The organism is Rhodanobacter sp. C06 (assembly GCF_002001105.1).
Taxonomy (GTDB): Bacteria; Pseudomonadota; Gammaproteobacteria; order Xanthomonadales; family Rhodanobacteraceae; genus Rhodanobacter_A.
Map to the genome: position 1 here is coordinate 1 of NZ_MUNP01000036.1, position 115,343 is coordinate 115,343.

Below are 115,343 nucleotides of genomic sequence, written 5' to 3' on the forward strand. Positions count from 1 at the left end.
GCTACAACGCGCAGGTCGACGTGCACGATCCGTGGGTAAACGCCGCCGAGGCCGAGCACGAATACGGCCTCGTGCCGCTGGCCGAGCCGCCAACGGGCGCCTACGACGCGGTGATCGTGGCGGTGGGCCACAAGCAGTTCGTGGCGCTGGGCGCCGATGGCGTGCGCGCCTACGGCAAGCCAGCGTGCGTGGTCTACGACGTGAAGTACGTGCTGCCGCGCGAAGCGGTGGACGGGAGACTGTGATGACGACGCTCGACACTCTGCTGCCACCGGACCTGCAATCGCGCGTGCGCGCCGAAACCGGCGCCTGGCTGGTTACCGGCGCGGCCGGCTTCATCGGCTCCAACCTGGTCGAGGCCCTGCTGGGCCTGGGCCAGAGCGTGGTGGGCCTGGACAACTTCGCCACCGGCCACCGGCGCAACCTCGACGAGGTGGAGCGCCTGGTCGGCCCGGAAGCGTGGTCGCGCTTCCGCTTCATCGAGGGCGACATCCGCGAGATCGACGACTGCCGTGCCGCCTGCGCCGGCGTGCGCCATGTGCTGCACCAGGCCGCGCTGGGCTCGGTGCCGCGTTCGATCGAGGATCCGCTGGCCACCCACGCGGCGAACGCCACCGGCTTCATCAACATGCTGGTGGCCGCGCGCGATGCCGGCGTGGCCAGCTTCAGCTACGCCGCCTCCAGCTCCACCTATGGCGACGAACCCAGCCTGCCCAAGGTCGAGGACCGGATCGGCCGCGCGCTGTCGCCCTACGCCGCGACCAAGCTGTTCGACGAAATCTACGCCGAGGTGTTCGCGCGCTGCTACGGCTTCAAGGCCATCGGCCTGCGCTACTTCAACGTGTTCGGCCGACGGCAGGATCCGGAGGGCGCCTACGCGGCGGTGATCCCGCAGTGGATCGCCACCATGATCCGCGGCGAAGAAGTGTTCATCAACGGCGACGGCGAGACCACCCGCGACTTCTGCCACGTGGCCAACGCGGTGCAGGCCAACCTGCTGGCGGCGCTGGCCGCCGACGAGCACCGCGACCTGGTCTACAACGTGGCGGTGGGCCAGCGCACCAGTCTCAACCAGCTGTTCGACGGCCTGGTGCAGCAGCTCGCGGCCGAGCGCGTGCGTTACGGCCTGCCGCCGGTGCACCGCGAGTTCCGTGCGGGCGACGTGCGCCATTCGCTGGCCGACATCAGCCGCGCGGCCACGCGGCTGGGCTACGCGCCCACCCACACCCTGGTCCAGGGTCTGGGCGAGGCAATGCCGTGGTATCTGGGCTTCATCGCGCAGCAGACCACCGCCTGAGCCGGCGGCAACCGGTACCCGCCCGGCACCCGCCGGGGCGGGTCCAACACCGGTGCCACACGCACGCCGCGCGCAGGCACCCCTTGCCGCTGCTGATTCACCCCTCGCCCGCCGAGCCCGGCGGGTGAGGCGTTTTTGCAGTGCCCGTCATGACGCGTCCCGCCTGTGCAGTGCCTCGGTCCCGCCACGCGGCAGCCGCAAGCGGGTTCCAGCGGCGCGGTCAATCCGCCGGATGTTCTTTTCATTTTTGTGATTTATTTCGCAAAACACATATTGCGTGATGCTCACATAGGTGCTATGGACAGCGGCTCGCCGCGTTGTTACTCTCTCCATCCCACCGGCACTGGATGCCGGGGAAGGGGGAAGAGGGATGTTGCGCTTCATGCACCGACAGTCCACGCGCTGGCTGCTTCTGCTCGCCGTGGCCGAAATGCTTTTGCTTTGCGCGTCGCTGAGCATCGCCATCTGGATACGCTTTGGCAGCATCGACGAACTGAGCCACCTGCCCGCGCGTTCGTTGATGTTCGCGTGGGTGTTGATGCTTGGCTTGGCGGCGATGGGCCAGTACCAGGCGCACATGCGCGCGACCTGGTTCGGCTTGCTGGCACGCCAGGCGGTCGGCTTCACGCTTGGCGGCCTGGGTCTGGTCGTGGCCTATTACGTGCTGCCGAAGGCCTACGTGGGCCGCGGCGTGCTGGGCATCGCGCTGGCGTTCGGCTTCGTGGCAGTCACCGCGTTCCGCGCGGCGTTCCTGCAGCTGGTCGAAGTGGAGGCGTTCAAACGGCGCATCCTGGTGCTCGGCGGCGGCACGCGCGCGTCGCAGATCCACAACCGCATGCGCCGTCGCTCCGACCGGCGCGGCTTCGTGGTGGTCGGCTTCGTGCCCCGTCCGGGCGAGGCCGTCGACGTACCCGTGGACCTACTGGTCACGCCCGATGCGCCGCTGGACGTCTGGGCCGAACGGCACGGCATCGACGAGATCGTGGTCGGCGTCGACGATCGCCGCGGCAGCCTGATGATGGACGAGCTGCTCGAATGCCGGCAGCTGGGCATCGAGGTGACCGACCTCACCACCTTCTTCGAGCGCGAATCCGGCCGCGTGCAGCTGGCGTTGACGTATCCCTCCTGGCTGGTCTACTCCGGCGGCTTCTACGCCTCCCCGATGCGCCGGCTCAGCAAGCGCTGCTTCGACCTCGCGGCGGCGCTGCTGGTGCTGGCGCTGACCTGGCCGCTGATGCTGCTGACGATGCTGGCGATCCGCTTCGAATCCGGCCCGGACCAGCCCATCCTGTACCGCCAGGAACGCGTGGGCGTGCGCGGCCGCACCTTCTGGCTGATCAAGTTCCGCAGCATGCGCACGGACGCCGAACACGACGGCGTGGCGCGCTGGGCGGCCAAGAACGACGACCGCGTGACCCGCGTCGGCCGCTTCATCCGCAAGGTGCGGTTGGACGAGCTGCCGCAGCTGTGGAACGTGCTGAAGGGCGAGATGAGTTTCATCGGCCCGCGGCCCGAGCGGCCGCAATTCGTCGCCGACCTCGCGCAGAAAATCAGCTACTACAACCTGCGCCACTGCCTCAAACCCGGCCTGGCCGGCTGGGCGCAGCTGCGCTACCCCTACGGCGCGTCGGAGGACGACGCCGCCGAGAAACTCAAGTACGACCTCTATTACGTCAAGAACAACAACCTGCTGTTCGACCTGCTGATACTGATCCAGACGGTCGAGGTGGTGTTGTTCCGTCGCGGTGCGCGCTGACCGGGAGCCTCCGCCGGGAACGGCCTGGCGGGCCCATCTGATCCGAGGATTCGCCATGCCGAGCCGAAGCTTGCCGAGTCACCCGGGCACTTCCGCCCCGCCCCGCCGTCGCCAGCGGCGCTGGCGCGCAGTGCTGGCCGCAGCCGCGGCCCTGCTGGCAGCGGTGGTGATGGCGCAGACGATCGTGCGCATCCGCAACGAACGCGTCGCGCCCCTGCTTGCCAGCCCGGCGGCGACGCCCGCCTCGGTCGGGACAGCGGAACCAGGCGTCTCCCCCGCACCGACTCCCGTCGCAAAGGCATCCGCGCAGCCCGCACCCGCCGCGCCGGTGGTGCAAGCGGCGCGAGCCACGCCGGATGCCGAAGCCGCCGTGCAGCTGTCGTCGGACAGCTTGGCATGGATGCACCAGGACCTGCCCTGCGAGGCCGATGCCGACCCGTGCAAGCCCGCGCACGTGCTGGCCCTGGTGGATGCCCAGGCGACGACGCCTGCGCACGGCGCGCCCGCTTCCGCGCCCACGCCGGCCGCCTTCGGGGTGCGGGCGCTGGCCGCCGTGACGCTGGCACCGCATCCGCGCCTGATCCTGGACGGCACCACGCTGGCCGCGCTGCGCCAGCGGGCCACCTCCTCCAACCCGCAATGGACGGCGTTGAAGGCCAAGTGCGATTCCTACATCGGCGGCACGGTCGAATATCCCTCGGGCAACGCCTACCCGAACCTGCCCAACCTCGGCCAAGGCTACCAGGGCAGCGACTACGTACCCGCGCTGCTGGCTGAGGGCATGTGCTACCAGGTGCTCAAGACCAGCAACGCCTCGGCGGCCGCCAGCTATGGCGCCAAGGCCGTGGACATCCTGATGAAGATGTCCGCCTCCGGCAGCCAGGGCCAGCTGCCCTGCACCGACAGCGGCTACGGCATGCGCTTCTACGGCGTGGGCATGGGCCTGGGCTACGACTGGGTCTGGGACCTGCTCACGCCGACCCAGCGCACGCAGGTCTACACCACCGCGAACGCCTGGATCACCGCCTGGGAGGCGCCGAACGGCTGCGCCGATTTCGAGTACGCGCATCCGCAGAGCAACTACTACGCGGGCTACTTCCACGCCAAGGCCGCCATCGCGCTGGCCACCTACGACGAGAACCCCTTGGGGCCGGCGGAATGGGACGACTGGCTGAACAACCAGTTCGCCAAGCGCGTGCAGCCTTACTACCAGCTGCACCTGCTGGGCGGCGGCTGGCCGGAGGGTTACGCCAACTACGCGCCGCTGGGCATCCTCAACATGACCTTGCCCATGCGCGAGGTGAAAACCGCCACCGGCCAGGACCTGGTGCACGCCAGCGCACCGTACAGCTACCCGACGGACAGCGCCGAGTACGCGATGCATTTCACCTGGCCCTCGCGCACCTATTTCGACGACCGCGACACCAACCATTCGAACTCCGACAGCCAGCCGCCAGGCACGACCCAGGTGGGTCTGTTCCAGCAACTGCTCGGCGCACTCGGCTACTGGGGCTCGCCGCACACCGCGATCTTCCGCCAGTACCTGGCCGACGTGGACGCGGCCACCAACGGCTACGGTTACGCGGACGAGTGGCTGCGCTTCCTTTCGCTGGACCCGGCCGGCACGACGGCGCCGGTGAGCGGCTTGCCGCTGTCGTATCTCGCGCCGGGCCTGGGCGCGGTGGCGGCGCGCTCGGACTGGGGCAACAGTGCCGCCTGGATGTCCTTCCGCGCCGCGCCCTACGCGAACAACCCCGGGCAGGGCGAGGAATACTTCGACCAGGGCAGCCTGGCCCTGGTGCGCGGCGGCACGCCGCTGCTGCTCAACGCCACCGGCTGGCTGGTGCACAACCCCAACGGCACCGCCGACGAGAACCTGGTCTACAACGACAACTTCGGCAGCTTCAGCAGCGGCAACGTCTACTCGGGCAACCGCCAGATCTACAACATCTTCTACGTGCGCAACCTGAGCAACGGCGCACCGGCCGAGCAGTACGGCCAGTTCGCCAGCACCACCGAAAGCAACCAGGCCAGCACCAAGGTGGCCGCGTTCGAGGACGGCAGCAGCTACGTCTACGTGCTGGCGACCGGCCTGCAGGACATGTACCGCAGCTTTGCCGCCGGGCCGGCCGTGACCAACTGGTCGCGCGAGATCGTGTACGTGCGGCCCAGCCGCTTCGTGGTCTACGACCGCACCACGGCGGGCAGCGCGAGCTACGACCAGTACCTGGCCTGGCATTTCCCGGCGAACCCGACCGCCAGCACCACCAGTGCCGGCGGCAACCGCCTCGACGTCACCTATGGCGGCAGCTACGCCGGCGCGATGACCACCGTGCTGCCGCAGAACGCCACGCTGTCCACCATGGCGATGTATCCGTCCAGCAATCCGACCAAGGCCTGGCAGGTGCAGGTGCGCTCGCCGGTCGCGGGCGCCGCCCAGCAGTGGCTGACCGTGTTCGACCTGTCCACCGCGTCATCCACGGTGGCCGGCGCGAAGCCGGTGATCGTCGCCCAGGGCGGCATCCTCGGCGTGCAGCTGGCAGCATCGGACGGCAGCGCGGTGGTGGTCAGCAGCACGGGCGCGGCCGGCACGCCGCTGAGCGGCACGATCGGCTACACCGTCGACAACCTCGCCGCGCTGCACGTGATCACCGACCTGGCGCCGTCGACCGGCTACACCGTGAACGTCGCGACCAACGGCAACCAGCAGACCATCACGGTGACTCCTGGCGGCTCCATCATGAGCAGCGCTCACGGCGTGCTCAGTTTCACGGTGAGCGGCGGCAGCGTGCAGCAGCCGACACTGCGGCCGCCACCGGTGTCCAACCTGCCGGTACCCGGCTATCCCAGGCCGTATACGGGATGAGTGCAGCGGTGGAGATGCCGACCGTGCGCAAGCGCCCTTCAACCATCCTGCTCGATGTCGGTGATGTGCAGGCCGATGCTGATGTCGCCGTCGCGGCTCGCGTCCATGCCGTGCACGAAGAACGGCTGCTGCCCGCGCGTGACGAAACCCTCGGCGCGCCACGCATCGAGCACGGACCGGGTAGCGGTCAGGCGCAGCTCGATCGCGTCGTAGCCGGCCGCGTAGCCCATCCGGCACAGCTCGCGGATCGCACGGCGATCGGCCGCGCGCACGCCGCCGGCGAACCAGGCGTCGGTCACGGTCATGAACCCCGGTGCGCGCACATTGGTCTCGCAGGCGAACCATGCCAGCAACGGCGCGCCCGGCGCCGGGGCGACCAGCAGGAAGCGGCGGCGTACCGCAGGCAGGCCGAGGAAGCGCCACTCGAGCATCCGCGTGCTGCGCACCGTGCACAGGCCCTCGCCATGTTCGGACTGCTCCCACAGCGCCTGCATGCGGGGATCGACGGCGTCGTTCCAAGCCACGTGCAGGCCGGACCGTCGGGCCGGGATGCGCAGCCGGCGGCCTGCCGCGAGCACGCCATCCAGCAGCGTGCCGCCGGCACGGCCCAGCGGACCCGGCAACACGCGCGACGCATAGCCGCGGTAACGCAGCGGCTTCACATGGCGCAGCAACTGGCCGGCCACGGCATAGCCGGCGCGTTTGCCGACTGCACCACCCTGCAAGTTGGTCATCGCATAGCCGAACGCGAAATGCTCCTGGCTGGCGAGCGCCACCGCACGGATCAATCCCATCGCCGGCTTGAGCGAGCGGTGTCCGGGCAGCACGACGAAATGGCTGGCGCAGGCGACCAGCGACTCGCGCCCCTGCCAGAGCATCGGCCGCGGACCGGCGCCGACGGTGCCCACGATCTCGCCACTGGCGCGATGGCGCAGCAGCCGCAGCAGCGGACGTCCGAACGGGCAGTTCAGATAGAACACGTCGTACATGCGGCCGAGCTGGTCCCGCCAGCCGATATGGTCGCGCCAGAGGCCGATGACGGTATCGCGATCCCGTTCGAGCTGGCCTTCGACCACTTCGTAGCGATCGTCGGGAACGAGATCGTGCATATCCAAGGCCTTCGGGTTGCTGAGGGCGGTGCCAGCGGATTCTGTGCGACGCCTGTCTCGCATACAAGACGAAATCGCCACGCCGAGGGCCGCCATCGGCATGCAGTAGGGAAGCACCGGACGATCCGACGCACAGGCGACGACAGCGGCAATGGCGCGACAGGGGCACGGCCATGAACCAGCGCGCGGCTTGCATAGACATCGACTGGGCCACGTTCGATCCGTGGCACGTCCAGCCAGTGCGACACCGGCTGATGGAACACCCGCTGCTGCAGCCCGACCGGCTGGTGGAGTTCGGCCGGCGCCTCGAACGCGCGGCGCAGCTCTACTCGTTCAGCAACGACGTCACCGCCGGCACCAATTTCAGCAAGGCGGGCAGCACGAACCCGAACCGCAAGTCCGCGCAGGAAACCCTGAAGGACATCGACCACGCCAAGGCATGGATGTTGCTTCGCCATGTGCAGGGCGATCCGACCTACCGTGAGCTCGTCGATTCCGTGCTCGATGAAATCAAACCGCAGGTGGAACACAAGGACCCCGGCATGTGCTACCGGGCCGGCTGGATCTTCGTGTCCTCGCCACACACGGTCACGCCGTTCCACATCGACCGCAACCACGGCATCCTGCTGCAGATACGCGGCAGCAAGACCGTCTACGTATGGGACCCCGACGACGTCACGGTGGTGAGCGACCGCGCGCGCGACTGGTTCCACGGCCATCACGAGCTTGCCTTGGTCGAGTGGCACGAGGAATTCCGCGCCCGCGCACATGTATTCCACCTGCAGCCCGGCATGGGCGTGTACATGCCGCTGACCAGCCCGCACATGGTCGAGACCAGCGACGAGCCGTCGACGACGCTGAGCCTCAGTTACAACACCCAGGCATCGCGTCGCAACGTGTTGCTGCACGTCGTGCACGACCGGATTCACGGCCTGGGGATCGACTTGCCTCCGGTCGGTCGGCGTCCCCGCTTCGATGCGTGGCTGCATGTCGCAGCGCATGCCGCGGATGGCGCGCGCAGGTACGCGCGCCATCGGCTGGGCCGGCCTGTCCGTTTCGATGGAGCGCCCTATGCCTCGGACGATTGAGCAGGCCGGCTGGCCGCCTCGATCGCCGGCAGGCGCACAGGGCAAGTTCGATGAGTATGCAGATATGACGCTCGGCGATACGCAAAACATGGATTTGCTCGACGTGCTGCCCAGCCAGGCCGATGGCGCGGATGACGTATGGCGGCACCGGCAGTATCCGCTGGATTCCGCACTCGCCGGCGCGCTGGCCGGAGCCATGCGCCGATGGCCGCTCGGCCCGGCGCAACTGTTGAGCGCGGCCCTGGCGCTGGTCGAATCGCGCCTGACGGGGGTGGATGTCGTGCTTGCGACGGCACTGGACGCAACCGGCGTCACGCAGGGCTCCATCGAGGTGCCGCGAGCGGGATCGCGTGATGCATGGCTCGAAACCTGCGCGCATACGCTCGGTGACCCGGCAGGTGCGCCGGCGGACAGCGCATGGCTCGCCCATGACGGCAAGGCGATGCCAGCTTGCGGCGAAGTGTCGGTGCAGCTGGCGTGGCAACTGCGCCTGTCGGACGACGCGCAGTTGCACGTCGATTTCCGCGGATCGCCGGACGGGACATCCGTCGACCTGCTGGCCGGCTGCGTGAAACGCACGCTAGCGGCATTCGGATCGGCGGAAGACTGCGCACTGGAATCGATCGACATCCTCGACCCGGCCGAACGCCACCGGCTGCTGGTCGAATGGAACGCGACGGACATGCCGCGGCATGCCGGGGACACGGTGCACGGCCTGTTCGCCGCCGTCGCCAAGGATCACGCGGACCGGGTCGCGGTCGTCGACGACCAGCGCAGCCTGACCTACGCGCAGCTGGATCGGCTCGCGGAGGGACTGGCCTTGCGCCTGCGCGGCGCCGGTGTGGTGCGCGGCACGATCGTGGGCGTGATGCTGGATCGCTCGGTCGACGCGGTGGTCGCCATCCTCGGCGTGCTGAAAGCGGACGCAGCCTATCTGCCGCTCGACATGGCCTATCCGGCAGAGCGCGTGGCCTTCATGCTGGACGACGCCGAAGTACGCATCGTAGTGACGCCGCGCATCGGGCGGGCGCTACCGCTTGCCGATTCGATCGTGCGCGTCTCCGTTGCCGCCGGGGAACGGCCGCCTGGCGATCCCATCGCCATCGAACTGGACGGCGAAGCACTGGCCTACGTGATGTACACCTCCGGATCGACCGGCACGCCGAAGGGCGTCGAGATCCGGCACCGTTCCATCATCCGCCTGGTACGTGACGTCGAATACATCGATCTGGGGCTCGACACACGGCTGTTGCACGCAGCGCCGCTGGGCTTCGATGCCTCCACGCTGGAGATCTGGGGCGCCCTGCTCAATGGCGGTTGCGTCATCGTGCACGACGAAGCAGTACCAACCGGCAGCGGCCTCGCCCGCAGCATAACGCGGCACAACGTCAGCACGGCCTTCCTCACCACGGCGCTGTTCAATGCCATCGTGGATGTCGACCCCCGGCACCTGACCGGGCTGCGTGAACTGTTCACCGGCGGCGAGAAGGTCTCCGTACGGCACGTGCGCCGGGCGCTGGATGCGCTGCCCGGCACGACCATCGTCCATCCGTACGGCCCGACCGAATGCACGACATTCACCACCACCCATCGCATACCGCGCGACCTCGCAGCCGACGCGCGCACGATTCCGATCGGGCGGCCCATCGCTGACACGCGGCTCTATGTGCTGAACCGGCGCATGGAGCTGCTGCCTACCGGCGTCGTCGGCGAATTGTTCGTGGGCGGGGCCGGCGTCGCGCGCGGCTACCTGCGGCGTCCCGAACTGAGCGCCGAACGTTTCGTGCCCGATCCATTCGGCGCCGCGGGCGAACGCCTGTATCGCACCGGCGATCTGGTGCGCTACCTGCCGGACGGCGCCATCGAATTCGTCGGCCGCATCGATGGCCAGGTCAAGATACGCGGCTACCGCATCGAGACTGGCGAGATCGAGGCAGTCCTGGCGCGTCACCGCGCGATCGGCGCCTGCGCCGTGCAGGCGCGTGAAGACCAGCCCGGCCGCAAGCGCCTGGTCGCCTATTACGTAGGCAACGGCGTCGAGACCACTGCGCAGGCGCTGCGCGGCTACCTCGGCACCAGCCTGCCCGAGTTCATGGTGCCGGCATGCTATGTGCAGCTCGATGCGCTGCCGCTGACCACCAACGGCAAGCTCGACCGTCGCGCGCTGCCCGCGCCGGATTCCCGCCGGCCCGAACTTGCCGTGCCGTACGTGGAACCCGTCGGCCCTCTGGAGCAGCAGGCATGCGCCGTGTTCGGCGAACTGCTCGGACTGGACCGCGTGGGCCGCGACGACAACTTCTTCGAGCTGGGCGGCGATTCGCTGTCCGCCGTGCGCGCGGTCACCCGGCTCGGCGAGCTGGCGCCGCGCGAACTGACCATACCGATGTTCTTCCAGAACCCCACGCCGGCGGCGCTGGCGCAGGCGATGGCAGGAAACACGCGGACCGCGCCCACCGCGTCCGGCCTGCCGCACGGCGGGCACGGCGTCGGTGCCGAGCCGATCGCGATCATCGCGATGGCCGGACGCTTCCCCGGCGCGGACAACGTCGAGGCGTTCTGGCGCAACCTGTGCGAAGGCCAGGAATCGATCACCTTCTTCGGCGCCGACGAACTCGACCCGGGCATCACGCGCGCGGAGCGCGACGACCCGTCCTATGTGGCCGCGCGCGGCATCGTCGACGGCGTGGAGAACTTCGACGCCGCGTTCTTCGGCATCCCGCCGCGCGAGGCGGAGCTGATGGACCCGCAGCAGCGGATCTTCCTCGAACTGTGCTGGGAATGCCTGGAGCGCGCGGGCCATGCGCCGGGAACGCACACGGGACCGGTCGGCGTGTTCGGCGGCATGTACCACGCCACTTATTTCCAGCGTCATCTCAGTGCGCGGCCGGACCTGGTCGACAAGCTCGGCGCGTTCCAGGTGATGCTGGCCAACGAAAAGGATTTCCTGGCCACCCGCGTCGCGCACAAACTCGATCTGACCGGCCCGGCGGTCAGCGTGAACACCGCTTGCTCGACGTCGCTGGTGGCGATCTGCCAGGCCTTCGACGCCTTGCGCACCGGTCGTTGCACGATGGCGCTGGCCGGCGGCGCGTCGATCACCTGCCCGCCGCGCAGCGGCTATCTCGCCCAGGAAGGCACCATGCTTTCGCCGGACGGGCACACGCGCAGTTTCGACGCGGACGCGCGGGGCACGGTGTTCAGCGACGGCGCCGCGGTGGTCCTGCTCAAGCGGCTGTCCGATGCGATCGCCGACGGCGATCCGGTCTATGCGCTGATCCGCGGCAGCGCGGTGAACAACGACGGCGGCGGCAAGGCCAGCTTCATGGCGCCGAGCAGCGCGGGGCAGGCCGCGGTGATCGCCATGGCGCAGGCGGACGCCGGCGTCGACGCGCGCAGCATCAGTTACGTGGAAGCCCACGGCACGGCCACTCCGATCGGCGATCCGATCGAGATCGAGGGGCTGGTCAGCGCGTTCCGGCGCAATACGAACGACATCGGCTTTTGCCACGTCGGCTCGCTCAAGAGCAATGTAGGCCACATGGTGATCGCCGCCGGCGTGGCGGGCGTGATCAAGACGGCGTTCGCGCTGGCCGAGCAACGTATCCCGCCGACCCTGAATTTCCGCGCGCCCAACCCGAGTATCGATTTCGCCAGCTCGCCGTTCATGGTCAACCCGCGCCTGCTGGAATGGCACTCTGACAACGGGCCGTTGCGCGCGGGCGTCAGCTCGTTCGGCGTCGGCGGCACCAACGCACACGTAGTGATGGAGCAGGCCCCCGCACAAGAACCCTCCGATGCTGCCGACGGGCCGCAGTTGCTGCTGTTGTCGGCGCGCACGCCGACGGCGCTCGCCGCGACGGCGGAACGCGTGGCCGCACACCTGGGCACGCAACCCGGCGAGAACCTCGCCGACGTGGCCTGGACGCTAGCAGTCGGCCGCAAGGCCTTCGCCCATCGCGCCGCAGTAGTGGCCGGCGACGCGGCCGAGGCGGCCTTGCGCCTCGCCGAAGTTGCCGCCGCCAGCGTGCGCAGCCACCCCAGCCAGCCGGCCGACGTGGTGTTCCTGTTCCCTGGGCAGGGCTCGCCCTACCCTGGCATGGGCCGCGTGCTGCATGTCGCCGAGTCGGCATTCCGCGAGGCTTTCGACGCTTGCGTGGCGCATGCCGGCGAGGTGGTGGACTTCGACCTGCGCGAACGCATGTGGAGCGACGATCCCGCGGCGCTGCTGCCCACCGCGGTGATGCAGCCGGCGATCTTCACGATGGAATACGCGCTAGCGCAATGGTGGATGAGCCTGGGCGTGCAACCGGCGGCGATGCTCGGCCATAGCGTCGGCGAGTTCGTCGCGGCGACCCTGGCCGGCGTGTTCGAGCTGCGCGACGCGATGCGTCTCGTCGTCCGCCGCGGCGCGCTGATGCAGGCGCAGCCGGAAGGCGCAATGCTGTCGGTGCAGCTACCGCGCGAGGACGTGCTCGCGCGCCTGCCGGCGACGCTGTCGCTGGCCGTGGAAAACGCACCGGCCGCCTGCGTGGTGGCCGGACCGCATGCGGACGTCGCCGCGCTGCAGGCGGCACTGGAGAAGGACGGTGTCGCCTGCCGCCCGCTGCGCACCTCGCACGCCTTCCACTCGGCGATGATGGAACCAGTGCTGGCGCCGTTCCGTGCCGAAGTGGAGCGCGTGTCACGACAGGCGCCGCGCATCCCGCTGGTGTCGACCGCGACCGGCGACTGGTTGGGCGACGATGCGGCGCAGTCGATCGACTACTGGACGCGCCACCTGCGCGAACCGGTGCGCTTCTCCACCGCGCTCGAACGCGTGCTCGACAGACCTGCCCGCGTGCTGCTGGAAGTGGGTCCGCGCGCCACGCTGTGTTCGCTGGCGCGCCAGCAGCCGCTGCTGCGCCAGCAGCGCATCGCCGCCCTGCCCTCGCTCGGCGACGCGCCTCAGCTGGAACTGATGCAGTTGCGCCAGGCCGTCGGCGAGCTGTGGCGCCAGGGTGCGGCCATCGACACCGCACGGCTGGACCGACGCGCGCGGCGCCGGCGCGTATGCCTGCCCAGCTATCCGTTCGAACGCCAACGCCATTGGATCGACGCGCCCGCGGCATCGGGCGTCCACGCATCGTTGCCACCCGCCACAACGTCCGAGTACCACGAAGGAACGCCCATCATGTCCGCGCCAACCGTGTCGTCCGTGGAGCGCCAACCGCGCCTGATCGGCCAGCTCAAGGCCACCTTCGAGGATGTCGCCGGCATCGACCTGGCCGACGCCGATTCCGCCAGCCACTTCATCGAGCTGGGTCTGGACAGCCTGATGCTGACCCAGGTGGCGCTGCAGGTTTCCAAGACCTTCGCAGTGCCGGTGAGCTTCCGCCAATTGATGGGCGACTGCTCCAGCTTCGCGCAGCTGGCCGCGCTGCTCGACGCGCAGCTGCCACCCGAGGCGGCCGCCGCGGCAACGGCACCCGTCCTGCCGCAGCCGGCACGGCTGGCCATGCCGGCGCTGCCTACCATCACCGGCGCGGCGCCGGACGGCTACGTGCAGCAGGTGATCGCGCAGCAGATGCAGCTGATGGCCCAGCAGCTGGCCCTGCTCGGCGGTGCGCCGGTGACACCGGTCGCCGTGCCGGCGCCAGCGGCCGCGTCGCCTGCACCGGCTGCCCCGGTCGCGGCCCCGGCCGTGGACGAGGAAGCCGTGCTGGCCCATACCCGCTACGACGTCAAGAAGGCCTTCGGCGCGATCGCGCGCATCGACACCGGCAAGTTCGAGCTCACGCCGCGCCAGCAAGGCCGGCTGGACCGCTTCGTCGAACGCTACGTGGCGCGCACGCGCAAATCGAAGGAGTACACCCAGGCGCATCGCCCGCACATGGCCGACCCGCGCGTGGTCAACGGGTTCCGTCCCCTGCTTAAGGAAATCGTCTACCAGATCGTCATCGAGCGCTCCAAGGGCGCCCACCTGTGGGACCTGGACGGCAACGAATACGTCGACGCGCTGAACGGCTTCGGCATGAGCCTGTTCGGCTGGCAGCCAGATTTCGTGCTGGATGCCGTGCGCAGGCAGCTCGATCTCGGCTACGAGATCGGCCCGCAGCATCCGCTGGCCGGCGAAGTGGCAAAGCTGGTCTGCGAAGTCACCGGGCACGAGCGCGCCGCGTTGTGCAACACCGGCTCGGAGGCGGTGCTTGGCGCGCTGCGCATCGCGCGCACGGCGACCGGGCGCGAGACCGTGGTGCTGTTCACCGGTGCCTACCACGGCATCGTGGACGAAGTGATCGTGCGCGGCACCAAGAAGCTGCGCGCGGTGCCGGCCGCGCCGGGCATCCTGCGTAACACCGCCGAACACGTGCTGGTGCTCGACTACGGCACGCCGGAGTCGCTGGAAATCATCCGCGAGCGCGCGCACGAGCTGGCCGCCGTGCTGATCGAACCGGTGCAGAGCCGGCGGCCGGATTTCCGCCCGGTCGAATTCCTGCGCGAGGTGCGTGCGATCACCGCGGCCAGCGGCACCTTGTGCATCTTCGACGAGATCGTTACCGGCTTCCGCAGCCATCCCGGCGGCACCCAGGCGCTGTTCGATATCCGCGCCGACCTCGCCACCTACGGCAAGGTCGTGGGCGGCGGCTATCCGATCGGGGTGATCGCAGGCAAACGTGAATACATGGATGCGCTGGACGGCGGCCAATGGCAGTACGGCGACGACTCGATCCCCACCGTGGGCGTCACTTATTTCGCCGGCACCTTCGTGCGCCACCCTCTGGCGCTGGCCGCGGCGAAGGCGGTGCTCGAGCACGTGCGCGACGCCGGGGGCGCGCTGCAGGAACGGCTCAATGCGCGCACCGCGGCAATGGCCGACGAGCTCAACGGTTTCTTCGTGGAAGTGGGCGCGCCGATCGCGGTCAAGCAGTTCGCGTCGCTGTGGAAGACCCAGTTCCTGGAGGAGCATCCGCTGCAGGATCTGCTGTTCGCGATGATGCGCAGCCGCGGCGTGCACATCCTCGACAACTTCCCCTGCTTCTTCACCACCGCGCACAGCGAGGCGGATTTCCAGAAGATCACCCAGGCCTACAAGGAATCGGTGGCCGAGTTGCAGGAAGCCGGTTTCCTGCCGCGCAACGTCCCCCCGACGCAGACGGTGATGGATGCGGGCAAGCCGCCCGTGCCCGGCGCGCGGCTGGGCCGCGAACCCGACGGGCGGCCATGCTGGTTCGTGCCCAACCCCGCGCAACCAGGCAAGTACATGAAGGTCGAGTCATGAACACGCCCATGGACGCGCATGCCGGCCTCTCGACCGTCGACTACGATCCGTTCGCCAGCCCCGCGCTCGAACGCGTGGTGCCCAGCACCGAGGCGCAGCGCGAAATCTGGCTGGCTGCCAAACTGGGTGAGGATGCTTCGCTGGCCTACAACGAAGCGGTCGCGCTGCACCTGCACGGCGCGCTGGACCGCACGGCCATGCTCGACGCGCTGCAAGCGCTGGTTGATCGCCACGATGCGCTGCGCGCCAGTTTCGGCCCGGACGGCGAAACCTTCTGCGTGGCCGGCGGCGTCGCGCTCGACGTGCGCCAGACCGACCTGGGCGCGCTCGATGCATCCACGCGCATTGCCGCGCTGGAGGAGCGCCGCGCGCAAGTCGTGCTGCTGCCGTTCGACCTGGAAACCGGACCGCTGTTCCGCGCCGAACTGCTGCGCCTGGGCGAGGGCGAGCACGTGCTGCTGCTCAGCGCGCACCACCTGGTCTGCGACGGCTGGTCGTGGTGGGTGGTCCTGCGCGAACTGGGCACGCTGTACGCGTTGCGCGGCGGCGCCGGCAACGCAAACCTGCCGCCAGCCCCCTCCTTCGCCGACTACGCCTTGCAATGCGCCGGACAGGCGGACCGCCACGCCCGCGCCGCCGACGAGGCCTGGTGGGTAGCGCATCACGCCCATCGTCCACCGGCGCTGGACCTGCCGGGCGACCGCCCGCGGCCGCCACGGCGCAGCTTCGCTGCCGGCCGCGAGGATCATGTGCTCGGCGCCGACCTGGTCGGCGCCTTGCGCCACTTGGGCGCGCGTCACGGTGCAAGCCTGTTCGCCACCTTGCTGGGCAGTTTCGCCGGCTTGCTCGGCCGGCTGGCCGGGCAGGACGAAGTCGTGCTCGGCATCCCCGCAGCAGCGCAGGCGAACGAAGGTCTGGGCGACCTGGTCGGCCACGGCGTCAATCTGCTGCCGCTGCGCTGCACGGCCGATCCGGCGCTGCCGTTCACGCAGCTGCTTGGCGCGGCGGGCGGCGAGCTGCTCGATGCGTTGGAGCACCAGCGCTGCACCTTCGGCAGCCTGCTGCAGCAGTTGGACATCGCGCGCGATCCCGCTCGCCTGCCGCTGGTCAGCGTGCTGTTCAACATCGACCAGGCGCTGGAGCAGGAAGGCGAAGCCTTCCCTGGGCTGCGACTGGACTTCGCCAGCGTGCCTCGCCGCTACGAGAACTTCGAACTGTTCATCAACGCGGTGCAGGAACATGGTGGCCTGCGCCTGGAATGCCAGTACAACAGCGGCCTGTTCGATGCCGCCACCGTACGTCGCTGGCTGCGCGCCTACGAGGCCTTGCTGCGCGCCGCCGTGACGCAGCCCGACCATCCGCTCGGCGCCTTGCCGCTGGTCGACGCAGCGGCGCAGCGCGAGCTGGCCGGACTGCAGCCGCCCGAGCGTCAATGGAGCGGCCCGTCGACCATGCACGGCGCGTTCGAACGCCAGGCGTCTGCTTCACCGGAGCGCCCCGCACTGCGCTGCGGCGACGAGACACTGAGCTACCGCGCGCTGGACGAGCAGGCCAACCGCATCGCCCATGGCCTGATCGCGCACGGCGTTCGCCCCGGCGATCTCGTCGGCATCGCGTTGGAGCGCGGCCCCGCCATGCTCGCCGCCTTGCTCGGCACGCTCAAGGCCGGCGCCGGCTACGTGCCGCTCGATCCCGGCTTCCCCGCCGAGCGGCTGGCCTACATGGTCGCCGATGCGAAGCTGGCGGTGCTGCTCACCCAGGCTTCGCTGGCCGCACGCTTCGATCGGCCGGACCGCCCGCCGATTGCACTGGATGCACCGCCCGCCGGCTGGGACGCGCTGCCCGTCACGCCGCCCGCGCTGTCCGTCGATCCCGCGGCTACCGCCTACGTGATCTATACCTCCGGCTCCACCGGTCGGCCCAAGGGCGTGGCGATCCCGCATCGCGCCGTGGCGAACTTCCTCGCCAGCATGGCCGAGCGTCCCGGCCTGCACGCCGACGACCGCCTGCTCGCGGTCACCACGCTGTCCTTCGACATCGCGGTGCTGGAACTGCTCGGGCCGCTGGGCGTGGGCGGCTGCGTGGTGCTGGCCTCGCGCGAGCAGGCGATGGACGGCGAGGCGCTGAAGACCCTGCTGGCCGACCACGGCATCACGCTGATGCAGGCTACGCCGGCCAGCTGGCGCATGCTGCTGCAGGCCGGCTGGCAAGGCGGCGCCGGCTTCCGCGCGCTGTGCGGCGGCGAGGCGCTGGCGCCGGATCTGGCGGCCGCACTGCTGGCACGCTGCGCCGCGCTGTGGAACATGTACGGCCCCACCGAGACCACGGTGTGGTCGACCTGCGCGAAGCTGGAAAAGGATCAGCCGATCACCATCGGCACGCCGATCGCGAACACCACGGTGTGGGTGCTGGACGAGCGCCGCCAGCCCTGCCCGCTGGGCGTGCCGGGCGAGCTGTGGATCGGCGGCGCGGGCGTGGCCATCGGTTACCTGCACCGCCCGGAACTCACCGCCGAGCGCTTCGTCGCCGATCCGTTCTCCGCTGCACCCGACGCACGGCTCTACCGCACCGGCGACCGCGGCCGCTGGCGCGCCGACGGCACCCTCGAACACCTCGGCCGCGCCGACTTCCAGATCAAGCTCCGCGGCTTCCGCATCGAACCCGGCGAGATCGAGGCGCAGCTGGCCGGTCATCCGCCGGTGACGCAGGCGCTGGTGATGGTGCGCGAGGATCGTCCGGGCGACGCGCGCCTGGTCGCCTACCTGGCGAGCGAAACGCCGGTGGACGAAGCCGCCCTGCGCGGCCACCTGCGCGAACACCTGCCCGAATACATGCTCCCGCAGCACTTCGTGGTGCTGGCCGCGCTACCGCTGCTGCCGAACGGCAAGATCGACCGCGCCCGCCTGCCGGCTCCGCTCGCCGCCGCGCCGGCCGTCGCGCGCGCTGCGCCGCGCGACGAACTGGAGCGCCAGATCGCGCAGGCGATGGCGGCCGTGCTGGGTGGACTGGAGCCGGGCCTGGACGACGACTTCTTCGAGCACGGCGGGCACTCTCTGCTCGCCGCGCAACTCACCGCGCGCCTCAATCGCGAGCTGGGTCTGGCGCTGCCGCTGCGTACCCTGTTCGAAGCGCCAACCGTGGCGCGGCTGGCGGCAGCGATACGCGCGGCAGGTGCAGCCGGCAAACAGGAGCCGCGCCAGATCGCGCGCCTGGCTGACCGCGAACGCGCGCCGCTGTCGCTGATGCAGCAACGCGTGTGGTACCTCGAACAGCTCAGGCCCGGCGGCGTGGCGTTTCACACGCCGTCGGCGCATCGCCTGAGCGGATCGCTGGATCTCGCCGCCTTCGAGCAGGCGCTGCGCACCATGGTCCGCCGCCAGCCGGTGCTGCGCACCTCGATCGAGCCGGACGCGACGGGCGCGATGCAGCGCATCCACGCCGAACTGAAGGTGGAGCTGCCGCTCGAGGATCTCTCCGGCATGCCGGCAGACGAACGCGATGCCTGGCTGCGGCGCCGGCTGGACGCGTTGATCGCCGAACCGTTCGACCTGGCCACGCCGCCGCTGTTCCGCGCCCGGCTGTTCCGGCTGGGCGAGCAGGAACACGTGTTCTTCTTCATGACCCACCACATCGTCTGGGACGGCTGGTCGTTCGACCTGCTGTACCGGGAGCTGAGCGCACTCTACGAGGCCTTCCGCACCGGCCAGCCCGATCCGCTGCCGCCGCTGGCGGTCGAGTACGGCGACTTCGCCGCGTGGCAGCGGCAGTGGATGCAGGGCGAGGAACTGCAGCGCCAGCTCGACCACTGGCTGTCCCGCCTCAAGGGCCGCATCGAACCACTGGAGCTGCCTGCCGACCGCGTGCGACCGACACGCATGTCCGGGGCCGGCGCCACCGAGTGGATCGTGCTGCCATCCGAACGGCTGATCGCCGTGCACGCGCTGGCGCAGCAGGCCGGCACCACGCCGTTCATCGTGCTGCTCGCGGCCTACTTCGCACTGCTGCACCGGCTCGGCGGCCAGCGCGACCTGGTGGTGAGCACGCCGGTGCGCGGCCGCGATGCGGTGGAGCTGGAACCGATGATGGGCTTCTTCGTCAACGCGCTGCCGCTGCGCCTGGCGATCGATCCACAGGCCAGTTTCCTCGACACTTTGCGTGCGGTGCGCACGATGGTGCTCGACGCCTTCGCGTGCCCTGACGTGCCGTTCGAGCACCTGGTCAAGGCGCTGCGCTTGCCGCGCGACGAGAGCCGGCCGCCGCTGGCGCAGGCGATGTTCTCTTTCCAGGACGTGCGCGGCCGCGCCACCACCTGGGGCGGCGTGCAGCACGAACACCTGCCGGTGTTCCAGCGCGGCAGCACCGAGGATCTGGGCCTGTGGTTCATCGAGCAGGAGCAGCGCCTGCTCGGCGGCATGGGCTTCAATGCCGACATCTTCGACCCGTCCACCGCCGCACGTTTCCGCCGCGGCTACGAGACCCTGCTGGAAGGCGCGCTGGCCGATCCGCGTCAATCGATCGCGCAACTTCCGCTGCTGCCGGCCGACGAGCTGGCGCGGCTGCACGCCTGGAACGCCACCAACGCGGCGATTCCCGTGCCGACCATGCACGGCGCGTTCGAACGCCAGGCGTCTGCTTCACCGGAGCGCCCCGCACTGCGCTGCGGCGACGAGACACTGAGCTACCGCGCGCTGGACGAGCAGGCCAACCGCATCGCCCATGGCCTGATCGCGCACGGCGTTCGCCCCGGCGATCTCGTCGGCATCGCGTTGGAGCGCGGCCCCGCCATGCTCGCCGCCTTGCTCGGCACGCTCAAGGCCGGCGCCGGCTACGTGCCGCTCGATCCCGGCTTCCCCGCCGAGCGGCTGGCCTACATGGTCGCCGATGCGAAGCTGGCGGTGCTGCTCACCCAGGCTTCGCTGGCCGCACGCTTCGATCGGCCGGACCGCCCGCCGATTGCACTGGATGCACCGCCCGCCGGCTGGGACGCGCTGCCCGTCACGCCGCCCGCGCTGTCCGTCGATCCCGCGGCTACCGCCTACGTGATCTATACCTCCGGCTCCACCGGTCGGCCCAAGGGCGTGGCGATCCCGCATCGCGCCGTGGCGAACTTCCTCGCCAGCATGGCCGAGCGTCCCGGCCTGCACGCCGACGACCGCCTGCTCGCGGTCACCACGCTGTCCTTCGACATCGCGGTGCTGGAACTGCTCGGGCCGCTGGGCGTGGGCGGCTGCGTGGTGCTGGCCTCGCGCGAGCAGGCGATGGCCGGCGAGGCGCTGAAGACCCTGCTGGCCGACCACGGCATCACGCTGATGCAGGCTACGCCGGCCAGCTGGCGCATGCTGCTGCAGGCCGGCTGGCAAGGCGGCGCCGGCTTCCGCGCGCTGTGCGGCGGCGAGGCGCTGGCGCCGGATCTGGCCACCGCACTGCTGGCACGCTGCGCCGCGCTGTGGAACATGTACGGCCCCACCGAGAGCACGGTATGGTCGACCTGCGCGAAGCTGGAAAAGGATCAGCCGATCACCATCGGCACGCCGATCGCGAACACCACGGTGTGGGTGCTGGACGAGCGCCGCCAGCCCTGCCCGCTGGGCGTGCCGGGCGAGCTGTGGATCGGCGGCGCGGGCGTGGCCATCGGTTACCTGCACCGCCCGGAACTCACCGCCGAGCGCTTCGTCGCCGATCCGTTCTCCGCTGCACCCGACGCACGGCTCTACCGCACCGGCGACCGCGGCCGCTGGCGCGCCGACGGCACCCTCGAACACCTCGGCCGCGCCGACTTCCAGATCAAGCTTCGCGGCTTCCGCATCGAACCCGGCGAGATCGAGGCGATCGCCCGCGAGGACACCGCGGTGAACGACGCCGCGGCCGTGGTGTGCGAATTGTCCGCCAGCGACCAGCGTCTGGTGCTCTACGTGGCCGCCACCGAGGCGGAGGCCACGCTGCTGCCGCGCCTGCGCGGCGTGCTGGAATCTCAGCTGCCCGGCTACATGCGGCCGCAACACATCGTGCGGCTGGAAGCGTTCCCGCAGACGCCGAACGGCAAGCTCGACCGCAAGGCACTGCCGCTGCCCGCGACGACGAGCGGGGACGAGCCCGCACCGCGCAGTGCGGACGACGATCCGCGCCGCCGCTACCTGGGCGCGGTGTGGTGCGAGCTGATCGGCGTGGGCGAGGTGGCGTCGCAGGACAACTTCTTCGACGTGGGCGGGCACTCGCTGCTGGCGGTGGAGCTGGCCACGCGCGTGCAGCGCGAGACCGGCGTGCGGTTGAACCTGCTGGATATCGCCAGCAGCACCCTCGCTGCGCTGGCCGGGCAGTTGCCCGAACCCGCCGCGGCCAGGCCGCACGTTCCGTTCGGCCATCGCCTGCGGCGACTGCTCGGCCTGCACTGATGCGGAACACGCGTGCGGCAACACCGATCCACCCATCGCCATACCGAAATGCCATGGCCATAATGACGACACCGTTTCGACCGATGCATGTTGGACAGGGGATTGTTCGAAACAGGGGACAGCATGAATGACAGTCTTGATGGCCGATACGCGGAACCGATGACCGGCTCCGCCTTTCCGCTGGGCGAAATCCGCAAGGAGAAATGGCTGGCCGGCCAGTACGGCGATGGTGCCGCGCTGGCGCTCGCCCACCTCACCGTGCTTCGGCTGGATGGCCCCTTGCACGTCGCCGTGCTGGAACAGGCTGCCGCCCGGCTGTGGCGGCGGCACGCCGGCCTGCGCATCCAGCCGTCCGCCGACGGCCACACGCAGCACGTGCATCACGACCTGCCGCTGCCGTGGGCGCGGCACGATTTCTCCTCCGCCGGCGAAGCCGCGGAGGCGCGCCTGGCCGCGCACGTCCAGGCGCGTCTGCGCGTGCCGTTCGATCCGTGCGTGCCGCCGCTGCTGCGCCTGGAACTGCTGCGCTTGGGCGAGGAGCGGCATGCCCTGCTGCTGCACGCCCACGAACTGGTGCTCGACCGCCGCGCCACCGGCCGCCTGCTGGCGGAGCTGGCGCAAACCTACGGCGAGCTGCTCGCGGGGCAGGAACCGGCATTCGCACCGGTGCCCCTGCCGTCGCCCGACGACGCGGTGCCCGCCGAAGCGCTCGCCTGGTGGCGCGCACGCCTGGCCGCCCTGCCCGATCCGCTGAACCTGCCCACCGATCGTTCGGCGCCGCTACGGCCGCGATTCGACGCCGTCGACGCTCGCCGGGTGCTACCTGCGGCGACGGTCGCCGGCTTGCGCCGGTTGGCACAGGACTGCGGGCTGTCGCTGCGCGACGTGCTGCTCGGCGGCTACGCGGCCTTCCTGATGCGCATGAGCGGGCAGCACGACTTCGCCGTCGGCGTGCCGGTCGGCATGCACGGCGAGCCGCTGCACTTCCTGCCGCTGCGCCTGCGCGTGGAACCCGGGCAAAGCGTCGCGGAATTGCTCGCGCGCACCGCCGCTGCGCTGCACGAGGTCCATGCGCACGGCCAGGTCACGCTGATGGGCTTGCTGCGCGCGCTAGGCCTGCACCACGGCGGTGCGGAAGCGGCCCTCGGCATGGTCTCGTTCGAGTTCGATCCGGGCATGCCCGGGTTTGCCTTCGCCGGCCTGCGCCACCACGTGATCGACGGCGGCCGCGCGGCGCTGCTGGGCGAGCTGCACGCACGTGCGGCACTGGAAGGCGATGCACTCGGCATCGACCTGCACGGCTCGGCCGCGCGCTACGACGTGGCCACGCTGCAGCGCTGGCTGGGCCACTACGCCACGTTGCTGGAAACGCTCGCCGGCACGGCCGCGCCGGCTGCATCGACGATCGCCGAGTTGCCCATGCTCGATGCCGCCGGACGCGCCCAGGTGCTGCAGGCGTGGAACGACACCGCGCGCGACTACGACCTCGGCAGGGGGCTGCCGGCGCTGATCGCGGCGCAAGCGCGACGCACGCCGGAAAACATCGCCGCCGAATGCGCCGGCGAAGCGCTGGATTACGCCACGCTCGAGCGGCGCACGGATGCCCTTGCATTGGCGCTGGCCCGTCGCGGCATCGGCCGCGGCGATCTGGTCGGCGTGTACGTGCCGCGCAGCCTGGACATGCTGGTCGCCGTGCTGGGCATCCTCAAGAGCGGTGCCGCCTACGTGCCGCTGGACCCGGAATTTCCGCAGGAGCGACTCGGCTACATGGCCGGGCATGCCGCCCTGCGCTACCTGCTGGTCACGCCCGTCCTGCATCCTCCTCCCGAATTGACGGAGGGGCGCGGCTGCCTGGTGGTCGGCGAGCTGGCGGCCGAGCCGGCGGACGGACAACCGCTGCCGCCCGTGCGCGGCGACGACCTGGCCTACGTGCTGTTCACCTCCGGCTCCACCGGCCAGCCCAAGGGCGTGCGCATCCTGCACCGCAACCTGGTCAACTTCCTGCTGGGCATGCGCGAGCAGCCGGGCTATGGCGCCGGCGACACGCTGTGCGCCGTCACCACGCTGTCGTTCGACATCGCCGGGCTGGAGCTGTACCTGCCGCTGATCGTCGGCGGCCGCATGGTGATCGCCTCCGAGACCGAGCATCGCGACCCGCCGGCACTGTGCGAACTGATGGCGAACAGCGGCTGCACGGTGCTGCAGACCACGCCCTCCCTGCTGCGCCTGCTGCAAGGCATCGGCCGCGAGGACGTGGTGCGCGGACTGCGCCTGTTCGTCGGCGGCGAGGCGATGCCGCTGGCGCTGGCGCGCTCGCTGGTCGGGCGCTGCCGCGAATTGTGGAACCTGTACGGCCCCACCGAGACCACGATCTGGTCCTCGGTGGCGCGCATCGAACCGGGCATGGAGCCGATCCCGCTCGGCAGGCCGATCGCCAACACCCGCATCTACGTGCTGGACGAGCGCGGCCAGCCGCAGCCGCCGGGCGTCGTCGGCGAGATCTGGATCGCCGGCGATGGCGTGGCCGACGGCTACCTCAACCGCCCCGACCTCAGCGCCGAGCGCTTCGTCGACGACCCCTTCGCCGGCGGCCGCATGTACCGCACCGGCGACCGCGGCTGCTGGCGCGACGGCCAGCTGCACTTCAGCGGCCGCGCGGACGACCAGATCAAGATCCGCGGCTACCGCATCGAGCCGGGCGACATCGAGGTGGCGGCCGCCGCCGAGCCGGGCGTGCGCGAGTGCGTGGCGGTGGCACGCAGCTTCGGCGACAACGACCTGCGCCTGGTGCTGTACGTGGCCGCGGCGGTGGACGATGGCCTGACCGAGCGCCTGCGCGCCCGCCTGCATCAGAAGCTGCCCGTCTACATGCAGCCACAGCACATCGAGCGGCTGGACGCGCTGCCGAAGACACTGAACGGCAAGATCGACCGCAAGGCCCTGCCACCACCATCCGCGGCCGCGCGGCGCGGCGTGCGGACGCAAGCAGGTGGACTGACCGATCCGCGCCAGGCCTATCTCGCCACGATCTGGCGCGAACTGATCGGCGTGGAACAGGTGGGCGCCAACGACAGCTTCTTCGACCTGGGCGGCCACTCGCTGCTGGCGGCGGAATTCGTGGCGCGCGTGCAGCGGGAGACTTCGGTGCGACTGCAGCTGATCGACGTGGCCTCCGGCACGCTGGCGATGCTGGCCCGCGAATTGCCCGAAAAGGCGAAAGACGCGCCGCGATTGCCGCTGCTGCTGCGGCTGCATCGCTGGTTCGGGATGGGCCTGTGGTTCGTCATGGACAAAACATGGTGGGGGGATGGCCTTGATTGGCTTTGCCAGTGAAGTCTTTGCGATATCGGCGCTTGCCCTCGTGCACGTCTTCGCCGGCTATCCGCTGTGGGTCGCCGCGCTGGCGCGCTGGAGGCCGCGCCCGGTGCAACGGCGCGCATGGACACCGCGCGTCACCGCGGTGCTCGCCGTGCACGACGGCGCCGCGCACGTGCGCGCCAAGCTCGAAGGCCTGCTCGCCCTGGACTATCCGGCGGAACGGCTCGACATCGTGGTGGCCTGCGATGGCTGCCGCGACGACACCGCGGCGCGTGCCCGCGCGCTCGGCGATCCGCGCATCCGCGTGCTGGAGTTTGCCGAACGACGCGGCAAGGCGGCCTGCCTCAACGACGCGGTGGCCGAGGCGCGCGGCGAGGTGCTGCTAATGACCGACGTGCGCCAGCGGCTGGAGCCGGACGCGCTGCGCCAGCTGGTGGCGAACCTGGGCGATGCGCAGGTGGGCGCGGTCGGCGGCCAGCTGCGCCTGTTCGACGCGCACACCGGCTTCGCCCGCGGCATCGATGCGTACTGGCGCTACGAGACGCTGATCCGCGCCAGCGAAAGCCGCTCCGGCTCGGTGATCGGCGTCAGCGGCGCGCTGTACGCGATGCGCCGCGCGTTGTTCCTTCCGCTGCCGGCGGGCACCGTGCTGGACGACGTACTGGTGCCGATGCAGGTGGCCGCGGCCGGGCTGCGCGTGGTGTACGAGCCGGCCGCGGTGGCCTGGGACGGCAGTTCGCAGCAGCCGCGCGAGGAGCAGCGCCGCAAGATCCGTACGCTGGCCGGCAACTACCAGCTGGTGCAGCTGGCGCCGTGGCTGCTGCTGCCGTGGCGCAACCCGCTGTGGTTCCGCTTCGTCAGCCACAAGCTGCTGCGCCTGCTGGCGCCGTGGCTGCTGCTGGCGCTGGCGCTCTCGGCAACGCTGCTGGCGACGCGGCATGCGCTGTTCGCGGCGACCGCGCTGGGGCTGCTCGCGGCACTCGCCGCGGTGGTGGCCGGACGCCTGCTGCCGACGCTGGGCGGGCGCCAGCCCGTGCGGCTGCTGACCGCGTTCTGCTATCTCAACCTGTTCGCCGCGCAGGCGCTGCTGGCGTTCGCGCGCAACCGGAGGCTGCACCTGTGGTGATCCAGTGGCCCGTTCGATGCACCCCTTCGGCGGCATGCAACGGCGCGCCTGCGGGCGCCTGCGGGGAGTGGTGCGCATGTTCCTGCTGATCCTCGTCTACCTCGCTTTCGCGATCGTCCGGCCGCAGGACTTCCTGCCCGGCATGGCGGGCCTGCCGGTGATGTCGCTGACCCTGCTGCTGGCCTTCATCGGCTGGCTGCTGCGTGGTGCGCGCACGCCCGGCGCGCCGCAGTTCCTGCTGCTGCCGCTGTTCGTGCTGATCGCGATGGCCTCGGAGGTGGTCACCGGCTGGGCCGGCGGCATGCAGTACGTGATCGAACAGATGGGGCCGTCGCTGATCGTGTTCTTCGTGCTGGCGAGCGCCATCGACGACCCGCGCCGCACCGCCGCCACCTTCGCGGTGATCGGGCTGTGCGCGATGGTGCTGGCCTTGCACAGCGTGCAGCAGGCCAGCCACGGCGTCGGCTGGACCGGCATGACCCTGGGCGAGGACGGGCGCATCCGCTACGTGGGCATCTTCAACGATCCCAACGATCTCGGCCTGCTGTTCGTGATGGCGCTGCCGATGCTGTTCTGCGTGGCCGCGCGCGCCGGCTTCCTCGGCCGCTGGTTCTGGCGCGCCGGCATCGTGCTGCTGCTGGCCGGGATTTACCTGACCAAGTCGCGCGGCACCCAGCTGGCGGTACTGATGATGGGCGCGATCTGGCTGTGGCAGAAGCGCGGGCTGCTCACCGCCGGCTCGCTGAGCTTCGCCGGCCTGGTCGGGCTGACGCTGCTGCCGTCCACGCGCATGAACGACCTCGACCCGGACGAAGAGTCCGCCTTCGGTCGCGTGGACGCGTGGTACGAAGGCTTCGACATGTTCAAGACGCACCCGCTGTTCGGCGTGGGCTTCGGCAACTTCACCGACTACAACAGGCTGACCGCACACAACTCCTTCGTGCTGGTGCTGGCCGAGACCGGCTTCCTGGGCTTCGTGACCTGGCTGGCCTTCGTCGGCTACGGCTTCTGGATGATGTGGCGCCTGCTGCGCCTGCAGGCGGGGCTGGCGCAGGCGGCTCAGGTCGCGGTCGCGCATGTGGTGGCGGCACGCCCGCAGGCACGCCTGGCGCTGGTGCGGGCGCTGCCCGCCGGCGCTGACGCGGAGCAGCGCCGGACCACCGTCGTGCGCGGGCCGGCCGCCGTCGTGGCAACTGGCGCGGGGACTGCGGCGGACCGCGCGGACACCGCGGCGCAACAGCGCCAGGACCGCGCCGAACAGGCGCTGTCGCTGACCCTGTTCTGCGCGCTGTGCGGCTTCTTCACCGCCGCGTTCTTCCTCAGCCGCAGCTACAACATCATGCTCTACACGCTGGCCGCGATCGTGGTGGGCCACTACGCCAGCCTGCGTAAACGCCACGACACGCTGCCGCGTTTCACTCTCTCGGCCAGCGGCTGGCGCTGGCTGCCGATCTCGCTGATGGTCATCGCGGCGCTCTACGTGCTGGTGGCCGTGCTGCTGCGAATGCCATGACCCCACGCTCATGACCCCACGCTCGCTCACCCTGCGCAACACGCTGTTCTCCTCGCTGGGGATCTACGTCGAGTATTTCCTCGGCATGGTCTGCGCGGTGCTGATCGCGCGTCACCTGGGGCCACGCCATTACGGCATCTACGGCCTGTTCATCTGGTTCGCGGCGATCGGTATCGTGGTGACCAATTCGGGCATCACCACCGGCGTGATCAAGTTCGTGGCGGAGTTGCGCGGCAGCCGGCAACCCGAGCTGATCCGGCCGCTGCTCGCCTACATGCGCAGGGTGCAGCGCTGGCACCTGCTGGTGGTGCTCGGCCTGGGCCTGGGTCTGTACCTGCTGCTCGGGCGGCGCTACGCCGCCGAGCTGGACCTGCTGGAATTCGTGATGCTCGCGGCCGCGGTGGGCATGCGCGCGCCGTACATGTTCAACGTGGCGATCGCGAAAGGCTTCGAGGCCTTCGACGCCACCGCGCGGATCACCCTGGTGGCGGCGCCGACCAACCTGGCGCTGGTGGTCGCCGCGATGCTGCTGCACGGCGACATCCTCTGGTTCGTGGTGATGTACGCGATCTCCAGCGCGGTGTTCCTGCTCGCCTCGCAGCACCAGGTGCGTCGGCTGCTGGCGCCGCTGCCGCGCCGCGGCGATCTGCCGGGCGAACTGCTGCGGCGCATCCGCCGGCACCTGCGCATCGTCTCGCTGACCATCATCGTGAGCTTCCTGATCGCCAGCGACGTGGAGATCCTGTTCCTCAACATGTTCGCCAGCGCCACCGCGGCGGGCTACTTCAAGGTGGCCTACCAGCTGGCCAGCGGCATCATGCTGCTGGTGCCGGGAGTGTTCAGCGCGGTGCTGCTGCCGATGATGGCGAAGGCGCTGAGCGAGGGGCGCGCCGCGGGTGGGCGTCGCTTCGTGGCGGTGACTTCGTACCTGGCTTTGCTCGGCGCGCCGGTGGTGGTGTTCGGGGCCTGCTTCGCCGCCGCGGTGATCGGACTGCTGTACGGGCCGGCCTATGCCGCCGCCGCGCCGGTGTTCGCGCTGTGCATGCTGGCCAGCGCGCTGAATACCTCGGCGCAGGGCGCGACCAGCCTGCTGGTAAGCGCCGACCGTCAGCACGTGATCCTCGCGCTCACCCTGCTGTTCGGCGTGTTCAAGATCGGCGTGGACGTGACCCTGGTCCGGCATTTCGGGCTGCACGGAGCGATGGCGGCGATCGTGATCGCCGCGGTGGTCAGCTCCTCGGCCTACGTGCTGCTGGGTATGCGCGTGGGGGGCGTGCCGCTGGAATGGCGCCGGCTCGGACGCATCCTGCTGGCCGCCGCGCTGGCCGGCGCCGTTGCCTCGCTGGTGCTGCCGCTGCGCCTGCCACCGCTGTTCACGTTGCTGCTTGGCGGTCCGCTGCTGGTCGCGGCATATTTGCCGCTCACGCTGTGGCTGCGCTGCTGGACGGGCGCGGACATCGAGCAGCTGAAAGGCCTGCACCAGCGCTTCGCGGCGGGTCGGCCGCTGCTGCTGGGGCGCCTGCTGGCGTGGTCCGGCGCGCGCGCGGGGCAGCACTCATGAGCGTCTACGAACACCTGTTCCGCCGGGTGCTCTACCCGGCCTACGAATCCGGCTTGCGCCGACGCTGCACGCTGGACTGGCTCGCCGGCTACGAGCGCGACCAGTGGCTGGCGCCCGAACAGCTCCGCGCCCTGCAGCTGGAGCGCCTGCAGCGCCTGCTGCGGCACTGCGAGCAGCACGTGCCCTGGTATCGCCGGCGCTGGCGCGAGCTCGGCATCGCGGCGGCGGACATCCGCAGCCTCGACGACTACGCGCGCCTGCCGGTGCTGGGCAAGGACGAGATCCGCGCGCACTTCGACGAGTTCAAGGCCGACGGCTGGCACGACCGGCTCCTGTACAAGGCCACCGGCGGCTCCACCGGTCAGCCGATGCGCTTCGGCTACACCCGCGAGAGCAACGAGCGGCGCACCGCGGTGATGTGGCGCGGCTACGGCTGGGCCGGCGCGCGCATGGGCCGGCGCACGCTGTACGTCTGGGGCGGCGCGGTGGGCGAGCCGCGGCGCCTGCACCAGTTCAAGGATCGGCTGTACCACGCGGCGTTCGCGCGACGCATGCTCAACAGCTTCCACATGACCGACGCCAACCTCGGCGAATACGCCGACGCCATCGACGCCTACCGGCCCGAGGTGATCGTGGGCTATGTCGGCCCGCTGGTACGCCTGGCGCAATGGCTGCTGGACAACCGCCGCACGCTGGCGCGGCCGCCGGCCGCGGTGCTGGGCGCGGCCGAGGCGTTGCACGATTTCCAGCGCGAACTGATCGAGCGTGCGTTCGGTTGCCCGGCCTACAACACCTACGGCTGCCGCGAGGTGATGCTGATCGCGTCCGAGTGCGAACGGCGGCACGGCCTGCACGTCAATGCCGATCACCTGGTGGTGGAGCTACATGGCGCGGCGACGAGCGGCGCCAGTGGCGAGGTGCTGCTCACCGACCTTTCCAACTACGGCATGCCGTTGCTGCGCTATGCCAACGGCGACCTGGCCACGGCCGGCACGGAAACCTGCCCGTGTGGACGCGGCCTGCCGCTGCTGGCGCACGTGGACGGCCGCAAGCTGGATGCGATCCGCACGCCGGACGGCCACCTGCTGCCCGGCGAGTTCTTTCCGCACATGCTCAAGGACGTGCCGGGCCTGCGCCGCTTCCAGCTGGTGCAGCGCCGGCTCGACCGGCTCGAACTGGCGCTGGTCTGCGACGAACGCTTCGACGACGCCGCGATGGCCTGGATCCGCCGCGAGCTGGCGAAGGTGGTCGGCGACAGCGTCGCGCTCGAGTGCCGGATCGTCGACGATCTTCCCCTGACGCCCAGCGGCAAGCTGCGCGTCACCGTCTCCGCCCTTCCCCCTTCCTCCTCCTGAATGCACCAATGAACATCACCCATGTCGTGGAAAACTTGAACCGCGGAGGACTGGAACGCGTCGTGCTCGACCTGGTCAAGCTGCAGCAGCAACAAGGCCACCACTGCCAGGTGGTATGCCTGTTCGAACGCGGCACGCTGGCGCACGAGCTGGATGCCGCGGGCATTCCGGTGCATGCCTGCCACAAGCGCAGGGGCTTCGACATCAAGGCGCTGTCACAGGTGCGCCAGCTGATCCGCGCCCACCACACCGACGTGCTGCACAGCCACAACGCGGTGGCACATTACCTGGCGGTGCTGGCCAGCCTCGGCCTGGGCGTGGGAAAGGTCGTCAACACCCGCCACGGCATGGGCGGCATGCAACGCTGGAACCGCGCGGAAATGCTCTATCGCGCCAGCCTGGCGCGCACCGACGCGGTGGCGATGGTCTGCGAAGCGGCGTGCAACGGCGCGATCGAGCATGGCCTGGTGCCGCGCCGCAAGCTGCGCGTGGTGCCGAACGGCTTGCGCGTGCAGGAATTCGCGACCGTCTCGCCGGCCGCGCGCGAGCGCTTGCACCAGGCGCTAGCGCTGTCGCCGCAGACGCGCCTGATCGGCACGGTGGGGCGGCTCAACTGGGCCAAGGACCAGGCCAGCCTGATCCGCGCGTTTCGCCGCGTGCACGACCAGCAGGCGGACAGCGCGCTGCTGCTGGTCGGCGACGGCCTGCTGCGGCCCGAGCTGGAAGCCTGCGCGCGCGACGAGGGCCTCGCCGACGCGGTGCATTTCCTCGGCGACCGCAGCGACGTGCGCGAGCTGCTGCAGGGGCTGGACGTGTTCGTACTCTCCTCGGTGAGCGAGGGCTACTCGATGGCGCTGCTGGAAGCCTCCGCCACCGCGCTGCCGATCGTGGCCACCGACGTCGGCGGCAACCGCGAGATCGTGCAACACGGCGTCACCGGCCGCATCGTGCCGGCGCGCGACGCCGATGCGCTGGCGCAGGCGATCCTCGACCTGCTGCGCGATCCGCAGCGCGCCGCGAGCTGCGGCGCGGCCGCCCGCGCGATGATGGAGACGCGCGGCTCGCTCGAGGCGATGGCGGCGCGCTACGCCGCGCTGTACGAGTCGCGGGAGCCGGCCGCATGAAGCTGCTGGTGCTCACCAACCTGTTCCCGACGCCCTGGGATCCGCTGCGCGGCGCGTTCAACCGCCAGCAGTTCGAACGCCTGGGCCGGCGCCACGAGTTGCACGTGCTCACCGCGGTGGATTTCCGCGAGCGTCTGCGCGGCCGGCGCGGCGAGGTGCGGGTACCGGGCCTGCGCACCGATCATTTCGTGTTCGTCTACCCGCCGCGCTTCGGCCGTGCGCTGCACGCCGCCTGCTGGCTGCTGTCGCTGCTGCTGCAGCGCGGCTGGCGGCTGCGCACGGCCGGTTACGACGGCATCCTCGCGAGCTGGGCCTACCCCGATGCGGTGGGTGCCGGCTGGCTGGCGCGCCTGCTCGGCATTCCCTACGTGGTGAAGGTGCACGGCAGCGACCTCAACGTACAGGCCACGCACGCGCTGCGCCGGCCGCAGATCGCCGCGAGCCTGCGTGGCGCCGCCGCGGTGGTGGCGGTGAGCCGCGCGCTGGCCGGCAAGGCGGTGGCGCTGGGCGCGGACCCAGCGCGCGTGCACGCGATCTACAACGGCGTCGATGCTGCGCGCTTCGCCCCCGGAGACAAGGCGGATGCACGCAAGCGGCTCGGCCTGGACATCGCTGCCGACCCATTGCTGCTCTACGTCGGCAACCTGAAGGAGAGCAAAGGCTGCCTCGATCTGCTGGAAGCCTTCGCGACGATGGCGGCCTCATGTCCGCAGGCGCAGTTGGTGTACGTGGGCGAGGGCGCTTGTCGCGCCGTGCTGGTCGCGCGTGCGCAGGCGCCAGGCCTGGCTGCGCGCGTGCGCCTGGTCGGCGCGATACCCCACGCGGCGCTGCCCGACTGGTTCCGCGCCGCCGACCTGCTGTGCCTGCCCAGCCACAACGAAGGCGTGCCCAACGTGGTGCTGGAGGCGATGGCCTGCGGCACGCCGGTGGTGGCCACGCGGGTGGGCGGCATTCCCGAGGTGGTGCCTGCACACGCCGGCCGGCTCGTGGAGCTGGGCGACCGCGCCGCGCTCGCCGACGCGCTGGCGCAAGCGGCGGCGCAGGCCTGGGACCACGCCGCCATCGCGGAGCACGCGCACGGCTTCAGCTGGGACAGCAACATCGACCAGTTGGATGCGATCATGCGGCAGGCGGCACGCAACGAGGCCGTGGCTGAGGTGCTGCGGTGAGGATCCGGCCCACGCGACAGCAAGTGCTTGGCCTGCTGCCCGAACGCCTGGTGCTGGTGCGCGGCCCGCGCGAGCCGGGCGCGCTCTACCTCAGCTTCGACGACGGCCCGCATCCGGAGCACACGCCCCGGCTGCTGGACCTGCTGGCCCGGCACGACGCGCGGGCGAGCTTCTTCCTGGTCGGCCAGCGCATCGAGCAGCACCCCGCGCTGGTCGAACGCATCGTGGCGGAGGGCCACACCCTGGGCAATCACTCGTACAGCCACCCGCTGTTCCACCGGCTCAGACTGCGCGAGCAGCTGGACGAGGTGGAGCGCACCGACCGTCTGCTGGCGGATTTCGACCGTTCCGGCCCGCACCGCTTCCGGCCGCCGCGCGGCGTGGTGTCGCTGCCGCTGCTGCTGGCCTTCGCGCGGCGCGGACGCAACCTGGCCTACTGGTCCTACGACAGCCTGGATTACCAGCCGCAGCCGCCCGATGAGCTGGCCGCGCGGCTGCTGCAGCGACCGCCGGTCGACGGCGACGTGCTGCTGATGCACGACGACAGCGACTGCGCGGCGCAGATCCTCGCGCACCTGCTGCCAGCCTGGCGCACCACCGGCCGCAGCCTGCGCGCGCTGCCGGCGGTGGCCGCATGAGGATCCTCTACCACCACCGCACCCGCGGGCGCGACGTCGAGGGCGTGCACATCCGCGGCGTGGTCGGCGCGCTGCGTGCGCTGGGCCACGAGGTCAGCGTGCTGTCCTTCCCCGGCGCGGACCCGGAGCAGGAGCCGGCTGCCGGCGCCGCGCGGACGAAGCGGCGCGGCGGACTCGCCGCCATCGTTTCGCGCATGCCGGGCGTGCTGTTCGAGGCGCTGGAGCTGGGCTACAACCTGGTCACCCTCGTGCGCATGCGAAGCGCATTCGCGCGGCTCCGGCCGCAGCTCGTCTACGAGCGCTATTCGCTGTTCCTGTGCGCCACCGTGTGGCTGGCACGGCGGCGCGGCATGCCCGTGATCCTGGAGATCAACGACTCGGCACTGGTCGAGCGGGTGCGCCCGCTTCGGCTGAAATCGCTGGCGCGGCGCATCGAACGCTGGTGCCTGCGCGAGGCGACCGGACTGGTGTTCATCTCCAACTGGTTCCAGCAGCAGGCCGCGGCCGCCTATGGCGACATCGCGCCCTCGGTGGTCTCGCCGAACGCGGCCGACCTTGCCCGCTTCGATCCCGGGCTCCACGACCGCGAACGCCTGCGCACCGAGCGCGGCGTGGCGGGACGCGTGGTGTGCGGCTACGTCGGCGCGTTCGTGCACTGGCACGGCGTCAACGGCTTCGTCGAGGCGGTCGCCGCGCGGCTGGCCGAGGCACCGGACCTGGTGCTGCTGCTGGTCGGCGACGGCCGCAGCCTGCCCGAGGTGCGCGCGCTGGTGCAGGCGCGCGGCCTGGCCGACCGCATCCTGCTGCCCGGCCGCGTGTCGCACGCCGAGATACCCTCCTGGATCGCCTGCATGGACTACGCGGTGCTGCCCGACTCCAACCACTACGGCTCGCCGGTGAAGCTGTTCGAGTTCATGGCGATGGGAGTGGCCATGGTCGCCCCCGACTACGCGCCGGTGGCCGAGGTGGTCGGCGACGGTCGCACCGGCTGGCTGTTTCCGCAACGGCAGTTGCAGGCCTGCGTGCAGCGCGTACTGGAGCTGGCCATGCAGCCCGAGGAACGCCGCCGCGTCGGCGCGGCCGCGCGCGAGTACATCGTGCGCGAGCGCCAGTGGCGCAACAACGCCGAGCAGCTGCTCGGCCTGCTGCCGGAGGTGCAGCCATGACCGTCGCACTCGTCGTTCTTGCCGTGCTGGTGCTGCTGGGCGCCGTGGTCGTGGCGCTGGCGATCCGCGCGCGCCACATGCAGATCTGGCTGGGCAACTACCTGCGCCGGCGCCTGCCACCGCGCCCGACCCACGGGCCGGTGCACGTGATGTTCGCGTTCGTCGACCATTTCGAGCCGAACTGGGGCTGCGTCGACCTCGCCACCCAGCGCGCCCGCGTCGACCGCTGGTGCCGCGACTACCGCGCGCTGGCCGACCGCCACCGCGACGCCGACGGCCGTCCGCCGCAGCACAGCTTCTTCTACCCCGAAGAGGAATACGTCGACGAACACCTGGACAAGCTGGCCGCGCTTTGCGCCGACGGCTACGGCGAGATCGAGATCCACCTGCACCACGACAACGACACCCCGGAAAACTTCACCGCCACCATCGCCCGCTTCAACAAGCTGCTGCACGAACGCCACGGCGCGCTGCCGCGCGACCCGCAGACCGGCCAGCTGCGCTTCGGTTTCATCCACGGCAACTGGTGCCTGGACAACTCGCGCGCGGACGGCCGCTGGTGCGGGATCAACAACGAGCTGATCCTGCTGCGCGAACTGGGTTGCTACGCCGACTTCACCCTGCCCTCCGCGCCCAGCGAGACGCAGACGCGTACGGTCAACAGCATCTACTACGCCACCGACGATCCCGCACGCCCGAAGTCGCACGACACCGGCGTGCCGGTGCGCGTGGGCGGCACGCCTTCGGGCGACCTGATGATCGTGCAGGGTCCGCTTGGCCTGAACTGGCGCGAACGCCGGCTGGGCCTGGTGCCGCGCATCGAGAACGCCGACGTGCGCCGCGGCTGTCCGCCCACCCCGGCGCGCGTGGACCACTGGGTGCGCACCGGCATCCACGTCGAAGGCCGGCCCGAGTGGATCTTCGTGAAGGTGCACACCCACGGCACCCAGGAGCGCGACATGGACACCTTGCTGGGCGAGGCGGCCGAGCGCATGCATGCGCACCTGGAGCGTGCGTACAACGACGGCACCCACCACGTGCTGCACTACGTCACCGCGCGCGAGATGTACAACATCATCAAGGCCGCCGAGGCCGGCAAGAGCGGCAATCCGGGCGACTGGCGCGACTACGAGCTGCCGCCACCGCCGCACCGCACGCGTGCCGGGACGGCATCCGCCGCCCGCGAGGTGGCGGAATAGTTCAGCCTGTCGGCGGGAATCGCTCCAGCAACCAGCCTTCGACGTGGCCGAACAGGCGCTCGCGGTCGCAGAGCAGTGTGTAGGTGTGGTCGGTGCCGTCGAGCAGGTCCATGTGCAGCGCCGGATGGTCGGCCACGCCGCGGCCGTAGCATTCGCGGAACTGGCGCGGATGGTTGAGCTGCTCGCCGATGCCGCCGCTGTAGACGAAGCAGAGCCGCAGCCCGCGCGCCAGCATGTCGACCAGCTCGCCGCGCACCTGCTCCCGGGGTGGATAGACGCTGCCGAAGGTGACTTCTTCAGGCTCCACCGCCTGGCGGAGCTTGCGCGCGAGGAACCCGTGCCAGCGTGCGGGACTGAGCAGCCGCGGCAGGTAGTGACGCAGCTTGAAGCCGAAGGTGCGGTAGATGTAGCCGTCCAGGAAGACCGCGCCCGCCACGCCGGCCTCGCTGCAGGCGATGTGCGCGCTCTGCGCACCGCGGCACAGGCCGACCAGCACGAAACGCGTGCAGCCGGCGTGGCCCGCAAGCAGCGCGGCGGCATCGCGCACGTCAGCGCGGATCTGCTCCTCGCGCGAGCCCGCTTCCGCGCTGGCGCCGCTGTCGCCCATGGTGGACAGGTCGAAGCGCAGGGTGGGATAGCCGAGCGCATTGAGCCGGCGGGTCAGGTCCACGTGCAGGCGGAACGGGCCGACGCGATGCATCAGGCCGGTGTTGAGCACGATCACGCCTACCGTGCCGCGCGCCACGGGCGGCAGACCGGCGATGCCGACCAGGTGACGGGCGCGACCGAAGCGGAAGGCACGCTCCGCCATCATGCGGCCGGTTCCAGCGCCGCGCCCACCATGCGCAGCAGGTCGGGGGCGAGGATCGCATGCTCCAGCCGGTGCAGGTCGCTCCAGTCCGTGCTCACCGGCATGGCGAGCACGCGCGCGCCGGCCTCGGCCAATGGCGACCAGCCGCCGGCCACCGGTTCGGGACGCGAATCGAGGATCAGGGTGGGCACCCGCGCGGGCTCGGCGCGCCAGCCGGCCAGCTGCGCGCGCCACTGCGCGCTGACCGGGAAACCCAGCCATTGCCCGGCCGCCTCCTCCACGCCGCGTGGCCGGGCGTAGTGCAGCGGATCGTTGCGCAGCGCTTCCTGCCCGGCGTCGAGCTCGGCCACGTGACGGGCACCGTCCAGCACCGGATCCCACAGGATCAGCCGCGCGAAGCCCGTCGTCGCCGCTCCCGCCAGTGCGAGACTGCCGCCCAGCTGCGCGCCGAAGCCGACCACCGTGGCGCAACCGCTGCGCACGCGCAGTTCGGCCGCCGCGCTGCGGATGTCGGCCAGGCAGTGCTGCCAGTCCAGTGCGAGGCTGTCGCCGGCCGAGTCGCCGGTGCCGTGGTAGTCGAAACGCAGCACGCCGATGCCGCGCGCGGCCAGCCCGCTGGCCAGCTGACGATAGACGCGATGTGTGCGCAGCAGCATCTGGCCCAGCGGCGGGCACAGCAGCATGCCCACCGGCGCATGGCCGGCCACGCCGTGGTACATCCCGATCAGCGCTCCATCGCGTCCGAACTGGCAGGGTTCCGATGCCGGCGTCATCGCTGGTAGACAACTCCCAAATAGACTTCCTTCGCACGGTAGCCGCTGTCCGGCGCGGTGCTGGTGCGGTGGCGATCGAGCAACGACAAGCGCCAGCTCCAGTGGCGGTTGATCAGCTGGCGCAGCGCGACGCCGATGTTGGTCGTGGTGTCGCGGCGCGCCAGCGTGGTGTAGTTCTCCCGCTCGTAATTCGCGTAGCCCGAGAGCGTCAGCCGCGCGTTGAGGCGGTAGTCCACGCCGACATCGCCGCCGCGGCCGGTCTGGTCCGGCTGGAAGCCTTCAACGTAATGCAGCTTGCGGTACCACGGCGACACGCTGAAGGTGAAGCGCTCGCCGCTGTAGTCGTAGTGGGCGTCCAGGCGCCGTTCGAGGTAGATCCCGCTGCCGATCACCGCACCGCCGGTCTGGATGCCCAGCGGCGCGGAGACCCGCGTGCCGGTCTCCGCCGGCTCGACCAGATTGATCAGGTCCTGCGCGGCATCCGAATAGCTGCGCGTGAAGGAAACCCCGAACGTGTTGCGGGCGCTCGCATGCCAGCTGAGACTGGCACGCACCAGCGGGTCGGAGGCCGACCCCAGGCCGTCGTTCAGGCGGATCCGCGACCAGCCCGCGGCCACGTCGAGATCCAGGTGCGCGAGCTTGCGCACGTAGCGCACGAACGCCTCGTCACGGCGGTAGTCGATCTCGCCGCTGTCGTCGAAATTGACTTTCTGCGACTCCAGGTTGAGCGAGAGCTGGCTGGTCGGCGAGATGTCGCGCATCAGCCGCAGCGCTGCCTCGCCGCGCGAGGAATTGAACTCGGTGGTGCGCGAGGCGCGGCTGTTGACGTAGCGCAGCTCCGCCTGGCCGCGCAGCGCGGAGCCCAGGTCGAAATGCAGGGTCGGGCCCACCGTGAGCACATTGGTCTGCTGCTGGTTGCCCGGCGCATCGCTGGACAGCGTGGAAACCGGCTGCACGCTGGCGTAGTCCTGCGCCGTGAAATCCAGCCGCTCCGGCAGCACGGTCCAGTTCGCCAGGCCGGCGAGTTCGCCGAGCTTCTGGTTCGCGTAGGGGCCGCCCATGTAGTCGCGGTATTCCGCTGCGCCGGTCACGTGGGCCTGCAGCGTGGCGCCCTGTTGCGCGTAGTCGAAGCCGAAGCCGGGGATCAGCACCCACTGGCTCACCGGCGCCGTGGCGCTGAGGTTGATGTTGTCGCTGTGTTCGACGCCGCCGTAGAACGAGTAGTCGAACTGGCCGGCGAGCGCCGGGGTGGCGACGATCGCCAGCGCCAGCGAGATGGCGCGGGCAAGCCGGGTGGATGAGGACATGGATGCCTCCTGCGATGGATGACGCGGTGACGACCTCCGCCCGCGGCGTTGCCGGGGCAGCGGCCCACCGCCGGCCTCAAGGCGCCTGGTTGAACACCACGCCGGCCAGCTTCTCCGGCTCGAAATGGGCGATCGCCTGGCTGATCGCGGCGGGGGTGTCGCGGCCGTAGCCGGCCACCACCACCACGAAGTCGGCGAGATCGGAAAGGATGCGCGCGTCGGGCGAACCCTTGATGGTGGGGCCGTCCAGGAACAGGTAGCGATCCGGGTAGCGATGGCGCATCGAGTCGAGCAGCGCGTGCATGCGGAACGAGGAGAAGTACTCGCCGCTGGCTTCGCGCGCGTCGCCCACCGGGATCAGTCGCAGGCGCGGCATGCCGGTGGCGTAGATCTTCGACGCGATGCCCTGCGCGGGGTGCTCGAGGAAGTCGATCAGGCCGCCGTTGGCCGGATCGACGCCAAGCGCGCGATGCTGCTCCGGGTAGCGCAGGTTGCAATCGATCAGCAGGCTGGTCCGCGCCTCGTCGAAGGCGAATGCGGCGGCCAGGTTGCGCGCCACGAAACTGGCCCCCGAACGCGGGCTGACCGCCACCACCAGGGTGATGAAGTTGCCGGTGCCGCCCATGCCGAGCAGGCGCGTGCGCAGTTCGCGGAAGGTATCCGACTGCTCCCGCGAGGAGGCCTCGCGGTGGATCAGCCGGCGCTCCTCCAGCTGCCGCGGGGCCAGCGCGCGCGGCTCGGCCATCAGCGCGATGGCATGCGCGGACGCTGGTTGCGGCAAGCGGTCGACATCTCCCGCCTCGGCCCGCAGCACGGTGCCGGAAGTCGATTCGTCGGGCTTCATGCCGCCCCCTTGAGCTTGAACACCAACATCGTGAGGTAGGACAGCGCCACCGCCGCCAGGATCAGCACCAGCGCCAGGTTGCGCAGTCGCGCGCGCCGCCGGTCCTGTGGCGTGGCGTAGTAGGGCACGCTGACCAGTACGGGCAGGCCGGTGAGGCGTTCCAGCTGCTCGGCCGAGCGCACGCGCGGATCGAAGCGGGCGATGCCGAACAGCAGGCCGAACGGCAGCGCCAGGCCCAGCGCGAAACCGGCCACGGCGAAGTGCATGAAACGCAGACCGGTGGGGATCAGCGGCATCATCGCCGGATTCTGCACGGCGAAGGTCAGGCCCTGCTGGGTGGCGTCCAGGTCCATCGACACGCGTGCGTTCTCGCGGCGCTTCAGCAGGTCCTGGTAGACGTCGCGGTTGACGTCGTAGTCGCGGGTCAGCTCGGCGGTGGCGTTCTCCGAGCCGGCGATGCGCTTGCTGCGGTCGAGCTCGGACTGCAGCATCGCCTGGCTGGCGTTCATCCGCGCGGTGGTCGCGGCGATCTGGCCGCGCAGATCGGTCAGCTGGCTCCTGATCTGCTGGTACAGCGGATTGAACTGCGCATTGCCGCCCAGCGACGCCGGCTTGCCGTTCGGGCTCTGCCGGCGCTGCTCGGCCTGCGCCAGCTGCTGCTGCAGATCCTGCATCTGATGGCGCACGCGCACCACGTCGGGATAGTCGTCGGTGTAGGTGAGCAGCAGCTTGTCCAGCTGCGCCTGCAGGTCGGCCAGCTGGGCCTGGTACAGGCCTGCCGTGGTCTGCACCGCGGAGACTTCCGACTCGCCGGACAGCTGCGCCGCCAGCGAGGTTTCCTGCGAGCGCTTCTCCATCAGGTCCATGCGCGCGTTTTCGACCTGGGCACGCAGATCGTTGATGCGCGCGGCAGTGGCGGCCTCGCTGCCCGTGCGCGCATCGACATTGCTCTCGCGATACGCCTTGAGCTTGTCCTCGGCGCCGGTGAGCTTGCGCTTGTAGGCCTCGACCTGGCCATTGATGAAGTCGAACGCGTCGCGGCTCTCACGCTGCTTGGAGGCCAGGCTCTCGCTGATGAACAGCTGGCCGAACAGGCGCGTGACCTTGTAGGTGCGGGCGGGATCGGAATCGAAGTAGCTGATGGTCAGCAGGTTGTCGCGCGAGAACTTCACCGTGGTGCGCGACTTGATGCCGTTGGTGATGCGGTCCAGCTCGACCGGGCTGGGATGGTCGGCCAGCCAGCCGCCTTGGGCGAGCACCTGGTCCAGCACCTTGTGGCTGAGGATCACCGCGCGCGCGATGTCGGCGCGGTTGGCGGTGCCGGTGGGCGTGGCGGCGCCCTTCATCAACGGCGCGATGATGTTGCTTTCCTGCACCAGGATGGTGGTGGAGGCCTCGTACTTCTTCGGCCACAGCGCGCCGATGACCAGTGCCGCCAGCATGACCGCGGCGAAGACCAGCCCCAGCGCAACGCGCCGGCGGCGGCCTTCCTCCAGCAACACGGGCAGCAGGGTCTGCAGTGAAATCGGTTGTTCGTTCATGGCGTTCGCCTCTCCTCCCTGAGCCCCCTCGGACGTCTGCTTCAGAAGCTGCGCTGCGGCACCGTGATCACGTCGCCGGGCTGCAACGGGTAGTTGGTGGCCAGGTCGCCGTCGTTGAGGATCTTGCCCAGGCGCACAGCATAGGCCTGGTTGTCCCCCTGACCAGCGTGGCGATAGAGCTCGGTGCGGTCCGGCGAGGCGAACTCGGTGACGCCGCCGGCGGCCAACACCACGTCGAGCACGGTCATGCCCGGGCGGTAAGGCAGCGAGACGGGCGTGCGCACGGCGCCGGTGACGCGCACGCGGGCCAGGTATTCATGGCTGCGCAGCTGCGTCAGGATCACCGCGACCTGAGGGTCGCGCACGTAGGCCTTGAGCTTGTCGCGGATGACCGCGGCCACTTCCTCCGGTGTCTGCCCGCCGGCCTGCACGTCGCCGATCAGCGGCACGGTGATCTTGCCGTCCGGGCGCACCGGCACCGACACGCTGAGGTCGGGGTTGTGCCATACGGACACCTGCAGCTGGTCGTCCACGCCGATGCGATAGTTGCTGACCGCCATGGCGTCGGCGTTGGCTTTCGGTGGCTGGGTCGACGGCGTCACTGCAGCGCAGCCACCTACTACAAGAGCGAGCAGCAAAACAACGAGCACGGTAAGGTGCTTCATGGTCATCCCCCTGAATCTGTGACCTTGACGTTAGCATATTGTGAACCGGCAAGGCGTAAATCGGTGTGAAACCGCTTGGCGCCGACAACCTCCGTCGGCGCAGGCCGACAGCCCGCCACGACCAAGACGGCTGGCGCGGCCGGAAAGACCGGGCGCAAGGACGACAGGGCCGAACGACGGGATTCCGTCCGACAGTCGCTGCGTCAGTTGGACCCGGACTCAGCCGGGTATCGCATCCAGCACGGCCACGTTCACCTCGCAGCGCAACCGGAAGCCCAGCGATTCGTACAGACGGATCGCCGCCGCGTTGGTTTTCCACGCATGCAGGAAGGCCCAGTCGCCGCGTGCGGCAATGCCGGCGGCGACGTGCCGGGACAGGCGCCGGGCCAGCCCGCGCCCCCGGAAGTCCGGATGCGTGCATACGCCGCTGAGCTCGGTGCAGCCCGGGAAACGGAAGCGCTCGCCGGCCATCGCGGCGAGTCGCCCGTCGATGCGGATGCCGACGAAACGGCCCATGCGATGGGTCTCGCGCAGGAACGGTCCCGGCTCGGTGAGCGTGGCCAGCGCCAGCATCTCCTCCGCGTCCGCATCGCCCAGCGGAACCGGTTCGTCCGGCCCGGCTTCCGGCGTGATGCGTCCGGTGGCGACCATCTGCACGCCCTTGGCGAGCTTGCTCGCCACCAGTCCGGACGGAATGCAAATCTCCGGCACCTGCAACACGAACACCGGCTGCGCGGGCTGCACCATCCGGGCCAGCGCCGCGAGCGCAGCATCGCCGTCGTCACGCGCGGAGGCGAAGCGGTTGATCTCCGGGCGGTAGCGTTTCGCCAGCGCATCGCCCAGCGCGAGATCCGCGTGCAGGCTGGTCAGGCTGGACCAGACGGGGCGATCAAGCGGTTCCACTGCGCGCGCTCAATGCACCTCGACCACCACCAGCCCCTGCGGCGGGATGTCGAGGCCGAGCTTGCCGTCATGCAGCGCAACCGACTCGGGCGCCGCCATCCGGCCGGCCGCACGCAGCTGCCGGATCTGCTCGCGCGAGGGAAAGGCCGGGCGGCCCATCTTGTCGAACGTGGCGATCACGTTGCCGTGCGCCTCGTCCAGCCGCCACACCTGCGCCTTGGCGTTCGCCGGCAGCGACGACAGGTCGAGCTCGAAGTGCTTCACCTCGCCCTTCGGCTGGCCCACCGTGTAGCTGGCGGTATCGCCCACCGGCGGCGCGTAGTTCCACAGCGCCAGCACCAGCGTGCCGTCGGCACGGCGGGTGGCGAGCGCGGAGTCGGAGTCCACCGGCAACCGCACGTCGCCCAGCTTGTGCAGCATCGCGAAGGCGTTGAAGGACGGTTTGGGGATGTTGTCCTCGGCAACCAGGCCGAAGCCGCCGTAGAACGGCGTGCGCACCACGCCCTGCTCCTCGAACACGTCGGAGAACGACCAGTAGCTCATCGCCTCCACCTTGCCGGCGCAGGCGCGGATGGTGTTCGCCAGCCACGGGCCCATGTACACCGTGTCGGTGACGTTGGGCAGGTTGGCGTAGGACGCGTTGAACTCGCTCATGATGAACGGCAGCTTCGGATAGGCCGAGGCCAGCACTTCCTTGTGCACCTTGTCCACCGCGCGGCACACCATGTCCTTGCGCGCGATGTTCTCGCTGGTGTGGAACACGTTGTCCGCGGTGTCGTCGCCGTAGACGTGGGTGCTGACGAAGTCCACCGGCACGTTCGCCTCGTGCACGTGCTTGAGGAAATCGGCGACCTCCGCCGCCTGCGCCGTGGCCGGCCCGCCCACGCGCAGGCGCGGACTCACGGACTTCAGCGCACGCGCGGTGTGGTCGTACAGCGTGTAGTACGTGGCCATCTTGGGATTGCCGGCCCAGAAGCCGATGTTCGGCTCGTTCCACACCTCGAAGTACCACTTCGACACCTCGGCGATGCCGTAGCGCGCGATCAGGTGCTGCGCGAAGGCGCGGATCATGCCGTCCCACAGCGCGTAGTCCTTCGGCGGCGCGACGTTGGGGTGGTACCAGAAATCCTGCAGCGCCTTCGGATCGGAACTCAGGTCCTTCGGCATGAAGCCCAGCTCCACGAACGGGCGCACGCCGCGCGCCAGCAGGCCGTCGTAGATCTGGTCCACGTAGGAGAAGTTGTAGACCGGCTGATCGCTCGCCGCGGACTTGTCGGCAGCGTTGTAGAACACCTTGTCGGCCTTGCCCAGCTGGAACAGGCCCACGTCGTCGTCGAGGATGCCGTGGAAGCGCACGTAGCCGAAACCGGTCGCCTGCTTCACCTCCACGAGATCCTTGCGGTAGTCGTCGCGCAACGCCAGCGATGCGCGGCCGGAGCCGAACATCTCTTCCCAGAAGTGCGGGAACGGGGTGCCCGGCGCCTCCGCGTCGACATGGACACGTACGCCGTCGCCCGCGGCGGGCGCCGCCTGCGCCGCACCCAGCGCGAACAGGCACGCGGCCAGCAGGCCCAGCGCGACCCGCCACGGCATCGGTTTCGTCTTCATCGGCTCGTCTCCTTCGTGCATGTCGTTCGACGATTCATGCCTCGCCCAGCGCCTCGCCGTGGCTCGCGATCACGCGCGCGTAGAGTTTCGCACTGGCCTTGGGCGTGCGCCGCTGCGTGGCGAAGTCGACGTGGTACAGCCCGAAGCGCTTGGCGTAGCCCAGCGACCATTCCAGGTTGTCCAGCAGCGACCACGCGTAATAGCCGCGCAGGTCGACGCCAGCCTCGATCGCGCGATGCGCAGCCTCGAGGTGCCGCCGCAGGTAGTCCGTGCGCAGCGGGTCGTCCAGCACCTCGCCCTCGACCACCGGCGGGTCGTAGAAGGCGGCGCCGTTCTCGGTGATGTAGAGCGGGATGTCGCCGTAGCGCCGACGGAAACCGGTCAGCATGTCGACGAGGCCTTGTTCGTACACTTCCCAGCCGGTCTCGGTATGGGTGCGATGGGGCTGGTGCACCGGCGCGGCGCGCAGCGGCAGCGCATCCGTGTCGTGCCGCACCACCGCGCGCGTGTAGTAGTTGAGCCCGACAAAGTCGACCGGCTGTCGCGTGAGCCGGAAATCGTCCGCGGGGAAATCCGGCCATGCCTCGCCGTACACCTCGCGCAGTTCGGGCGGATAGCTGCCGAGCAGCGCCGGATCGGCGAACTGCAGGTTCATGTAGGCGTCCGCGCGACGCGTCGCGGCGAGATCGTCCGCGCTGTCGGAAGCCGGGTACTTGGGCTCGATGTTGAATACCACGCCGATCGCGTGCCGGCCGTGCGCACGATAGGCCTGGATGCCCGCGCCGCTGGCGCGCATCAGGTTGTGCGCGGCGATCGGCGCCTCGTAAAGGTTGCGGTGGCCCGGCGCCAGCGCGCCGCGCAGGTAACCGCCATCGACCACCACCCACGGCTCGTTGAGCGTGGTCCACTGCGGCACGCGGTCGTCCAGCGCCGAGAACATGATCGCGGCGTATTCGGCGAACCAGTGCGCGCTGTCGCGGTTTAGCCAGCCGCCGCGGTCGTCCAGCGCGGCCGGCAGGTCCCAGTGGAACAGCGTGACGTTCGGCGCGATGCCGTTTTCCAGCAGCTCGTCGACCAGCCGCGAGTAGAAGTCCAAACCCTGCGCGTTGACCCGTCCGGTGCCCTGGGGCAGCACGCGCGCCCAGTTCACGCTGAAGCGGTAGCTCTGCAGGCCCAGCGCGCGCATCAGCCGCACGTCGTCCCGGTAGCGGCGGTAGTGGTCGCAGGCCACGTCGCCGTGGTCGCCGTTCGCCATCATCCCCGGCGTGTGCGCGAAGCGCTGCCAGATGCTGGGGCCGGCGCCGTCCGCCAGCGGCGACCCCTCGATCTGGTAGGCGGAGGTGGCCGCGCCCCACAGGAAGCCGTCCGGAAAGCGGAAACGCGGGTTCATGGGTTCGCGGACTCTCGAATGCCGCACTGCGGCTTGATGTAATCGATTACATTCCGAGAATAGCCGAACGCCGTCGCGGGATGCACGCACTTTTCCGCGACGACGACCACCGTGCCGCGACCACCACCAGAGAGCACGCAACGCCGATGGCCATCGTCAGTCTCGACCACGTGCGCAAGGTCTATCCCAACGGGCATGCCGCCGTCGCCGGCGCCAGCTTTGATGTCGGCGATGGCGAACTGCTGGTGCTGGTCGGCCCCTCCGGCTGCGGCAAGACCACCTTGCTGCGCATGATCGCGGGGCTGGAAAGCATCGACGCCGGCACGCTGCGCATCGGCGGGCGCGTGGTGAACGAAGTGCCGCCCAAGGATCGCGACATCGCGATGGTGTTCCAGAACTACGCGCTCTACCCGCACATGACGGTGGCCGAGAACCTGGGCTTCGGCCTGCGCCTGCGCGGCACGCCGCGCGCGGAAATCGCGCAGCGCGTGGCCGAGGTGGCGCGCCTGCTGGAACTGGAGCAACGGCTGGATGCCCGCCCCGCCGCGTTGTCCGGCGGTCAACGCCAGCGCGTGGCGCTGGGCCGCGCAATGGTGCGCCAGCCCGCGGTGTTCCTGCTCGACGAGCCGCTGTCCAACCTCGACGCGCGCCTGCGCCTGGCGATGCGCGTGGAGATCGCGCGGCTGCACCGCCGCTTCGGCACCACCACGGTCTACGTCACCCACGACCAGATCGAGGCGATGACGCTGGGCCAGCGCATCGTGGTGTTCGACCGCGGCGTGATCCAGCAGGTCGACACGCCGATGCACCTGTACGATCGCCCCGCCAACCTGTTCGTCGCCGGCTTCCTCGGCAGCCCTGCGATGAACCTGCTGCGTGGCACGCTGCACATGGACGACGGCCTCGCCCTGGCCACCGCGGGCGGCACGATACGGCTCGGCACGCCGCCGCAGATGGATGCGCTCGCCGACTGGCGCGATCGCGAGGTGGTGCTCGGGTTGCGCCCGGAAGACTTGCATCCGCTCGCGGCCGGCGATCCGGCGATCGCACTGGAGGCGCGGCTGGAGGTGCTGGAGCCGGTGGGCAACGAGGTCATCCTCAACCTGAGGCACGGAGATTCTGCGCTGGTCGCGCGCGCACCACCGGGCATTGCGTGCACCGTCGGTGAAACGGTGCGATTGGGTGTCGCCGCGCAGCGGCTGCATTTCTTCGATCCGCGCGATGGAGCGCGTATCGGCTGAGACGCGGCTACCTATTGGCGCGTGCTTGCAGTGGGCGTTTCTTGTTTTGCGAAACCGCAAAAGACAAAGCGGTTTCGAGCGCCTGCCGGCGCCCGAGTCACTTTTCTCTGCGTGGCCAGAGAAAAGTAACCAAAAGAGAGGCCACCCCGATGGCGCGCCCTCTGGGCATCCTGCCCTGCGGGTGCGCGGGCGGGTTACGGGGTTTTTCGACGGCACCTCCGTGTGCCGGCGAAAAACTGGCCGGCCTCCTGCCGGCCATCCTGCGGACTTTCCTTCACCCACCCGCCGCGCCATAGGGGCCCCGGGTAGAGCAGCGCGCTCCCGGCGCGCACTTTCAGAAAAGCCGAAATGCCGCGAACTCGCGGCGCTCTTGCTTCTGGCGCGCACGATGCGCACCCGCTTTTCCGGGGTCCCCTCGGCGACGGTGAGGCGTGGACGATCAGGCCGCGCAGCGGGCGAGCCCACGGATGGGCTCGCCTTTTCGCGCGGGCAGGAGCCCGCTCGAAAAGACCGGCCACGGCTCACGGACTTTCCGTCCATGGATGGACGGAAAGCGTCGCCGCGGGGTGCCGTTTCTCTTTGGCTACTTTCTCTTTTGGCATGCAAAGAGAAAGTAGCTCGGGCGCCAACAGGCGCACGAAACCGCTTTGAAACTTGCGAACAAGCAGAAGCCAAAGCCCCCCTCACCCCAACCCTCTCCCCCAACAATGAAGCTGTTGGGGGAGAGGGAAAGCTGTGGGACCTCGCCAGCGGGCGAGAGAGGGTTTGCAGCCCGCGCCGCATGCCGGAACTCATCCCTTCACGCTCCCCATCAACAACCCATCCAGGTAATGCCGCTGCATGGAAAGAAACAGCACCAGCACCGGCAGCACGGTGAGCACCGAGCCGGCCATCATCTGCTCGGTGCCTTCCGTGTGCTCGCGCGCCAGCGAAGCCAGCCCCAGCGGCAACGTGTAGTGGCCTTGCCCGGTGAGCTCGATCAGCGGCCACATGAAGTCGTTCCACGCGGTGAGGAAGGTGAGGATCGCCAGCGTCGCCACCACCGGCCGCAGCAGCGGCAACACGACGCAGACGAAGATGCGCAGCTCGCTCGCGCCGTCGATGCGCGCCGCCTCCAGCAGTTCGTCGGGCAAGCCGCGTGCGTACTGGCGCACCAGGAAGATGCCGAGCACCGTCGCCATGCCGGGCAGCACCACGCCGGCGTAGCTGTCCACCAGGCCCGTGTACTTGAACATCAGGAACAGCGGCAGCATCGCTACCTGCGCCGGTATCACCAGCAGGCCGAGCAGCATTCGGAACAGCCGCTCGCGGCCCGCGAAACGCAGCTTGGCGAAGGCGTAACCCGCCAGCAGGTTGCAGGCCAGCGACAGCAGCGTGATCGCACCGGAAATGAGCAGGCTGTTGAGCAGGTAGCGCCACATGCCGGCATGCCCGAACAGCTGCCGGTAGTTGTCCAGCGTAGGGTTCGCCGGCCACAGCGGTGGCGGCAGCGCATTGGACGTGCCGGGCGGCATGAACGATACGGCGAGCATCCACGCCAGCGGAAACAGCGCCACCAGCGCGCCGCCCAGCAGCAGGCCATTGACGAGCGCCTTCGCCAGCCGCGGGTTCACGCCGCCTCTCCTGCCTGCTCCCTGGACGACAACCGCAGCATCGCCGCGGTCACCGCGAACATCACCAGGAACAGCACGAAGGCCTCCGCCGAGGCGACGCCGAGGTTCCACCACTGGAAGCCGTCCTCGTACATCAGGTACAGCACGCTGGTGGTGCTTTCCAGCGGGCCGCCCTCGGTCATCACGTAGGGCTCGGCGAACAGCTGGAAATAACCCGACACGGTGAGGATGGCCACCATCAGCAGGGTCGGCCCCAGCAGCGGCAGGCTGACGTGGCGGAACTGCCGCCACGCCGAGGCGCCGTCGATGCGCGCCGCCTCGTACAGCTCGACGGGGATCGCCTGCAGCCCGGCGAGCAGGATGATCATGTTGTAGCCGAAGTTCTTCCACACCGCGAACAGGATGATCGTGGGCATCGCCCAGTGCGGATCACCCAGCCAGTCCACCGGGTGGATGCCGAGCATGCCGAGCAGATGGTTGGCCCAGCCGTACCTGGTGTTGAACAGGTAGCGCCACACCACCGCCATCGCCACCGCGGTGGTCACCACCGGCGCGAACAGCGCGGTGCGGAAGAACGCCTTGCAGCGCGCCAGCCGCGAATGCAGCAGCAATGCCGCGCCCAGCGAGGCGGCCAGCGACAGCGGCACGCCCACCGCCACGAAATAGAACGTGTGCCCCAGCGCCGCCCAGAACGCCGGCCGGTGCAGCAGCGCCCAGTAGTTGCCCAGCGCCACGAAGCGCAGGTTGTGCAGGTCGGCCAGCGCGTAGAGGTCGTAGTCGGTGAAGCTCAGCACGAGTGCGCCGAGCACCGGGATCAGGAAGAACACGCCCAGCACCAGCAACGCGGGGGCGAGGAACAGCCAGGCGGCGCGGCGCGCGCTCATGCACGTCGCTCCGTGCCGAAACCGATGCCGCAGTCGCATGGAGAGCAACCCCATCCCGACCCTCCCTTGCGCGCAGGGGAGAGAGAAAGAGCGGGCGCGGGCTTCATCGGCAAGTTCATCGCTTCGCCTCCGCGCGGTCGAGCAGCCAGCGCCGCTTGGCCAGGATGCGGTCGGCCTGGCGATCCATCTCGGCCGCGGCCTGGTCCACCGTCAGCTCGCCGGCCACGGCGCGCGCGGCAACCTGCTGCATCATCACAGCAATGCGTTCCCACTCGGGCACGGCCGGCGTGGGCTTCACGCGTTCGAGCTGGTCGCGGAAGGCTCGCGCCTGCACATCGTCGCGCAGCAGCGGGCTGTCCCAGCTGCTGCGCCGGGGCGGCATGTCGCCAGTGAGCCGGTAGAAGCGCTGCTGCACCTCGGGCTGCGACAGGTATTCGATCAGCGCCCACGCCGCGCGCCGCCGCTTCGACGCGCGGAACACCACCAGGCTGGCCCCGCCCGCGAGCCCGGCGCCGGGACCGTCCGGCCCTGGCAGCGGCGCGGTGGACCAGTCGGCCTGCTCGGCTGCCGGCAGGCGCTTGCGGAACTCGCCGATGTTCCACGGCCCCGACAGGTAGAACGCGTAGGTCCCGCGGCCGAATTCCTCCCACGGATTGCTCACCTCCACATTGGTGACCACCGGCGCCTGCCGCAGGCGGAACGTATCCACGTAGAACGTCAGGGCGCGCTCGAAACCGGCGCTTTCGAAGTTGCCGTAGCGGTCGCCGTCGCGCAGCAGCGGATCGGGCTGCTGCAACGCCAGCGACAGCAGCTGCTCGTACTCGTTGGTCGGCAGAAGGATGCCGTAGACCTTGCGTTCGGGATGGCTGAGCGCGGCCAGCATGCGCCGCCACCCGGCCCAGTCGCGCGGCGGCGCGTCGAAGCCGGCCTGTTTCAGCAGGTCGCTGCGGTAGAACAGCAAGCGCGTGTCCACGTACCACGGGATGCCGTACAACTGGCCGTCGCTGACATTGGTCGCCCAGATGCTGGCGAAGTAGTCCGACGACGTGACATTCGCCGAGTCAGCTACGTGCCGCTGCAGCGGCGCCAGCGCGTGCAGCGCCACCAGTTCCGGCAGCCAGGTGTTGCCGAGTTGCGCCATGTCCGGCGTGGTGCCGCCTGCGATCGCGGTAAGCAGCTTCTGGTGCGCCGCGCTCAGCGGCAGCTGCTGCACTTCGACCTGGATGTCCGGATGCGTGCGCTCGAAGTCCGGCAGCAGCTGGGCGACAGCCTCCCCCTCCGGCCCGAAGGTCCAGAACACCAGGGCGTCGGTGCGCTTGCCCGCGCAACCCGCAAGGCACAGCACCGCCACGATGACCACCCATCGCAACCACGCACCGCGCCTTGCACCCATGCCCATGCGCGTCGCCTCAGTTCCGCTCCAGCCAACCACCGGTGAAGCCGGCGCGCTGCAGGCCGCGGCGGATGTAGGGGTTCTTCTTCATGACCTTCCACACCAGTCCGCTGCGCCAGTTCTCGATCATCAGCAGGATCGGCCCCTGGTCGATGCCCAGCTGCTGGTTGTCGGCCCAGCCGAAACCGGGATAGGTGTTGCCGGCCGTCGGCGTGCCGTGGAAGCTGAGGTTGAAGGCATCGACGAAACCGTAGCGGTCGTAGATGTACTTGCCGTAGCGCTGCTTCATCGCCATCAGCGCGGGCAGCACGACGGACGGCGCGAACGCGATCGAGCCGCCGGCCGCGGTGGGCGCGATGGTGCCGTCGTCGTTGATCTCGTCCAGCCCGGCGCCGCGCGCCATGTAGGCGCTGAAGCGGCGCACGCCCTGCGGCGAACTCACGGTCACGTCGCCCGGGCCATCGCTGGCAGTCAATCCCCACACCTCGGCGCCGTAACCCGTCCAGTGGCCGGGATTGGCGATCGCATACGCGCGCTGCGCCAGGGTCGCCAGCCGGCCGTTCTGTGCGTAATCCAAGTCGTGCGCGCGGCCCCAGGCGTCGCGGATGCCACGGAAATCCACCCAGGCCTCGGTGTACTGGTGGCCGAACAGCGGCGCGAAGTTGAGGAAGCTGTAGCCCTGGAACGTGCCCCAGTCGCGCGGATAGGTCGCGCACCAGGCCGCCCAGGCGTCGGCGGCCACCGGATGCGTGGGCGAACCCAGCGCGAGCAGGTAGACCAGCTTGCCTTCGTCGTAGCCCTGCCAGTCGGCATCGATGAACTTGCCGCCCGGCGTCCAGCCCATGCTGATCAGCGGCTTGCGCACCTGCATCCACGGCCAGTCGACGGCGCGGTAGAGTTGGTCGGCGAGCCGGCGGATCTCTTTCTCCGGCGGCGTGTCGCGGTCGTAATAACTCTGCGCGAACAGCACGCCGCCCATCAGCAAGGTGGTGTCCACGCTGGACAGTTCCACCGACCGCTCGTAACGCAGCCCGGTGCGCATGTCGAGGAAGTGGTAGAAGAAGCCGTGGTAGCCCGAGGTGTCGTCCTCGCCGCCGTTCTGCGGCGCGGCGGCGAGGTAGCGCAGTGTGGTCAGCGTGCGCTCCACCGCCTGCGCGCGGCTGATGTAGCCGCGCTCCACGCCGACGCCATAGGCGGTCAGGCCGAAGCCGATCGCGGCGATCGAGGAGAAGGTGTGGTTCGGCCACGAATCCGGCACCAGGCCGGTGTACGGGTCCGCACTTTGCCAGAACCAGTCGAAGGTGCGGTGTTCGAGATCATCGACGAAGGCCTGCTGGTCGGGCGCCAGCTTCTGGTAGGTCAGGGTGTCGGGTTGCGATGGCGCGATGGTCTGGTCTGCGCGCAGCGGCGTTCCGGCAACCAGCACCGCAAGGGCGACGGCGGCAAGGACGTGCAGGCGGCGCCATTTGAATGGGGACATCGGAACCTCGTGTCGATCGGGGAGCGTGGAGCGCGCGGCGCCACGCCGGCACCACGGTTTCGCTCAGGCCATTTCCTTCGCCGGCGCCGGGCAGACCCGGTCGATGAAGGCCTGGTGCATGGGCATCGCTTCGACGCAGGTGTTCACCACCTGGCCCACGCTGGCCATGAAGCCGGCGAGGTCGCGCTCCGGCATCTGGTCCACCAGCGGGTGGTAGCCACGCGGCATGATGCGCTGGCCCAGCATCACCTGCACCCAGCTCGGCGTGGAGAACATCTCCTCGCCGTCGCGGTAGAAACGCCCGCTGTCGCGGAACAGGCGGATGTACTCGTCGAGCTGCACCGGAATCGACATGGTGCGGCAATAGTTCCAGAACGGCGTGTCATCGCGTTCGGTGGCGTGGTAATGCAGGATCAGGAAGTCGCGGATGCGCTCGTATTCGAAGCGCGAACGCGCGTTGTAGCGGTCGACCAGCACCGGGCTGAAGTCGCGCTGCGGAAACATCTCCAGCAGGCGCGCGATGCCGGACTGGATCATGTAGATGCTGGTGGACTCCAGCGGCTCCAGGAAGCCGGCGGCCAGGCCCAGCGCGACCACGTTGCGGTTCCACGCCTGCTTGCGCATGCCGGTGGTGAAGCGCAGCCGGTGCGGTTCGCCCAGCGGGGCGCCGTCCAGGTTCGCCAGCAGCAAGGCGGTGGCCTCGTCGTCGCTCATGTGCGTGCTGCAGTACACGTGGCCGTTGCCGGTGCGATGCTGCAGCGGGATGCGCCACTGCCAGCCGGCCGGCCGCGCGGTGGCGCGCGTGTACGGCGTGGGCGGACTCGTCCGCTCGCAGCCCACCGCGATCGCGCGGTCGCAGGGCAGCCAGTGCGAGCAGTCGTCGAAGCCGGTGTGCAGCGCCTGTTCGATCAGCAGGCCGCGGAAGCCGGAGCAGTCGATGAACAGGTCGCCCTCGATGCGCTCGCCGCTCTCGAGATGCAGCGCCGCCACGAAGCCGTCGTCCGGCCGCAGCTCGACGCGGGCGATCTTTCCCTCGCTGCGCCGCACGCCGCGCTGTTCGGCATAGCGGCGCAGGAAGCGCGCGTACAGGCCCGCGTCGAAATGGTAGGCATAGGCGATGTTCGCCAGCGGCGAGTCCTTCGGCACGTCGGTGGCGGATGGCATGAACTTGCCGCGCGGCGCCGCCACGGTATTGATCGAGTAGGCGCCGATGTCCTCGGCCACGCCGCGCTGCCGGGCCTTGATCCAGAACTGGTGGAACGGCAGCAGGCTGATGTCGTGGCCGATGCTGCCGAAGCCGTGGATGTAGCTGTCGCCCAGCCGCGCCCAGTCGTTGAACTGCACGCCGAGCTTGAACGTGCCGCTGGTGTTGCGGATGAACTCGACGTCGTCGATGCCGAGCAGGTCGTTGAACAGCTTGAGGTGCGGCACGGTGCCTTCGCCCACGCGCACCGTGCCGATCTCTTCCGACTCCACCAGCCGGATCGAGCAATCGCCGCCCAGCACCTTGGCGAACGCCGCGGCGGCCATCCAGCCGGCGGTACCGCCGCCGGCGATGACGATGTGCTTGATGCGCAGGTCGGTCATGGGCGTCTCGACGACAGGGAATGAGCCAACGGGGCAGCCGGGGCGCGCGAGGCGCCCCGGCCGGCCGTCAGAAGCTTATGCCCATCGAGAGCTTGACCGTGCGTGGATACCCCGTGATGTCGCCGGTGGGGTTGTAGGTCACGACAGGGTTGTAGCTGCCGTTCGATCCCCAGTTCTCCAGGTAGCCGACGTAGTTGTTCCAGTTGAACGCGTTGATCAAGTCGAAGCGCACGTAGGCGTTGAGGTTGCCGTAGATCTTGAAGTTCTTCGTGGCCTGGAAGTCCAGGTCGCGGTAGCCGAAGATCTTGCCGCCGATCAGGAAGCGCCCGTTGCCCGGCGGTGCGACCGCCGCCGAACGGCAGCCGCTGCCGGCCACGCCGCCGCTGTCCACGTTGGAGGCCGGCGCCCCGAAGCAGGCGAGGTTGAGGTCGGGGATCGGCGTGGCCAAGGTCAGCTTGGCGCCCAGCGTGAAGCCCCACGGGCCATCCAGCGTGCCGGTCATCACCAAGCGGTGCTTGGACACGCCGGACGAGGTGAACGGATAATTGCCGATCCATTCGTAGTCGAACGCGTACTGGTCGGTGGGATCGGCGTTGTCGTTGTTCTGTTCCGTGTCCGAGTAGGTGTAGGCGATCGTCGCGCCCCAGTGCGATTCCTTGGTGTATGGCTTCTCGGCCGACAGCAGCAGCTGTTTGGTGCGCGTCTCCAGCCCGTTGTTGCCAATGATCAGGCTGCCGAAACCGGGAATGCCGTTGCCCCAGGGCTGGCTGCCACCCTGCCAGAAGCTGCCATCCGGATAACGGTTGCCCAGCGTGTACACCAGGCCGTTGTGGCTGGCGATGTAGGCCAGCGTCGCGCTGGTGTTCCAGTCGCCTATCTGGTTTCGCATGCCGATGCTGAACTGGTCGGAATACGGCGCCTTGAGGTTGTTGGTAACCAGGTCGACTTCTTTGCCAGTGTTGCTGCCGGCCACCAAGCCCTGCAGGGTCGGGATGCTGAGGTAGGCCGGGTTCCACGCGTAGCAGCTGTTCACACCGACCGTGCACGGCACGTCGGGCGTGTTGAACATGATCGTGGGTTGCGACAGCGACTGCTTGGTCTGCTCCACCTGCAGCGACTCGTACAGGTCGCGGTCGAAGGAGCGGCCAACGCCGCCGAAGACCACGTGCCGCTGGTCGCCGTTGATGTCGTAGGAGAAGCCGAAGCGCGGCTGCCACTCGCCCGTCTTCGCGTGGCGGTTGTGGCCGGTACTGATGTAGTCGTTGATGTTCACCCCGCCCAGCGCCAGCGTCTGCGCGTAGGTCTGGCCGGCCGGCGCGTTCGGGTCCTGCATGCCGAAGGCCGCCACCACGTTCGCGGGGGTCACGTAGTCGAGATAGGAGGGCGTCTTCTCGTAGTCCCAGCGCACGCCGAGGTTCAAGGTCAGGTGGTCGTCCACCGCCCAGTCGTCCTGGATGTAGAGGCCGAGCTGCTTGTCCGAGCTGTTGGCCACCGGGCTGATGCCGGGCGTGGGCGCGCCGAACTGCACCTGGTACGGGATCGCCTCCGTGCCGGCGGGCGTCACCGCGTAGTTGAACAGCGCGTTGGAATCGCCCGCATCCTGCGCGGTGAGCTTCACGGCCTTGTACTTGAAGCCCATCTTGATGACGTGGTCGCCGTTCCACTGCAGGTCGTTGAAGGTGAGGTCGTCCTGGATCGCCGGGCCTTTCTGGCCCTTGTTCTGCTGGGCCAGCGGCGAGTTGCCGGTCTGCAGGATGGTGGTGTTCAGCTGCGCTCCGGTGAGCGTATAGCTGCTGCCCGCGCCGCGGACGATCGGCGTGGGCGTGAAGAACGCATCCTCGTAGGTCACCTGCAACCGGTTGAACCAGCTGTAGGCGCTGTGATCCCAGCGGAGGTCGAAGCGCTTGTCGGTGTTGATCGTGTTGAGCCCCGCCGTGGCGGTAGTCACGCCGCCGAGGCCGCTGATGGAGGTCTCGTGGCGATACTTGCCGCTCAGCTCGAAGCGGTCGTGCTCGGTGGGCTCGAAGTCGATCTTGCCGAACCAGTCGTTTTCCTTGAACGGCAGGCTCGCCGGTCCGATCTGCGACTGCACGTCGGCTGGCAGGAAGGCGGTGACGCCGGTGACGCCGGGCACCACGGTGGTGGGGCTGTCGAATTCCTTGCCCTCGTAGGTGATGAAGAAGTGCGCCATGTCCTTCACGATCGGGCCGCCCACATCGAAGCCGTAGTCCTTCTCGTGTGACTGCGTCTTGTCGTGGGCAGCCTGCTCCGAAGGCGTCATCGCGCGCAGGCGGGTGTTGGTGAAGTTGCCGAACACGTCGCCGTGGAACTCGTTGGTGCCGGACTTGGTCTCGGCGGTCACCGCGGCACTGGAGATCTGGTCGTACTCCGCCTTGTAGTTGGAGGTGATGACCTTGTACGAACCGATCGCCAGCTGCGGGAACGGGTTGCCCTGGCTGGCGTTCTGGCCGGTGAGGCCGCCCGGCAGCACGTAGTTCTTCTGGCCGACGCCGTCGATGTAGACGTTGATGTTGCTGCTGGCCTGGGCGCCGGAACGCAGGCTGGTGTTGCCGTTGGCGTCGCGCGTGAAGACCATGCCGGGCACGATGTCCGCGAACTCCAGGAAGTTGCGCGAGGCCGCCGGCAGCGCCTGGATGTCGCGCAGCGAGACGATGTTGCCAACCTCCGAGGTGGTCACGTCCGGCAGGGTCGACGCGGATACCGTCACGCCGCCCAGCGTCTTGGTGCCGGCCGGCGCCGCCGCCACCGGTGCGGCGGCACCCAGGTCGATCGTGCCGGTCGAGGCCACCGACAGCGTGACGGTCTTCTGGGTGCCCGCGCCCGCATCCACCTGGTAGGTGCCCGGCCGCAGGCCGACCAGCGCGAAGCTGCCGTCCTTGCTCGAACGGGTGACGCGCACCGCGCCGGTGTCCACGTTCCTGGCGGTGACCGTGGCTTCGGGTGGCGCATGCCCGCGCAAGGTGGAATCCGCCGACTGGGCCAGGACGATGCCCGGCGCCGCGGCAACCATCGCCATGGCGACGGCGGCCGGCAGCAACCGCTTCTTGAAAGGCTTCTGACTGCTCATGGTCTCCCCTCCAATGCCGTCATCGACTCGACGAACGGCGTGATTTCGTGGTTGTGGTTGTGGTTGTGGTGGTTGCGGCCCCGCCCCGATGTGCCCCGCAGGAATCGCGCACGACGATGTCGCAGCCGAGCGTGTGCACCGATGCCGCGGACGACCCGGGGCGATCCATCAGGTCGGCCAGCAAATCCATGGCGTTCTTGCCCAGTTCCGCGATGCGCACGCGCACCGTGCTGAGCGGCGGCGTGACGTAGCGCGCGATCGGGATGTCGTCGAAACCGGCCAGGGCGATGTCGCCCGGCACGGCCAGGCCGGCTTCCTTGAAGGCTTGCAGGCAGCCCACGGCCATCATGTCGTTGGCGGCGAACACGGCCTGCGGGCGCGTCTTGCCCGCCAGCAGTTCGCGTGCGGCCAGATAGCCGGATGACTCGCTGAAGTTGCCCGAGACGATCCGCAGCGGCTCGCCCGGCGCCAGCTTGGCCATCGCGGCGCGGAAGCCCGCCTCGCGCTGGCGGGCGTCGTAGTTGTCCTTCGGCCCGCTGACGAAGGCGATGCGCGCATGCCCGAGCCCGACCAGGTGGCGCACCATGGCGTAGGTGCCGGCGAAGTTGTCGATGTTCAGCACGGCGGCGGCGCCGCTCTTCACGTCGCTGTTGAGCAGCACGCTGGGCAGGCCTTCCGGCAGGTTTGCCTCGAGGAAATCCGCATCCACGCCCGGCGAGGACAGGATCACGATGCCGTCCACGCGGCCCTGCATCGCGCGCAGCGCCGCGGCCGCATCCTCCGCGCCGTCGTGCGAGCTGGAAACCAGCAGGTGCAGGCCGTGCGAACGCGCCTCCAGGTCGATGCCGCGGATCAGTTCGGAGAAGAATTCGCCATGCAGGTCCGGCAGGAGCGCTCCGATGGTGTGGGTGCGCCGGGTGATCAGGCTGCGCGCGGCGCCGTGCGGCACGTAACGCAGGCGGGAGGCGACCTCGCGGATGCGCTGCTCGGTCGCCGCGGTCACGCCGCCGTTGCCGTTGAGCGCACGCGACACCGAGGCCACGGAGACCTTCGCTTCGCGCGCCACGTCCTTGATCGTTATCGTCACTGCGCTCCCCCACGGAGTCGGCCCGATGGCGGGCGAGCGCAACGTAAACGTTTTCATCGCGGCTTGTAAAGTGCCACCGCGACCAGACCTGCACTGCAGCGCGGCAAAGCCGGACCCCATGCCACGACCCACCCAGGCGGAATGACGGCAACATGCTGCCGCCGGCCAGCCGGTCGATTTGCAGCACCGCAGCAAAGCCGGCACGACAACGACGCCATCGCCGCGCCGATGCACGACATGGCGGCGAGTCCGCGGGCGTCGCGATCGCCGTCAAATCCGCCTCCGATGGGTCATCGGCACGGACGCGCACCGTGTCCAAGGCCACGCCAGTGACTGGACGCCCGCGCATCGTTCGGACGTCCAGCCGTCCAGATTGCCAAATCCGAAAGCCACGAAAAGATTTCACTAGAAACTGTTGACACGTTCCGACAGGCTGCCGTACTGTCGACGACATGCCGCAGCGCAACAGCCACCGCAGCTACACCGAAACGATCCGTCCCGCGACGGTCGCCGGCCTGCTGCAGCTTCGCGGCACGCTCCTTCTTGCCCTTGTACTCGTACTCCTTATTACCAACGGAGGTGCGGGCTGAGGGCATGTGTCCAGGTAGCTAGAAAACGAACCTGAAAACACCCGAAGAACCCCGCACCAGAAATGGAGCGGGGTTTTTTGTTGCCCGAAAGCCCGTCCCGCAACGGAGCCAGCGATGAAAAACCCGCAACACGACGAGCAGAACGAGGCCGGCGACGTAGCCGCCGAACACGTGCGCATCTTCGACACCACCTTGCGCGACGGCGAGCAGACGCCCGGTTTCTCGATGGACCGGGGCGCCAAGCTGCGCATGGCGCAAATGCTCGAAACGCTGGGCGTGGATGTGCTCGAAGCGGGCTTCCCGCAGGCCTCGCCTGACGATTTTGCTGCGGTCGCACAGATCGCCGGCGCGCTGCGGAACACCACCGCCTGCGCGCTGGCGCGCTGCGTGCCGGGCGACATCGACAGCGCCGGCCGCGCGCTGGAGCAGGCGCAGCGCTCGCGCATCCACGTGTTCCTCTCCACCAGCCCGCTGCACCGCGAGCACAAGCTGGGCATGAGCAAGCAGCAGGTGCTGGACGCGGCGGTCGCCGGCGTCGAGCGTGCGATGAAGCTGGCGCACGAGGTGGAATTCTCGGCCGAGGACGCGATGCGCACCGAGCCGGAATTCCTGGCCCAGGTGTTCTCCGCCGCCGCCGCCGCGGGCGCCAGCACGCTGAATGCGCCGGACACGGTGGGCTACATGACGCCGAGCGAGATCGCCGAGCGCTTCGCCTGGCTGATCGCGAACGTGCAGCGCGGCCAGCACGTGGTGTTCTCCAGCCACTGCCACAACGACCTGGGCCTGGCGGTGGCGAACAGCCTCGCCGCGGTCAGCGCCGGCGCGCGCCAGGTGGAATGCACGGTCAACGGCATCGGCGAGCGCGCCGGCAACGCCGCGCTGGAAGAGATCGTGATGGCGATGAAAGTGCGCGGCGCCTGGTTCGGCACCGACACCCGCATCGATACGAAGAAACTCCACCCCGCCTCGCGCCTGCTCAGCGAGCTCACCGGCCAGAACGTGCAGCGCAACAAGGCGATCGTGGGCGAGAACGCGTTCGCGCACGAGTCGGGCATCCATCAGCACGGCATGCTGAAGCACCGCGGCACCTACGAAATCATGCGTCCCGAGGACGTCGGGCTGGCCGAGACGAAGCTGGTGCTGGGCAAGCACTCCGGCCGCGCCGCGCTGCGCCAGCGGCTGGAAACGCTGGGCCACGCGCCGGACGACGCGGCGATGGACGAGATCTTCGTCCGCTTCAAGGCGCTGGCCGACAAGAAGCGCGAGATCCACGACGACGACCTGGACGCGCTGGCGCGCGGCCGCGACCCCGATGCCGCCGGCCCGTGGCGGCTGACTCGACTCGACACCAGCGCGCATCTGGGCGCGGGCGCCTCCGCCTCGGTGAAGCTGCGCCACGACGACGGTCGCGAAGTGGCCGAGGCCGCGCTGGGCGACGGCCCGGTGGACGCGGTGCTGCGCGCGATGGAGCGCGCCACCGACACCACGCTGCAGCTGACCCGTTTCCAGGTGCAGGCGGTGGGCGAAGGCGGCGACGCGCAGGGCGAAGCCCGCCTCGCCGCACAGCACGACGGTCGCGCCTGGAACGGCCACGCCGTCAGCACCGACATCGTCGAGGCCGCGGCGCAGGCCGCGCTGGCCATCGTCAACCGCATCGCGCAGCAGCAGAACACGACTTCCACCCCATCCCCACGCAGCACCAAGACCCTGGGAGCCTCCCGATGAACACGCCCTTCCTCTGGCACAACGGCCGCATCAAGCCGTGGAGCGAAGCCAACGTCCATGTCAGCACGCACGCCCTGCACTACGGCTCCTCGGTGTTCGAGGGCGAGCGCGTCTACGCCACGCCGAATGGCCCCGCCTATTTCCGCCTCGCCGATCACACGCGCCGGCTGTTCGAATCGGCCAGGGTGTACGAGATCGACGTCGGCTACGGCGAGGCCGAGATCGACGCGGCCTGCCATGAGGTGATCCGCGCGAACGGGCTGCAGTCCGCTTACGTGCGCCCGATCGTGTTCCGTGGCGCCGGCGGCCTGGGCGTGCTGGCGAAGCCCGGCGCACCGGTGGACGTGGCGATCATGGCGATGGAATGGGGCGCGTATCTCGGCGACGCCGCCGAACGCGGCGCCGACGTGTGCGTGTCCTCGTGGCACCGCCCCGCGCCGAACACCATCCCGAGCTGGGCCAAGGCCGGCGGCAATTACCTGAGCAGCCAGCTGATCGGCATGGAAGCGCGCCGCGGCGGCTACGACGAGGGCATCGCGCTGGGCGTGAACGGCATGCTCTCCGAGGGCGCGGGCGAGAACCTGTTCCTGGTGAAGCGCGGCAAGCTGCTCACTCCGCCGTCCAGCGCCGGCATCCTCGCCGGCATCACCCGCGACAGCGTGCTCGCGCTGGCCGCCGACCTGGGCATCGCGGTGGAGGAGCGCGACCTGCCGCGGGAAGCCCTTTACACGGCGGACGAGGTGTTCATGACCGGCACCGCCGCCGAGATCACCCCCGTGCGCTCGGTGGATCGCAAGCCGGTCGGCAACGGCAAACCCGGCGAGATCACCCGCGCACTGCGCGGGGCCTTCTTCGGCCTGTTCGACGGCCGTACGGCCGACAAGTGGGGCTGGCTGGATGTGGTCGACGCCACGCATTCCGGACAAGCCAGCGTCGCCTCGGCGCTTGATTTTCGCGCTCATGGACGAGCGCAGGAAATGACTCTGGAGGCTTCCGCATGACGGCCGCACGCACGCTGTTCGAGAAAATCTGGGACGCCCACGTGGTGGCGCCCGAAAGCACCGACACCCCGGCGATCCTGTACGTCGACCTGCACCTGGCGCACGAGGTCACCTCGCCGCAAGCCTTCGATGAACTGCGTTCGCGCGGCTTGAAGCTGCGCCGCCCCGACCGCACGCTGGCCACGCTGGACCACTCCACCCCCACCCTGCCGGCGAACGCGGACGGCACGCGCCCCTACGCGAACGCCGAGGCGCAGGCGCAGGTGGCTCAGCTGGAAACGAACTGCCGCGAGTTCGGCGTCGAGCTGCACGGCTGGGACAGCGCCGAGCGCGGCATCGTGCACGTGATCGGCCCGGAGCTGGGCGCCACCCGGCCGGGCATGACCATCGTCTGCGGCGACAGCCACACCTCCACGCATGGTGCGTTCGGCGCACTGGCTTTCGGCATCGGCACCACCGAGGTAGGCCACGTGATGGCCACGCAATGCCTGCTGCAGCGCAAACCGAAGACGCTGGCGATCCACGTGGACGGCGCACTGCCTGCCGGCGTGGGCGCAAAAGACCTGATCCTGCACATCATCGGCACCATCGGCGTGGACGGCGGCACCGGTCACGTGATCGAGTACCGCGGCGCGGCCATCGAAAAGCTGTCGATGGAAGAGCGCATGACGGTGTGCAACATGTCGATCGAAGCCGGCGCCCGCGCGGGCTTGATCGCACCGGACGAAACCACGTTCGCTTGGCTGCAGGGTCGCCCGCGCGTGCCGCAGGGCGACGCATGGGGCCGCGCGGTGGCGCAGTGGCGCACGCTGAAGACCGACGACGGCGCGCAGTACGACCGCGAAGTGCGCATCGATGCCGGCACGGTGAAACCCACCGTCACCTACGGCACCCACCCCGGCATGGCGATCGCGATGGACGCGCCGGTGCCCGCCGCGCGCAATGCGATGGAACAGCGCGCGCTGGACTACATGCAGAGCCGCGCCGGCCAGCCCATGCAGGGCTCCAAGGTGGACGTGGTGTTCGTCGGCAGCTGCACCAACTCGCGCCTGTCCGACCTGCGTGAAGCGGCCGGTGTGCTGCGCGGCCACCGCGTCGCCGAAGGCGTGCGCATGCTGGTGGTGCCCGGCTCCGAGGCGGTGCGCCGCGATGCCGAGGCGGAAGGCCTGCACGAGGTATTCCGCGCCGCCGGTGCCGAGTGGCGCGTGCCCGGCTGCTCGATGTGCATCGCGATGAACGGCGACCTGGCGCAGCCGGGACAACTCGTGGTCTCCACCTCCAACCGCAACTTCGAGGGTCGCCAGGGCAAGGGCGCACGCACCGTGCTGGCCAGCCCGGCCACCGCCGCGGCTTCCGCCGTCGCCGGCGTCATTGCCGATCCGCGCGAATACCTGGTGGAGGTAGCGGCATGAGCGCTCGCGTTTTTCTCCCTCTCCCCTTTGGGGAGAGGGCTGGGGTGAGGGGTCGCTCTTGCAACGCCCTCGCATCGGAGCGCGCTTCGATGCACATCACCGCGAGCACCCGCCCCTCACCTCAATCCTCTCCCCAAAGGGGAGAGGAGGCGAACGCAACCAGCGAGGAATTTCATTAATGCGCCCCGTCACCCGCCTCCATTCGCGCACCGCCGTGCTGCCGGACGAGAACATCGACACCGACCGCATCATCCCGGCGCGCTTCCTCACCACCACCACGCGCACGGGCCTGGGCAAGCTGTGCTTCCACGACTGGCGCTATTTGCCCGACGGCAGCGACAACCCCGCCTTCCCGCTGAACCGGCCGGAAGCGAAGGGCTGCGCCATCGTGGTGGCGGGGCGCAACTTCGGCTGCGGTTCCTCGCGCGAGCACGCGCCGTGGGCGCTGCTGGACTACGGCATCCACGCGGTGCTGTGCAGCGAGATCGCGGACATCTTCCGCAACAACGCGTTGAAAAACGGCCTGCTCGCGATCGTGGTTTCCGCCGCCGAGCACCAGTGGCTGCTGGCGAACCCGGGCATCGAGCTGAGCATCGACGTGCAAGGACAGTACGTCGTCCTGCCCGACGGCGGCCGCATCGGCTTCGAACTGGAGCCGTTCGCGCGCCATTGCCTGCTGGAAGGCGTCGACCAGCTCGGCTTCCTGCAGCAGCACGCGGATGCGATCACTCATTACGAACAACAGGAGAAGGCTGCATGAAGGCACGCATCGTCACCCTGCCCGGCGACGGCGTCGGCCCGGAAGTCACCGCCGCCGCGGTCGCCGTGCTGGAAGCGGTTGCCACGCACTTCGACCATGAGTTCGCGTTCGACGAGCAGCTGGTCGGCGGTGCCGCGATCGACGCCACCGGCGAGCCGCTGCCCGCCGCCACGCTGGCCGCCTGCCAGGCCGCTGACGCGGTGCTGCTGGGCGCGGTGGGCGGGCCGAAGTGGTCCGATCCGAATGCGAAGGTGCGCCCGGAACAAGGCCTGCTCGGCCTGCGCGCCGCGCTGGGCGTGTACGCGAACCTGCGCCCGCTCACCGTGCATCCCGCGCTGGCCGCGCTGTCGCCGCTGAAGGACGAGAAGCTGAAGGACGTCGACGTGCTGTTCGTGCGCGAACTGACTGGCGGCGCCTACTTCGGCGCGAAGACCAGGACCGCCGACACCGCCACCGACGAGTGCAAGTACACCGTCGCCGAAGTCGAACGTGTCGCCCGCCGCGCCTTCGAGCTGGCGCGCGGCCGGCGCCGCCACGTCACCTCGGTGGACAAGGCGAACGTGCTGGAGACCTCGCGGCTGTGGCGGCGCACCGTCAACCGCGTGGCCGCCGACTACCCCGACGTGACGCTGGAGCACCAGCTGGTCGACTCGATGGCGATGCTGCTGCTGACCCGGCCGGCCAGCTACGACGTGGTGGTCACCGAGAACCTGTTCGGCGACATCCTCACCGACGAGGCCGCCGCGATCGCCGGTTCGCTGGGCCTGCTGCCGTCGGCCTCGCTGGGCGAAGGCACCCCCTCATCCGACCCTTCGGGCCACCCCCGTTCGGAAGCGCTTCGAGGGCAGGCTCTTCCCCCGCCAGCGGGAGAAGGAAATCCGGTGCGGCCTGCGGCCGCCACTACCTGTATGGGCCTGTACGAACCAATCCACGGCTCCGCACCCGACATCGCGGGCAAGGGTGTGGCGAATCCCGTCGGCGCGATGCTGTCGGCCGCCCTGCTGCTGCGCCACTCGCTGCAGCTGGAAGCCGAAGCGCAAGCGGTGGAAGCCGCCGTCGACCACGTGCTGCAGCACGGCCCGCGCACTCGCGACATCGGCGGCCACGCCGGCACGCTCGAGGTGCGCGATGCCGTGTTGGCGGCACTGGAAGAGCACGTCAGCAACGAGCACGCCTTCTTCAGCGGAGCACGCTCATGCGGCTGAGCATGCATCCGCCCCGTCACGGCGGAGGCCATCGCGCCTTCGCCACCCTTGCCCTCCCCTGCGCGCCGTTCGCGGCGCCATTGGCGACGAACGCCCACTCCCCGGCGTGCTTTCGTCGCTGCCCCCTGTCCGACGCCACGGCGCGCGCAGGGGAGGCAATCCACTTCCGTTCCGCCAAGCCACGCAGCAACCCACCCGCACGCACTCGCGTCACCGTCAATCGAGGAGTCACCGCATGAGCAGCAACCCCACCCTCTCCGCATCCCGCATCGCCGTCCTGGGCTACGGCAGCCAGGGCCGCGCCCACGCCCTCAACCTGCGCGACTCCGGCCTCGACGTCGTGGTCGGCCTGCGCAAGGGCGGCCCCTCGTGGGAGAAGGCCAAGGCCGAAGGCTTCGCCGTGGCCGAGCCGGGCGAGGCGGTGAAGGGCGCCGACCTGGTCGCCGTGCTGACGCCCGACATGGTGCAGCCGAAGCTGTACACGGACGCGATCGAACCGAACATCAAGCCCGGTGCGGCGCTGCTGTTCGCGCACGGCTTCAACGTGCACTTCAAGCAGATCGATCCGCGCAAGGACATCGACGTGATCCTGGTGGCGCCGAAAGGCCCCGGCGCGCTGGTGCGCAGCGAATACGAGCGCGGTCGCGGCGTACCCTGCATCTGGGCCGTGCAGCAAGACGTCAGCGGCCACGCCGAGGCGAAAGCCAAGGCCTATGCCGACGGCATCGGCGGCACCCGCGCGATGCTCATCAAGACCGACTTCAAGGAAGAGACCGAGACGGATCTGTTCGGCGAACAGGCCGTGCTGTGCGGCGGCGCCAGCTCGCTGGTGCAGGCCGGCTTCGAAACCCTGGTGGAAGCCGGCTACCAGCCGGAGATCGCCTACTACGAGGTGCTGCACGAACTGAAGCTGATCGTCGACCTGTTCTACGAGGGCGGCATCACCCGGATGCTGGAGTTCGTCTCCGAGACCGCACAGTACGGCGACTACGTCAGCGGCCCGCGCGTGATCGACGCCGGCGTGAAGGCTCGCATGAAGGACGTGCTGACGGACATCCAGGACGGCACCTTCGCGAAGAACTGGATCGCCGAATACAACGCCGGCCTGCCGAACTACAAGAAGTACAAGCAGGCCGACCTCGACCATCCGGTCGAGCAGGTGGGCAAGCAGCTGCGTGCGCGCATGGCGTGGCTGCAGGCCGGCGCCGCGAAGGCGGCCGGCGAGCCGCTGAAGAAGGTCGGCTGACGCACACCGGGTCGCGCGTGCAGCACGCCGCGCGGCCCATTCCACTGACGCAACGAGAGCAGAACGAGGTTCGCCATGAAACGCTTCCATATCGCCCTGGCCGTCGCCGACCTGGACGCCTCCATCGCCGACTACAGCAAGCGCCTGGGCCAGCCGCCGCAGGCCTTGGTCTACGGCATCTACGCGATGTGGCGCACCGACAGCCTCAACTTCTCGATCCGCCAGCAACCCGAAAAGGCCGGCCGGATCTGCCAGCTCGGCTTCGAGGACGACGACGCGCAAGGCTTCAGCAGCGCCACCGACGTCAACGGCATTGCGTGGGAGCGCTTCTCCACGCTGGAGCAGGACTTGCAGATCATCGCCACCTTCGGTGTGCCGGTGCATCCGGCCGTCGAGCGCGACCTGATCCGCAATTGACGAACGCGGTTCGTCATCCCGGCGAAAGCCGGAATGACGACAAGGGAAAACCGGATGCCATCGCACACCCCATCCACCAGGAACCCCACGTGACGATTTCAGCGCAGACGGCACAGCCTGCCACCGCGATCGAACCGCACCCGCTCGCCGGCCTCGCCATGACTGGCGCGGAGGCGATCGTGCAGGTACTGGCCGACGAGGGCACGGGCGTGCTGTTCGGCTATTCCGGCGGCGCGATCCTGCCGGTGTACGACGCGGTGTTCCGCCATAACGCCGACCACGCCACGGCCGATGGCCGCGGTGCCGGTTCCGGCACCGGAATAAATCAGCGTGATCCCATGCCGCTGATCGTGCCCGCGAACGAGCAGGGCGCGGGCTTCATGGCCGCCGGCTACGCGCGCGCCTCCGGCAAGGTGGGCGTGGCCATCGTCACCTCCGGCCCCGGCGCCACCAACATGGTCACGCCGGTGCGCGACGCGATGGCCGACTCGATCCCGCTGGTAGTGATCTGCGGCCAGGTACCCACCACCGCGCTGGGCAGCGACGCGTTCCAGGAAGCGCCGGTGAGCAACATCATGGGCGCCTGCGCCAAGCACGTGTTCCTGGTCACCGACCCGGAACAGCTGGAAGCCACCGTGCGCACCGCGTTCGAGATCGCGCGCAGCGGCCGCCCGGGCCCGGTGGTGGTGGACGTGCCGAAGAACGTGCAGAACGCCACGCTGCGTTTCGACGGCGCCAGCCGCCTCGCCATCCCCGGCTACCGCGCGCGTTTGCGTGCGGTGGAAAGCGCGCGGCTGGACGACGAGGCCTGCGCCGCGTTCTTCGCTGCGCTGATGCAGGCGCGGCGCCCGCTGATCTACGCCGGTGGCGGTGTGGTCGCGGCGGAGGCGGCGGTGGCGCTGCGCGTGTTCGCCGACGCGTTCGGCCTGCCGGTCACCACCACCTTGATGGGCCTGGGCGCGTTCGACAGCACCGAACCGTTGGCGCTGCACATGCTGGGCATGCACGGCACCGCCTATGCGAACTACGCGGTGGAGGACTGCGACTTCGTGCTCGCGCTGGGCGCGCGCTTCGACGACCGTGTCGCCGGCGTGCCCGACAAGTTCGCGCCGCAGGCGAAGTTCATCGCGCAGGTCGACATCGACCCCGCCGAGATCGGCAAGGTGAAGGCGGTGGACTGGCAGCACGTGGGCCCGCTCGCCGCCGCGCTGGAACGCCTGACGGCATATGGCCGCGCGCGCGACCTGCAGCCGCAGCTGGCCGACTGGCAGGCCCACGTCGCCGCGCTGAAGTGCACGCATGCGATGGACTGGGACCGCGCCAGTCCCCTGATCCAGCCGCAGGCGGTGCTCGCCGCGATCAACCGCCACACCAAGGGCCGCGCCGTGGTCAGCACCGGCGTGGGCCAGCACCAGATGTGGGCGGCGCAGTACTTCGACTTCCGCGCGCCGCGGCAATGGCTCACCTCCGGCTCGATGGGCACGATGGGCTTCGGCCTGCCCGCGGCGATCGGCGCGCAGTTCGCGCGGCCCGACGCGCTGGTGCTCGACATCGACGGCGACGCCAGCATCCGCATGAACGTGGGCGAGCTGGAGACCGTCACCACCTACGGCCTGCCGCTGAAGGTCGTCGTGCTGAACAACAGCGGCGACGGCATGGTGCGGCAGTGGCAGAAGCTGTACTTCGGCCACCGCTTCGCCGCCTCGGACAAGAGCCTGCACAAGAAGGATTTCGTACTCGCCGCACAAGCCGACGGCTTCGGCTGGGCGCGCCGGCTGGACGACCCGGCACAACTTGAAGCCACCATCGCCGACTTCCTTGCCTGCGACGGGCCGGCCTTCCTCGAAGTGGTGATCGACCCCGACGCCGGCGTGTACCCGATGGTGGGGCCGGGCGCCAGCTACGCGCAGATGATCACGGGCAAGTTCATCGCTTCGCGCCATGCGGCACCAGCTGAGGCAAACGAGGTCCCATCCACGTCGATGTTCTGAAAACACCGTTCGCGCTGAGCGAAGCTTGCGCCAGCAAGCGCAGTCGAAGCGCCCTCGCGACAGCCCTTCGACTTCGGCCCTGCGGGCCTACGCTCAGGACGAACGGTTGGTTGCACCCATGAAAGGTTTGCGGAGCAACGCCATGAAACACACCCTGTCCATCCTGCTGCAGAACGAATCCGGTGCGCTGGTGCGCGTGGCGGGGCTGTTCGCCGCGCGCCACGTCAACATCGACGCGCTCACCGTGGCGGCCACGCACGATCCCGCGGTCTCGCAGCTCACCCTGGTGCTGCATGGCGACGACGGCACGCTGCAGCAGATCCTGCGCCAGCTACGCAAGCTGGTGGACGTGCTGGACGCGAACAGCCTGTCGCTGGTGGGCGGCCGCGACGGCAGCCGGTTGGCCGCCACCCCGGCATGAACGCCCGGCTCGCTCCGCGCGCGCAGACCGGCGCCGCACCGTCCGACCTGGACCTGCTGCGCCGCACGCTGGCCGCACGGGTCTACGAGGTCGCGCGCGAGACGCCGCTGGAGCCGGCCGAGCAGTTGTCCGCGCGCCTGGCCAACCGCGTGCTGCTGAAGCGCGAGGACTTGCAGCCGGTGTTCTCGTTCAAGCTGCGCGGCGCCTACAACAAGATGGCCGCGCTCGGCGCCGCCGAGCGCGCGCGCGGCGTGATCGCCGCCTCGGCCGGCAACCACGCGCAAGGCGTGGCGCTGGCGGCAGCGAAGCTCGGCATCCGCGCGGTGATCGTGATGCCGGTGACCGCGCCGCAGGTGAAGGTGGACGCGGTGCGCCGCTTCGGCGGCGACTTCGTGGAGGTCGTGCTGGTGGGCGACTCCTACAGCGACGCCCAGGCCGCCGCCGCGCGCATCGAGGCCGAGCGCGGCCTGGTGTTCGTGCATCCCTTCGACGACCTGGCCGTGATCGCCGGCCAGGCCACCGTGGGCATGGAACTGCTGCGCCAGTCATCCACGCCACTGGACGCCGTGTTCGTGCCGGTCGGCGGCGGCGGCCTGCTCGCCGGCGTGGCCTGCTGCATCAAGACGCTGTCGCCGCAGACGAAGGTGATCGGCGTACAGGCCGATGATTCCGACGCGATGGCGCGCTCGCTGGAAAGCGGCGCGCGCGTGACCCTGCCCGAGGTGGGCCTGTTCGCCGACGGTACCGCGGTGAAGCAGGTGGGCGCGCTCACCTTCGAACTCTGCCGTCGCCATGTCGACGCGATGCTGCGCGTCGACGGCGACGCGCTGTGTGCCGCGATCCGCGACATCTACCAGGAAACCCGCAGCGTGCCCGAGCCCTCCGGCGCGCTGGCGCTGGCGGGACTGAAGCAGTACGCCGCCACCCACCGATTGCAGGGCGCCACGCTCGCCGCGATCGTCTCCGGCGCGAACATGAACTTCGAACGGCTGCGCTTCGTGGCCGAGCGCGCCGAGGCCGGCGAGCAGCGCGAGGCGCTGTTCGCGGTGACGATTCCCGAGGAGCGCGGCAGCTTCCGCCGCTTCTGCGCCGCACTGGGCCGGCACAACATCACCGAGTTCAACTACCGCATCGGCGACGCGCGCCAGGCGCACATCTTCGTGGGCGTGCAGACTGCCAGCCGCGACGAACGCGCGGCGCTGGCTGCCGCGTTCCGCGCACAGGGCTTCGCCGTGCTCGACCTGGCCGACGACGAGCTGGCCAAGCTGCACCTGCGCCACATGGTCGGCGGCCGCTCGCCGCTGGCGCAGGACGAACGCCTGTACCGCTTCGACTTCCCCGAGCGCCCCGGCGCGCTGCCCGACTTCCTCGCCCGCCTGCACCCGGACTGGAACATCAGCCTGTTCCACTACCGCAACCACGGCGCCGACCACGGCCGCATCCTGGTCGGCATCCAGGCGCCGGCCGACGAGCAGGCCGCGCTGCGCCGCTTCCTCGAAACACTCGGCTACCCGCACTGCGACGAGAGCGACAACGCCGCCTATCGCCTGCTGCTGCGCAGCTGACCCCACCCGCCAAACACATCGTCCCCGGAGTACGAACACCCATGCCTGCCTACCGATCCCGCACCAGTACCCACGGCCGCAACATGGCCGGCGCCCGCAGCCTGTGGCGCGCCACGGGCATGAAGGACGGCGATTTCGGCAAGCCCATCATCGCGGTGGCGAACAGCTTCACCCAGTTCGTGCCCGGCCACGTGCATTTGAAGGACCTCGGCCAACTGGTGGCGCGCGAGATCGAAGCCGCCGGCGGCGTGGCCAAGGAGTTCAACACCATCGCGGTGGACGACGGCATCGCCATGGGCCACGGCGGCATGCTGTATTCGCTGCCCTCGCGCGAACTGATCGCCGACAGCGTGGAGTACATGGCCAACGCGCACTGCGCCGACGCGCTGGTGTGCATCTCCAACTGCGACAAGATCACCCCCGGCATGCTGATGGCGGCGATGCGGCTGAACATCCCCGCGGTGTTCGTCTCCGGTGGCCCGATGGAATCGGGCAAGACGCAGATGAAGGGCGTGGAGCGCTCGCTGGACCTGATCGACGCGATGGTGGCCGCCGCCGATGACAGCTACAGCGACGCCGAAGTGGCGACGCTGGAGCGCTCGGCCTGCCCCACCTGCGGCTCCTGCTCGGGCATGTTCACCGCCAACTCGATGAACTGCCTCACCGAGGCGCTGGGCTTGGCGCTGCCCGGCAACGGCTCGGTGCTGGCCACGCATTCGGATCGCGAGCAGTTGTTCCGCCGCGCCGGTCGCGTGGTAGTGGATCTCGCCCGCCGCTGGTACGAGCAGGACGACGCCAGTGCGCTGCCGCGCAGCATCGCGAACCGCGCCGCGTTCGAGAACGCGATGAGCCTGGACATCGCGATGGGCGGCTCCACCAACACCGTGCTGCACCTGCTGGCCGCGGCGCGCGAAGGCGGCGTGGACTTCGGCATGGCCGACATCGACCGGCTCTCGCGCCGCGTGCCCTGCCTGTGCAAGGTGGCGCCCGCGAAGAGCGACGTGCACATGGAGGACGTGCACCGCGCCGGCGGCATCATGGCGATCCTGGGCGAGCTGGACCGTGCCGGCCTGCTCGACACCAGCCGCCCCACCGTGCACGCACCCACGCTGGGCGACGCGCTGGCGCAATGGGACATCCGCCGCAGCAACGACGAAGCGGTGCATACCTTCTACCGCGCCGCACCCGGCGGCGTGCCCACCCAGGTCGCCTTCAGCCAGTCCTCGCGCTTCACGAGCCTGGACACCGACCGCGAGCACGGCGTGATCCGCTCGGCCGAAACACCTTTCAGCCGCGACGGCGGCCTCGCTGTGCTGTTCGGCAACCTCGCGCCGGAAGGCTGCATCGTGAAGACCGCCGGCGTGGACGATTCCATCCTGGTCTTCCATGGCACCGCCAAGGTCTACGAAAGCCAGGAAGCGGCGGTGAGCGGCATCCTCGGCAACAAGGTGAAGGCCGGCGACGTGGTGGTGATCCGCTACGAGGGCCCGCGCGGCGGCCCGGGCATGCAGGAGATGCTCTACCCCACCAGCTACCTGAAATCGAAGGGCCTGGGCAAGGCCTGCGCGCTGATCACCGACGGCCGCTTCTCCGGCGGCACCTCCGGCCTGTCCATCGGCCACGTCTCCCCCGAGGCGGCCGAAGGCGGCCTGATCGCCCTGGTCGAGGACGGCGACCCGATCGCCATCGACATCCCGAACCGCGGCATCCGCCTCGATCTGCCCGAGGAAACCCTCGCCGCCCGCCGCGTCGCGATGCAGGCGCGTGGTCGCGAGGCGTGGAAGCCGGTCAATCGCACACGCTCCGTCTCGGTCGCACTACAGGCCTATGCAGCGCTGGCATCGAATGCCGCGAATGGAGCAGTGCGGGATCTCGGCAGGTTGGGTGCTGGGTATACGGACGGCGCAACAACCTGACGCTCTTTTGCCGTCATTCCAGCGAAGGCTGGAATCCAGTGCCGTTACTCTCAACGACACCAAGTCGCTGGATCCCAGCTTGACTAGCTTTCGGCTGTTGAAAAGCGCCTCGCTGGGATGATGAGCCATCAGATACGCACGCCGAGGCGCCCCAGCGCCCACACCAGCCCGAAATACGCCCCGACCGTGGCGAGGCAGGCAAGGCCCAGCGCCGGCCAGAATGCGACTCCGTGCCGGAGCAGGGCCGGCAGTATCAGGAACAGCGGCAGTGAGGCGAGCACCAGCCAGAAGATGCCCGTCGAAAGCGCGGCGACGGCCGCCACGTTGCCGGTGTCGCGGTAGATCCAGATGAACGCCAGCAGGGACGTCAACGGCAGCGATGCGAGCAGCGCGCCCCACAGCGAGCTGCGCTTGCCCAGCTCCGCGACAGCCACTACGACGATGGCCGAAACCAGCACCTTCAACGCGTATTGCAGCATGGGCGTGGGATCCGTCGTTTCGATGGAAACGCATCGTAGAACGGTATCGGCATGAATGCCGCGACATCGCTCAAGCCTGCAGCTCCTGCCCGAACATGATCCGATGGCCATCCACCGTGCGGACGCCGAACTCGCGCATGCCCCAGGGCTTGTCCGCCAGCGGCTGGGTGAACTCGGCGCCTGCCGCCCGGTACTCGGCATACAGCGCCGTGGCGTCCGAGACCGTCACGTAGCCGTACCACGAATGATCGCCCAGCTCGGCTGGCGGGATGGCGTCCGTGCACTCGCCCAGCATCACGCGAAAGCTGCCCCGCGCCAGGAACGTCCAGCCCGGCGCCGTGAACTCGATGCCCAGCCCGAGCACCGACGTGTAGTAGTCCGTGGACCGGGCCAGGTTCGGCACGGCGAGTACGAATCGCACCTTGGTGAAATCGGACATGCGCATGCTCCTGTCGGCTGGTGCCTGACGAGCGCGCCGGATGCCGCCGGCCCGGGTGGCCGGAAACCGCGGCCCCGTGCCGCTCCCCAAGCTTTCCACGCGATTTCCTCGCGATGGCCCAAGCCCGTCCTCAAGCTTCCGGGCGGCGCCGGGGGCAGGCTGGACGGGCGGCAAGGCCTGCCGCCAAGCATTCCATCATTGTCGAGTTGATCGGAGGGGATCATGTCACGTCACGCACTCTTTATCGCCATGTCCATGCTGGCGCTGGCACCCGCATACGCCCTGGGGGCGCCAGCGGGCGATCCGTCGTCCATGGACATGCAAGGCGTCAGCAGCCATTCGCCACTGGTGCAGGAAATCCGCATCGCAACCGCGAAGTACCAGGACATCAACGTGGCCCTGCACAAGGAAACCGGCTGGGTGGTCGCCACGCCATGCGTGAGCGGGCCGGATACCGGCGCCATGGGCGTCCATCTGGTAAACCCGTCGCGCATCGCGGACGGCGTGCTCGACCCGAGCGCGCCGGAGGCGCTGATCTATGAACCGATGGCGGACGGCTCGATGCGCCTGGTGGGCGTGGAGTTCATCGAGGTCGCCGCCGACTGGGCGGCGCGTCACCCGGGCGGCCCACCGCCCGAGGTGGCCGGCAACCTGATGAACCTGCTGCAGGTGCCGAACCGCTTCGGCCTGCCGGAGGCCTACTACCTGCACGTATGGGCCTGGCAGGACAACCCCAAAGGCACCTTCGCCGACTGGAACACAAAGGTGACCTGCGCGAAGCAGCCCTTGTCCTAGGCGCCGCTCGGACTGCGGGGGTTTGCGATCTTCCGACTCTCGACCCGCCCACGGATGGCCGGCCATGGACGGCGATCGCGCATCGGTCACCCCAACGGCTGATCCGCAAGCTCCGGCAGCTTCCTGGGCGCAACGCATCCGCGCCGACCTCCCTGCCTGCAGCCGAAGCCGGGACGAAACGCTTCGCGATCAGTCGCAGCGCGCGCCGTCGCCATCGGGCTTGCACTGCGGCGGCCAGCCGTTCGCGTTCCAGTAGGCCAGCATCTTCGTGCGGCGCAGGAAGTCGGAGAACGCCGGGCCTTGCCGGATCGCCGCGTATTCGGGCACCCACAGCAACCTGCCGTAGAAAAACCAGGGCTTTTCGAAAAAACGCAGTGCCATCGTTTCGTCGGGTTGCGGCACCTGCAGCTGCAGCAAGAGCGGCGTATCGCTGGCCTGCTGCGCCGCGCGCAGTTTCGCCAGCGCCTGCGGCCACCGCGCAGGGTCGGCCAGCGCCGCACTGAAGGCGACGTACAGCGGCTTGCGCGCAAAATCGTCGGGCATGTTCGCGGCAATGTCGCGCGCATCGGCCAGGTCCTTGCGCCAGACGGCGTTGCGCCAGCGCAGCTCGTCGGTCACGACGTTGGGCTTGCCGGCCAGGCCCGGCAAGGCATCGAGATAGCGCTGCGCCTCCGTGTGGCGACCCAGCGCGTCGAGTTGGGCGCCGAGATTGGCGACCGCCCAGTAGCTGAGCGGATCGATCGCGTAACCGACCTGGGCCAGGCGCAGCGCCTCCTCGCCATAGCCCAGCCCCGCCAGGCGCATGCCCACCAGGTTGTTCATGACCGGATCGGTCGGATTGCGCGCCAGCGTCGCGCGCAGCTCCTTCATGCAGTCGTTCCACTCGTCGCGCTGGCAGGCCAGTTCGCCCAACACGGCATGCGCGTACACGTTGTCGGGATCAAGCCGCAGCGCGCGGGTGGCTTCCGGCAGCGCCTCCAGTTCGCGCCCCGGCTCGAGGTGCGTGGCGAGGTTGAGCGCGAGCAAGCCGTGCACCGGCGCGTAGTCGGGCGCTCGCGCGGCCAGCGCATTCAGCGCGACCTCGGCCTTGTCGTAGTCCGCGTCGTCGGGCCGCGTCATGAAGATGTGGCGCAGCCGCAGGTATTCGCGGAATACCGCCAGGTCGGGCGGCTTCACCGCGACGCGATCCAGCGGCAGGTGCAGTGCCAGCGCCGACGCCACGGCCTGCGCGATCTCCTGCTGCACGCCGAAGACATCCTTCGTCTGCCGATCGTAGCTTTGCGCCCACACCGTGCGCCCCGATGGCGTTTCGATCAGGCGCAAGTCGATGCGCAGCGCATCGCCGGATTCGCGCAAGCTGCCCTCGATCGCATAGTTGACGTGCAGGCGCTCGGCCAGTTGCGCCGCGTCGAACCCCAGCTCGCGCGCCCGCGCGGCCGAGACGCTGGCGATCAGGCGCAGGCCGTCGACGCGAGCGAGTTCCGTGGTCAACTCCTCGCTCAAGCCGTCCGCGAAGATGGCCTCGTTCTTGTCGTTGCCGATCGCCCGCAGCGGCAGCACCACCAGGGTCGGCGGCGGCGCGGCCGCCGGTTTCGCGGGACTTGTCCGCCGCCAGAGCAAGATTCCGATGGCGACGACCACCAGGCTCGCCGCAAGCAGCCAAAGCCCGGATGACGCCGACCAGTGGCGCGGCTTCGCCGACACGTCAGATGCGGCGGCTGTCGGAGCATCCCTCGCCTGCTCCTCGGCGCCGGCTGCGTCTGGCAACACCACCGACGGATCGTCCGGCTCCGATGCCGACGACGACGGTGTGGCCGATGCGATGCTGGCGGCCGCAGCGAGGCCTTCCGGCGGCTCGGCGCGTTGTGCGAAACACCGCACGACGCCATCGAAGCGGTAACCGACGCCATGCAAGGTGTGGATGTAGCGCGTGCTGCCCGCATTCTCGCCCAGCGCGTGGCGAACCAGGGTGACGACGCGATTGAGCACGCCGGGCGTGACATGGCGATGGCCCCAGACCGCGTCGAGGATATCGTCGCGCGAGAATGCCTTGCCCGGCGCCTGCACCAGCAGCGAGAGCACGTCGAACGCCTTGGGCTCCAGCGCCACGTCGCGGCCGCCCACGCGCAGGCGTCGGCCGTCGAGGTCGAGCTCGACCGCGTCGAACGCGATGTACCGAAGCCTCCCCTCGCCTTCCACGTCGGCTCCTGCCGGAACGATGAAGCAGATGACGCCGCGACGAACCGCGTCATGGTACGGCAAGCCGCCGCGCGGCCGCCAATGGTGGGACGACTACCTGGCCCGCTTGCCCGCAGCCACAGGTTTCCTCGGCTTCGGCACCGGCATCAGCGCCGCCGTTTCGACGAACAGGCGGCGGATCGCGTCCGAATCGTCCAGCAGCTCGTCGGCCACCGGATAGTCCTTCGCGCCGGGATACGGCGGGCGCTGCGGCAGCCCCGGCGCGAGCGTTGCCGCCGCGGTGGAGGGTTTCACGAACACGCTGTTGTCGCAGGCGAAGGCGACCACCTTGCCGTCGATGTACAGCGCGTACTCGCCGAACATCTTCTTGTGGGTGAGCCGCTCGCCCAGCGCGACCTGCTCGGTCACGTAGTCCAGAAAATCGCGATCGGTGGCCATGTGGGTGCGACCTCAAGTGGGAATCAAGCCGCGCCACGAGGCGACGTCGGTTCGAGTTGCCGGAGAATCGTTCTCCGAACTTGGTCTTCTTGCGTGCTGCGCCGGAAAACGGGCCCACCCCGTCACCGGGACAGGCCCAAGCCGCGAAGCCGGTCTTCAAGCTCGGCCATTGAGCTCCAGGCCAGGATGGGCGAGTTCTGCCTTTCATCGGGCGGATTCGATGGAAGCTCGCTGGACCAGCCCTCGCATCCAACGAGCGGAAGCAGTGGCCGCTTGTGCAGCCACGCCAGGCAGACTTCCGAGATCGTGCCGGCCCGCCCGCCGATGACAATGCATGCATCTCCCGCGAGTGCCATCAGCAGGTTGCGCGCATCACCCATTCCGCACGGGATGACAACAGTGGCGGGCCAGTCTGCCGGAGGCATCCGATCCGGCGGAACGATGCTGACTACCAATCCACCATCACCAATGGCTCGCTCGGCCGCGGCCCTGGTTGCCGGACTTCCGCAGCCGCTGATCAACGTGATCCCCAGTCTTGCGAGAAGCGCCCCGGCCTCACCGGCCAACTCGTATGCGGCGGAGCCCGGGTCTGCACTGCCCAAGACGCATACCTGGGGACGACGTATGGATTTGGTCATGCCGATCCTTCTCTCGCAGCCCGACTCGAAGGTGGTTTCAAATGGCAATGCGATCGTGCCGCGCACGCGGGTGATGCGGCTCAATCCCACAACACTTGATGGCACTGGAGACAACCAAGGCATCGTTTCACGGGGCGAAACATGGGACAAGTGACGCGCCCGAGCAGCCAGCGAAGTGCCTCGCGAGCCAATGCTCCTCGAAATCGTGCCGAGCGAACGACATCCTGCCATTCCCTGCACTGCGTCACGCCGCCCCATGCACCCCCGCACGCTAAACTTCCCCGATGGCTTCCCCACCGCGCAAGCGCCAGCGGCGCAAACCTGCTCCCTCGGCGGCGCCACGCACCGCGAAGGCACCGCCCGTGGTGACCGTGCGCCCGGCGGACAGCTCGGCGCGCGCCAGCGGCGTGCTGGACTGGTTGCTGGGTCGCTTGCCGCCACGATACCGCGAGAAGGCGCGCGACTACCTCGTGCTCACCCGCATGGACCGCCCGATCGGCGCGCTGCTGCTGCTGTGGCCGACCTGGTGGGCGCTATGGCTGGCAGCGGGTGACTGGCCGCCGTTCAAGCCGCTGGCGATCTTCACGCTGGGCGTGTTCGCGATGCGCGCGGCGGGCTGCGCGATCAACGATTACGCCGACCGCAAGCTGGACCCGCTGGTGGAACGCACCGCAGGGCGGCCGATCGCCAGTGGGCGGGTGACGCCGCGCGAGGCGCTGGTCGTGTTCGGCACACTGCTCGCCTTCGCCTTCGTGCTGGTGCTGTTCACCAATGCGCTGACGATCAAGCTGTCGTTCGCCGGCGCCGCGTTGGCGGCCATTTATCCGTTCACCAAGCGCTGGACCTACCTGCCGCAGGTGGTGCTGGGCGCGGCGTTCGGCTGGGCCATCCCGATGGCGTTCGCCGCGGTGGCGGGCAACGTGCCGCCGCTGGGCTGGCTGCTGTTCATCGCCAACATCCTGTGGTCGGTGGTGTACGACACCGAGTACGCGATGGTGGACCGCGAGGACGACCTCAAGGCCGGCGCGAAATCCACCGCGATCCTGTTCGGCGACGCCGACCTGCCTATCCTCGGCGTGCTGATGGCCTCGCTGCTGCTGGCGATGGTGTTCGTGGGCCAGCGCGCGCAGTTGGGCTGGCCGTACTGGCTGGCGCTTCTGGTCGCCACCGGCCTGTTCGCGTACCAGCTGTGGCTGATCCGCACGCGCGAACGCGGCCCTTGCCTCGCTGCCTTCCGCCACAACAACTGGTGGGGGCTCACGATGTGGGTCGGCATCGTGCTGGCGCTGGCGGTGCGGTGAGCGTTGCGGGTGCCGCACCCGCAACGCTCGCGCGACATGTCAGGCGGGACTGCCGTCCGCCCTGATCGGCAGTTGGGTGAATTCACCGAAGCGCAGACGGTTGCCGAACGGGTCAATCACCTCCATCACGCGCAGCCGCGGCGGCATCGGCTCGATCCCGGGATGCATGTTGGGGTATTTCCTGGCCGCCAATTCGGCGTGGAATGCATCAAGACCTTTCATGGTGATCCAGTGGGCGCCACCAGGGCTGCCATCACCGTGGTGCTCGGACAGATGGATCACCAGCCTGTCGCGCGAGATCTGCGTATACAGTGGCGCCGGGCCGATACCGGCAGTGAGCGGCGCATCGCCCCAGTCCAGGTGGAAGCCGAGATAGTCCAAATAGAACTCGCGCGCCTTGTCGCGCGAGAAAATGCGCAAAATCGGCGTCGCCGACCTGAAACGAATGCCGGTCGCGGCATCGTCGCCGCGTCGTTTCGCCAGTGCGATGCGCGCCGCCAGTGTGTTCCAGTCGGCGTAACCCAATTGGTTCGCGACCAGTTCCAGGCATTCACCGTGGCCGAGCTCAATCGATTTCTCCGCCAGCCGCTGCCGCAGCTGTTTCGCCATGAGTTTGGCGTCGAGATGGTCTCGCATGTTGAATCCTCCGTTTCCTGGCGAACGAAGTGGATGCATCGGTGCCTGCGTTGCCGATCCGTTCGCCATGACGAAGGGTTCGTTGCGTACCACAGATACATTCACCGTTCCCGAAGCGGGTGCAGGCGGCAGGCTGTATCGGCCGGTTGCCAGCATAACACCGGCCAGAGCGGCCTTCAGGGCACCGGAACTGGACCTCGCCCCTGCGGCGCCGGCGCCCGCGCCAGCGCCCACGCGTCGACCCGCGCCACGCCAGCACGCTTCAGCACGCGGGCGCATTCGGCGAGGGTGGCGCCAGTGGTCATCACGTCGTCGAGGATCGCCACGTGCGCTGGCAATGCAATGCCGGCACGTACGGTGAAGGCGCCACGCACGTTGCGGCGACGGGCCACGGCGTCGAGTTCGGTCTGCGCTTCGGTGCCGCGCATGCGTTGCAGCACATCGTGGCGCAGCGGCAGGCCGAAGTGGCGCGTCAGCGGCTTCGCCAGCTCCATTGCCTGGTTGTAGCCGCGCTGGCGCAGGCGTGCCCTGTGCAACGGCACCGGCAGCAGCAGTTCGGGCTTCGGCAACGACATCGGCTCGCGCTGCCACAGCGTCGCCAGCGCGCGCCCAGCGGCGAGGTCGCGGCCGAACTTGAAGCGCGACTCCAGCCGGTCCAGCGGCCAGCCGTAGCGGAACGGCGCCCACGCCGCATCCCAGGGCGGCGCATGGCGCTGGCACTCGCCGCACTGCGCGGCGGGCACGGCCAGCGGCAGGGCGCAGCGCGCGCAGCAGCTGCGGTTGCGCGGCAGTTCGGCGGCGCAGGCCGCGCACAAGTCCACGTCATCCGCACCCGGCGCGCCGCACAGCAGGCAGCGCAGTGGCAGCAACCAGCGCGACAGCACATGCCAGGGTTGCAGCAGGCTTGCCTTGTCCATGCGCCCTCCCGTTTCTGTGGCCATGGTAGCGGCACGCACTTGACGCACGTCACTGCGCATCGACGGCATGGACGTACACTCTGCCCGTCGGTGGCAGTCGCGTCGATGCCGCACTCGTCGGCAACCGCTCATCCGTTCCAGGAGATTTCGCATGACCGTGCACGACGACGACCACCCCGCCCCTTCGAACTGGCCGGCCCTGACCGGCACCGCGCTGCGCGTGGCCTTTGGCATCATCTGGGTGGTCAGCGCCGCGCTGACCTTCTCGCCGGACTTCGCCAGCCACTACGTGGGTTACCTGCACAACGCCGCCACCGGGCAGCCAGCATGGTCGGCCTGGTGGTTCCAGCTGTGGATCGGCCTGGTCACGCCGCACGCGGGCTTGTTCGTGTGGGCCACGCGCATCGCCGAATCGCTGCTGGCGCTGGCGCTGCTGCTGGGCTTCGCGCGCAAGATCACTTACATCGTCGGCCTGCTGTTCAGCCTGCTGATCTGGAGTACGGCCGAGGGTTTCGGCGGGCCATATTCGGTGGGTGCGAACAACATCGGCGCGGCGCTCAGCTACGTGCTGATCTTCGCGGCGCTGATCGTCATCAACCAGCGCTCCGGCCCCAGCCCGTACAGCCTGGACTACCTGATCGAGTCGAAGTGGCCGGGCTGGCGCAGGTTCTCCGCGTGGAACACCGCGATCCGGCCGACCGAGGTGAAGCACCTGTCGTGGCGCGTGCAGGGCCCGGCGTTGGCCGGCGTGCTGGTGCTGGTGGCGTTGCTGCTGGCCGGCCTGCACAGCGCGCTGCACGTGCAGTCGCCCTCGCCGACGGCCGCCGCCGCCGCGGTGACGCCGCTGTCGCTGGCTTCCAGCCAGCCGATCGACAAGGCGCGCGATGCACGCCTGCCGCCGCTCACGCCGGGCGACAGCGTGGAAGTGGACATAGCCGTCAGCGACCAGACCGTGGAGATCGCCAGCGGCGTGCAATACCAGGCCTGGACCTTCGGCAAGAGCGTGCCGGGCCCGGTCATCCACGTGCGCCAGGGGCAGACGGTGAACGTGACGCTCACCAACCACGGCAGCATGCAGCACTCGATCGACTTCCATGCCGCGATCACGCCGCCCAGCCTGCATTACGTGGACATCATGCCGGGCGAGTCGATCAAGTTCTCGTTCGTGGCGAAGGTGCCCGGTGCGTTCCTGTACCACTGCGGCACGCCGCCGGTGCTGCTGCACATCGCCAACGGCATGTACGGCGCGATCATCGTCGATCCGGCCACGGCGCTGCCGTCCGCCGCCGAGAGCTACGTGCTGGTGCAGGGCGAGTGGTACACCCAGCAGGTGGCCGGCCAGCTGATGGCCGGCGACTACGGGAAGATGCAGGCGATGCGCCCCGACGAGGTGGTGTTCAACGGCGCCGCGTTCCAGTACCGCGACCATCCGCTCACCGCCAAGCCGGGCGATCTGGTGCGCCTCTACGTGGTCAACGCCGGCCCCAGCCTGTGGAGCGCGTTCCACGTGATCGGCGCGATCTTCGACAAGGTGTATCCGGGCGGCAACCCGGCGCAGGCGATCGACGGCGTGTCCACCTACAGCGTGGGGCCTGGCGAGGGCGCGGTGTTCGACCTGAAACTGGACGAGCCGGGCAAGTACCCGTTCGTGGACCACGCGATGGCGCACGCCGTGCTGGGCGCGATAGGCGTGCTCGAGATCACCGCGGCGGCCGGCGCGCCCGCCGCCGCCCCGCCGATCAGCAAGGCACCCGCCACTGCGGCACCCGCACCGCCACCGGCCGCCCCGGCCGGCCCGTACAAGTTCGACGCCGCACGCGGCGCTTCGCTCTATGCCACCAATTGCGCGGCCTGCCACCAGGCCACCGGCATGGGCCTGCCCGGCGCCTTCCCGCCGCTCAAGGACAACCCCGCGGTGCTCAACGACGACCCCGCCAAGCAGATCGCCACGATCCTCAACGGCCTGCACGGCGAGCCCATCAACGGCACCAGCTACCCCAGCGCGATGCCGCCGTTCGCCGCCACGTTGAACGATGCCGACATCGCCGACATCGCAAACCACGAGCGCACGTCGTGGGGCAACCAGGCCAGGACCATCAGCGCCGACCAGGTGAAGGCGGCGCGTGGCAAGTAGCGGCGAACATGTGAAGAGGAGTGAGTGGAGAGGAGTGAGAGGGCGGCCCGCGGGCCGCCTTCCTTTTTTCGACCTCCCGTCAACCGATATCGCCACGACAGAAGTTGACGGAGCTTGCGACGCCACCCACACTTCACGGCCTCTGCCACGGAGCCTCCCCATGCCCGAAGCCGTCATCCGCCACGACTGGACGCGCGAGGAAGTCGCCGCGCTGTTCGCGCTGCCGTTCAACGAACTGCTGCACCGCGCCCACACCGTGCACCGCGCGCACCACGACCCGAACGCGGTGCAGGTGTCGACGCTGCTGTCGATCAAGACCGGCGGCTGCCCCGAGGACTGCGCCTACTGCCCGCAGGCGGCGCGCTACGACACCGGCGTGGCGGCGCAGAAGCTGATGGAAGTCGACGACGTGCTGGCCCGCGCGAAGGCCGCCAAGGCCGCCGGCGCCAGCCGCTTCTGCATGGGCGCGGCGTGGCGCGGGCCGAAGGACCGCGACATCCCCAAGGTCGCCGAGATCGTGCGCGCCGTGAAGGATCTCGGCCTGGAAACCTGCGCCACCCTGGGCCTGCTCGGCGAGGGCCATGCGCAGCAGCTCAAGGACGCCGGCCTCGACTACTACAACCACAACATCGACACCGCGCCGGAGTTCTACGGCGAGATCATCCACACCCGCGAATACCAGGACCGCCTGCAGACGCTGGAACAGGTGCGCGACGCGGGCCTCAAGACCTGCTGCGGCGGCATCGTCGGCATGGGCGAGACGCGTGCGCAGCGCGCCGGCCTGCTGCAGGCGCTGGCCAACCTGCCCGAGCACCCGCACTCGGTGCCGATCAACCAGTTGGTGCCGGTGCCGGGCACGCCGCTGGGCGATGCCGAGCCGCTCGACCCGTTCGAATTCGTGCGCAGCATCGCGGTGGCGCGCATCCTGATGCCGCTGTCCATCGTGCGCCTCTCGGCCGGCCGCCAGCAGATGGACGACGCGGTGCAGGCGTTGTGCTTCCACGCCGGCGCCGGCTCGATCTTCTACGGCGAGAAACTGCTCACCACCGGCAACCCCGACACCGAGCACGACCGCGCGCTGTTCCGCCGGCTCGACCTGCACGCCATGGAAGTGGTGGAGGAAGCGGGCACGGTGCACGCCGACATCATGGAGAGCGCTGACGCGGGTTGCGGGCATGGGTGCGGGTGCACTGCGGCGGCCTAGCCGCCATCAACCATTCAATCCCGTCATTCCAGCGAAAGCCGGAATGACGGGCCAAGAGCAAAGAGCTTCGTTCATGGCCCGCATCGACCTTCTGCACCGCCTGGCGATCCAGACGGCCGAACGCGAACACGCCAACCTGCGCCGTCGCCTGCGCGTGGTCGAGCATGCCGAAGGCCCGTGGCTGGAAAGCAACGGCCGGCGCCTGCTCGGTTTCTGCGGCAACGATTACCTGGGCCTTGCGCAACACCCGCAGCTGATCGCCGCATTCAAACGCGTGGCCGACGACGAAGGCGTGGGCAGCACCTCGGCGCACCTGATCTGCGGCCATCGCCGCGAGCACGCGATGCTGGAGGACGCGCTGGCCGAATGGACGGGGCGCGAGCGTGCGCTGCTGTTCTCCACCGGCTACATGGCCAACCTTGGCGTGATGCAGGCGCTGCTGGCACGCGGCGACCTGTGCATGCAGGACAAGCTCAACCACGCCTGCCTGCTGGACGGTGCGCGACTGGCCGACGCCGAACTCAAGCGCTATCCGCACGCCGATGTCGACGCGGCCGCGCGCCAGCTGGCAAGCCGCCCCGGTGTCGCCACCCTGCTCGCCACCGACGGTGTGTTCAGCATGGATGGCGACGTGGCGCCGCTCGGCCGACTCGCCGCGCTGTGCGCGCGCGAACACGCCACGCTGATGGTGGACGACGCGCACGGCCTGGGCGTGCTGGGCGCGGATGGCGCCGGCAGCGTGGCGGCCGCCGGACTGGGCCAGCGCGAAGTGCCGGTGCTGATGGCCACGCTGGGCAAGGCGCTGGGCTGCAGCGGGGCGTTCGTCGCCGGCTCGGCCGCATTGATCGATGGCCTCGTGCAATTCGCGCGACCCTACGTCTACACCACCGCGATGCCGCCCGCGTTGGCGGCGGCCGCCTGTGCCGCCGTGGGGCTGGCACGTCGCGACGGTTGGCGCCGCGAAAAACTCCAATCGCTGATCGCCCGCTTCCGCGCCGGGGCCGCGCAGCTCGGCCTGCCGCTGATGAACTCGCCCAGCGCGATCCAGCCGCTGCTGCTCGGCGACGCGCAAGCCGCGCTGGATGCCGCGCAGGCGCTGGAACAGCGCGGCCTCCTGGTCACCGCGATCCGTCCGCCCACGGTGCCGTCGGGGCAGGCGCGGCTGCGCATCACGCTCAGCGCGGCGCACGAGGAGGAATACGTTGACCAACTGCTGGATGCACTGGCCGGGCTGCCGAAACCGGCCCCCGCGGGCAGCCTCGTATAATGGCCGGTCGTTTCGCCGCCTTTCCCCCATGAACATCGTCAACCTCGCCGCCTACCGCTTCGTCGCACTGGACGACCTGCCCGCGCTGCGCGAACGCGTGCTCGAACGCGCCACCGCGCTGGCATTGAAGGGCACCGTGCTGTTTGCACCGGAAGGCATCAACCTGTTCCTCGCCGGTCCGCGCGCGGCGGTCGACGCCTTCATGGCGTGGCTGCACGGAGACCCGCGCTTCGCCGGGATGAAGGCGAAGGAGTCGCTCTCCGACGACGCGCCGTTCGGCCGCCTGCGCGTGCGCCTGAAAAAGGAAATCATCACCATGCACCGGCCGGCGATCCGCCCCGAAGGCGGTCGCGCACCGGCGGTGGATGCACCCACGCTGCAGCGCTGGCTGGATCAGGGCCATGACGACGCCGGCCGCGAGGTGCTGATGCTGGACACCCGCAACGACTACGAGATCGACGTGGGCCGTTTCGTGCAGGCGGTGGACTACCGCCTCGCCAGCTTCACCGGCTTCCCCGCCGCCGTGGCCGCCGACCGCGCGCGTTTCGCGGACAAGACCGTGGTGTCGTACTGCACCGGCGGCATCCGCTGCGAGAAGGCCGCGCTGCACATGCAGGACATCGGCATCGAACGCGTGCACCAGCTCGAAGGCGGGATACTCAAGTACCTCGAACTCACCGACGGCGCGCACTGGCAAGGCGATTGCTTCGTGTTCGACGGGCGCGGGGCCATAGACAAACAGCTTCTACCTTCGCCTCCTCTCCCCTTTGGGGAGAGGATTGAGGTGAGGGGACAATCTTGCGCCGAGGTTGACGCGAAGCCCGCAATGCTCCCTCTCCCCGCCGGGGTGAGGGGCCACGCTGGCGAGAAACTGCTGCCGGAGCGTGCTCTGGGCAACTCTCCCGCAAGCCTCGGCCCCTCACCTCAATCCTCTCCCCGGAGGGGAGAGGAGGCGAATGCAAAAAGCGCGGCGCTTCATTGGGGCGGGGCGTGAAGCTCTTCATCGAACAAGCTGGCCACGGCCCCGTCCCGCTGGTGCTGCTGCACGGCTGGGCGATGCACGGCGGCGTGCTGGCGCCGCTGGTCGAGGCGCTGGCGGATCGCTGCACGCTGCACGTGGTCGACCTACCCGGCCACGGGTACTCACGCGACTGCGGCTTGGCACTGGAGCCTTCCGCCTGCGCCGCGGCAATCGCGGCGGCCACGCCGCCGGCGCTCTGGCTGGGCTGGTCGCTGGGCGGGCTGATCGCGCTCACCGCGGCGCTGGAACAGCCGCAGCAGGTGCGTGGCCTCGCCATGTTGTGCGCCACGCCGAAGTTCGTGCGCGACGACAGTTGGCCCTGGGGCAGCGACGCGGCGATGGTGCACCAGCTCGCGCTGGATCTCGAAACCGATTACCACGCCACCATCGACCGCTTCCTGTCGCTGGAGGCGATGGGCAGCGCCGACCAGCGCGCCGCGCTGCGCCATCTGCGCGAGATCGCGTTCGCCCGCGGCGAGCCCGAGCTGCGCGTGCTGCAGGAAGGCATCCGCATCCTGGAAACCCGCGACCTGCGCGCGCAGCTGCCGTCGCTGCGGCAACCGAGTGCGTGGATCGCCGGCCGCCGCGACCGCCTGGTGCATCCGCAGGCGATGGAGTGGTCGGCGCAGCAGGCGCACGGCCGCTACGCGCAGATCGAACACGCCGGCCACGCGCCGTTCTTCGCCCACGCCGACGAGGTCGCGCTGGCGCTGCAGCCTTTGCTGGACAGTTTTCATGAATGAGTTCCACCTCGACCGCACCCAGGTGCGCCGCAACTTCGGCCGCGCCGCGCGCAGCTACGAACAGCACGATGCCTTGCAGCGCGAAGTGCAGGGCCTGTTGCTCGACCGGCTCACCTTCTACGATGAATCCCCGGATCACAAAGGCCTGCTCCCCGAGCGCGTGCTCGACGTGGGCGCAGGCACCGGCCGCGGCACCGCGCAGCTGAAGCAGCGTTACCCGAAGGCCGAGGTGGTCGCGGTCGACCTCGCGCTGCCGATGCTGCGCGCGGCAAAGGCGCACAGCGGCTGGCTGAAACCGTTCCGCCGCGTCTGCGCCGAGGCTACCGCCCTGCCCTTCCCGGACCACAGCGTGGACGTGCTGCACTCCAACCTGTGTTTCCAGTGGATCGACGACCTCGCCGCGCTGTTCGGCGAATGCGCGCGCGTGCTGAAACCCGGCGGCCTGCTCGCGTTCACCACCTTCGGCCCCGACACGCTGAAGGAACTGCGCGCGGCCTGGGCCGCGGTGGACGGCCACTCCCACGTCAGCCGCTTCCTCGACATGCACGACATCGGCGACGCGATGCTCAACGCCGGCCTGCGCGACCCGGTGCTGGACGTGGAACGCTACACGCTCACCTACAGCGAACCGCGCAAGCTGCTGGAGGAACTGCGCGGTCTGGGCGCCACCCACGCCGACGCCGCGCGCGAACGCCACCTCACCGGCAAGTCGCACTACCGCGCCATGCTCGCCGCCTACGAGGCGATGCGCGTGGACGGCCGCATCCCTGCCACTTGGGAAGTGGTGACCGCGCACGCGTGGGGCCCGCCGCCGGGACAGTCGCGGCGCTTGCCTGGCGGCGGCGAGGTGGCCAGCTTCTCGCTCGGCAGCCTGAAGGGGTCACGGCGGCGCTGACGCACTTTTCTCCCTCTCCCCTTTTGGGGAGAGGGCTGGGTGAGGGGCGGGTGCTCGCGTCAATTCACCAGCGGTTCCGCCATCGGCTTGCGCACGCTGAGCGCGGTGCCCGCCGCGGCCACGATGATCGCCGCGATCGCCAACCACTGCAGCAGGCTCAAGTGCTCGCCAAGCAAGGCCACGCCAGCCACCGCAGCGATCGCCGGTTCCAGGCTCAGCAAGGTGCCGAAGCTGCGGGTGGGCAGGCGGGTCAGCGCCACCATCTCCAGCGAGTACGGCAGGGCGGAACTGAGCACGGCCACGCCCAGCGCGAACGGCAGCAGCGCGGGGTCGAACAGCGCGCTGCCGGCATGCACCACGCCGACCGGGATCGCCACCAGCGCCGCGATCGAGGTGCCCCAGGTCACCGCGTCGCCGCCGTGCGCGCTGCCCGCGCGCTGGCCCAGCACGATGTAGCAGGCCCAGCCCACGCCCGCGGTCAGCGCGTACAGCACGCCGACCGGATCGAGCGCATGCGCCTGCCCGCGCAGCGGCAACAGCAGGAGCAGGCCCGCAATCACCAGCGCGATCCAGATGAAATCCTGCAGCCGGCGCGAGCCGAACAGCGCCAGCGCCAGCGGCCCGGTGAACTCCAGCGCCACCGCGATGCCGAGCGGGATCGTGCGCAGCGACAGGTAGAACACCAGGTTCATCACGCCGATCGACAGGCCGTAACCCCACAGCGCGCGCAGGTCGCGGCCGCGCTGCCAGGTACGCCACGGCCGCCGCACCAGCAGCAGGATCAGCGCGCCCAGACCCAGCCGGCAGGCGGTGGCGCCCTGTGCGCCGATCGCGGGAAACAGCTGCTTGGCCAGTGCGGCACCGAACTGGTACGAGCTCATGCTGACCAGCAGCATGCCGACCGCGAAAAGCACTGAAGCACGGGAGGAGCGCGCAGACACGGGGGCGATCGAGGGGGACGGGCCGTCATGATGCCTGCGTCTGCGCGTGATGCCCATCCCGGCCACGGGCAAAGGCGCATCGACACCCTCGCCCTCGCAACAGACCCGTAGGAGCGCACGCTGTGCGCGATTGCTTTTGCTCCGATCGACGGCGGAGCCATCGCGCGCAGAGCCCGCCCCGGACTTGATCCGGGGGTGCGCTCCTACAGTCAGGTCATCCGCGCGAACAGGCTGCCGTTGGCCGGCAGGCGCAGTCGCTCGCCGGTCAGCGTGCCGGCCAACAGGCCGTGGCCTTCGAGCGGTCGCAGCTCCCCGGGCAGCGGCAGCGCGAATTCCACCGGCGCAGCGGAGAGGTTGAACACGACCAGCACGCGCTCTTCGCCCAGCTCGCGCACGAACGCCAGCACCGGCTCGGGCGTGTCGAGGAAACGCATCGTGCCGTGGCGCAATGCGGGCTGGGTGCGGCGCCAGTGCATGAAACGGCGGTAGCCGTTGAGTGCGGAGGCGGGATCGGCCTGCTGGCGCGCCACGTTCAGCGCGCGATGCTCGGGCGGCACCGGCAGCCACGGCATGGCGCCACTGAAGCCGGCATGCTCGCCGTCGCCCCACGGCATCGGCGTGCGGCAGCCGTCACGCCCCTTGAACTCGGGCCAGAACGCGATGCCGTAGGGATCGCGCAGCGCCTCGTAGGGCAGCTCGGCCTCGGTCAAGCCCAGCTCCTCGCCCTGGTACACGCAGACCGAGCCGCGCAGCGAGCAGACCAGCGCGGTGAGCTGGTTCGCCATCGCGGCCGAGCCGTGCCCGTTGCCCCAGCGACTGAGTACGCGCTCCACGTCGTGGTTGGAGATCGCCCAGCACGGCCAACCCTCCGTCATCTTCGCTTCCAGCGCACGCACGGTGTCGCGAATGTAGGCGGCGCTGAAGTCGTCGGTGAGCAGTTCGAAGCTGTAGCCCATGTGCAGGCGATGGCCGCTGGTGTACTCGGCCATCGTCGCCAGCGAATCCTCCGAGGAGATCTCGCCCAGCGTGGCACTGCCGGGGTAGCGGTCCATCAGCGCGCGCAGCTCCTCCAGGAACGCAAGGTTCTCCGGTCGCGTGTTGTTGTAGTAGTGGTACTGGAACGCGTAGGGATTGTCGGGGCTGAAGCCGCGCCCGGTGCGCTCGGCCTTGGGCTTGGGCGGGTTGTCGCGCAGCGCGGCGTCGTGGAAGCAGAAGTTGATCGCGTCCAGGCGCAGGCCGTCCACACCCTTCTCCAGCCAGAAGCGCACGTTGTCCAGCACCGCGGCGCGCACGTCCGGGTGGTGGAAGTTGAGGTCCGGTTGCGAGGTAAGGAAGTTGTGCAGGTAGTACTGGCCGCGGCGCGGCTCCCACTGCCATGCCGAGCCGCCGAACAGCGACAGCCAGTTGTTCGGCGGGCCGCCGTCCTCGCGCGCGTCGGCCCACACGTACCAGTCGGCCTTAGTGTTGTCGCGACCCTGCCGGCTTTCGCGGAACCACGCGTGCTCGGCCGAGGTGTGGCTGAGCACCTGGTCGATCATCACCTTCAGTCCCAGCGCGTGCGCCTTTGCCAGCAACGCATCGAAGTCGGCCAGCGTGCCGAACAGCGGGTCGATGTCGCGGTAGTCGGCGATGTCGTAGCCGAAGTCCGCCATCGGCGAACGGAAGAACGGCGCGATCCAGATCGCGTCCACGCCCAGTCCGGCCACGTAATCGAGCCGCTCGATGATGCCGGGCAGGTCGCCCACGCCGTCCCCGTCGGTGTCGAGGAAGCTGCGCGGGTAGATCTGGTAGATGACGGCTCCGCGCCACCACGGTGTGTCGGTCATTGCTTGCCCCATGACGTGAAACAGACGGCGCTGCGGGCCGTCTGTCGTCGAACGGCGCCCAGCTTAGTGGCAGGGCATGGCGATACCGCACAGTGCTGCATACGTATTCATGGATGCTGCAGGCGCGTCATGCGTTTGCAACAAATGGACGTCCAAACGATTTCAATCCAGCGCTGCCGCCACGCGCCGATGCAGGCGTACCGCGGCTTCGCGCGCCGCGCGACGGGTCATGCCGAGTCGCGCCGCCACGTGTTGTTGCGCCGCAACGAAAGTGAAGGCATTGCGTCATGAATACGTATGCACGAATCGTTCGCGCCGAAAACGCCGGCCTAACATGCGAGGCACGCGACGGGATGCGCAGACGCAAGCCGACTGCCGACGAAGCCGTCGATGGAATCGCCTGACGGTTCACGCCGCGACAACGACAGACACCGACCATTTCGTGGGGAGACGAGACATGTTGATGAAACACAAGCTGCTGGCCATGGCGATCGCGTCGGCCTGCTTCGGCACCTGTGCCGTGGCCAGCGCCGCCACCGCGCCGGCGCCCGCCGCGCAGCAGCAGGACAGCCAGCAGAGCACCACCAGCAACGATCAGTCCACCGACACGACCAAGTCCGCGCGCGACAAGAAGGACAAGGCCAAGCAGATGCAAGCCGTGCAGGTGAACGGCTTCGTCAGCAGCATCGAGAACGCCACCGCGCTGAAGAAGAACGCCAGCACCATCGTCGAGGCGATTTCGGCCGAGCAGGTCGGCAAGCTGCCGGGCGTCTCCATCGCCGACTCGCTGGGTCGCCTGCCCGGTCTCGCGGTGCAGACCGTGGACGGTCGCCCGCAGGTGCTGACCATCCACGGCCTGGGCCCCGATTTCTCCACCGCACTGGTCAACGGCGGCCAGCAGGTCTCCACCTCGAACAACCGCGACGTGCAGTTCGACCAGTACCCGTCAAGCTGGTTCGACAACGTGGTGGTGCACATGAGCCCCGAGGCCGACCTGATCGGCCAGGGCCTGTCCGGCACGGTGGACATGCACACCATCCGCCCGCTGGAGAAGAGCGGCCCCGAGGCGGCGGTGAATGCCAAGTACATCTGGAACGACATGTCCCAGCTGGCCAATGGCAAGGGCGTCAGCAACACCGGGCGCAACCTCAACGGCGTGTGGGTGGACCAGTTCGCCAACCATACCGTGGGCGTGACCCTGGGCGTGGACCTGGAAGACAACCCCTCGCAGATCGAGCACCAGGCACCGTGGGGTTACGCCACCGATGCGAACGGCAACGCCGTGATCGGCGGTTCGAAGAACTACGGCATCACCGACTCCCTGAAGCGCAACGGCCTGCTCGCCACCGTGCAGTGGCAGCCGAACGAGTTCTACACCGGCACCGTCGACGTCACCTACGACAACTACAAGGAAACCCAGCAGGCGAAGGGCATGGAGTTCCCGCTGTTCTACAGCTCCGCGCAGCTGCAGCCCGGCGGCGTGGTGATACCGGACCCCCACATCAACGGGGGCGGCTTCGTGCAGAGCGGCACCTATGGCAACGTCAAACCGGTGATCCGCAACGACTACAACAGCACCAGCGCGCGGGTCTACAACTTCAACTGGGACAACAAGTTCACCATCAACGAAAACTGGTCGGTGGACGCCGACATGAACTATTCGCGCGCCACCCGCCATGACGTCGACCTCGAGAGCTATTCCGGCACCGGCTACGGCGCCAGCGGCGGCGCACTCGACACGGTGGGCTTCAACGAAGCCAACAACGGCCTGCTCTACCTCAGCCCGTCACTGGACTACACCCAGGGCGTGATGCTGACCGATCCGCAGGGCTGGGGTGCCGGCAGCGATGTGGTACAGGCCGGCTTCATCAACGCGCCGCGCACGGTCGACTACCTCGCCAACGCGCGCATCGCGGTCGAACGCAGCTTCGCCAGCGGCCCGTTCTCCAGCCTGGAGTTCGGCGTGAGCAACAGCCGTCGCAACAAGTCCTACAACATCGACCAGGCCTTCCTGACGCTTGGCGGCGGCACCCTCAGCGGCGGCAACGCGGTCAAGACCGCAGCGATCCAGGGTGGCAGCAGCTGCGATCCGCTGTCGTTCATGGGCATCGGCCCGGAGCTCTGCTACAACCCGTTCGCCCTGATCGACAACGGCAGCCTGGTCAACGTGCCGACGTTTGGTTCCAACACCGGCACGCCGCCGAACTGGACGACGCACGAGAACGTCTTCACGCCGTACTTCCAGTTCAACATCGACACCCAGCTGGGCGGCATCAGCCTGCGCGGCAACTTCGGCATGCAGATGCAGCACACCGCGCAGCGTGCGACCGGCGAGCGCGTGGCGCCGGGCAGCGCCACCACCGGCAACGCGATCGAGCTGATCCCGGTGGCCGGCAGCACCAGCTACACCCGCTACCTGCCCAGCGCGAACCTGATCTTCGGCTTCACCGACAACGACGACCTGCGCGTCAGCGCCGCCCGCACCCTGTCCCGTCCGCGCATGGACCAGATGAATGCAGGCCTGGGCGTGACCGGCAACATCAACCTCCTGCAGAGCACCAACCCGAACCAGGCCTACTTCAGCGCCTCGGGCGGCAACCCGAAGCTCACGCCCACCATGGCCGACAACTACAACGTCAGCTACGAGCATTACTTCTCGGGTCCGATCACGGGCGGCTACCAGTGCAACTCCACCGACCAGAAGAACTCGGACCTGTGCCGCAGCGGCGGCGGTGGCGGCTACTTCTCGGTGTCGGGCTACTTCATCGACCTGCACGACTACATCAACCCGAACGCGTCCTTCCTGTACGACTTCAGTTCCTTCCTGCCGTTCACCCTGAGCCCGGCGCAGGTGAGCCAGCTGGGCACTCCCTACGGCATCGTCAGCGGTCCGACCAATGACGGTCGCGGCTACGTGAAGGGCATCCAGGGCACGCTGAACCTGCCGTTCAACCTGCTCACCCCGGTGCTCGACGGCTTCGGCACCATCCTCACCGGCAACCGCACCAAGAGCTCGCTGGTCTATGCCGGCAACTCCTCGCCGATCACCGTGCCGGGCCTGTCGAAGTGGGTCGCGAACGGCACGATCTACTACCAGCACAACGGCTTCGAGGCGCGCATCAGCGACAGCTACCGCTCGAACTTCCTGGGCGAGGTGTCGGGCATCAGCGCCACACGCATCGAGCAGACGCTGAAGGGCGGCAGCACCTACGACGCCCAGGTGAGCTACACGTTCGACAGCGGCCGCTTCAAGGGCCTGACCCTGATCGCGACGGGCTCGAACCTCTCGAACAAGATCTTCACCACGTTCCAGAACAACGACCCCCGCCAGGTACAGACCTGGGAACGCTACGGCCGCACCTACTCGATCGGCGCCTCGTACAAGTTCCAGTAAGCGGCTGCACCGAAGTTTTTGCGTACTCCCCGTGCCCCGCTGCGTGCAAACCAGCGGGGACTTTTTTTCGACGTGGCCGATACGTGCAAGGGAGTCCCATGGACGGCGACGGTATCGGCCAGGGTGACGACATGAACGACGCACGCATACGACGGCTGGTGATCGTGGGCGGTGGCACCGCCGGCTGGCTGACCGCCGCCCTTCTCGCCCGCGCACTGGGCTCGCAACTCAAGATCCTGCTGGTGGAATCGGCCGAGATCGGCACCGTCGGCGTGGGCGAGGCGACGATTCCGCAGATCCTGCACGTCAACCGCTTCCTCGGCCTCGACGAGGACGACATGCTGCGTGCCGTGCACGGCACGTTCAAGCTCGGCGTACAGCTCAACGATTTCACCCGCGTGGGCGAGTCCTACCTCCACGCCTTCGGCGACCTCGGCCTGCCGCTGGGGCTGACGCCGTTCCACCACTACTGGCTGCGCGCCGTGCAGGGACGCCCCAGTGCCGCGGGCGCAGGAGGCGCAGAAGCGCCCAGCCGCGGCCGCCCCGGCGCGCAGAGCCTGTGGGCGCATTCGCTGAACGCCGCTGCCGCCGCCCAGAACCGCTTCGCGCGGATGGACAAGGTGCCGAACAGTCCGCTGGGCGGCATCCGCTACGCCTACCATTTCGACGCCTCGCTGTACGGCCAGTACCTGCGCCAGCACATCGCGCCCGGCATCGTCGAGCGCATCGAGGGCAAGATCGTCGACGTGCGCCTGCACGCCGAAGACGGCCACATCGAATCGCTGCTGCTGGACAACGGCAGCACGGTCGAGGGCGACTTCTTCATCGACTGCTCCGGCTTCCGCGGCCTGCTGATCGAGGGCACGTTGAAGACCGGCTACGAGAACTGGCAGCACTGGCTGCCCTGCGACCGCGCGTTGGCGGTGGGCAGTGCGCCGGGTGGCCCGATGCGGCCGTACACCCAGGCCAGCGCGCGCACCGCCGGCTGGCAATGGCGCATCCCGCTGCAGACCCGCACCGGCAACGGCCACGTGTACTGCAGCCGCTTCATCAGCGACGACGAGGCCGCCGCCCAGCTGCTGGCGAACCTGGAAACCGAGGCGCTGGGCGACCCGCGCCCGCTGCGCTTCGTCACCGGCATGCGCAAGCTGGCATGGAGCCGCAACTGCCTCGCGCTGGGCCTTGCCGCCGGCTTCATGGAGCCGCTGGAATCGACCAGCATCCACCTGGTGCAGTCGGGCGTGAATCGCCTGCTGGCGATGTTCCCCGACCGCCACTGCGACCCGAAACTGATCGACGAGTACAACCGCCAGACCCGTTTCGAGTACGAACGCGTGCGCGACTTCCTGATCCTGCACTACAAGGCCACCGAGCGCAGCGACACACCGTTCTGGCGCCAGTGCGGCGCGATGGACATTCCGCCCGAACTGGCGCGGCGCATCGAACTGTTCCGCCGCAGCGGCATGATCTTCCGCGAAGGCGAGGAGCTGTTCACCGAGACCGGCTGGCTGCAGGTGCTGCTGGGCCAGGGCATAGCGCCGGCACGCCACCATCCGCTGGCCGACGAGCTCAGCGACCAGCAACTCGACCACTTCCTCGCCGACGTGCGCACCCTGGTCGGCCGCGCGGTGGCCACGCTGCCGCCGCACCACGAATTCGTGGCGCGCCATTGCGGCATGCCCGCGGCCGCCGCGGCCCGAGCCACGCCGACGACTGCATCAACGGAGACTCCATGAAAACCCCGCTCCATCTCGCGCTCATGCTCTCCGCCGCCATGCTGCTGCCGGCCGCGCCCGCTCCGGCCGCCACGCCTCCTGCCGCCGCCACGGCGCAGGCGCCCTCCGACGTGTACTACGAGATCTTCGTGCGCAGCTGGTACGACAGCGACGGCGACGGCACCGGCGACCTCAACGGCGTCACCGCGAAGCTCGACTACCTGAAGTCGCTGGGCGTGGACGGCATCTGGCTGATGCCGATCAACCCCTCGCCCAGCTACCACGGTTACGACATCACCGACTACGAGGCGATCAACCCGCAATACGGCACGATGGCCGACTTCGAACGCCTGCTGCGCGAGGCGCACCGGCGCGGCATCAAGGTGGTGATGGATCTCGTCATCAACCACACCAGCGACGAGTCGCCGTGGTTCAAGGCCGCGCAGGACCCGCACAGTCCTTATCGCCATTGGTATGAATGGGCCACGCCCGCCACCGACCTCAAGGCGATCAGCGCCACCGGCGGCCCACTGTGGCATGCCTTGCCGGATGGCGATCATTACCTGGGCGTATTCGTGGCGCAGATGCCCGATCTCGACTACGACACCCCGGCCGTGCGCGCCGAGATGATCAAGGTGGGCCGCTACTGGCTGGACAAGGGCGTGGACGGCTTCCGCCTCGACGCCGCCCAGCACGTCTACGACGACCGCGAAACCGACGCGGACAACCCGGTCGCGCTGCAGAAGAACCTCGCGTGGTGGCGTGAATTCCACCAGGGCATCGACGTCTCCAACCCGCATGCCTGGCTGGTCGGCGAGGTGGCTCGGCAGAACCCGGACGACCTCACACCGTGGATGGGCGCGCTGGATGCGGTGTTCAACTTCCCGCTTGCCACCCGGCTGGTCGACAGCGCGAAGGAGGAGCGCGACCGCGACATCGGCGCCACGCTGGAGCGCATGGACGCCGCCTACCGCGCCGCCGCGCACGGCCGCTTCGACGACGCGCCGTTCCTGTCGAACCACGACCAGGAACGGGTGATGAGCCAGCTGGACGGCAACTCCGAACACATGCGCACCGCCGCCGCGATGCTGCTCACCCTGCCAGGTCATCCCTTCATCTACTACGGCGAGGAGCTGGGCATGGGCGGCGAGAAGCCCGATCCGCAGCTGCGCGAACCGATGCGCTGGTACCGCGCCGGCAAGGGCCCGGGCGAGACCACGTGGGAAGGCTGGAGCGCGGGCGACGGCCCCGCGGTGACGGTCGAGGCCCAGCAGGCCGACCCTGCCTCGCTGCTCAACTGGTACCGCATGCTGATCCAGTGGCGCAGGGACATCCCCGCGCTGCGCGACGGCATGCTGCGCAACTGGCGCGATGCCGACCTGCAGGTGGCCGCGTGGGAGCTGGACGACCCGCACGGCGACGTGCTGGTGCTGCACAACCTCTCCGGCAAACCGCAGACGGTGAAGCTGCCCGCGCAACGCTTCCGCAAGCTGCTGAAGCACAGCCGGCCCGACACCATCGTCGCGAACGGCCAGCTGGCATTGCCCGCCTACGGCAGCGCGATCCTGCAATGAACGACACTCCCCTCCCCTGCTTGCAGGGGAGGGCCGGGGTGCTCCCGACGCCCAAGCACCGCCTCCCGGCCTCCCCCTGCACGCAGGGGGAGGAGAAAACCAGACCATCCGGAGCCGCACGATGACAACACCGAAACTGCACGCGCTCGCACTCACCGTGCTGCTGGGACTGGGCCTGGCCCCCGTCGCGCTGGCCGCGCCCCAGGCCGCCATCACGCAGGCGCGCAACGTGGGCGGCGACGGCCTGCAACTCGCACTCGGCGAAGGCAGCGTTTCGCTGCAACTGGTCGCGCCCGGCGTGCTGCACGTTCATTACCTGCCGAAGAGCGGTGCCACCGCCGCCAGCCTGGTGATGGACCCGCACCCGGCGAGCTCGACGCCGTTCCAGCCGCAGGTGCAGCAGCGCGGCGACATGGTGACGCTGCGCTCGGACCGTCTCGTCGCCACCTTCGACAAGCGCAGCGGCAAGCTGGCCGTGAGCGACGCGCAAGGCCATCCGCTGCTGCAGCAGGCCGACCTCGCCGCGCTCGCGCAAGGCCGCATCGTGCTGGATCACGCGCCTGCCGACGCGTTGTACGGCATCGGCGGCTATGACGCCTTCGAGAAGGACACCCGCGCGGGCCTGTTGCGCACGGGCAAGCAGGTGGCGAAGGCCGGCGAGCAGGGTCACCCCGGCGCGCCGTTCGTGTGGAGCACGGCCGGCTACGGCGTGCTGGTGGACTGCGACGGCGCGGACTTCGCGCTCGCGCAGGGCCGTATCGCCGTCGACAAATTCGCGCGCCCTGACGCCGACTACTACATCCTGGCCGGCACGCCCGCCGAACTGTTCGGCGAGTTGGCGAAGCTCAGCGGCCACGCGCCGCTGTTCCCGAAATGGGCCAGCGGCTTCATCAACAGCCAGTGGGGCATCGACGAGCAGGAATTCCGCGACATCGTCGCCACCTACCGCGCCAAGCACATTCCGCTCGATGCCTTCACCTTCGATTTCGACTGGAAGGACTGGGGCAAGGACTGGGGCGAATTCAGCTGGAACCCGGTGAAGTTCCCCGATGGCGCCAGCGGCAAGCTGAAGGCCGACATGGATGCCCTCGGCGTGCACATGACCGGCATCATGAAGCCGCGCGTGCATGTCGACACCGTGGAAGGCCGCTATGCCACCGCGCACGATCTGTGGCTGCCCGGCGAGAAGGCCAGCCCGGATTATTTCTCGCACCTGCCCGTGAAGGACATCGACTTCGACAAGCCGGCCGCGCGCGCGTGGTGGTTCAACCCGCAGCTGGCGCACAGCTTCGACAGCGGCATCGTCGGCTGGTGGAACGACGAGGCCGACACCACCAGGAGCAATACCCAGTTCCTCAACATGCAGCGCGCCACGTACGACGGCCAGCGCGCGCATTCGCCGCTGCGCGTGTGGTCGATCAACCGCGACTTCTGGCTGGGCGCGCAGCGCTACGCCTACGGCATGTGGTCGGGCGACATCGCCACAGGCTGGGCCAGCATGGCCGGTCAGCGCGAGCGCATGTTGAGCGCGATCGACGTGGGCGAGATGCAATGGGGCATGGACGGCGGCGGCTTCCACGGCCATCCGTCCGACGAGAACTACGCGCGCTGGATCGAGTTCGGCGCGTTCACGCCGATCTTCCGCGTGCACGGCGAACTGAACGAGAAGCGCCAGCCGTGGAAGTACGGCCCGGTGGCCGAGGCCGCCGCGACCAAGGCGATCCGCCTGCGCTACGCGCTGCTGCCCTACATCTACGGCTACCAGCACCGTGCGAGCGCGCAGGGCGTGGGTCTGGTGCAGCCGCTGGCCTTCGTCTGGCCGCAGGACGCGAACCTGCGCAACGACGTGCAGAGCTGGCTGTTCGGCGACTGGCTGCTGGTGTCGCCGGTGGTCGAACAGGGCCAGACCACGAAGCGCATCTACCTGCCCGCCGGGACATGGACCGACTGGTCCAGCGGCAAGGTCTGGCAGGGCGGCCAGACCATCACCGTGGCTACGGATGCAAAAAGCTGGAGCGACATCCCGCTGTTCATCCGCGCGGGCGCGATCATCCCGACCCAGCCAGTGATGGACTGGACCACCGAGCACCCGGTGACGAACGTCACCGTGGACGTGTTCCCCGCCGCCACCGCCACGCACTTCGACTATTACGACGACGACGGCGAGACCTACGACTACCAGCGCGGCACGTACTTCCTGCAGCGCCTCGCCACGCAGCGCAGCGGCGACACGGTGAGCTTCAGCACCGCAGCGCCCGCAGGAAGCTACCGTCCTGCGCTGCGCCATTACCTGGTGCGCGTGCACGGCCTCGCCGCCCATGCGGTCGATGGCTCGCTGCAGCACTACGCCACGCCCGCCGCGATGGAAGCCGCCGATGGCGAAGGCTGGAGCACCGCCAGCGATCGCTACGGCCCGGTCACCGTGCTCAAGCTCGATGCCGGCGCGGCACGCACGCTGAAGCTGCGCGCAGGCGGCACGCACTGAACCGGTACCGGCGTCGCGCCATGACGGCGCGATGCGTGGAGCTGCATGGCCAGGCGAGGCCTCGATCGCCGTCACGCGAGGAAACGCCGGCCCTGGGCCCGGCCAGCGCGACGACCTGCGCCCAGTCCGATACGGGAGGGGTTTTGATGAGTCATTCGATGAAGCGCGATCAACGCGGCCTGCACAGGCTGCCGCTGGCCCTGTGCCTGGCATTGGCCTTGTCCGGCGCGTCGCTGTGGAGCGGCGCCGCACGCGCGGCGAGCAACGACAACAACGTGGAATGGGCAGGCCTGTTCCACGACCAGGGGCCGCTGTACGACAGTGCGCCCGAGCCCACGGCGAGCACGCCGGTGACGCTCACGTTCCGCACCTTCAAGGGCGACATCACCAGCGCCAACATCAAGTACTACGACAGCGCCGACGGCCAGTATCACTGGGTGGCGATGCACTGGACGGCGAACGACGCCTCCGGCACCTACGACCTCTGGCAGGGCACCATCCCGGCCAGCAGCTCGGAGAAGTACTACCGCTTCCAGATCAACGACGGCACGGCCACCGCCTGGTACAACGCCGCCGGCATCACCTCAAGCGAGCCTTCGTCCGGCGACTTCTTCATCATCCCCGGCTTCACCACGCCAAACTGGATGAAGAACGGCGTGATGTACCAGGTCTTCCCCGACCGTTTCTACGACGGCAACACCGGCAACGACGTCACCAACGGCCAGTACACCTATGCCGGCTGCGCCACCGAGCAGCACGCCTGGGGCAGCAGCGTCACCGCCAACGTCAGCGGCTGCAACACCGCGGTGTTCTTCGGCGGCGACCTTGCCGGCGTCGACCAGAAGCTGGGCTACATCAAGAACACCATCGGCGCGGACATCGTCTACCTCAATCCGATCTTCGCCTCGCCAACCAACCACAAGTACGACACGCAGGACTACTACAACGTCGACCCCGCCTTCGGCACCAACGCCACGCTGCAGCAGCTTATAACCGACGTGCACAGCAGCGGCAACGGTCCACACGGCTACATCATCCTGGATGGCGTGTTCAACCACAGCGGCGACAGCAATTGCTGGTTCGGCAAGGCGAGCTACGGCTCGATCTCCTGCCCGCAGCAGGGCGCGTACCAGTCGCAGGCCAGCCCGTACTACGGCTACTACACCTTCCAGACCTGGCCGAGCAGCTACAGCACCTTCTTCGGCATCGGCAGCATGCCCAAACTGGACTATGGTGCCAGCGGCTCGGCCACGCGCAACCAGATATACGGCAATTCGGGCTCGGTGATGCAGGCCTGGCTGGCGCAGCCCTACGGCATCGACGGCTGGCGGCTGGACGCGGCGCAGTACCTCGATGCCGGCGGCAACAACGGCAGCGACGCCACCAACCACCAGATCATGCAGGAGATGCGCACGGCGGTACTGGCGATGAACTCGAACGCGGAGATTCTCGGCGAATACTGGGGCGACGCCTCGGCCTGGCTGGACGACGGTCGCGAGTGGGACGGCGCGATGAACTACAACGGCTTCACCCAGCCCGCGTCGGAGTGGATCTGCGGCGTGGACGAGAGCGGCAACAGCGCCACGCTCACGCCCACCCAGCTGGACAGCTGGCTGCACGGCACCCGCGCCGACCTGCCGATCGACGTGCAGCAGACCATGACGAACTTCCTCGGCAGCCACGACACCTCGCGCTTCGCCACGCGCTGCGGCGGTGACATCTGGAAGACCTACCTTGGCCTGTTCTTCCAGATGACCTACGTAGGCACGCCGACGATCTACTACGGCGACGAGTACGGCATGCAGGGCGGCGCCGACCCGGACAATCGCCGCACCTTCGACTGGTCGCAGGCGACCACGGCCAACAGCGCGGTGGCGCTCACCCAGAAGCTGGTGGCTATCCGCAACAACTATCCGGCCTTGCGCACCGGCTCGTTCATGACGCTGCTCACCGACGACACCCACGACATCTACGCGTACGGCCGCTTCGACCGGAACAACCGCATCGCGGTGGTGCTGAACGGCACCGGCAACACGCAGACGGTGACCGTGCCGGTGTACGAGGAGAGCATGACCAACGGCAGCCAGGTCACCGACCTGATCAGCGGCAGCAAGTACACCGTCAGCGGCGGCAATGTCACGGTGAGCGTGGCGGGCCATTACGGCGCGATCCTCGCGCAATGACCACCCTTCCAACCGTGGCGGAAGGGTTCCCGACACAGGCACGGGCACATCTGCGTACACTGGCCCCGGACTCCACCGCGCGATGGCACACGCGGCGGTCCGGCCACGGGGGGCCGCTGACGTACAGGCGGCGGGCAAGCGCATGACGCCGCTGCCCGCCGGCCGGATCGAGGGAACATCGAGATGATGAGCATCTTCAGCAGCCTGATGCTGGCACTGACCGCCGGCGCACACGGCCCGCTCTGGCACGACAGCCTGCACTGGCGCGGCCAGAACGCCAGCATGCAGGTGCAGCCGGGCGGCGGCTTCCTGCTGCGGGCGGCGCACGCCAAGCGCACGATCCCGACACCGCCGTACGCAGTGCAGACCGCGAGCCCGCTGTTCGACGGCCTGTACGCGATGGCGCAGGACGACCTGCGCCAGGATTCGGTCACGGCTATCCACGACGCCGCCTACGATCACGACCGGCCGATCCCCTGCACCTGCTTCGAAACCGGCGACAAGTGGCATTACGTGTGGACGCGCGACCTGTCCTACGCGGTGGACCTGGGCCTGTGGCGCTTCGATGCCGCGCGCGCGCGCAACGGGCTGCGCTTCAAGCTGTCGGACTCGCGCGTGCCCGGCACGCCGAAAGGCCCGTTCGTGGTACAGGACACCGGCTCGGGCGGCAGCTGGCCGGTGAGCACCGACCGCGTGGCATGGTTCCTCGCCGCGCGTCATCTGCTGGACGATGCCGCCTTCGCCGACACCACCTGGCAGGCGCTGACCGCCACGCTGGCGCAGGATCGCCAGTACGCGTTCGACGCCGGCATGGGCCTGTACCGCGGCGAGACCTCCTTCCTCGACTGGCGCGAGCAGACCTACCCCGCCTGGATGGCGGACGACGTGGTGCCGATCGCGCAGTCCTACGCGCTGTCCACCAACGTGCTGCACTACCAGGCGCTGGAACTCGCCGCGCAAATGGCGGAACAGCGCCACGACGCGCGCGCGGCGGACTACCGGGCGCAGGCCGCGGCGCTGAAGGCCGCGATCAACGCGCGTTTCTGGCGCGAAGACCGCGGCATGTACATGAGCTACCTCGGCGGCGACGGCGCGCCCTACGACACGTACGATCTGCTCGGCCTGGCGCTGGCGATCACCAGCGGCGTGGCCGACGACGCGCGCGCGCGGCAATCGCTGGCGAACTACCCGGTGTGGCCCGCCGGCAGCCCGGTGATCTGGCCCGAGCGCACCGACCAGCCGATCTACCACAACCGCGCGATCTGGCCGTTCGTCAGCGCCTACGCGCTGCGTGCCGCGCGCCAGCTCGACGACCCCGCGCACATCGCGTTCGAGATCACCTCGATCATGCGCGGCGCCGCGCTGGCCGGCTCCAACATGGAGAACTACGAGCTCACCACCGAGGCCACCCACGTGGACGACGGCAAGCTCAGCGGCCCGGTGGTGGATTCGCCGCGCCAGCTGTGGTCCGTGGCCGGCTACCTCGCGATGGTGGGCGAAGGTGTGTTCGGCCTGGAAGCCGACGGCCGCATCGCGCCGAAACTGCCGGTCGTGCTGGTGCCGATGCTGTTCGGCAACCGGGACACGATCAGCCTGCAACTGCCGGGTCGGCGCATCACCTTGCAGCGGCCGAAGAAGCTGACCGGCAACCTGCTGGTGGCAGGCGACATCACGCAGCACGGCAACGACAGCGTGGTGCAGCTGAAGGGCATCAAGGCAGCCGAGCTGTCGCTGCGCAGCACGGTGCCGCCGTTCGCGCCATCGGCGCCGGCCGCGCCGCAAGTGATGCGCAACGGCGCGGACTGGCAGGTGCGTGCCACTGCGCCCGGCGTGCTCTACCTCAACGGCCAGCGCGTGGGCGCGATCGCCGGCACGCTCGCGGTGCCGGTGGCGAACGCGCTGCAATGCTTCAGCCTCACGCAGACCGGCGCCGCCGGGCTCGAATCGCTGCAAAGCCCGCCACAGTGCGAAGGCCCGGTCGCCAGCGTCGAAGGCGCGTGGCCGCGCACGTGGACCGCTCCCGCCGCCGGCCGCTACCAGGTCGCGCTGAGCTATCGCAACGATCACGGCCCGGTCAACACCGGCATCACTGCCGCGGTGAAGATGCTGGCGATACGCTGCGCGGGCAGCCCCGAACAGCGCGTGCCGGTGGTGATGCCGCACAGCACCGGCGAGCAGCTGTCCACCACCGCGCAGTTCAGCGCGGGCGCGGGCGCGCACTGCAGCTTCGCGCTGGAGCAGGGCTTCAACATGAGCTACCTAGCCGGCAACGCGCATTACACCGGCGAGGCGGGCGGCATCGGCGGGCCGCTGAACGAGGCCGACGTGGGCGCGCTGCGCGTTGTGCCACTGGTGGCGGAGAGCCATCCATGACGCATTCCGCGTCGTAGCAAAAACCCCCTCTCCCCCAACCGTTTCATTGTTGGGGGAGAGGGTTGGGGAGAGGGGGAGGCTCTTGACCCTGGTCTTCAAGACCAGCGCAAAGCCCCCTCACCCAACCCTCACCCCTGAGCCTTGCTCGGGGGGAGAGGGCTTCATGCGTTTCATCGCGAGCATTCGGCTTAGCCAGGAATCACCCCATGACCCGCAAACCCGAGCTGTCGTTCTGGCAGATCTGGAACATGTGCTTCGGCTTCCTCGGCATCCAGTTCGGTTTCGCGCTGCAGAACGCGAACGTCAGCCGGATCTTCCAGACGCTGGGCGCGAACGTGGACCAGATCCCGGTGCTGTGGATCGCCGCACCGTTCACCGGGCTGATCGTGCAGCCGATCATCGGCTACTGCTCCGACCGCACCTGGAACCGCTTCGGCCGCCGCCGCCCGTATTTCTTCGCTGGCGCCGTGCTGGCCACGCTGGCCCTGCTGGCGATGCCGAACTCGCCCGCGTTGTGGATCGCCGCGGGCCTGCTGTGGATCATGGATGCCTCGTTCAACGTCTCGATGGAACCGTTCCGCGCCTTCGTGGGCGACCAGCTGCCGCCGCGCCAGCGCCCGCTGGGCTACGCGATGCAGAGCGTATTCATCGGCGTGGGCGCGGTGGTGGCCTCGTTCCTGCCCTGGCTGCTCACCCATTTCGGCGTGGCCAACACCGCGCCGGCCGGCACGGTGCCGCACTCGGTGATGTATTCGTTCTACGCGGGCGCGGCGGTGCTGCTTGGCGCGATGCTGTGGACGATCTGCACCACGCGCGAATATCCGCCGGAGCAACTGGAAGCCTTCGCCGACAGCCACGTGGCGGCAGAGCCGGCGGACGTGGCCGGCGCATGGCGGCCGGGGGCGCTGTTCCTGCTGCTGGGCGCAGCATTGCTCGTGCTGATCCACCACTACGCGCTGCGCGCGGAGTTGTATCTCCTCGCCGGCGGCCTGGTCGGCGCCGGCGCGCTGTTCCTGTGGCTGGCGCGCACGCGTCGCGTCGGCGCGCTGCGCCAGATCATGGGCGACCTGTACGGCATGCCGCGCGAGATGCGCCGGCTGAACTGGGTGCAGTTCTTCTCCTGGTTCGCGATGTTCGCGATGTGGATCAACACCACGCCCGCCGTGGCCGGGCACTTCTACGGCAGTACCGACACCACCTCCGCCGCCTACAACGAAGGCGCGAACTGGGCCGGCGTGCTGATGGGCACCTACAACGGCGTGGGCGTGCTGGCCGCGATCGTGATCCCGCTGCTGGTGCGCGCCTGCGGCCTGCGCATGAGCCACCTGATCAACCTGTGGCTGGGCGGGCTGGGCCTGCTGTCGTTCCTCGTGATCCGCGATCCGCACTGGCTGGTCGTCTCGATGATCGGCGTGGGCTTCGCCTGGGCCTCGATCCTGTCGCTGCCCTACGCGATGCTGTCGGACAACCTGCCCGCGGCGAAGATGGGCATCTACATGGGCATCTTCAATTTCTTCATCGTGATCCCGCAGCTGCTCGCCGCCAGCGTGCTGGGCGTGCTGCTGAAGTGGTTCTTCCACGACCAGCCGATCTGGGCGCTGGCGCTGGGCGGCGCCAGCCTGATCGTGGCGGGGCTGTGCACGCTGCGCGTGCACGAGCCGCGCGAGATGACCGTGACTGCAGGCGAGGCCGCATGAAGCGCCGCTCGCGCGGCGCCCTGTTCGCGCTGCTGCTTGCGCCGCTGCTCTTTGGCTGGCCGCTGCACGCGCTCGCGCACGACGACTGCACGCCCACCCAGCGCACGCTGCAGCTCGACGCCCCCGCGTTCGCGCCCGAACGCGTCACCGTGGACGTCTACCTGCCCGGCGACTACGCCGGTTCCAGCCAGCGCTACCGCACGATCTACGCCGACGACGGCCAGGACATGCCCGCGGTCGGGCTGGCGCCCACGCTCGCCGCGCTGTGCCGCGCGCACGCGATCCGCGTGCCTATCGTGGTGGCGGTGCACATGCTGCGCGACCGCATGGGCATCTACGGCCTGTCCGACCGCGCCAGCGGGCGCAGCCTGTCCGCCGACACCAAATACGGCCCGGTCGGTCGGCGCGCCCACGACTACTCGCACTGGCTCGCCACGCAGCTGGTGCCGTACATCGACGCGCATTACCGCACCCGCCGCGATGCCGCCGCGCGCAGCATGCTGGGCTGGTCGCTGGGCGGACTGAACGCGTTCAACCTGGGCTGGCAGTACCCGGAGGTGTTCGGCCGCGTGGGGGCGTTCTCGCCCTCGTTCTGGCTCGCCGCCGACCGCACGAGCGACGCCACGGTGGAACGCACGCGGCTGGCGCAACGCATGGTCGACCGCGGCCCGAAACGGCCCGGCCTGCGCTTCTGGTTCGCCGCAGGCACCACCGAGGAAACGAACGACCGCGACCACGACGGCGTGATCGACGTGATCGGCGACATCCGCGACCTCGTGGACGGCTACCGTTCGTCCGACGGATTCCGCCTGCGCGGCCTGCGCCAGCTCGGCTACACGGTGAATCCGAACTATGCCGCCCATCCCGGCCGCCGTGCCGACGTCGCCGTCTACCTGCTGCCGGGCGGCAAGCATCAGCAGGCTTCATGGGCGAAGATGCTGCCGCTGTTCCTGCGTTGGGACGATGGCCGCGCGGGGCGCTGACGCCGCTACGCCGAGAACGCGCCGCGCGCCGCGGCGAAGAAGCGTTCGGCATCGATCGCCGGCAATGCCGCACCCAGGCCGTTGCCCTGCAGCTCGTCGCAGCCCAGGCCGGCGAGGAAGACGGCCTGGGCCGTGGTCTCCACGCCTTCGGCCGCGACCAGCATGCGCAGCTGGTGGCCCAGCTCGATGATGGTCTGCGCGATCGCGCCGTCGCCGGCATTGTCGGGCAGCTCGCGCACGAAACTCTGGTCGATCTTCAGCTTGTCGATCGGGAACTGCTTCAGGTAGGCGAGGCTGGAATAGCCGGTACCGAAATCGTCCAGCGCCAGCTGCACGCCGAGCGACTTCAGGCCAGCCAGGGTGGCGCGGATGCGCGCCACGTTCTCCATCAGCGCGCTCTCGGTCATCTCGATCTCCAGCATCGCCGGCGGCACGGCGTGGCGCTGCAGCGCGGCGGCCAGCTGCTCGACCAGGTGCGGGTACAACAGCTGCTGCGCGGAGACGTTCACCCCCAGCGTGAAGCCGCGGTGGCCGCGATCCAGCCATTCGCGCAACTGCCGCGCCGCCTGCGCGAACACCCAGCCGCCGATCTCGGGCATCAGGCCCAGCGCCTCGGCGACGGGGATGAAGCGCACGGGCATCACCCGTCCCAGTTCGCCGCAGTTCCAGCGCAGCAAAGCCTCGAAGCCGGTGAGTGCGTGGTCGAGCGCGCTGTACTGCGGCTGGTAGTACAGCTCCAGCTCGTTGTCGCGCACCGCGTCGCGCAGGCGGCTGCCCAGCAGCACACGCTCCTCCAGCGCCCGCCTCTGCGCCACGCTGAACTCGCCTACGCGGTCGCGGCCATCGCGCTTGGCCTGGATCATCGCCGCCTCGGCGCCGCGCAGCAGCGCCGCCGGCGTGTCGCCGTGCTCGGGCGAGTGGCTGATGCCGACGCTGGCGGTGAGCAGCAAGCGGTAGTCCTGTCCCTCGATTGGTCGCGCCACCACGCTGCGCAGGCGCTCGGCCAGCTCCAGCGCCGCCTCCCGGCCGAGGCCGCCCGCCGCGACCGCGAACTTGTCGCCGACGATGCGGGCGATCTGCCATCGCGTGTCCAGCGCCGCGCGCAGGCGGCCGGCCACGCGCCGCAGCACGTCGTCGCCGATCACGTGGCCCACCGATTCGTTGACCACTTGGAAACGATCCAGGCCCACCATCAGCACCCACACCGGCGCCTCGCCACCCTGCAACAACCCGGCGAGCGAGCGTTCCAGCTGCAGTCGGCGCGGCAAGTCGGTGATCGCGTCATGGCTGGCCGCGTGCCGCAGGTCCTGCTCGGCGCGACGGCGGGCAGTGATGTCGTGCGCCACCGCATAGAGCAAGCCGTCGGGCGACGCGAACACGGTCCATTCCAGCAAGCATTCGCTGCCGTCCCTGGCCACGCAACGGGTCACCGCCTCGCGCGCCTGCGCGCCGACGCCAGTGGGTTCCAGCACCGACGCGACCGGATCCTCGCCGGGCAGCGGCAACAGGAACTCGCGGTAGTCGCGCGCGCGCAACTCGTCGGCGCTGCATCCGGTGAGGCGCTGCAGGAAGGCGTTGAACTGCACCAGCCGCCCGGTGCGCGGATCGAGGATGCAGAACACTTCCTGCGCCATCTCGAAGAAGCGGTTGCGTTCGCGCAGGCGAGCAAGCAGGTGCTCGCTCTCGATGGCGATGCTGGCGATCGGCAGCATGCGATCGATGTCGGCCAGCTCGGCCGGACACGGCTCGCGCGGACTGCGGTAGTACACCGCGAAAGTGCCCAGCACCTCGCCATGGCTGCCGTGCACCGGCGTCGACCAGCACGCCCGCAACCCGTGCGCCAGCGCCAGCTCGCGATAGCACGTCCAGTACGGGTGGGTGGCGATGTCGCCCACCATCACCCGCTCGCCGCGCGACGCGGCGGTGCCGCAGGAGCCGCGGCCCTCGCCGATCTCCTGGCCGTGGATGCCGCGATTGTAGGTTTCGGGCAGGCTGGGCGCGGCGCCGTGCAGCACGTGCCGGCGATCGGCATCGAGCAGCAGCAGCGAGCACAGCGCGCCCTGATTCAACGATTCGTGCAGCAGGGCAATGCGCCGCAGGCTTTCCGCCAGCGGCTGCTGCGCGGCAATGCCGAGCAGGATCTCGTGCTGGCCGGCGGCCATGCGCTCCTCGCGCTTGCGCGCGGTGATGTCCTGGCAGACACCCTGCATGCGTACGGCGCGACCATCCGCACCGGTTTCCGCCAGGCCCCGGCTGTACAGCACGCGCACGTCGCCGTCGGGACGGCAGATGCGCTCCTCGAACTCGAACGCGCCGCCTTCGTGCAGCGCGCGTTCGATGGTGTGGCGCACGCGCGCCCGGTCATCCGGATGCACGCAGGCGAGATAGGCCTCGAAGGTGGCCGCGTGACTGGCCGGATCGATGCCGTAGATGCGATACAGCTCGTCCGACCAGTTGACCCGGTTGGCGACGACCTCCCAGCTCCAGCTGCCGACCCGCGCCAGCCGCTGCGCTTGCTCCATCAGGCGTTGCTGCGCCTGCAGGCGCTCCTCTTCGCGCTTGCGCTCGTCGATGTCCTGGAAAAAGATCGTGAGCCCGTCCGGCGCGGGGTACACGCAGCTCTCGAACCAGCGGCCCAGCGGCACGAACAAGGCCTCGACGGTACGCGGCCGCTGCTCGGCCATCGCCTGTTCGTACGCTACGCGGAACGGCCGGTTGGCATCTTCCGGGAATTCGGTCCAGATGTGCCTGCCGAGCAGCTCCTCGGCACGTCGTCCGAGGAAGGCGCAGGCGGCCGCGTTGACGTAGGTGTAGCGCCAGTCCGCGTCCAGCGCCACGTACGCCTCGCTGATGCGTTCGAAGGCTTGCTCGGCCGCCGATCTGGACTGGCTACGCTCCATGGGAACACGCCATGTGCTGTATTGGTGGGCAGGTTATGCCAGAGGTCGGGGGTTAACAATGTGAAGCACGGGCGGCGCCGGGATCGGTTACTGCCGCAGGCTCGAACGCCGCACCTTCAGCTCCGCCGGCAGCATCGCGCTCTCGCCGCCTTCGCCCCGGATCAGCCGCAGCAGCTCGTCGACCAGCACCTCGCCAGCCTTGCCGGTGTCCTGCCGCACGGTGGTGAGCGCGGGGTTGACGAAGCTGGCCATGGGGATGTCGTCGAAGCCGGCCAAGGCCACCTCCTGCGGCACCGCGAGGCCGCGCTCCGCCAGGGCGCGCAGCGCGCCGATCGCGATCAGGTCGCTGGCGGCGAACACGGCGTCGAACTTCACGTCGCGCTCCAGCAGCAGTTCGGCCGCCTCGTAGCCGGCGCGCTCGGTGGTCTCGGCGTCGGCCTGCAGCGCCTCGTCCACCGCCAGGCCGGCTTCGCGCAGCGCGGCGGCGTAGCCGCGGTAGCGCTCGTGGAATTCCGGGTAGTGCGGCGTGGCATCGCCCAGAAAGGCGATGCGCCGGCAACCCTGTTCGAGCAGGTGCGCGGTGGCCGCGCGGCCGCCCTCGAAGTTGTCGCAGCCGATCGACACGCCGGGCTGGCCGGGCAGCACCGCACCCCAGCGCACGAAGCGGGTGCCCTGCGCCACCAGCTTCTCCAGCTTGTCGCGGTGCGACTGGTAGTCGCCGTAGCCGAGCAGGATCAGGCCGTCGGCCTTCTGGCAGCCGGCGAAGTCGGCGTGCCAGTCGCGCGAGAACTGCTGGAACGAGATCAGCAGGTCGTAGCCCTGCTGCGCGCTGGCGCGGGTGATCGAGCCCAGCATGGACAGGAAGAACGGATTGATGTGCGAGTCGTCGGCCGTGGGGTCCTCGAACAGCAGCAGCGCCAGCGTGCCGGTGTGCTGGCGGCGCAGGTTGGAGGCGTTCTTGTCCACCTTGTAGTTCAGCGTGTCGGCGGCCGACTGGATGCGCCGGCGGGTCTCCTCGCTGACCAGCGGGCTGCCGCGCAGCGCGCGCGACACCGTGGACTGGGAGACCCCGGCCAGATGGGCGATGTCGAACGATGTGGCCTTACCCTTCATCCGCGACCCGATGCGTGGCGCGGGCGGCGCCGTGCCGCCCGTTCCCGCATCGTACCGTGTCGCGGATCGCAAGTTCCTATCCGCGCATTTCTTCCAGTTCCATGCCGCGCGTCTCGCGCACGGCATGCAGCACGAACAGCAGCGACAGCAGCGCGAAGGCGGCATACAAGCCGTAGGCGAACGGCAGGCCCAGCTCGGCCAGCGCGGGGAAGCTGCTGGTGATCGCGAAGTTCGCCAGCCACTGCGCCGCCGCGGCCACCGCCAGCGCGATCGCGCGGATGGAGTTCGGGAACATTTCGCCCAAGAGCACCCACACCACCGGCCCCCAGCTCACGCCGAAGCACACCACGTAGGCATTCGCCGCCACCAGCGCCAGCATGCCCACGCCGTGCGGCAGCACCAGCGCAGCGCCGCTGCCGCTGGCCTGCGAGAAGCACCACGCCATCAGCGCCAAGGTGATTGTCATGCCCGCCGAGCCGATCACCAGCAGCGGCTTGCGGCCGATGCGGTCCACCAGCGCGATCGCCACCAGGGTGATCAGCACGTTCACGATGGAGGTGACCACGGTGATGCTGAAGGAATCGGCCTCGCTGAAGCCCACCGAATGCCACAGCGTGGACGAGTAGTAGAAGATCACGTTGATGCCCACGAACTGCTGGAACACCGACAGCGCGATGCCGACCCACACCACCGGCAGTAGGCCCGCGCACTTGCCGCGCAGGTCGGCGAGGCGCGGGCGGTATTCGATGCGCAGGCTGTGGCCGATGTCGGCGAGCTTGGCCTCCAGCGCCAGCTCGTCGTCCATGCCCAGCACCTGGCGCAGCACCGCCTTCGCCTCGTCCAGCCGACCGCGCGCCACCAGGTAGCGCGGCGACTCCGGCACGCCCAGCACCAGCGTGCCGTAGACCAGCGCGGGCACCACCGCGGCGAGGAACATCCAGCGCCAGGCCTCGAGTCCGAACCACAAGGTTTTCTCCGCGCCACCCGCCGCGCCGGCCAGCCAGGCGTCGCTGAGCAGGGCGGCGAAGATGCCCAGCACGATCGCCAGCTGCTGCATCGAACCCAGTCGGCCGCGGATCGCCGCCGGCGACACCTCGGCGATGTAGGCGGGCGCGATCACCGAGGCCATGCCCACGCCGGTACCGCCGACCAGCCGCCACAGCACCAGGTCCCACACGCCATGCACCAGGCCCGAGCCCAGCGCACTCACCGCCAGCAGCGTCGCCGCCACCTGCATGGTGCGCACGCGACCCCAGCGGTCCGCCAGCGTGCCCGCGTACCAGGCGCCCACGGCCGAGCCCAGCAACGCGCAGGACACCGCGAAACCGATCTGCCCCGCGCCCAGGCCGAACCCGGCGCGCACCGCGTCGACGGCGCCGTTGATCACCGCCGTGTCCATGCCGAACAGGAAACCGCCCAGCGCCGCCGCCGCCGCGATCAGCACCACCCGCGCGGTCGCGCGCTGCCCGCCCCTCTCTTCCACACTGCCCGTTGCGCTCATCGCGACCCTCCCCGTGGCGTGCCCACCGACAAGGCTACGATTCTTGCCGCGCCATCGCCGCGCCGTCGCCTTGAATACGTATGCAGGCGGCGGCGCTCAGGCCGGGGTGCCGACCATGCGCAGAGCTCCCTCGCGAATGCGACGAGCACACAGCGGCGCGTCATCCTGGAGGCCCGGGAAGTAGCCGACGGGGGGATGGCGCGACGGCCGGTGCGCCACGGCCATCACGGTGCCTGGTGGCGCACGGCCTCGACCAGCAGCGCGAATGCCGGCGAGGCCTGGCGGCGGCTGGGGTAATACAGGTGGTAGCCCGGGAAGGGCGGGCACCAGTCGTGCAGCACGCGCTCGAGGCGCCCGTCGTCGAGGTACGGCATGGCGACGTCCTCCAGCACATAGGCCAGCCCAACGCCCGCCAACGCCGCCTTGAGCATGGCGCCGGGCTGGTTGAAGACCAACTGGCCTTCGACGTGCACGTTCAACTTGCGCCGGCCCTTCTGGAACTCCCACGCATACAGGCCGCCGCGCGTGGGCAGGCGCAGGTTGATGCAGTTGTGCGCGGTCAGGTCCTGCGGCTGCTTCGGCCGCGGCCGCGTGGCGAAATAGGCGGGCGCGCCGACCACGGCCATGCGCAGGTCCGGGCCGATGCGCACCGCGATCATGTCCTTCGCCACCTGCTCGCCCTCGCGCACGCCCGCATCGAAACGCTCGGCGACGATGTCCACCAGCCGGTCGTCGATGCTGATCTCGACCTTGAGGTCGGGGTAGCGCGGCAGCAACCCCGCGAGCCGGGGCAAGAGGAGCGCATGGGCCGCGTAGTCGCTGGCCGAGATGCGGATCGTGCCCGCCGGTTTCGCGCGCAATTCGCCCAGTGCCTCAAGCTCCGCCTCGACCTCCTCGAGGCGTGGGCCGACCGCGCGGCAGAGGCGTTCGCCTGCTTCCGTGGGTGCCACGCTGCGGGTGGTGCGGTTGAGCAGACGCACGCCCAGTCGTTCTTCCAGCGCGCGCAGCGTATGGCTCAGGGCGGACGGCGAGACGCCCAGCCTGGCCGCGGCCTGGGTGAAGCTGCGCTCCCGCACCACCGCCAGGAAGGCCGAAAGATCATTCAGGTTTGCGCGCGGCATTGCTGAGATCTGCTCAAAAGTACATGCGGACTTTACCAGCTTATCGAAGGGCGGCAGCGGCGATAGATTGACGGTTCACCCCACCCCAACGCGCGCCGTGAACATCATGTCCGATCCAACCCATACCGCCCGCAAGGCCTTCGGCGACATCGCGCCGGCACTGGCCGAGTACACCGACACGGTGCTGTTCGGCGAAGTCTGGGAACGCCCCGGCCTGTCGCCGCGCGACCGCAGCCTGGTCACGGTCGCCAGCCTGGTGTCGCTGTATCGCAGCAACGAGCTGTCGTTCCACTTGAAGAAGGCGCTGGAGAACGGCGTCAGGCGGGACGAACTGGTCGAGCTGATCACCCATTTGGCCTTTTATTCGGGCTGGCCGACGGCCAGCACGGCGCTGGCGATCGCCCGGCGCGTGTTCGAAGAAGCAGGAGTCGAATCATGAGCACCATCCAGCGCAACGGCTCGCGGCCATCGGTGCGGGGGCCGAACGAGTATTTCACCGGCACCGTACGCATCGACGCGCCGTTCCAAATGGAGGCGCCGGCACGCGCCGGCGGCGCCCTGGTCACGTTCGAGCCGGGCGCGCGCAGCAACTGGCACACGCATCCGCTGGGCCAGACCCTGATCGTCGTTGCCGGCCTGGGCTGGCATCAATGCGAAGGCGAGCCGAAAGAGGAAATCCGGCCGGGCGACGTGATCACCTGCGTACCCGGCAAGCGGCACTGGCACGGCGCCACGTCCACCACACCCATGTCGCACATCGCCATCGCGGAACGCGACGGACATGGCAAGGCCGTGGAGTGGATGGAGCCGGTCAGCGACGAACAATACCGGCCATGACCTCAGAGGCAACGAAAATGCAGATGCGCAAACTCGGTAACAGCGGACTCGAAGTCCCCGCCATCGGCTTCGGCTGCATGGGCATCAACTTCAGCTATGGCACGTCGCTGTCGAAGCAGGACGGCATCGAGCTGATCCGCGCGGCGGTCGATCGTGGCGTGGGCTTCTTCGACACGGCGGAGGTGTACGGCCCCTTCACCAACGAGGAAGTCGTGGGCGAGGCGCTGGCGCCGGTGCGCGACCAGGTGGTGATCGCCACCAAGTTCGGCTTCGACATCGACTTCGCAACGCGCGAGAACCGCGGCGTCAGCAGCCGGCCGGAACGCATCCGCCAGGCCGTCGATGGCTCGCTCAAGCGCCTGCGCGTCGAAACGATCGACCTGCTGTACCAGCACCGCGTCGACCCTGCCGTGCCGATCGAGGACGTGGCCGGCACGGTCAAGGAGCTGATCGCCGAAGGCAAGGTGAAACACTTCGGCATGTCCGAGCCCGGCGTGGCGACGCTGCGCCGTGCCCACGCGGTGCTGCCGGTCGCGACGCTGCAGAACGAATACAGCCTGTGGACGCGCGGACCGGAAACCAACGGCATCCTCGCTGCCTGCGACGAGCTCGGCATCGGCCTGGTGCCCTACAGCCCGCTCGGCAAGGGCTTCCTCACCGGCGCGATGAGCAAGGACACCACGTTCGGTGCAGGCGATTTCCGCAACTCGGTGCCGCGCTTCGCGCCGGAAGCGCTGGAGAAGAACCAGGCGCTGGTGGACTTGCTGCGCCGGGTGGGCGAAGCCCATGGCGCCACGCCCGCGCAGATCGCGCTGGCCTGGCTGCTGGCGCAACGACCCTACATCGTGCCGATTCCGGGCACCACCAAGCTGCACCGGCTGGAGGAAAACCTCGGCGCGGCCGCCGTCGAACTCCCGGATGCCGACCTGCGCGAGATCGAAACCGCAGCTGCGCAAATCCACATCGCGGGCGAGCGCTACGCGGCGCCGCAACTGGCGATGGTCGGGCGTGACGCGGCGCCGGCAAGCCGCTGATCCAAGACGGAAGAAACACCATGAATGAGCCCATCGTCCCGCATTTCACCCTCGACAACGGCGTGGAGATCCCGGCCATCGGGCTGGGCGTGTTCCAGACGCCGCCGGCGGAAACCACTGCCGCCGTGCTCGCGGCGCTCGAGACCGGCTACCGGCACATC

General features: G+C 69.2%; 80 protein-coding genes (1 of these 80 running past the window's edge). 50 read left to right on the forward strand and 30 right to left on the reverse strand.

Annotated features, from left to right (window positions below; all coding sequences use genetic code 11):
* The 4 genes from B0E52_RS04605 to B0E52_RS04620 all read left to right on the forward strand — a co-directional run.
* Positions 1–245 (forward strand): UDP binding domain-containing protein (locus tag B0E52_RS04605; protein WP_305793688.1); only part of this gene is annotated, 245 nt, incomplete at its 5' end.
* Positions 245–1,297 (forward strand): NAD-dependent epimerase/dehydratase family protein, encoded by a 1,053-nt coding sequence (locus B0E52_RS04610; protein WP_077482216.1) that lies wholly within the window; start codon positions 245–247, stop codon positions 1,295–1,297. The genes B0E52_RS04605 and B0E52_RS04610, both read left to right, overlap by 1 nt.
* A gap of 382 nt (positions 1,298–1,679) precedes the next feature.
* Positions 1,680–3,053, forward strand: a complete 1,374-nt coding sequence (locus B0E52_RS04615) for a TIGR03013 family XrtA/PEP-CTERM system glycosyltransferase (protein WP_254426702.1) — start codon at positions 1,680–1,682, stop codon at positions 3,051–3,053.
* Between the two features lie 55 nt (positions 3,054–3,108).
* Positions 3,109–5,919 (forward strand): hypothetical protein, encoded by a 2,811-nt coding sequence (locus B0E52_RS04620; protein WP_254426703.1) that lies wholly within the window; start codon positions 3,109–3,111, stop codon positions 5,917–5,919.
* Positions 5,920–5,957: 38 nt separating this feature from the next.
* Here B0E52_RS04620 and B0E52_RS04625 read toward each other — a convergent pair whose 3' ends face one another.
* Positions 5,958–7,028, reverse strand: coding sequence for a hypothetical protein (locus tag B0E52_RS04625; protein ID WP_077482218.1), 1,071 nt, complete (start codon positions 7,026–7,028; stop codon positions 5,958–5,960).
* A 173-nt stretch (positions 7,029–7,201) separates the two neighbouring features.
* Between B0E52_RS04625 and B0E52_RS04630 the strand changes: the two genes are divergently transcribed.
* From B0E52_RS04630 to B0E52_RS04690, 13 genes are all read left to right on the forward strand, one after another.
* Complete coding sequence (locus B0E52_RS04630) at positions 7,202–8,116, forward strand: cupin-like domain-containing protein (protein ID WP_077482219.1); 915 nt, start codon at positions 7,202–7,204, stop codon at positions 8,114–8,116.
* Positions 8,117–8,204: 88 nt separating this feature from the next.
* Complete coding sequence (locus B0E52_RS04635) at positions 8,205–15,374, forward strand: type I polyketide synthase (RefSeq protein WP_077482307.1); 7,170 nt, start codon at positions 8,205–8,207, stop codon at positions 15,372–15,374.
* Complete coding sequence (locus tag B0E52_RS04640) at positions 15,371–21,766, forward strand: non-ribosomal peptide synthetase (protein WP_168174121.1); 6,396 nt, start codon at positions 15,371–15,373, stop codon at positions 21,764–21,766. Before B0E52_RS04635 ends, B0E52_RS04640 begins: the two co-directional genes overlap by 4 nt.
* A 123-nt stretch (positions 21,767–21,889) precedes the next feature.
* A complete protein-coding gene (locus B0E52_RS04645; protein ID WP_168174122.1) occupies positions 21,890–25,099 on the forward strand; it encodes a non-ribosomal peptide synthetase in 3,210 nt (1,069 codons plus the stop codon).
* Between the two features lie 28 nt (positions 25,100–25,127).
* Positions 25,128–26,210: a glycosyltransferase family 2 protein gene (locus tag B0E52_RS04650; RefSeq protein ID WP_254426704.1), complete on the forward strand. Its 1,083-nt coding sequence runs from the start codon at positions 25,128–25,130 to the stop codon at positions 26,208–26,210.
* 76 nt (positions 26,211–26,286) lie between these two features.
* The gene (locus tag B0E52_RS04655) at positions 26,287–27,723 is read left to right on the forward strand and encodes an O-antigen ligase family protein (protein ID WP_077482309.1); all 1,437 of its coding nucleotides are present in this window, start codon (positions 26,287–26,289) and stop codon (positions 27,721–27,723) included.
* A 10-nt stretch (positions 27,724–27,733) separates the two neighbouring features.
* Positions 27,734–29,284, forward strand: a complete 1,551-nt coding sequence (locus B0E52_RS04660) for an oligosaccharide flippase family protein (protein WP_077482222.1) — start codon at positions 27,734–27,736, stop codon at positions 29,282–29,284.
* Complete coding sequence (locus B0E52_RS04665; protein ID WP_077482223.1) at positions 29,281–30,639, forward strand: phenylacetate--CoA ligase family protein; 1,359 nt, start codon at positions 29,281–29,283, stop codon at positions 30,637–30,639. The genes B0E52_RS04660 and B0E52_RS04665 overlap by 4 nt, the downstream gene beginning before the upstream one ends.
* A gap of 8 nt (positions 30,640–30,647) precedes the next feature.
* Entirely contained in the window at positions 30,648–31,763 is a 1,116-nt protein-coding gene (locus tag B0E52_RS04670; RefSeq protein ID WP_077482224.1) for a glycosyltransferase, read from the forward strand.
* Positions 31,760–32,932 carry a glycosyltransferase gene (locus B0E52_RS04675; RefSeq protein WP_077482225.1) on the forward strand — a complete coding sequence of 391 codons (1,173 nt, stop codon included), beginning with the start codon at positions 31,760–31,762 and terminating at the stop codon, positions 32,930–32,932. The genes B0E52_RS04670 and B0E52_RS04675 overlap by 4 nt, the downstream gene beginning before the upstream one ends.
* Positions 32,929–33,570, forward strand: coding sequence for a polysaccharide deacetylase family protein (locus B0E52_RS04680; RefSeq protein WP_077482226.1), 642 nt, complete (start codon positions 32,929–32,931; stop codon positions 33,568–33,570). The genes B0E52_RS04675 and B0E52_RS04680 overlap by 4 nt, the downstream gene beginning before the upstream one ends.
* Positions 33,567–34,736: a glycosyltransferase family 4 protein gene (locus B0E52_RS04685; RefSeq protein ID WP_077482227.1), complete on the forward strand. Its 1,170-nt coding sequence runs from the start codon at positions 33,567–33,569 to the stop codon at positions 34,734–34,736. The genes B0E52_RS04680 and B0E52_RS04685 overlap by 4 nt, the downstream gene beginning before the upstream one ends.
* A complete protein-coding gene (locus tag B0E52_RS04690) occupies positions 34,733–35,935 on the forward strand; it encodes a hypothetical protein (protein WP_077482228.1) in 1,203 nt (400 codons plus the stop codon). The genes B0E52_RS04685 and B0E52_RS04690 overlap by 4 nt, the downstream gene beginning before the upstream one ends.
* Position 35,936: 1 nt before the next feature.
* On the opposite strand, the gene B0E52_RS04695 is transcribed toward B0E52_RS04690, so the two are convergent.
* The 9 genes from B0E52_RS04695 to B0E52_RS04735 all read right to left on the reverse strand — a co-directional run bounded on the left by B0E52_RS04695 (position 35,937) and on the right by B0E52_RS04735 (position 45,777).
* Positions 35,937–36,749, reverse strand: coding sequence for an alpha/beta fold hydrolase (locus B0E52_RS04695; protein WP_254426705.1), 813 nt, complete (start codon positions 36,747–36,749; stop codon positions 35,937–35,939).
* On the reverse strand, positions 36,746–37,519 hold the full coding sequence (locus B0E52_RS04700) for an alpha/beta hydrolase (protein ID WP_077482230.1): 774 nt from the start codon (positions 37,517–37,519) through the stop codon (positions 36,746–36,748). The genes B0E52_RS04695 and B0E52_RS04700 overlap by 4 nt, the downstream gene beginning before the upstream one ends.
* Entirely contained in the window at positions 37,516–38,826 is a 1,311-nt protein-coding gene (locus tag B0E52_RS04705) for an outer membrane beta-barrel protein (protein WP_077482231.1), read from the reverse strand. Before B0E52_RS04705 ends, B0E52_RS04700 begins: the two co-directional genes overlap by 4 nt.
* A gap of 76 nt (positions 38,827–38,902) precedes the next feature.
* On the reverse strand, positions 38,903–39,670 hold the full coding sequence (locus B0E52_RS04710) for a polysaccharide biosynthesis protein (RefSeq protein ID WP_077482232.1): 768 nt from the start codon (positions 39,668–39,670) through the stop codon (positions 38,903–38,905).
* Positions 39,667–41,211 (reverse strand): XrtA system polysaccharide chain length determinant, encoded by a 1,545-nt coding sequence (locus tag B0E52_RS04715; RefSeq protein WP_077482233.1) that lies wholly within the window; start codon positions 41,209–41,211, stop codon positions 39,667–39,669. The genes B0E52_RS04710 and B0E52_RS04715 overlap by 4 nt, the downstream gene beginning before the upstream one ends.
* Positions 41,212–41,252: 41 nt before the next feature.
* On the reverse strand, positions 41,253–41,876 hold the full coding sequence (locus tag B0E52_RS04720) for an XrtA/PEP-CTERM system exopolysaccharide export protein (RefSeq protein ID WP_174575539.1): 624 nt from the start codon (positions 41,874–41,876) through the stop codon (positions 41,253–41,255).
* 219 nt (positions 41,877–42,095) lie between these two features.
* Positions 42,096–42,779, reverse strand: coding sequence for a GNAT family N-acetyltransferase (locus tag B0E52_RS04725; RefSeq protein ID WP_077482235.1), 684 nt, complete (start codon positions 42,777–42,779; stop codon positions 42,096–42,098).
* 9 nt (positions 42,780–42,788) lie between these two features.
* Positions 42,789–44,387: a glycosyl hydrolase family 39 gene (locus B0E52_RS04730; RefSeq protein WP_077482236.1), complete on the reverse strand. Its 1,599-nt coding sequence runs from the start codon at positions 44,385–44,387 to the stop codon at positions 42,789–42,791.
* A 34-nt stretch (positions 44,388–44,421) separates the two neighbouring features.
* Entirely contained in the window at positions 44,422–45,777 is a 1,356-nt protein-coding gene (locus B0E52_RS04735) for a GH1 family beta-glucosidase (protein WP_077482237.1), read from the reverse strand.
* A 146-nt stretch (positions 45,778–45,923) separates the two neighbouring features.
* Between B0E52_RS04735 and ugpC the strand changes: the two genes are divergently transcribed.
* Positions 45,924–47,018: a sn-glycerol-3-phosphate ABC transporter ATP-binding protein UgpC gene (gene ugpC, locus B0E52_RS04740; RefSeq protein WP_077482310.1), complete on the forward strand. Its 1,095-nt coding sequence runs from the start codon at positions 45,924–45,926 to the stop codon at positions 47,016–47,018.
* A 791-nt stretch (positions 47,019–47,809) separates the two neighbouring features.
* On the opposite strand, the gene B0E52_RS04745 is transcribed toward ugpC, so the two are convergent.
* From B0E52_RS04745 to B0E52_RS04775, 7 genes are all read right to left on the reverse strand, one after another.
* The gene (locus tag B0E52_RS04745) at positions 47,810–48,631 is read right to left on the reverse strand and encodes a carbohydrate ABC transporter permease (protein ID WP_254426706.1); all 822 of its coding nucleotides are present in this window, start codon (positions 48,629–48,631) and stop codon (positions 47,810–47,812) included.
* On the reverse strand, positions 48,628–49,515 hold the full coding sequence (locus B0E52_RS04750) for a sugar ABC transporter permease (RefSeq protein WP_077482238.1): 888 nt from the start codon (positions 49,513–49,515) through the stop codon (positions 48,628–48,630). The genes B0E52_RS04745 and B0E52_RS04750 overlap by 4 nt, the downstream gene beginning before the upstream one ends.
* Before the next feature lie 115 nt (positions 49,516–49,630).
* Positions 49,631–50,908, reverse strand: coding sequence for a sugar ABC transporter substrate-binding protein (locus B0E52_RS04755; RefSeq protein ID WP_254426707.1), 1,278 nt, complete (start codon positions 50,906–50,908; stop codon positions 49,631–49,633).
* Positions 50,909–50,924: 16 nt separating this feature from the next.
* Complete coding sequence (locus B0E52_RS04760; RefSeq protein WP_077482240.1) at positions 50,925–52,388, reverse strand: glucoamylase family protein; 1,464 nt, start codon at positions 52,386–52,388, stop codon at positions 50,925–50,927.
* 63 nt (positions 52,389–52,451) lie between these two features.
* A complete protein-coding gene (locus B0E52_RS04765) occupies positions 52,452–53,975 on the reverse strand; it encodes a tryptophan halogenase family protein (RefSeq protein WP_077482241.1) in 1,524 nt (507 codons plus the stop codon).
* A 67-nt stretch (positions 53,976–54,042) separates the two neighbouring features.
* A complete protein-coding gene (locus tag B0E52_RS04770) occupies positions 54,043–57,063 on the reverse strand; it encodes a TonB-dependent receptor (RefSeq protein ID WP_254426708.1) in 3,021 nt (1,006 codons plus the stop codon).
* 19 nt (positions 57,064–57,082) lie between these two features.
* Complete coding sequence (locus B0E52_RS04775) at positions 57,083–58,150, reverse strand: LacI family DNA-binding transcriptional regulator (RefSeq protein WP_343124493.1); 1,068 nt, start codon at positions 58,148–58,150, stop codon at positions 57,083–57,085.
* A gap of 704 nt (positions 58,151–58,854) precedes the next feature.
* Between B0E52_RS04775 and B0E52_RS04780 the strand changes: the two genes are divergently transcribed.
* From B0E52_RS04780 to ilvD, 11 genes are all read left to right on the forward strand, one after another.
* Entirely contained in the window at positions 58,855–60,465 is a 1,611-nt protein-coding gene (locus B0E52_RS04780) for a 2-isopropylmalate synthase (RefSeq protein WP_077482243.1), read from the forward strand.
* Complete coding sequence (locus B0E52_RS04785; RefSeq protein WP_077482244.1) at positions 60,462–61,466, forward strand: branched-chain amino acid transaminase; 1,005 nt, start codon at positions 60,462–60,464, stop codon at positions 61,464–61,466. The genes B0E52_RS04780 and B0E52_RS04785 overlap by 4 nt, the downstream gene beginning before the upstream one ends.
* Positions 61,463–62,878, forward strand: coding sequence for a 3-isopropylmalate dehydratase large subunit (leuC, locus tag B0E52_RS04790; protein WP_077482245.1), 1,416 nt, complete (start codon positions 61,463–61,465; stop codon positions 62,876–62,878). Before B0E52_RS04785 ends, leuC begins: the two co-directional genes overlap by 4 nt.
* A 178-nt stretch (positions 62,879–63,056) precedes the next feature.
* Positions 63,057–63,638, forward strand: coding sequence for a 3-isopropylmalate dehydratase small subunit (gene leuD / locus B0E52_RS04795; RefSeq protein WP_077482246.1), 582 nt, complete (start codon positions 63,057–63,059; stop codon positions 63,636–63,638).
* The gene (leuB, locus tag B0E52_RS04800; RefSeq protein WP_077482247.1) at positions 63,635–64,843 is read left to right on the forward strand and encodes a 3-isopropylmalate dehydrogenase; all 1,209 of its coding nucleotides are present in this window, start codon (positions 63,635–63,637) and stop codon (positions 64,841–64,843) included. Before leuD ends, leuB begins: the two co-directional genes overlap by 4 nt.
* Before the next feature lie 235 nt (positions 64,844–65,078).
* On the forward strand, positions 65,079–66,089 hold the full coding sequence (gene ilvC / locus B0E52_RS04805) for a ketol-acid reductoisomerase (RefSeq protein WP_077482248.1): 1,011 nt from the start codon (positions 65,079–65,081) through the stop codon (positions 66,087–66,089).
* A gap of 75 nt (positions 66,090–66,164) precedes the next feature.
* A complete protein-coding gene (locus tag B0E52_RS04810) occupies positions 66,165–66,506 on the forward strand; it encodes a hypothetical protein (protein ID WP_077482249.1) in 342 nt (113 codons plus the stop codon).
* A 158-nt stretch (positions 66,507–66,664) separates the two neighbouring features.
* Positions 66,665–68,497 carry a biosynthetic-type acetolactate synthase large subunit gene (ilvB, locus tag B0E52_RS04815; protein ID WP_139351589.1) on the forward strand — a complete coding sequence of 611 codons (1,833 nt, stop codon included), beginning with the start codon at positions 66,665–66,667 and terminating at the stop codon, positions 68,495–68,497.
* Between the two features lie 142 nt (positions 68,498–68,639).
* A complete protein-coding gene (gene ilvN / locus B0E52_RS04820; RefSeq protein WP_077482250.1) occupies positions 68,640–68,918 on the forward strand; it encodes an acetolactate synthase small subunit in 279 nt (92 codons plus the stop codon).
* Complete coding sequence (ilvA, locus tag B0E52_RS04825) at positions 68,915–70,483, forward strand: threonine ammonia-lyase, biosynthetic (RefSeq protein ID WP_077482251.1); 1,569 nt, start codon at positions 68,915–68,917, stop codon at positions 70,481–70,483. The genes ilvN and ilvA overlap by 4 nt, the downstream gene beginning before the upstream one ends.
* 41 nt (positions 70,484–70,524) lie before the next feature.
* Complete coding sequence (gene ilvD, locus B0E52_RS04830) at positions 70,525–72,399, forward strand: dihydroxy-acid dehydratase (RefSeq protein ID WP_077482252.1); 1,875 nt, start codon at positions 70,525–70,527, stop codon at positions 72,397–72,399.
* Between the two features lie 128 nt (positions 72,400–72,527).
* On the opposite strand, the gene B0E52_RS04835 is transcribed toward ilvD, so the two are convergent.
* Together B0E52_RS04835 and B0E52_RS04840 are read right to left on the reverse strand one after the other, a co-directional pair.
* Positions 72,528–72,878 (reverse strand): DUF3147 family protein, encoded by a 351-nt coding sequence (locus B0E52_RS04835; RefSeq protein ID WP_077482253.1) that lies wholly within the window; start codon positions 72,876–72,878, stop codon positions 72,528–72,530.
* A 70-nt stretch (positions 72,879–72,948) separates the two neighbouring features.
* Positions 72,949–73,317 carry a VOC family protein gene (locus tag B0E52_RS04840; protein WP_077482314.1) on the reverse strand — a complete coding sequence of 123 codons (369 nt, stop codon included), beginning with the start codon at positions 73,315–73,317 and terminating at the stop codon, positions 72,949–72,951.
* A 222-nt stretch (positions 73,318–73,539) separates the two neighbouring features.
* Between B0E52_RS04840 and B0E52_RS04845 the strand changes: the two genes are divergently transcribed.
* A complete protein-coding gene (locus tag B0E52_RS04845) occupies positions 73,540–74,112 on the forward strand; it encodes a hypothetical protein (RefSeq protein ID WP_139351585.1) in 573 nt (190 codons plus the stop codon).
* Positions 74,113–74,301: 189 nt separating this feature from the next.
* On the opposite strand, the gene B0E52_RS04850 is transcribed toward B0E52_RS04845, so the two are convergent.
* The 3 genes from B0E52_RS04850 to B0E52_RS04860 all read right to left on the reverse strand — a co-directional run bounded on the left by B0E52_RS04850 (position 74,302) and on the right by B0E52_RS04860 (position 77,387).
* Positions 74,302–76,311: a winged helix-turn-helix domain-containing protein gene (locus B0E52_RS04850; RefSeq protein ID WP_168174124.1), complete on the reverse strand. Its 2,010-nt coding sequence runs from the start codon at positions 76,309–76,311 to the stop codon at positions 74,302–74,304.
* A 93-nt stretch (positions 76,312–76,404) separates the two neighbouring features.
* Positions 76,405–76,749 carry a TfoX/Sxy family protein gene (locus B0E52_RS04855; protein WP_077482256.1) on the reverse strand — a complete coding sequence of 115 codons (345 nt, stop codon included), beginning with the start codon at positions 76,747–76,749 and terminating at the stop codon, positions 76,405–76,407.
* A gap of 122 nt (positions 76,750–76,871) precedes the next feature.
* Positions 76,872–77,387 carry a Rossmann fold nucleotide-binding protein gene (locus B0E52_RS04860; protein ID WP_077482315.1) on the reverse strand — a complete coding sequence of 172 codons (516 nt, stop codon included), beginning with the start codon at positions 77,385–77,387 and terminating at the stop codon, positions 76,872–76,874.
* On the opposite strand from B0E52_RS04860, the gene B0E52_RS18510 reads away from it, so the two are divergent.
* A complete protein-coding gene (locus B0E52_RS18510; protein WP_168174125.1) occupies positions 77,386–77,541 on the forward strand; it encodes a hypothetical protein in 156 nt (51 codons plus the stop codon). The genes B0E52_RS04860 and B0E52_RS18510 overlap by 2 nt on opposite strands.
* Before the next feature lie 217 nt (positions 77,542–77,758).
* Positions 77,759–78,688 (forward strand): 4-hydroxybenzoate octaprenyltransferase, encoded by a 930-nt coding sequence (gene ubiA, locus B0E52_RS04865; RefSeq protein ID WP_254426711.1) that lies wholly within the window; start codon positions 77,759–77,761, stop codon positions 78,686–78,688.
* A gap of 39 nt (positions 78,689–78,727) precedes the next feature.
* Here ubiA and B0E52_RS04870 read toward each other — a convergent pair whose 3' ends face one another.
* Together B0E52_RS04870 and B0E52_RS04875 are read right to left on the reverse strand one after the other, a co-directional pair.
* On the reverse strand, positions 78,728–79,324 hold the full coding sequence (locus B0E52_RS04870) for a glyoxalase superfamily protein (RefSeq protein ID WP_077482258.1): 597 nt from the start codon (positions 79,322–79,324) through the stop codon (positions 78,728–78,730).
* A 176-nt stretch (positions 79,325–79,500) separates the two neighbouring features.
* Complete coding sequence (locus tag B0E52_RS04875; protein ID WP_077482259.1) at positions 79,501–80,241, reverse strand: ComF family protein; 741 nt, start codon at positions 80,239–80,241, stop codon at positions 79,501–79,503.
* 151 nt (positions 80,242–80,392) lie between these two features.
* Here B0E52_RS04875 and B0E52_RS04880 point away from each other — a divergent pair, with 151 nt between their 5' ends.
* The 6 genes from B0E52_RS04880 to bioC all read left to right on the forward strand — a co-directional run bounded on the left by B0E52_RS04880 (position 80,393) and on the right by bioC (position 87,505).
* Entirely contained in the window at positions 80,393–82,375 is a 1,983-nt protein-coding gene (locus B0E52_RS04880) for a multicopper oxidase domain-containing protein (protein WP_077482260.1), read from the forward strand.
* Between the two features lie 160 nt (positions 82,376–82,535).
* Complete coding sequence (gene bioB, locus B0E52_RS04885) at positions 82,536–83,579, forward strand: biotin synthase BioB (protein ID WP_077482261.1); 1,044 nt, start codon at positions 82,536–82,538, stop codon at positions 83,577–83,579.
* A 73-nt stretch (positions 83,580–83,652) separates the two neighbouring features.
* Positions 83,653–84,846 carry an 8-amino-7-oxononanoate synthase gene (gene bioF, locus B0E52_RS04890; protein ID WP_077482262.1) on the forward strand — a complete coding sequence of 398 codons (1,194 nt, stop codon included), beginning with the start codon at positions 83,653–83,655 and terminating at the stop codon, positions 84,844–84,846.
* Positions 84,847–84,874: 28 nt separating this feature from the next.
* Positions 84,875–85,840: a sulfurtransferase gene (locus B0E52_RS04895; protein ID WP_077482263.1), complete on the forward strand. Its 966-nt coding sequence runs from the start codon at positions 84,875–84,877 to the stop codon at positions 85,838–85,840.
* Positions 85,837–86,610 carry a pimeloyl-ACP methyl ester esterase BioH gene (gene bioH / locus B0E52_RS04900; protein ID WP_077482264.1) on the forward strand — a complete coding sequence of 258 codons (774 nt, stop codon included), beginning with the start codon at positions 85,837–85,839 and terminating at the stop codon, positions 86,608–86,610. Before B0E52_RS04895 ends, bioH begins: the two co-directional genes overlap by 4 nt.
* Complete coding sequence (gene bioC / locus B0E52_RS04905) at positions 86,603–87,505, forward strand: malonyl-ACP O-methyltransferase BioC (RefSeq protein WP_077482265.1); 903 nt, start codon at positions 86,603–86,605, stop codon at positions 87,503–87,505. Before bioH ends, bioC begins: the two co-directional genes overlap by 8 nt.
* 59 nt (positions 87,506–87,564) lie before the next feature.
* Here bioC and rhtA read toward each other — a convergent pair whose 3' ends face one another.
* Positions 87,565–88,446, reverse strand: coding sequence for a threonine/homoserine exporter RhtA (rhtA, locus tag B0E52_RS04910; protein ID WP_256363973.1), 882 nt, complete (start codon positions 88,444–88,446; stop codon positions 87,565–87,567).
* 209 nt (positions 88,447–88,655) lie between these two features.
* Complete coding sequence (locus tag B0E52_RS04915) at positions 88,656–90,272, reverse strand: alpha-glucosidase family protein (RefSeq protein ID WP_077482266.1); 1,617 nt, start codon at positions 90,270–90,272, stop codon at positions 88,656–88,658.
* Between the two features lie 457 nt (positions 90,273–90,729).
* Between B0E52_RS04915 and B0E52_RS04920 the strand changes: the two genes are divergently transcribed.
* The 8 genes from B0E52_RS04920 to B0E52_RS04955 all read left to right on the forward strand — a co-directional run bounded on the left by B0E52_RS04920 (position 90,730) and on the right by B0E52_RS04955 (position 106,676).
* Positions 90,730–93,666 (forward strand): TonB-dependent receptor, encoded by a 2,937-nt coding sequence (locus B0E52_RS04920; protein ID WP_077482267.1) that lies wholly within the window; start codon positions 90,730–90,732, stop codon positions 93,664–93,666.
* A 131-nt stretch (positions 93,667–93,797) separates the two neighbouring features.
* The gene (locus tag B0E52_RS04925) at positions 93,798–95,402 is read left to right on the forward strand and encodes a tryptophan halogenase family protein (protein ID WP_077482317.1); all 1,605 of its coding nucleotides are present in this window, start codon (positions 93,798–93,800) and stop codon (positions 95,400–95,402) included.
* Positions 95,399–96,955, forward strand: a complete 1,557-nt coding sequence (locus B0E52_RS04930) for an alpha-amylase family glycosyl hydrolase (protein ID WP_077482318.1) — start codon at positions 95,399–95,401, stop codon at positions 96,953–96,955. The genes B0E52_RS04925 and B0E52_RS04930 overlap by 4 nt, the downstream gene beginning before the upstream one ends.
* Positions 96,956–97,076: 121 nt before the next feature.
* A complete protein-coding gene (locus B0E52_RS04935; RefSeq protein WP_077482268.1) occupies positions 97,077–99,440 on the forward strand; it encodes a TIM-barrel domain-containing protein in 2,364 nt (787 codons plus the stop codon).
* 146 nt (positions 99,441–99,586) lie between these two features.
* Positions 99,587–101,623 (forward strand): glycoside hydrolase family 13 protein, encoded by a 2,037-nt coding sequence (locus B0E52_RS04940; RefSeq protein ID WP_139351587.1) that lies wholly within the window; start codon positions 99,587–99,589, stop codon positions 101,621–101,623.
* A 183-nt stretch (positions 101,624–101,806) separates the two neighbouring features.
* The gene (locus B0E52_RS04945; protein ID WP_077482270.1) at positions 101,807–103,996 is read left to right on the forward strand and encodes a Six-hairpin glycosidase-like protein; all 2,190 of its coding nucleotides are present in this window, start codon (positions 101,807–101,809) and stop codon (positions 103,994–103,996) included.
* Positions 103,997–104,202: 206 nt separating this feature from the next.
* Positions 104,203–105,693: an MFS transporter gene (locus tag B0E52_RS04950; RefSeq protein WP_077482271.1), complete on the forward strand. Its 1,491-nt coding sequence runs from the start codon at positions 104,203–104,205 to the stop codon at positions 105,691–105,693.
* A complete protein-coding gene (locus B0E52_RS04955; protein ID WP_077482272.1) occupies positions 105,690–106,676 on the forward strand; it encodes an alpha/beta hydrolase-fold protein in 987 nt (328 codons plus the stop codon). Before B0E52_RS04950 ends, B0E52_RS04955 begins: the two co-directional genes overlap by 4 nt.
* Positions 106,677–106,681: 5 nt before the next feature.
* Here B0E52_RS04955 and B0E52_RS04960 read toward each other — a convergent pair whose 3' ends face one another.
* The 4 genes from B0E52_RS04960 to B0E52_RS04975 form a co-directional block, all read right to left on the reverse strand.
* Positions 106,682–109,576: a GGDEF domain-containing phosphodiesterase gene (locus B0E52_RS04960; protein ID WP_077482273.1), complete on the reverse strand. Its 2,895-nt coding sequence runs from the start codon at positions 109,574–109,576 to the stop codon at positions 106,682–106,684.
* 87 nt (positions 109,577–109,663) lie between these two features.
* Positions 109,664–110,689: a LacI family DNA-binding transcriptional regulator gene (locus tag B0E52_RS04965; RefSeq protein WP_077482274.1), complete on the reverse strand. Its 1,026-nt coding sequence runs from the start codon at positions 110,687–110,689 to the stop codon at positions 109,664–109,666.
* Positions 110,690–110,765: 76 nt separating this feature from the next.
* Positions 110,766–112,190, reverse strand: a complete 1,425-nt coding sequence (locus tag B0E52_RS04970; protein WP_077482275.1) for a sugar porter family MFS transporter — start codon at positions 112,188–112,190, stop codon at positions 110,766–110,768.
* 224 nt (positions 112,191–112,414) lie between these two features.
* Positions 112,415–113,311, reverse strand: a complete 897-nt coding sequence (locus B0E52_RS04975; RefSeq protein ID WP_077482276.1) for a LysR family transcriptional regulator — start codon at positions 113,309–113,311, stop codon at positions 112,415–112,417.
* 106 nt (positions 113,312–113,417) lie between these two features.
* Between B0E52_RS04975 and B0E52_RS04980 the strand changes: the two genes are divergently transcribed.
* The 4 genes in view from B0E52_RS04980 to B0E52_RS04995 are tightly spaced (at most 20 nt apart) and all read left to right on the forward strand, a layout consistent with a single transcriptional unit that may run on beyond the window.
* Complete coding sequence (locus tag B0E52_RS04980; RefSeq protein WP_077482319.1) at positions 113,418–113,750, forward strand: carboxymuconolactone decarboxylase family protein; 333 nt, start codon at positions 113,418–113,420, stop codon at positions 113,748–113,750.
* On the forward strand, positions 113,747–114,148 hold the full coding sequence (locus B0E52_RS04985; protein WP_077482277.1) for a cupin domain-containing protein: 402 nt from the start codon (positions 113,747–113,749) through the stop codon (positions 114,146–114,148). Before B0E52_RS04980 ends, B0E52_RS04985 begins: the two co-directional genes overlap by 4 nt.
* A gap of 17 nt (positions 114,149–114,165) precedes the next feature.
* The gene (locus tag B0E52_RS04990) at positions 114,166–115,182 is read left to right on the forward strand and encodes an aldo/keto reductase (protein WP_077482278.1); all 1,017 of its coding nucleotides are present in this window, start codon (positions 114,166–114,168) and stop codon (positions 115,180–115,182) included.
* A 20-nt stretch (positions 115,183–115,202) separates the two neighbouring features.
* On the forward strand, positions 115,203–115,343 hold the 5' portion of the coding sequence (locus B0E52_RS04995) for an aldo/keto reductase (RefSeq protein ID WP_077482279.1). It continues 753 nt past the right edge of the window; the window shows 141 of its 894 coding nt (coding positions 1–141); the start codon lies at positions 115,203–115,205; the stop codon falls past the right edge of the window.

Coding starts and splice junctions, on each gene's coding strand:
- B0E52_RS04610 (WP_077482216.1), top strand. CDS start 245: ATGACGACGCTCGACACTCTGCTGCCACCGGACCTGCAATCGCGCGTG.
- B0E52_RS04615 (WP_254426702.1), top strand. CDS start 1,680: ATGCACCGACAGTCCACGCGCTGGCTGCTTCTGCTCGCCGTGGCCGAA.
- B0E52_RS04620 (WP_254426703.1), top strand. CDS start 3,109: ATGCCGAGCCGAAGCTTGCCGAGTCACCCGGGCACTTCCGCCCCGCCC.
- B0E52_RS04625 (WP_077482218.1), bottom strand. CDS start 7,028: ATGCACGATCTCGTTCCCGACGATCGCTACGAAGTGGTCGAAGGCCAG.
- B0E52_RS04630 (WP_077482219.1), top strand. CDS start 7,202: ATGAACCAGCGCGCGGCTTGCATAGACATCGACTGGGCCACGTTCGAT.
- B0E52_RS04635 (WP_077482307.1), top strand. CDS start 8,205: ATGGATTTGCTCGACGTGCTGCCCAGCCAGGCCGATGGCGCGGATGAC.
- B0E52_RS04640 (WP_168174121.1), top strand. CDS start 15,371: ATGAACACGCCCATGGACGCGCATGCCGGCCTCTCGACCGTCGACTAC.
- B0E52_RS04645 (WP_168174122.1), top strand. CDS start 21,890: ATGAATGACAGTCTTGATGGCCGATACGCGGAACCGATGACCGGCTCC.
- B0E52_RS04655 (WP_077482309.1), top strand. CDS start 26,287: ATGTTCCTGCTGATCCTCGTCTACCTCGCTTTCGCGATCGTCCGGCCG.
- B0E52_RS04660 (WP_077482222.1), top strand. CDS start 27,734: ATGACCCCACGCTCGCTCACCCTGCGCAACACGCTGTTCTCCTCGCTG.
- B0E52_RS04665 (WP_077482223.1), top strand. CDS start 29,281: ATGAGCGTCTACGAACACCTGTTCCGCCGGGTGCTCTACCCGGCCTAC.
- B0E52_RS04670 (WP_077482224.1), top strand. CDS start 30,648: ATGAACATCACCCATGTCGTGGAAAACTTGAACCGCGGAGGACTGGAA.
- B0E52_RS04675 (WP_077482225.1), top strand. CDS start 31,760: ATGAAGCTGCTGGTGCTCACCAACCTGTTCCCGACGCCCTGGGATCCG.
- B0E52_RS04685 (WP_077482227.1), top strand. CDS start 33,567: ATGAGGATCCTCTACCACCACCGCACCCGCGGGCGCGACGTCGAGGGC.
- B0E52_RS04690 (WP_077482228.1), top strand. CDS start 34,733: ATGACCGTCGCACTCGTCGTTCTTGCCGTGCTGGTGCTGCTGGGCGCC.
- B0E52_RS04695 (WP_254426705.1), bottom strand. CDS start 36,749: ATGATGGCGGAGCGTGCCTTCCGCTTCGGTCGCGCCCGTCACCTGGTC.
- B0E52_RS04700 (WP_077482230.1), bottom strand. CDS start 37,519: ATGACGCCGGCATCGGAACCCTGCCAGTTCGGACGCGATGGAGCGCTG.
- B0E52_RS04705 (WP_077482231.1), bottom strand. CDS start 38,826: ATGTCCTCATCCACCCGGCTTGCCCGCGCCATCTCGCTGGCGCTGGCG.
- B0E52_RS04710 (WP_077482232.1), bottom strand. CDS start 39,670: ATGAAGCCCGACGAATCGACTTCCGGCACCGTGCTGCGGGCCGAGGCG.
- B0E52_RS04715 (WP_077482233.1), bottom strand. CDS start 41,211: ATGAACGAACAACCGATTTCACTGCAGACCCTGCTGCCCGTGTTGCTG.
- B0E52_RS04720 (WP_174575539.1), bottom strand. CDS start 41,876: ATGAAGCACCTTACCGTGCTCGTTGTTTTGCTGCTCGCTCTTGTAGTA.
- B0E52_RS04730 (WP_077482236.1), bottom strand. CDS start 44,387: ATGAAGACGAAACCGATGCCGTGGCGGGTCGCGCTGGGCCTGCTGGCC.
- B0E52_RS04735 (WP_077482237.1), bottom strand. CDS start 45,777: ATGAACCCGCGTTTCCGCTTTCCGGACGGCTTCCTGTGGGGCGCGGCC.
- ugpC (WP_077482310.1), top strand. CDS start 45,924: ATGGCCATCGTCAGTCTCGACCACGTGCGCAAGGTCTATCCCAACGGG.
- B0E52_RS04750 (WP_077482238.1), bottom strand. CDS start 49,515: ATGAGCGCGCGCCGCGCCGCCTGGCTGTTCCTCGCCCCCGCGTTGCTG.
- B0E52_RS04755 (WP_254426707.1), bottom strand. CDS start 50,908: ATGGGTGCAAGGCGCGGTGCGTGGTTGCGATGGGTGGTCATCGTGGCG.
- B0E52_RS04760 (WP_077482240.1), bottom strand. CDS start 52,388: ATGTCCCCATTCAAATGGCGCCGCCTGCACGTCCTTGCCGCCGTCGCC.
- B0E52_RS04765 (WP_077482241.1), bottom strand. CDS start 53,975: ATGACCGACCTGCGCATCAAGCACATCGTCATCGCCGGCGGCGGTACC.
- B0E52_RS04770 (WP_254426708.1), bottom strand. CDS start 57,063: ATGAGCAGTCAGAAGCCTTTCAAGAAGCGGTTGCTGCCGGCCGCCGTC.
- B0E52_RS04780 (WP_077482243.1), top strand. CDS start 58,855: ATGAAAAACCCGCAACACGACGAGCAGAACGAGGCCGGCGACGTAGCC.
- B0E52_RS04785 (WP_077482244.1), top strand. CDS start 60,462: ATGAACACGCCCTTCCTCTGGCACAACGGCCGCATCAAGCCGTGGAGC.
- leuC (WP_077482245.1), top strand. CDS start 61,463: ATGACGGCCGCACGCACGCTGTTCGAGAAAATCTGGGACGCCCACGTG.
- leuD (WP_077482246.1), top strand. CDS start 63,057: ATGCGCCCCGTCACCCGCCTCCATTCGCGCACCGCCGTGCTGCCGGAC.
- leuB (WP_077482247.1), top strand. CDS start 63,635: ATGAAGGCACGCATCGTCACCCTGCCCGGCGACGGCGTCGGCCCGGAA.
- ilvC (WP_077482248.1), top strand. CDS start 65,079: ATGAGCAGCAACCCCACCCTCTCCGCATCCCGCATCGCCGTCCTGGGC.
- B0E52_RS04810 (WP_077482249.1), top strand. CDS start 66,165: ATGAAACGCTTCCATATCGCCCTGGCCGTCGCCGACCTGGACGCCTCC.
- ilvB (WP_139351589.1), top strand. CDS start 66,665: ATGACTGGCGCGGAGGCGATCGTGCAGGTACTGGCCGACGAGGGCACG.
- ilvN (WP_077482250.1), top strand. CDS start 68,640: ATGAAACACACCCTGTCCATCCTGCTGCAGAACGAATCCGGTGCGCTG.
- ilvA (WP_077482251.1), top strand. CDS start 68,915: ATGAACGCCCGGCTCGCTCCGCGCGCGCAGACCGGCGCCGCACCGTCC.
- ilvD (WP_077482252.1), top strand. CDS start 70,525: ATGCCTGCCTACCGATCCCGCACCAGTACCCACGGCCGCAACATGGCC.
- B0E52_RS04835 (WP_077482253.1), bottom strand. CDS start 72,878: ATGCTGCAATACGCGTTGAAGGTGCTGGTTTCGGCCATCGTCGTAGTG.
- B0E52_RS04840 (WP_077482314.1), bottom strand. CDS start 73,317: ATGTCCGATTTCACCAAGGTGCGATTCGTACTCGCCGTGCCGAACCTG.
- B0E52_RS04845 (WP_139351585.1), top strand. CDS start 73,540: ATGTCACGTCACGCACTCTTTATCGCCATGTCCATGCTGGCGCTGGCA.
- B0E52_RS04855 (WP_077482256.1), bottom strand. CDS start 76,749: ATGGCCACCGATCGCGATTTTCTGGACTACGTGACCGAGCAGGTCGCG.
- B0E52_RS18510 (WP_168174125.1), top strand. CDS start 77,386: ATGCCGATCCTTCTCTCGCAGCCCGACTCGAAGGTGGTTTCAAATGGC.
- B0E52_RS04860 (WP_077482315.1), bottom strand. CDS start 77,387: ATGACCAAATCCATACGTCGTCCCCAGGTATGCGTCTTGGGCAGTGCA.
- B0E52_RS04870 (WP_077482258.1), bottom strand. CDS start 79,324: ATGCGAGACCATCTCGACGCCAAACTCATGGCGAAACAGCTGCGGCAG.
- B0E52_RS04875 (WP_077482259.1), bottom strand. CDS start 80,241: ATGGACAAGGCAAGCCTGCTGCAACCCTGGCATGTGCTGTCGCGCTGG.
- B0E52_RS04880 (WP_077482260.1), top strand. CDS start 80,393: ATGACCGTGCACGACGACGACCACCCCGCCCCTTCGAACTGGCCGGCC.
- bioB (WP_077482261.1), top strand. CDS start 82,536: ATGCCCGAAGCCGTCATCCGCCACGACTGGACGCGCGAGGAAGTCGCC.
- bioF (WP_077482262.1), top strand. CDS start 83,653: ATGGCCCGCATCGACCTTCTGCACCGCCTGGCGATCCAGACGGCCGAA.
- B0E52_RS04895 (WP_077482263.1), top strand. CDS start 84,875: ATGAACATCGTCAACCTCGCCGCCTACCGCTTCGTCGCACTGGACGAC.
- bioC (WP_077482265.1), top strand. CDS start 86,603: ATGAATGAGTTCCACCTCGACCGCACCCAGGTGCGCCGCAACTTCGGC.
- B0E52_RS04915 (WP_077482266.1), bottom strand. CDS start 90,272: ATGACCGACACACCGTGGTGGCGCGGAGCCGTCATCTACCAGATCTAC.
- B0E52_RS04920 (WP_077482267.1), top strand. CDS start 90,730: ATGTTGATGAAACACAAGCTGCTGGCCATGGCGATCGCGTCGGCCTGC.
- B0E52_RS04925 (WP_077482317.1), top strand. CDS start 93,798: ATGAACGACGCACGCATACGACGGCTGGTGATCGTGGGCGGTGGCACC.
- B0E52_RS04930 (WP_077482318.1), top strand. CDS start 95,399: ATGAAAACCCCGCTCCATCTCGCGCTCATGCTCTCCGCCGCCATGCTG.
- B0E52_RS04935 (WP_077482268.1), top strand. CDS start 97,077: ATGACAACACCGAAACTGCACGCGCTCGCACTCACCGTGCTGCTGGGA.
- B0E52_RS04940 (WP_139351587.1), top strand. CDS start 99,587: ATGAGTCATTCGATGAAGCGCGATCAACGCGGCCTGCACAGGCTGCCG.
- B0E52_RS04945 (WP_077482270.1), top strand. CDS start 101,807: ATGATGAGCATCTTCAGCAGCCTGATGCTGGCACTGACCGCCGGCGCA.
- B0E52_RS04950 (WP_077482271.1), top strand. CDS start 104,203: ATGACCCGCAAACCCGAGCTGTCGTTCTGGCAGATCTGGAACATGTGC.
- B0E52_RS04955 (WP_077482272.1), top strand. CDS start 105,690: ATGAAGCGCCGCTCGCGCGGCGCCCTGTTCGCGCTGCTGCTTGCGCCG.
- B0E52_RS04960 (WP_077482273.1), bottom strand. CDS start 109,576: ATGGAGCGTAGCCAGTCCAGATCGGCGGCCGAGCAAGCCTTCGAACGC.
- B0E52_RS04965 (WP_077482274.1), bottom strand. CDS start 110,689: ATGAAGGGTAAGGCCACATCGTTCGACATCGCCCATCTGGCCGGGGTC.
- B0E52_RS04970 (WP_077482275.1), bottom strand. CDS start 112,190: ATGAGCGCAACGGGCAGTGTGGAAGAGAGGGGCGGGCAGCGCGCGACC.
- B0E52_RS04975 (WP_077482276.1), bottom strand. CDS start 113,311: ATGCCGCGCGCAAACCTGAATGATCTTTCGGCCTTCCTGGCGGTGGTG.
- B0E52_RS04980 (WP_077482319.1), top strand. CDS start 113,418: ATGTCCGATCCAACCCATACCGCCCGCAAGGCCTTCGGCGACATCGCG.
- B0E52_RS04985 (WP_077482277.1), top strand. CDS start 113,747: ATGAGCACCATCCAGCGCAACGGCTCGCGGCCATCGGTGCGGGGGCCG.
- B0E52_RS04990 (WP_077482278.1), top strand. CDS start 114,166: ATGCAGATGCGCAAACTCGGTAACAGCGGACTCGAAGTCCCCGCCATC.